Raw genomic sequence first — 111,612 nt, forward strand, 5'->3', positions numbered from 1 at the left:
CCGCATAGCCAAATACCTACACAGATCCAACTGTGGGAGGGGGCTTGCCCCCGATGAGGGAGTGCCAGCAGATGCATCTGTCACTGAACCACTGCTATCGGGAGCAAGCCCCCTCCCACAGGGGTTCACTGTAATTTCAAATAACGGAGTTAGTCATGCAGCTTTTTAGTCTTCAAGGCCAAGTGGCCTTTGTTACCGGCGCCGGCAGCGGCATTGGCCAGGCTATCGCCGTCGGGCTCGCCGAAGCCGGTGCCGATGTAGCCTGCTTTGATCTTCCGGGCAGCCCCGGCATCGCCAGCACCGTAGAACGCATCCAGGCCCTGGGCCGGAGCGCCTTGGCGTTGAGCGGCACCGTCACCGAGCGAGCCGCCCTGGATGCAGCCGTCGCGCAAACCGAACAAGAACTCGGCCCACTCAGCGTCGCCGTCAACTGCGCCGGCATCGCCAATGCCCAGGCCGCCGAAGACCTGGAGCTGCAACGCTGGCAAACCACCCTGGACATCAACCTCACCGGCATCTTCCTCAGTTGCCAGGCCCAGGCCGCGGTGATGTTGCCGCGTGGCAAAGGCGCCATCGTCAATATCGCCTCCATGTCCGGCAGCATCGTCAACCGCGGCCTGTTGCAGGCGCACTACAACACCTCCAAGGCCGGGGTGATCCACCTGAGCAAAAGCCTGGCGATGGAATGGGCCGACAAAGGCCTGCGCGTCAACTGCATCAGCCCCGGCTACACCGCCACGCCGATGAACTCACGCCCGGAAGTCGCCGACCAGGTGAAGATCTTTGAACAGACCACGCCCATGGGCCGCATGGCCAGCGTGGACGAAATGGTCGGCCCGGCGATTTTCCTGGTCAGCCAGGCCTCGTCTTTCTGCACCGGTGTCGACCTGCTGGTCGATGGTGGTTTTGTCTGCTGGTAAGGAGTTTTGTCATGTCGCAACGTTTCAGCGGTAAAACCATCGTGATCACCGGCGCCTGCCGTGGCATCGGTGCCGGCATTGCCGAGCGCTTCGCCCAGGAAGGTGCCAACCTGGTGCTGGCCTCCAACGACCTGGAGCGCGTGACGTTCACCGCCGACCAACTGGCCCGGGAATACAAGGTCGACACCCTGGCCCTGGGCATCGACGTGACCCGCGAAGAAGACATCGAAACCCTCTACCGCGAAGGTCACGCACGCTTCGGCAGCATCGACGTGTCGGTACAGAACGCCGGCATCATCACCATCGACCACTACGACAAGATGCCCCGCGCCGACTTCGACAAGGTGCTGCAGGTCAACACCACCGGCGTGTGGCTGGGTTGCCGGGAAGCGGCCAAATACATGGTCAAGCAAGGCAGCGGGCGCTTGATCAACACCTCGTCCGGCCAGGGCCGCCAGGGGTTTATCTACACCCCGCACTACGCCGCGAGCAAAATGGGCGTGATCGGCATTACCCAGAGCCTGGCGCTGGAACTGGCGCGGCATAACATCACGGTCAACGCGTTCTGCCCCGGCATCATCGAAAGCGAGATGTGGGACTACAACGACCGCGTGTGGGGCGAGATCCTCAGCACCGACGAAAAACGCTACGGCAAGGGTGAACTGATGGCCGAATGGGTCAGGAACATCCCCCTGCGCCGGGCCGGAAAACCCTCGGATGTCGCCGGCCTGGTGGCGTTCCTGGCCTCGGATGACGCGGCCTACCTGACCGGCCAGGCGATCAATATCGACGGCGGCCTGATCATGTCGTAAGGGTTTGGTATCCTCACCCGCATTGATGTCATCACTGAGGCCTTCATGAGCCAGATCGAAGAACAGCGCCTGATCACCAAGATCGCGAGCCTCTATTACGAAGACGGGCTCAAGCAGTCCGAGATTTCCGCACAGCTGGACCTGTCCCAATCCTTTATCAGCCGCGCCCTGCGCCGGGCGCTGCAGGAAGGCGTGGTGAAGATCAGCGTGATGCGCCTGCAAGGCCTGCACCTGGAGCTGGAAAACCAATTGCAACGCCGCTACGACGTGCGCCAGGTGATCGTGGTGGAAGCCACCGAGCCCGGCAACGATGAAAGCATCAAGCAAGCCATCGGCTCGGCGGCTGCCCACTACCTGGAGACCAGCCTGTCGCCCCAGGACCATATCGGCATTTCGTCGTGGAGCAGCACCATTCGCGCCATGGTCGGCCACCTGCATGCCCAGCCGGGCAAACAAGGCGCCCAGGAAGTGGTACAACTGTTGGGCGGTGTCGGCAACAAAGGCGCGTTTGAAGCTACCTTGCTCACCCAACGCCTGGCCACCCTGCTCAACTGCCCGGCGTTCCTGCTGCCGTCGCAAAGCATCGAGCAATCGGTGGAGAGCAAGCAGCGCATCGTGCAGATGGAAGAGGTCAAGGAAGTGCTGCAACGCTTTGACAGCATCACCCTGGCGATCGTCGGCATCGGCGACCTCGAACCCTCGCAGTTGCTGCGCAACAGTGGCAACTACTACACCGAGGACATGCTGCGCCTGCTGGCCGAGCGCGGTGCCGTCGGCGATATCTGCCTGCGTTACTTCGATGCCCAGGGCAAGCCGGTGCTGGAGGAAGATGAAGAATTCGTGGTCTCGGTGGCGCTGCCCAAGTTGCGCAGTATCCACCGCGTGCTCGGCCTGGCCGGCGGGCTGAACAAGGTCCAGGCCATTCGTGGCGCGCTCAAGGGCGGCTACCTGGACATCCTGATCACCGACCTGGACACCGCACAGGCCCTCAACCAATAACCTTTTTTGGAGATTGCCGCTCATGACGTCCAAGCTCGAACAACTCAAGCAATTCACCACCGTGGTCTGCGACACCGGCGACCTGGAAGCCATCAGCCGCCTGCGCCCGGTGGACGCCACCACCAACCCGTCGTTGCTGCTCAAGGCCGCCGCGATCCCGGAATACGCCGAGCTGCTGCGCAATGCCGTCAACCTGGCCAAGGGCGACGTCGGCCTGGCCTGCGACCACTTCGCGGTGTCAGTGGGTGCCGGCATTTTGAAGGTCATTCCCGGGCGTATTTCCACCGAAGTCGACGCGCGCCTGTCCTTCGATGTAGACGCGCTGTGGGCCAAGGCCAACCAGTTGATCGCCCTGTACGACCAGGCCGGTATCCGCCGCGACCGCGTGCTGATCAAGCTCGCCTCCACCTGGGAAGGCATCCGTACGGCCGAACGCCTGGAAAAAGCCGGTATCCAGACCAACCTCACCCTGCTGTTCTCGTTCGCCCAGGCCCAGGCCTGCGCCGATGCCGGGGTGTTCCTGATCTCACCGTTCGTGGGCCGCATCTATGACTGGTACCGCAAGAACACCGGCCTGGACTACACCGGCGCTGATGACCCGGGCGTGCAATCGGTGACGCGCATCTACAACTACTACAAGGCCAACCAGATCAACACCGTGGTGATGGGCGCAAGCTTCCGCACCCTCAGCCAGATCGAACAGCTGGCGGGGTGCGATCGCCTGACCATCAGCCCGGAGCTGCTGCAGAAGCTCGACGACGACCAGGGCACGCTGGCACGCAAATTGGTACCGGTGACCGAAGGCGAAGCGCGCCAGCCAATGAACGAAGCGCAGTTCCGCTGGGCCTCGAATGAAGATGCGATGGCGACTGAGAAACTCGCGGAAGGGATTCGACAGTTTGCGCGGGATCAGGAGAAGTTGGAGGCGGTGTTGGCTGCGCTGTAACGCAGATACTCAGCAGGAGCAATCGGCGCAAACCGGGCGGCCCGCGCCCGGTGCGCTGAAATGCATGATGATCAGCATAAAGAAGTCTTGTCTGATTTTTTTGCAGGGACTTCTTCGCCAGTGCTGGGGCCTATACCCCGGACCGCCAATCTTGGCTAATCCGCCGCAATCACCATCTACCCCATCTAAAACCTGCTTACAACTGCTCAGATGATTCACACGAACGGCTGCCTTAGCATTGTCGCCGAGTAAGTCAATGGCGTACATTTGCTATGATTTTTATTGAAACCCCAGTTTTCACCCGACGGGTAATGGAGCTCATGAATCACGATGCCTATCTCGGTCTTCAGGTAGCGTTGATGCTGAACCCCGAAACTGGAGATTTGATCGAAGGAACGGGTGGCATTCGCAAGATCCGTGTCGCCTCAAAAGGCCACGGCAAACGTGGCGGTGCCAGAGTGATCTATTACCACTTCGTATCCGCTTCACGTATTGCGCTGTTGATGATTTACCCGAAAAACGAACAGCAAGACCTGACAAACGATGAACGCAAAGCGCTTAAAGCTGTCGTCGAACACTGGAGATAACCATGAGCAAATTCTTTGATGAGCTGATGGAAAGCGTGCAAGAAATGGATGAAATCGTCCGAGGCGAACGTCAGCCTTCGCGTGAGTTCACCGTGAACGCGCTTCAAGTAAAAGAAATCCGCAAGGCAACCGGACTGACACAAGCGAAATTCGCCGCGATGATTGATGTTCATCTCGGCACCCTGCGCAACTGGGAACAAGGGCGAAGAGAACCGACAGGGCCGGCCAAAGCACTGCTAAGGGCCATTCACAATGACCCGGTCCATGTTTTGAACGCCCTGGCCCTGTAACCCAATAGGCACCGGCGGCGGATTCAGGCGGCGGCGACACCCGTCCCAAACTTGCGAATCGCCAGGCAATACCCGATCAATGCCAGCGCCGCCAGCAACCCGCCCGCCACGCCGACCCAGGCGAAGCCGAAGTGGCTGCCGACCCAACTGCCCATCAGGGCGCCACCGCCGATGCCGATGTTGTAGATACCGGAGAACATCGCCATGGCCACGTCGGTGGCGTCCGGGGCCAGCACCAGTACCTTGGACTGCATGGCGAGGCCGAAGCCCATGATCGCCATGCCCCAGAACACGCTGAGGATCACCAGGTACGACTCGGCGCCGCTCAACGGCAGCATCAGCGCCAGGCACGCGGCCAGGATAAACACCGCGCCGACCACGAACAGGTGGGGGTTGAAGCGGTGCACCAGGCTGAACAGCAGCGAGCCGATGATGCCCGCGCCGCCGAACACCAGCAGGATCAGGGTCACCGCGCTGCCGCTCATGCCGGCCACGCCTTCGACGAAAGGTTCGATGTAGCTGTATGCGGTGAATTGCGCGGTCACGGTCATCGCCGTGAGCACATACAACGCCACCAGCGCCGGACGCTTGAACAGCAGTGGCAGGCTGCGCAGGGAGCCGGAGTTCTGGCTCGGCAGCAACGGCAAGGTGCGCGCCAGCCAGAACACCAGGGCGGCGGCGAACGCGCCGATCACCAGGAACGTGGTGCGCCAACCCATGGCTTCGCCGAGCAGACGCCCCAGGGGAATACCCAGCACCATCGCCAGGGACGTACCGGTGGCGAGCAGGCCGAGGGCTTGCACCTGCTTGCCTTCCGGCGCCAGGCGTACCGCCAGGGACGCGGTGATCGACCAGAACAGCGCATGGGACAAGGCAATGCCGACGCGACTGACCATCAACAGGCCGAAACTGGTGGCCACGCTGGAAAGGATATGGCTGGCGATAAACAGGCAGAACAGCACGATCAGCAGCTTGCGTCGCTCGACGTTACGCGTCAGCAGCATCACCGGCAGCGAGGTCAGGGACACGATCCAGGCATAGATGGTGAGCATCAGGCCGACGCTGGACACGGGCATATCGAAGCTGGCGCCAATAGCGCTGAGCAGCCCGACGGGGACGAATTCAGTGGTATTGAACACAAACGCGGCCAGCGCCAGGGCGATGACCGGTTGCCAGTTGGCTTGGGGGGTTGCGGCTGAAATGCTCATTGAAGGGCGAGGTACTCTGGCGATGATCAAGCGGCCACCCAGGACAAGCGCCGCCGCCTGGCATTCTATAGGTTTATCGGCCGTCTGTTGACGTTCATCCCCCTCAAAATACCCTCAGTTTTGTCACGGTGCCGTCATGGTGACCACGTAGTTGCCTGACTGGATCGGCTTGCCGAGGCTGTCCACCAACAGGTACGTCTGGTCGTAATAACGCCCGCTGCCGCTGTCCGCCACCAGCCGCAGACTGGCCCCGTTGACGCTGGCGACCGGCGCCATACTGCGGACATCGAACCGATTGCCACGGCTGGCGCTCGGGCAACCTGTCACGTCCATCCGGGCACCGCTGTGCGCATTTGTCGCACACAAGGGTTCGACAATGCTGCCCGTGAAACTGATGGTGCCTTGACCCGCCGGCTGGGCCGCGCCGCAGGTGCTTGCCCAAAGGCAAAGGAGACAGGTAGCTGCCGAAAAACCGTTGATACGCATGCTGATACTCCTTCCTGGGCTATTAGGAAGTAAGTCGTCAGCAAAGGCACTAACTTGAGGTTATTCGCCTTAGCGCAACAAACGGTTAAGGATCCACCTGCGCCATCAACTCCGGAATGCTCTCCGGCCGCTTGGCATAACGCTGCGCCAACGCCGCACAGACCATCAACTGGATCTGGTGAAACAGCATCAAGGGCAAAATCAGCACGCCCATGCTCGCCCCGGCGAACAGCACCTGGGCCATCGGCACACCCGTGGCCAGGCTCTTCTTCGAGCCGCAGAACAGGATGGTGATGCGATCTTCCTGATTAAAGCCAAAAGCCTTGCCCAACAGGGTGGACGCCACCAGCACCAAGGCCAGCAACACGCAGCAGGCCACCACCAGGCCGCCCAGCTCCCACAGCGGGATCTGGTGCCAGATGCCTTCGTTGACCGCTTCGCTGAACGCGCCGTACACCACCAGCAGGATCGAACCCTGGTCGACGAACTTCAGCCAGGCTTTATTGCGCCCCACCCACGCGCCGATCCAGCGGCGGGCGATCTGCCCGGCGATAAACGGCAGCAGCAGTTGCACGCTGATTTTCAGGATCGCATCGACAGTGGAGCTGCCTTCGCCGTGCACATTGAGCAACAACGTCACCAGCAATGGCGTGAGGAAGATGCCGAACAGGCTGGAGGCCGCCGCGCTGCAGATCGCCGCCGGGATGTTGCCCCGCGCCAGGGAGGTAAAGGCAATCGCCGACTGCACCGTGGCCGGCAAGGCGCAGAGGTAGAGCATGCCCATGTACAGGTCTTTGCCGATCAGCGGCGACAACACCGGTTTGAGCGCCAGGCCCAGCAGCGGGAACAGTACAAAAGTCAGGCTGAACACCAGCAGGTGCAGGCGCCAGTGGCCCGCGCCGGCGACGATGGCCTGGCGCGACAGCTTGGCGCCGTGCAGGAAAAACAGCAGCGCGATGGCCAGGTTGGTGACCCAGCCGAAGGCCACGGCGGTCTGGCCGCTGGCGGGCAGCAGGGAGGCGAGGATCACCGTGGCGATCAAGGTCAGGGTGAAGTTGTCGGGCAGAAAACGGGGGCGAGTCATAAGCGAATCTTCCGGGGGTTGCCAAGAGCGTCATGGCGACTCTAACGTAACGCCTTGTTACCGACTAACGCCAATGAGCCAGTAAATGCCGCCTAAAGGACATGCCAACACCGTACGCCGCAGTGTGCCTGGGCTTTCCAGCCTGCCAAGGCCGGTGTATGGGCGCACCGAATCGCTGCCCAACCGCGCCCTGACCCGCCGGCACAGCCACCCGTGGGTGCAATTGTCCTACGCCATTTCCGGGGTGCTGGAGATCCAGACCAGCGCCGGCCGCTTCGTCGCGCCGCCCCAGCGGGCGGTGTGGATCCCGGCGGGCATGCCGCATCGGGTGTACAGCTCGCCCCACACCGAGATGCGCAGCCTGTACCTCGATTGCAGCGTCACCGCCTGGGCCGCCGAACGCTGCCAGGTGCTGGAGGTGAGCAGCCTGCTGCGCGAGTTGATCCGCAGTTTCAGCGAGTTGCCGGTGGAATATGCCGAGGATGGGCCGGATGGGCGCCTGGCCCAGGTAGTACTCGACCAACTCGCCGCAGCGCCCAAGGTCGACTTGATGCTGCCATTGCCCCATGACCCAAGGTTGCGACAGATCTACCGCAGCTTGAGCCTGCGCCCGGAACAGCACACTACCCTGGGACACTGGAGCGAGAAACTGGGGGTCAGCGAAAAGACGCTGAGCCGCCTGTTTTTGAAGGACACCGGCCTGACATTTCGAGCCTGGCGCCAGCGTTTAAGGTTATTGAGCGCCCTGCCCGCCCTGGAGCAAGGCGAACGGGTGACGGATGTGGCGTTGAACTGTGGCTATGAGTCCACGTCGGCGTTTATCAACGCGTTTCGACAGCAGTTCTATGCCACGCCCGGTGAGTTCTTCCGCTGACCTCACCGACGATGAAGAATCACTGTGGGAGGGCCCCCTACCTCTTCGACGTAGCGCGTCTAGAGGGAGTTTGCTCCCCCCACATCAGACTTGTATGTACCTTCAGATCCCAGCCTTGGCCAGGATGGCCTGGAGCAACACATCCGCCCCTGCCGTCGACCACTCGGGGGAGATCTCCTCCGCTTCGTTATGGCTCAGCCCGTCCACGCACGGTACGAAGATCATCGCGGTCGGCGCCACCTGGTTCAGGTAGCAGGCGTCGTGCCCGGCGCCGGAGATCATCGGCCGATGGCTGTAGCCCAACGCCTCGGCGGACGCGCGTACCACCTCTACACAATCGCTGTCGAAGGCAATCGGTGCGTACTGGAAGATCTGCTTAACGCTGTGCTGCAAGCCGATGCCTTCGGCGATGTGCGCCACGGCGTCGCGCAATTGCTGGTCCTGGCGTGCCAGCACGGCCTCGTCCGGGTGCCGGAATTCCACGCTGAAAAACACCCGTCCCGGCACCACGTTGCGCGAGTTGGGAAAGATATTCGCCATGCCCACCGTGGCCCGTCCTTCCGCGCCCTGCTCCAGGCCCAGCCCATTCACGGCCTCGACCACACGGGCAAAACCGAGCAGCGCATCCAGGCGATGGTCCATCGGGGTGGTGCCGGCATGGGCGCTGCGCCCGCTCAATTCGACTTCGTACCAACGCTGGCCCTGGGCACCGGTGACCACGCCAATGGTGATGCCCTGGGCTTCAAGGATCGGGCCTTGTTCGATATGCAGTTCAAAGGCGGCATGCACCGCCTGGCCACCCACCGGGTGGGGGCCGGCATAGCCGATCTGCTGCAAGGCCTGGCCGATGGTCACGCCGGCCTTGTCCACACGGGACAACCCGTATTCCAGGTCGAACACGCCAGCGTAGACGCCGGAGGAAATCATCGCCGGGGCAAAGCGCGAGCCCTCTTCGTTGGTCCAGTTGACCACTTCGATGGGCCGGTCGGTTTCAATCCCCAGGTCGTTCAGGGTGCGCAGCACTTCCACTCCGGCGAGTACGCCATAGATGCCGTCGTACTTGCCGCCGAAGGGTTGGGAATCGCCGTGGGAGCCGGTCATCACCGGCGCCAGGTGGTCATGGCGCCCGGCGCGACGCGCAAATATATTGCCCATGGCGTCCACCCGTACCGTGCAACCGGCCGCAGTGCACCAGTGCACGAACAGATCGCGGCCACGCCGGTCCTCGTCGGTCAATGCCAGGCGCGACACACCGCCCTTTTCGGTGGCACCGATCTGCGCCATCTCCATCAACGAAGCCCACAGGCGTTCGCCGTTGACCCGCGCCAGGTTACTCATGGGGTTTGGCCCGATAACGGAAGTCGCAGTGGTGCGCGCCGCCCATGATGGTCTGGGTGCGGGTCAGTTCGATGTTCGGGTTGTAGCCGACGATAAACAGCTCGTCGCGGTTGCACGACAGCAAGTGGCCGATCTCGCCCAGGCCCATCTCGTGGTACATCTCGGCGTAGCGGCAGCGCTTGACGTCGTAATCATAGTGCTCGGCATCGCTGGCGATGATCTCGACCTTGAGCGCGTCATCCTTCTCCCACAGCACTTGCAACTCCACAAAGCTCTTGAGGTCGGCGCCCTGCTCTTCCAGTGCGGCAAAATGCTTGCCGGCCTGGATCGCCGCATTGCCCACGGCTTCGCCGATCACGGCGGCGGCAAAGTCCTTGCCCTGCTCGCGCTTGAGGATCTCGTAGATGGGCTTGATGATTTCCGCCTCGATCCGGCGCCGGGCAAGGATGCCCAGTTCACCTTCCAGTTTGTTCATTGCATCTCTCCATTGACCCTTGCAGGAGCGAGCCAGCTCGCACCTGCAGAGGGGGTGGGTTTATTGGCCACCCGCCACACTCACCGGCTGCCATTGATTGGCCTTGACCTGGTAAACGGTGAACGACGGTTGCTTCAAGTTGCCCTCGGCATCGAACGCAATCGTGCCAGTCACGCCCGGATAGCTGATGGCGCGCAGCACCGGCAGGTACTTCTGTGGGTCGGTGGATCCGGCCTTCTCGATGGCCGCCACCAACACACCAACGCCGTCATAGGCAAACGGTGCATGCAGTTCGATCGCGGTTTTGTAGCGTTCTTTATAGGCCTGTTCGAACGCCTTGCCACCCGGCATCTGCGCAATCGCCAGGCCCGGCTCCAAGGCAATCACGCCCTCGCCTTCGTTCTGCGCCAGCTGCAGGAAAGTCTGGCTGACAAACCCACCGGCGCCCATCAGCGGTGCCTTGATCCCCAACTGCTTGATACGCCGGGCCAGCGGTGCAGCCTGGGCGTCGACGCCGCCGAAGAAGATCAGGTCAGGGTTCCGGCTACGGATATTGGTCAGCACGGCACTGAAGTCGATGGTCTTGTCGTCCACGTATTCGCGGGCAACCACCTTGGCACCACCGGCCTCGATGGATTTGACGAACTGGTCCGCCAGGCCCTGGCCGAATGCGGTGCGGTCGTCGATCACGGCAATACGCTGGGCTTTCAAGGTGTTCAACGCATAGCGGCCGGCCACCTGGCCGCCATCGTCGTCGTGGCCCATGATGCGAAAGCTGGTGTCGAAGCCCTGCTGGGTGTAGGCATGCCCGGTAGCGACTGGCGCCACCTGGGCGATACCGGCGTCGTGGTAGACCCGCGCCGCCGGGATGCTGGTGCCGGTGTTCCAGTGGCCGACCACGCCGACCACGCCCTCATCCACCAGGCGTTGGGCAACGGTCACGGCGGTGCGCGGGTCGGACTGGTCGTCTTCGGACACCAGCTTGAAGGTCACCGCCTCACCATTGATTGTCGGGTGCTTGGCGTTAGCCTGGTCGATGGCCAGTTGCGCGCCATTTTCCAGGTCTTTACCAATCCGGGCCGAGGGCCCGGTCAAGGGACCGGCCAGGCCGATCAGCACGGTCTGGTCGGCCTGGGCCATGGCGCTCGCCAGGCTGCTCAGGGCCAGGCCAATCAGTGCGGTTTTGTTGAAAGTCTTCATCAGTCGTTCCTGTTTCTTTTCGGGCGGGTCGGAACACGCCGGGCGTCCGGTAGCGTCATGGGTGTTTTTTCATCGAGCCGTTATTCACCGAGGTAGGCGCTGCGCACCTCGGGGTGTTCAAGCAAATCTGCGGAGGGCCCGCTGAGGCTGATGCGGCCGGTGTCCATCACATAGGCACGGTCGGTCACTTGCAGGGCCAGCCGTGCGTTCTGTTCCACCAACAGCAGGGTCATGCCCTGGCGACACACGTCGTCGATCACCTGGAAGATTTTTTCCACCATGATCGGCGCCAGGCCCATGGACGGCTCATCGAGGATCAGCAAACGCGGGCGTGACAGCAGCGCACGGGCCAGGGCGAGCATCTGTTGCTCACCGCCCGAGAGCAGGCCGGCGGACTGCTGCAGGCGCTCTTCCAGGCGCGGGAAGTGTTCGAACAGCTGGCGCATTTCGCGCTGCACCTGCTCGTTGTCACGGCGCAAAAACGCACCGGACTGAAGGTTCTCCAGCACGCTCATGCGCGCAAAAATCCCGCGCCCTTCCGGGACCATGGCGATGCCCTGGCGCAGCAACTGGTCCGGCGCCTGGCCGAGGATCGAACGCCCGGCAAAACGGATTGCACCCTGACTGGCCGGCAGCAGACCCGTCAGAGCCTTGAGGCTGGAGGTCTTGCCCGCACCGTTGGCACCGATCAGCGTGACGCGCTCACCCTCGGCAATGTGCAAATCCAGGGATTTGACCGCCTCGATGGCGCCGTAGCGCACCTGCAAACCCTCGACGTTCAACAAGGCTTCAGACATGGGCACTGGCTCCCAGGTAGGCCTGGATCACTGCCGGGTGCTGGCGCACTTCGACGGGTGGCCCTACGGCGATGACTTGGCCGTAATCGAGCACGCTGATGCGGTCGCATACGCCCATCACCAGCTTCACGTCGTGCTCGATCAACAGCAGGGTATGGCCGTCGTCGCGGATCTTTTCCAGCAGGCCGCGCAACTGCACTTTTTCACTGGCATTCATACCCGCCGCCGGCTCATCCAGGGCCAGCAGGCGCGGTTCGGTGGCCAATGCGCGGGCGATTTCCAGGCGGCGCTGATGGCCGTAGCTCAAGCTGTCGGCGCGATAACGGGCGAACCCCGCCAGCCCGACATACGCCAGCAGGCGATGGGCGTGGGCACGGGTTTGGGCTTCCTCGTCGCGAGCACGACGATGCCGGCTCAAGGCGGCCCACAGGCCATTGCGGGTGCGCACATGGCGCCCGACCATGACGTTTTCCAGGGCGCTCATGGCATTGAACAAGCGGATATTCTGAAACGTGCGGGCAATGCCGGCTTCGGCCACCTGATGCACGCTGGTCGGCCGGTACTCCCGGCCATCGAGCTGGAAGCGCCCGGAATCCGGGGTATAGAGGCCGGTCATGACATTGAAGAAGGTGGTCTTGCCCGCGCCGTTGGGGCCGATCAGCCCGTAGATTTCGCCGGCCTGGATACTCAGGCTCACATCGGTCAACGCCGCCACGCCCCCGAAGTGTTTGTTGACCCGGTCAATCTGCAGCAGAGGTGTGTTCATCGTGCCACTCCTTTGGGCCACAGCCCGGCGGGTCGATAGAGCATCGCCAGGATCAACGCGAGGCCGTAGAACAGCTGGCGGATGATTTCCGGGTCCACCAGCACTTGGCCGAACAACGCCTGCTGCAACGGGCCCATGCTCGCGCGCAACGCTTCAGGCAATGCCGCCAGCAGTACGCAGCCGAGGATCACCCCCGGGATATGGCCCATGCCGCCGAGCACCACCATCGCCAGCACTGCAATGGACTCGTTGAGGGTGAACGATTCCGGCGAGACAAAACCCTGGAACGAGGCGAACAGCGCGCCGCTCACCCCGCCGAACGCGGCGCCAATCGCAAACGCCAGCAACTTGAGGCGCACGGTGTTCACGCCCATGGCCTGGGCCGCTTCTTCGTCCTCGCGGATCGCCACCCAGGCACGGCCGATGCGCGAGCGCTCCAGGCGAATGCAGGCAAACAGAATAAGCACCACCAGCGCGGCGAACAGGTAGTAATAGAGGTACACCGACGGCAGGCGCAGGCCGAACAGTTCCTGGGTACGGCCCAGGTTCACGCCGAGCAGGTTCACCGGATCGACCTGGGCGATGCCTTTGGGGCCATTGGTGATATTCACCGGGCGGTCGAGGTTGCGCAGCAGGATACGGATGATCTCGCCAAAGCCCAGGGTGACGATGGCCAGGTAGTCGCCGCGCAGGCGCAAGGTCGGCGCACCCAACACCACGCCGCACCCCGCCGCGAGCAAGGCGCCCAGGGGCAGGATCAACCAGATCGAGGTGTGCATGCCCGCCGGCAGCAACGCCGCCAGGGCTGGAAACTGTTGCAGCAGATGGGGCGACGACAGCAACGCGGCCAGGTAGGCGCCCACCGCGTAGAACGCGATGAACCCCATGTCCAACAGCCCCGCATAACCGACCACGATGTTCAGGCCAAGGGCGAGCATGATGTACAGCAGGGCAAAATCCAGGGTCCGCACCCAGGTGTTGCCACCGGCGTGGCCGACGATCCACGGTGCCAGCACCAGGGCCACGGCAAACAGCAGCAGGCCCAGGCTGGCGCGTTGATTGGAAGTGAGTGGGTTGATCATGCGCGGATCGCCAGACGTTCGCCCAACAGCCCCGAAGGACGGAACACCAGCACCGCGATCAGCACGATAAAGGCAAACACATCCTGATAATTGCTGCCGAACACCCCGTTGGTGGCGGCGCCCAGGTAGCCGGTGCCCAGGGCTTCGATCAGCCCCAGCAACAGGCCGCCGAGCATGGCGCCCTTGAGGTTGCCGATACCGCCCAGCACCGCGGCGGTGAAGGCTTTGATCCCCGGCAGGAAGCCCATGTAGAAATGCGCGCTGCCGTAGTTGCTGGCCATCATTACCCCGGCCAATGCCGCCAGGGCGCCGCCGATGGCGAAGGTGAGCACAATGACCCGATTCGGGTTGATGCCCATCAGGCTCGCGACCTGGGGGTTTTCCGCCACGGCACGCATGGCCCGGCCAAAGCGCGTGCGCTCGACCAGCACCAGCAGCGCGACCATCACTGACAGCGCAATGGCGATGGTGGTGAGGGCCGTGGCGTTGGTGACAGCCGGGTGCGCGGAGACCCCGGGCAGTACTTCGATGGGTTCCAGCGGCAGCAGTTGCGGGAACATTTGCGGGTTACGGGTCCAGACCAGCATCGCGATGGTTTGCAAAAGCAGCGACACCCCGATGCCGCTGATCAACGGCGCCAGGCGCGGCGCGTGACGCAACCGGCGATAAGCGACGCGCTCGATCACCACCGCCAGCGCCGCACAAAATGCCATGGCGACCAGGGTGGCCGTCAGCAACACCAGCAGCGGTGGCAACGCCGGCCAAGTCGCCTGCAACAGGCGAATCATCGACAAGCCCACGAGCGCACCGATCATCAGCACATCGCCGTGGGCGAAGTTGATGATGCGCAGGATGCCGTAGACCATGGTGTACCCCAGGGCCACCAGCGCGTAGAGACTGCCCGTCATCAAGCCGTTGAGCAGTTGTTGGATAAACCCATCCATGAAGACCGTCGACCTCAGTGCGTACAAGGGCGGCACACTAAGCATCTATTCTGTTTTTATCAAATATCAGAAAGTTATAGGGTTATGCCAAAGCAATGACAGGGTATTTGTGCCGCAAATACGGCACTTATGGCTCTTTATTTGGGCTAAAACTTGGTGTTTAATTCAATACATGAATAAATCAGAACAGTTAGCCAATGACCCTCCCCTGCGTGCCGTGCGGACGTTCGAAGCGTTTGCGCGCCATGGCGGGGTGAATGCCGCCGCGCGCGAGCTGGACGTTTCCGCCTCTGCCATCAGCCATCAACTGCACCTGCTGGAAGACTTCCTGCAGCAGCCACTGACCCTGCGCCAGGGCCGCAACCTGGTGCTGACCGATGAAGGGCGCGAGTATTACCGTGCCATCCGCTCGGCCTTTGCCGTGCTGCGCAGCGCCACCGAACATGTGCGCGAGAAAAGCGCCACCCGCCAGGTGACCATCAGCCTGATCCCGCTGTTTGGCATCAACCTGTTTATCCCGCGCCTGGAGAACTTCCTCAAAGACCACCCGGCGCTGGACATCAACGTGACCTACGCCAACCACCGCAGCTACCCCAGCGATGCCGCCGACCTGTCGATTCGCTTCGGCACCGGGCACTGGCCGGGCTATCACAGCGAACCCCTGATCTCCGGCGCGGTGACCCCCTATTGCAGCCGCAGCTTTCTCGCCCAACACGGCCCCATCGACACGCCCCAGGCCTTGAGCGAACTGCCGTTGCTGCACGATGAAGAACGCGGCACCTGGGGCCAATGGTTCGAGGCAGCCGAGGTCGACACCACGGCGCTGAATGGCTTGCTGCTCGAAGACGGCCAACTGGCACTCACCGCCACCCTCACCGGCCTGGGCTGCGCGTTGCTGCGCGCGCCGCTGGTAGCGCCCCATGTGGCCAATGGCGAGCTGGTGAAGCTGTTTGATCTGGAGGTCAATGATGGCCGCCAGTACTACCTGTGCCGGCGAGCCAACAGTGAGTTGTCGAGCGAGGGGAATGACTTGTATGACTGGATCAAGCGCAGCTTGAATGCGGTATAGGCATTGTGGAGATCCAAATGTGGGAGGGGCGGTTTACAGGTCAGCTGCCGTTACCGCCATGGGCCTCTTCGAAGAAGTAGTCCTTCCAGCTCGCCGCCTTGTTTTTCAGTACGCCCAGTTCCTGCAATTTCTCGGCGTAGATGAAGGTACGCTGCGGCACGATGGTGAAGTCGATTTCCGGGTCCTGGACGATTTTTTCCACCAGGTCCAACGGCAGCTTTGACTGTTCTACACGGATATACGCCTTGGCCGCTGCCGGTTTGTCGGCCTTGATGATCTGCTCGGCTTCGGCCAGCGCGGCGTAGAACGCCTGGTAGGTCTTGGGGTTTTCGTCGTGGAATTTCTGCGTGGTGTAGAGCACGTTGAACGTCGCCGGACCGCCGAGGATGTCGTAGGAACTGAGCACCTTGTGCACGCTGGGGCTCAGCAGCTCCTGGTACTGGAACGGCGGACTGGAGAAGTGCGCGTTGATCTCCGAACCACCGGCAATCAACGCGGCGGTGGCGTCGGGGTGGGCCAGGCTGATGGAGATGTCATCGAATTTCTTGTAGTGGGCATCGCCGAACTGCCTGGCGGTTTCGATCTGCAAGGTCCGCGACTGGAAACCCACGCCAGCGGCGGGCACGGCGATGCGGTCCTTCTCGCTGAAGTCCTTGAGGGTCTTCACGTTGGGGTTGTTGGTCAGCAGGTAGTTGGGCATCGAGCCCAAGGAGGCGATGGCCTTGACGTTCTGCTTGCCCCTGGTACGGTCCCACAGGGTGAGCATCGGCGGCACACCGGCGGACACCACATCCAGGGCGCCGGCCAGCAGCGATTCGTTCATGGCGGTGGCGCCGGAAATGCTGTTCCATTCCACCTGGATGTCCAGGCCCTGGGCCTTGCCGTGTTTTTCGATCAGGTGCTGGTCGCGCACCACATCGAGGATCAGGTAGCCGATGCCGAATTGCTGGGCGATGCTGATCTTGCCTTCGGCCTGGGCACCGGGGCTGAGCAACACGCTGGCGGCGGCGAGGGACGCGGCCAGGAGGGTCAGGGAGGAACACTTGAACGTCATGGGGAATCTGCCGCGTTTTCGAGAAGGTGATGGAGCGTAGCCGCGGTTTTTTAGACAGCAAAAGAATATCTGGGTCTATTGTTATGCAAATACCCCTAAAACGGCGCGCGGCTGGTATCGTGCCGCGCTTTGAAAAAACTGCCGCACACTGCGAGGAACTGCACGTTGAACACTGACGAAAAAATGACCGGGGACCTGTTCGAGGTGGATAAGCGCCTGTCACTCAAACCCGTGGTGGACTTCAACAGCTACGTGCGCAGCGCTTTCGGCGACGGTCCGTGCATCTGCATTCGTTGCACCGCCAGCGGCGGTGACGAAACCGGCTACGCGTTCCAGCACACCTTCAGCTTCGACGGCAAACCGACCCAGCGCCGCTTTGCCTCCACGGCGGGCAGTGATGTGTTGATGGCGCTGAAAAAGGCCTGGTTGTCTTTCACCAAGGCTGAGTTGCCTTCGAGTGGCGCGCTGGCGCTGGAGACGGTGAAGGAATTTGTCGAACCGCAGTTGCACAAGCGCCTGGCGCCGCTGTTCCTCGCCAGTGGTCTGGTCAAGGAGGTGGACGGCGAGTTGCACCTGCAGCCACAAGCTGCGGCCTGAACCTAATCGTCAGCGCAAACGGGTGACGGTGAGCGCCACCACGGCGATCCGCTCCACACGCTCATAGCCGGGCTTTTCCAGCTCTTCGCCGAACACATCGGGGTCAAGTTCGCGGTAGGTCCACCCAAAGGCATCGCTGCCCAGCAACGGCGTGACGGCGGCCAGGAACGGATCCTCCCCGGCGACAATCGCCACGCCGGTGTAGAGCACCAGGCTGCCGCCCAGGGACAGGCGCCCAACGGCCTCGCCGGCGATGCGCACCGACAGTTGCTCGCCCAGTGCCCCGCCGCCATGCCGGTAGGCCCGCTGGCGGTCGTCATTCATGTAGGGCGGGTTGGCGACGATCAGGTCGAATGTCCCTTCGACGCCGCCCAGCACATCGCTGTGGTACGCCGTGACATTCGCCAGCCCGGCCAGCTCGGCATTCACCGCCGTCAGGCGCAGGGCGCGCGGGTTGATGTCCACCGCCAGCACCTCGGCGTCAGGCCGCGCCCGGGCAACCACCAATGCGCCTACACCGGCGCCGCAGCCGATGTCCACGGCGCGCTTGATCGGCTCGAAGCGCTGTTGCATATGGGCTTCGATCAGTTGGGCAAACCGATAGCTGTCAGGCCCGAAAAACACCGCGTCCGCTTGCGTGGTGGGGTACGCCGAGTGGGCAAACAGCAGGTCGTCCAGGCTCGACCAACGCACCGCACTGCGCCACAGCGCCTCGTGTTTTTCGACCACCTCGGCCTGCTGCAGCTCCTCTCGAAACGCCTCCGGCAACAGCTCGCGGTCAAACGGCAGCGACCAGCCGAAGACGTCCCGCAGGTCCTTCGCCAGCGGCCTCCCCTGGCGCTGGAAAAACCGTTCATGGGTCAAGGGCGTTGGCGTGATGAAGCGGTAGCCATTTTCCTTCAACCCCCGGCCCAGGTTCAGCAGGGCGCGGTCGGCGAGTTGTTGTGCAGACATGGGGGATTTCCTTAGCGCAGGCGCGCACGCAGTTGGATGAAGCGGCGAGTGGCATACAACCCGGCGGGCGTGCAGTGACGCTGCGCCGACAGCCACGGGATCAGCGCATGGAGCTGCTGCTCATCAGGCAGGTTCCACAGCGAATCCACCAGCGCCTGGGTGTCCGGGTCGGACGGGCGATGCTGCTCGCGGGAGAAGCGGCTGCCGCGTCCGGGCCGCACGGGCGCCACACGTTGAGCGCTGATCCAGTCACCCGCGATCCAGTCGCGCAGCAGCTGTTTCTCATAGCCGCTGAACACGCCGAACATCGCCGCGCCCGCACCTTCGATCAATTGCCAGAAGCGGCTCTCGGCCGGATCCTGGTTGCGCTTGATCCAGCCCTTGTCTTCCAGGGCCTGGAGAAAGGCGCCGATCTGCCCCGGCCGCGCCAGCCATTGGTTGACGGTCTTGCCTTCGAAGCGGCAGTAATCCGAATGCATGTGCTGGCCGAACGTGCGCTTGCGTTCAAGCATGGCGACCACTTCGTCATTCAGGTTGAAGTCGTGGATAACCGCGCTGGTCCCCGGGCCGAGGTCATTCAGGCGATACCCCTCGGCCACGCGGCGATAGAACTCCTCCCTGCCCTCCCCCAGCGGCAGCAGGTTCAACACCGACTGCGCCGCCTTGCAGGCGTGGCCGCTGCTGGCATTGTCGATGGTGACGTGGAGGGTGAAGTAATACGGGTCGATGCCCAGTTCGCTCAGCTCATACGCGGTGATCAGCAGGTGCAACGGCAACTGCTCATAACCGAGGTTGAAACCGATGATCTCCGGCAGGAAGTCGTCGGCGCACAGGCCCAGCGCCAGTTGCAGGGCGCCTTGCAGGTAATGGTTGTCCTCAAGGCCGGCGTCGCTGTCGGCATCATGCTCGCTGAGTAATTTGCGGTAGATCACCACATGATTTTGCGCCGCTTCGCCGTCACCCAGCTCTTCCAGGTAGGTGGTGAGCAGGCCGTCGAAACGCGGGTCGTGCCAATAGCGCAGCAGGCCATTGAGCCAGGCCCCGTCGACCTGTTTGGTCGGCGCCACGCGCTGCAGGAAATACAGCGCATGGGCCTTGTTCTGGAAATAACGACGTGGCCGGCCTTGCTGGCGTTGTTCCAGGTAATCGGCATAGGCCTGGGCCACGTCGGCACAGCGCTGTTCGATCCAGGCCGGCAGTTGTTCAGGCATCTGCGGCAACTCACTGGGCGCGTCGCGCACCTGCGCCAAGTGCGTGTGTAGAAACGCCCGCGCAACCTCTTCAGCGCCAGGGGCTTCGCCATACAGGTGTTGGTACAACCACTGGTACTGACCCGGTTGGGTGATGGAGGCCGGCTGGCCCGACAGCGCTGTGAGAAGCGTCATGATGGCAGTTTCCGCAAAGTCCGATCCAACCAGGCCTCCCGACAAGGAGGCCCCGCAAGCGCGCTCAACAGCACACGCGTCTAAAATGCAGAACCTGCGGGCATGGGGAAAATTCAATCGGGGTTGTGCGGCTGCGGATCAGTGGTCGTCAGTAGCCCACGCCGCGGATTCTGGCGCAGCGCAAAAGCCGGCGCGCGACGTCACTTATACAAGATCGCCTGATGGATATCCTCCAGCGCCATGATGCGCTGGGCGGCATTCAGCTTGATGGCCTCCTTGGGCATGCCGAACACCACGCAACTGGCCTCGTCCTGGGCCACCGTGGCGGCTCCGGCCTCGAGCATCTCCTTGAGCCCGCGCGCGCCGTCGTCGCCCATGCCGGTCATGATGATGCCGGTGGCGTTCCTGCCGGCGAACTTGGCCACCGAGCGAAACAGCACATCCACGGATGGCCGGTGCCGGTTGACCAAGGGCCCATCAATGACCTGGGCGTGATAATAGGCGCCGCTGCGGGTCACCATCAGGTGCTTGCCACCCGGCGCGATCAGGGCCAGGCCCGGCAGGATGCGGTCGTTGTTGCGCGCTTCGCGCACCTCGATCTCGCATACGCTGTTGAGGCGCTCGGCAAACGAGGCGGTGAACTTTTCCGGCATGTGCTGCACGATCACCATGCCGGGACACACCCTCGGCAGTGCCGTCAAAACCGCCTCCAACGCTTGGGTACCGCCGGTGGACGTGCCGATGGCGACGATACGCTCGGTGGTCTGTGCCATGGCATGGCCATTGGCGGCAGGCAGGATCGCATCCGCGGTGAGCTTGCTGGCCGGGGCCAGTGCCGGCGCCGGGCTGGCGCTGCGCTTGCCCAGGTTCCTGACGTTGGAGTTCGCTGCGGCGCGGATCGCGGCCACCAGCTCGGCCGCCGACTCGATCAGGAAACTCTTCAACCCGGTAGTGGGCTTGGTGATGATTTCCACCGCGCCCGCCGACAGCGCCTGCAGGGAGGTTTCCGCGCCTTTCTGGGTCAACGAGGAACAGATCACCACCGGCGTCGGCCGTTCGCTCATGATTTTCTTGAGAAAGGTGATGCCGTCCATGCGCGGCATTTCCACGTCCAGCACGATAACATCCGGCCATTCCCGGGCGAGTTTATCCATGGCGAAAATCGGGTCGGAGGCGGCGCCCATGACGTGGATATCCGGCGTATCGCTGAGAATCGCCAGCAGTACCTGGCGCACCACGGCCGAATCATCGACGAGCAGCACACTGATTTTTTTGGTAGGCATCTTGTTGAATTGTTCCCATTGGTTGGTGCCGGACCCAGACGTTGCCGTTCCACAGGTCGAACATGATCGTGCGGTAACCGGTACTGCCCATGTCCTGGGCCGTCAGGTGCAGGTGATAGCGCTCGGCCAGGGCCAGCGCCGCGCGAATATTCAGGCTGGCCACGTCCTGCGTCGGCAGGCGGCGCAGCTGGGGAAACATCTTGCCGCCGCCGAACAACTTGACCTGGTAATCCTGTGCATGCGTACCATTGATCTCGGCGTGGCGCAGCAGCAGTTCCAGGGCTTCGTCGGCATATCGGCCGTCCAGGGGCTGATGGTCGCGCACGCGCCCCGGCAGCATGAAGTGACACATGCCGCCGATCAGCCGTTGCGGGTGCCAAAAGGTGATCGCCACGCAGGAGCCGAGCAAGGTGCGCAGGCGCGTCGGCCGCGTCGCAAAGCTGACCTGGCCAGGCGCCAATACCACTTCGGCCGTACCGACGGGCTTTTTCATGGCTTGCGGTAAATCGACGGAGCCACCAGCTTCAAGGTGTCATTGACACCGTGGAGGCTTTCCGAGTGACTGATGATCAGGTAACCGCCCGGCTTGAGCAGCGGCAACAGGCGCGCGACCACCTGGCTCTTGGTCTGCTGGTCGAAATAAATCATCACGTTGCGCAGGAAGATCACCTCGAACTCACCCAGGGCCGGCAGCGCTTCGTTAAGGTTGACCTGGACAAAATTGACGCGGCTACGCAAGGCCTTGTCGATCAGCAAGGTGCCCTCCTGGCGACCAATGCCCTTGAGGCAGTACTTGGCCAGCAGCGGTTGGGGCAATGTCTCGGTGCGTTCCAGGGAGTAATGGCCGGTGCGCGCCTTGGCCAGCACTTGGGAGCTGATGTCCGAGCCGACCACTTCCCAGGGCGTGCTGCCGAGGCTTTCGGCCAGGGTCATCGCCAGGCTGTAGGGTTCTTCACCGGAGGAGCTGGCCGCGCTCCACACGCGAAACACCTTGCCCGGCGCGGCCCGGGGCAGCACGTGCTGACGCAGGAAGTCGAAGTGCTTGGGCTCGCGAAAAAAATAGGTTTCGTTGGTGGTCAGCAAATCCAGCGCAACCTGCAGTTCGCCCTTGCGCTGGTCATTCATGATCAGCTTGAAATACTCACCATAGCTGTGCAGCTCATAGTGCTTGAGGCGCTTGAACAGGCGCCCGGCCACCAGGGCTTTCTTGGTCGGCGACAGGTTGATGCCCGCCGCGCGGTACAGCCAGGTCTGGAACTGACCGAATTCATGGTCATCGATGGACACGGTGTCTGCCATGGTCGGGTCTCAACGCGGGTCGAGGTCGAGGGCCGGCGCCTGGCCGGCCTCGGCGAGGCTGGACATCTCATCGATGGACAGCACCTTGTCCACCTCCAGCACGATCACGAACTTGCCGTCGACCTTGGCCATGCCGCTGATGAAATCGGCGCGAATTCGTGCGCCGAAGTTGGGTGGCGGCTCGATCTGCGTCGCCGGGATCTCCCGCACCGCAGACACCGTATCGACCAGCAGCCCGATGTCCTGGGCCTGGCCATCTTCGGTACTCGCCTCGATGATAATCACGCAGGAGCGCCGGGTGATCGCCGAGTTGGCCCGGCCAAAGCGCGCCGACAGGTCGACCACCGGCACCACCGCGCCGCGCAGGTTGATCACCCCGCGTACGAACGCGGGCATCATCGGCACCACGGTCAGGCTGCCGTATTCGATAATTTCCTTGATCCCCAGAATGCCGATGGCGAACATTTCGCCGCCGAGCATGAAGGTCAGATACTGCGCATCCTCGTCGACCGCTGCTGCGGTCTGCCGAGTCGTCATTGCTGCACCCATGTCACTCTCCCTAGTAGGCCCGTATTGATCGTGGGATCAGAAGCGGGTGAAATCCGCTTCGTCCGGGGCACTGGCCATGGTGTAGGCGAACGCCTTGCGCTGCGCCGGTAGTTTTGGCTGTGGCGCCTGACGGTTGGGCTTGCTGCCCGGGCTGTCCACGCTGTTGCTTTGAACCGCAGCCTTGGGCGCTGAATCCAGCACGAAAAAGCTCATGGCCTGTTGCAGTTGCTCGGCCTGGCTGCTCATTTCTTCCGCCGTGGCCGCCAGCTCCTCGCTGCTCGAGGCATTTTGCTGGGTCACCTGGTTGAGCTGGGTCATCGCGGTGTTGATCTGCGCGACACCGGCGGCCTGTTCCTCGGACGCGGCGCTGATTTCCTGCACAAGGTCGGACGTCTTGTTGATGGAGGGCACCATTTCGTCGAGCAACTTGCCGGCCTTCTCGGCCATGTCCACGCTGCTGGAGGACAGTTCACCGATTTCCTGGGCGGCAACCTGGCTGCGTTCGGCCAACTTGCGCACTTCGGCGGCCACCACGGCGAACCCCTTGCCGTGCTCGCCGGCCCGAGCGGCCTCGATGGCGGCGTTGAGCGCGAGCAGATTGGTCTGGTAGGCGATGTCATCGATGATGCTGATGCGCTGGGCGATTTTCTTCATCGCCACCACGGTCTGCTGCACCGATTCGCCGCCCTCGGTGGCTTCCTTGGCGGCCTTGCTGGCCATGCCATCGGTGACCTTGGCGTTTTCGGTGTTCTGGTTGATGCTGGCACTCATCTGCTCGACCGACGCACTGGTTTCCTCGACGCTGGCGGCCTGTTCACTGGTGGCCTGGCTCATCGATTGCGCGGTGGCGCTGACCTCCTCGGAGGCGCTGGCCAGGTTGTCGGCGGCGTTACGCACTTCGCCGATGATATGGGCGAGCTTGCCGACCATGTTGCGCATGGCGTTGAGCACCATGCCGGTTTCATCCTTCCCGCCCGGCTCGATGTGCGCGTTGAGGTTGCCTTCGGCCAATTGCTCGGCGGCGCTCGCGGCCTGGCGCAATGGGCGGGAAATGATCCGCGCGATGAACATCGCCAGGCCCAGGCCGATCAACAGGGCCGCGACCAGTACCGCGATGATCGACACCCGCGCGCTTTCATACAGCGCCGAGCCCTTGTCACCTGCGGCCGTTGCGCCGGCATCATTGAGCTCGACCATTTTCTGCAGACGGGACGTCACCTCATCGAAATGCCCCTTGGATTCTCCCCTGAGCAAACCGCGCGCCTGGGCTTCCTGGTTCTGGCGAGAAAACTCAAGCACCTGCTTGCTGCTTGCAAGGTAGGCGTCCCAAGCGCTTTTCACGCTGGTCAGGAGTTGACGATCTTCATCGTTCGACAGCAATTGCTCGTAGGTGCCCATGCGGGTTTCGAACTGTTGGCGCGCGTCGGCGGCTTCGCGTTCGGCCTGGGCCTTTTCCTCGGCAATCTCGGTGCCGATGTGGCGGTTCTCTTTCAAGCGATAGTTGGCGGCAAAAAAACGCATGCCTGCCGCGGCACGCATGGAGGGCATCCAGTTGCCCTTGATGTCCTGGGCGGCCTGGTTGACGGCACCGAGCTGGAGTATGGCGAAGCCGCCCATGGCTCCAGTGAGCACCAGGACCACCAGGAATGAACAGATCAACTTGGTGGAAATCTTAAGATCGTAGAACCATTTCATCGGGGAACCTCCATGGAATTGCAAATGCGTCAGCGAGCGACGGCCGGTGGCGACTGAGATGCCTGGGCCGTGCGGGCTTCCAGTTGTACGATTTGGTTGAGCAGTACCGGTACATCCAGGATCAGGGCCACCGCGCCGCTGCCCAATATGGTCGAGCCGCTGATGCCACGCAGTGCACCGAACAGCTTGCCCAGGGGTTTGATCACGGTCTGGAACTCGCCGAGCAGGTCATCCACCACCAGCCCGGCCTTATGCTCGGCGTAACGCACCACCACCACATTCTGGCGTCGGGACGCGGGGCCTTCGTGACTGAAGTGATCGCGCAGGTGCACCAACGGCAACACCTGGCCACGCAGGTCCAGGTAGCCCGTGTCGCGACTGGACTGGCGCTGCTGTTCATCCAGCTCGATACACTCCTGGACCATGTCCAGGGGAATCACGTAGGTGGATTGGTCGATGCCGACCAGGAACCCATTGATGATCGCCAGGGTCAGCGGCAAGCGAATACGCACCACGGTGCCCTGGCCGGGGCGGCTGTCGAGGTCGACGGTGCCTCGCAACAAGGTGATATTGCGCTTGACCACGTCCATGCCGACACCGCGCCCGGACAGGTTGGTCACCGCCTCGGCGGTGGAGAACCCGGCTTCGAAGATCAGGTTGTAGATCTCCTGGTCGGTGAGCACCGCACCGCTGGCCACCAGCCCGCGCTCCTGGGCCTTTTGCAGGATGCGATCGCGGTTGAGGCCGGCGCCGTCGTCGGCGATCTCGATGACGATGCTCCCCGAGTCGTGGTAGGCATTGAGGCTCAGATGGCCCTTGGCCGACTTGCCGGCCGCACGCCGCGCATCGGCGCTTTCGATACCGTGGTCCATGGCGTTGCGCAACAGGTGCATCAGCGGGTCGCCGATCTTCTCGACCACGGTCTTGTCCAGTTCGGTTTCCGCGCCGCTGATGCTCAGTTCGATGTCCTTGCCCAGCTCCTGGCTGATATCGCGCACCACGCGGCGAAAGCGGTTGAACGTGTCGCCGATGGGGATCATGCGCAAATGCAGGGCGCCATCGAGGATCTCTTCCACCAGCCCCGAGACTGTCGAGGAGGCCTCGTGCAACGGGTCGTTGTTACAGGACCGGGCCAGCAGGTTCGCGCCGGCGCTGGCGATGACCAGCTCGCCGACCAGATTAATCAATTCGTCGAGTTTGTCGGCGTTGACGCGCACGTAATTGCCGTCGCGGCTTTTCGCTTCGCCGGTCGCCAGGCGCTGCGGTGCAGCCGTCACAAGGGCTGGCTCGGCCTGCGTGCCCGGTTCGCCCGCCGGGGCCTGGGTGCTGTCGGGCGCTTCATCGACGGCACTGATGTGCACGTCACAGTCGTCACGCACGAAATCGAACACCTCGTTGAGGCTGGCATGGCTGGCGGTCGAGCGCAGGTCGATCTCGAAACCCAGGTAGCAGCTTTCCGGGTCCCAGCTGTCCATGGGCGGGATGCTGTCGGTCAGGGTGGCGACCTGTATCAACTGCCCCAAGGTCTCGAGGTAGCGCAGAAATGACAGCGGGTCCATGCCATTACGGAACACATCCGTGCCGAAGCGCAGGGAAATATGCCAAAGCACTTCGACCGCCACGTCGTCGGTCACCTCGGCGGTTTCGACGCTGGCAACGGCGGTTCGCATCGGCTGGTAGGCACTCAGCGCCTCGCGCAATGCCTCGCCGCGCTCCAGAGCGGCAGGGGTCGGCGTTTCACCGCGGTCAGCGACCACTTCGACCAGTTCGAGTATGTGGTCGCCGCACTTGAGCAGCAGCGCGATCAAGGCGGCGTCCACCGCCACACTGCCTTCGCGCAGGCGGTCAAGCACGTCTTCGACGATATGGGTGAACCCGACGATCGACGCCAGGCCGAAAAGGCCCGCCGAACCCTTGATGGTGTGCGCGGCGCGGAAAATCGCGCCGATGGCATCCTGGTCGCCGGGCTCGCTTTCCAATTGCAGCAGGGATTGCTCCATGGCCTGCAACAGCTCGCGCGCCTCAACGATGAATGTCTGTTGTGCCTGATCGAGATTGATGCTCACCGTGACTTTCCTTGTCGATCAAAAAACCTGGGAAGCGCGGCTATGAGGCCGCGCTGCGACACAGTTGGAGCGCCTGCGTGACCGCCTGGCTCTGGCCGGTCACGCTCAAGGCTATGCCGGCATTACCGGCCTCACGCCGGATGACCGCGAGCAACTGCAAGCCGGCGCCATCCATTTCCGTGACCTCAGACAGGTCCAGCTCCAGGCGGGGTGCCGCGCCCATCTGCTGCAGCAGCGCCGCCGCCAATTCCGCTACGGTGTAGATCGTAAGCTCGCCGTCAATGCGCACGTGGGCCGTGTCGTCGAGTGTTTCAGTGGTAATCGGCATGGGAGCCTCCCTGGCGCCGGGGTCAAGGCAGGATCAGTTTAGACACAGCTGCCAACATCTGCGCAGGCTGGAACGGCTTGACCACCCAGGCCTTGGCGCCAGCGGCCTGGCCCTCGGCCTTTTTCGACTCCTGGGACTCGGTGGTGAGCATGATGATCGGGGTGAACTTGTAGTTGGCCAGCTTCTTGACCTCCTTGACGAAGGTGATGCCGTCCATGTTGGGCATGTTCACGTCGCTGATGATCAGGTGCACTTTCTGCCCGGTCAGCTTGCCCAGGGCATCCTTGCCGTCGCTGGCCTCGATGACGTCGTAACCGGCGCTTTTCAAGGCTATGCCGACCACTTGCCGCACGCTGCTGGAGTCGTCGACCACTAATACACTCTTCGCCATGATGTACTCCTAAAAGAAGGTGATGTCTTGAGAATTCTGCTGCACGGCCGCCTCTCCATGATGGAGGCGGCGTTGCTCGTCGGTGGCATAGGTGGCTTCCATGCGCGCCAGCCATTGGCGGGCGTCGACGGCCACCGGCTGGTCAGGGGCCTGGCTGGCCTGCAGGAGGTGCTCATGCAGGGCCTGCATGTTGTCGCGCACGTGGCTGAGGATCTGGCTGACCCGGTCCTGGAATTGCAGGTTGACCAGCACTTCGGTCATCTCATCCCGGATGCCGTAGCTTTCCTGCTTGAGCAGGTCGGCGGACTCGGCCAGGCGCCCGGTGATGTTCTGGAAGCGTTCGAGCACCACTTGAATACTGTTTTCGGACTCGGCCACCGAATGGCTGTCCTGGTCGGCACTGCTGGACGCGGCCTGGACCAATTGCGTAATGGCGTTGTTGATGATGTCGACCTTGGCCGACATCTGCTGGCCGGTTTCACTGGATTTGCTCGACAGGCTGCGCACCGCGTCGGCCACCACCGCAAAACCGCGCCCGGCCTCACCGGCACGCGCCGCCTCGATGGCGGCGTTGAGGGCCAGCAGGTTGGTTTGCGCGGCGATCGCCGCCACATCGGCGGCCATGGTCCGCAGTTCGCCGGTGTAGGCGGTCAGGCTGCGGACCTGGGCCAGGGTCTGGTCACGGCTGGTTTGGGTGGCCTTGAGCGAATTGATCACCTGGCTCAGCTCGCTGTCACTGCGTGCCAGCACCTCAAGCGCACCGTCGGCGGCCTGCCCGTCCAGTTCGCCGGCCGCGTGCTGCGAGGCTTGTACCGTTTCCTGCAAGCGTGCGGCGATCCCGGTGAAACGGTTGGCCAGGCTCACGATCGCTTCTTCGGTCTGATGGCGCGAGCTTTCCACCTGCTTGGCCCAGATGGGCATGGCGCCCAGCAATACCTCATCGAGCTGGGCACGGGAGGCCATGCCGTCGTGCGCCGCGTGCGCATCTGACTGATCCGCCTGTGCAAGCGCTTGCTGCATTGCGTTGCGCTGCGAACTCGCACTCCAGGCACAGGCACCGAGGCCGATCAGCACCAGTACCGTGCAAGCCAGCAGATTGGCCGGCGAGGTTGATTGCACAAGTATCCACAACACGGCGGGCACGACCGGGATCAAAGCGAACCAGCGAAAACGCGGATAAACGGGAAGAGGCAGGCGGCTGGATTGGCGCTGGGGCATGAGTTCGATCCTTGAACGTTGTTGCGGATGTAAGTGACATAGTTGTTATCTGCGCTGTAACTTGCAACTTGAGGCGACTTGAGTGCCTTCCGTCTGGTTTATGACCGCAGGGTGACAGATCGGTCAGTTCTGGATTCTTGTTCCTGAAGGATCAGCGGTGGTTTACCGAACAGGGGGTTGTCGCAAGCGCTGGCTAGCGAGTCTGTCTTTCAGGCTGAAAAATCTCTTTGTGGTGAGGGCGGTTGGTTCCGTGGCGGCCTTCGGGCCGACCATGTCGTTGGGTTTGACCGAGTACATATCCGTTGCTGCGGTCACGGCTGCCTACGGTTCCGCCCTTACGGCGGGTCACTTTGGAAAAGCCCCAAAGTAACCAAAGGGCTCTTGCCCCACCACTCGGTACCTCGCCTAGGCTCGGTATGCCCGAACGCAGGCTTGAATCCGTGGGCCGCCGTCATCGGCCATCCCTGGCCCAGGACGGCTAACCCGGCGTCCTGCCGGGTTACCCACGGATTCAAGCCTGCGTTCGGCCAGCGTGGTTAACGGGGCGCCTAGGATCAAGATCAAAAGCCAGAGCAAAAGCAGAGCAAAAGCAGACCGAGTTCTAGCTGATATGTGGAGATCCAAATGTGGGAGGGGCGGTGCGACGATTCGACTTGCCCCCGATGAGGGAGTGTCAGTCACTTATTTTTTAACTGACCCGGCGCTATCGGGGGCAAGTCGAATCGTCGCACCGCCCCTCCCACATTTTTAACCGAGTACACCAGACCCAACTCCGGTCGGCTCTAAGGCCGCCGCGCTTCGGCTTTTGATCTCAAATCGCCCCGTCAAACACGCTGGCCGAACGCAGGCTTTGGAGCGTGGGTAACCCGGCAGGACGCCGGGTTAGCCGCGCTGGGCCAGGGATGGCCCATCGCGGCGGCCCACGCTCCAAAGCCGGAGTGAGGGCACACCGAGCCTAGGCGAGGTGCCGAGTGTTGGGGCGAAGACCTTTTGGTTACTTTTGGGTCTTTCCAAAAGTGACCCGCTGTAAGAGCGGAACCGTAGGCAGCCGTGACCGCAGCAACGGATATGTACTCGGTCAACTCCAAATACATGGTCGGCCCGAAGGCCGCCACGGAAGCAAGCTTCCTCGCCACAGACCAATGAAAATTGTGTAGACACCCATACTCAGGATTACCTGACCACCGCGCGTCATCGGTCACAGAGCTGCGCCTTTATGTTTGCACCAAAACAAAACGGCACCTGGGTGCCGTTTTGTGTTCGACGCCCCGGCACGTTTACTTACGCGCTGCCTCCCACTGCTTGAGCAGATCGCCATAGGCCACGGTCTCGCCTTTCGGTTTCTCGTTGGCCAGTTTCGGTTTCGGCGCGCCCGGCTGGTCGAACCAGTATTGCGCGTCACGCTCGGGGTTCATTTTCGGGCCGCACACCGGTTGCACCTTGGAGCGCTCCAGGCGCGTCATGATCGCGTCCTGCTCCTTGGCCAGGTTGTCGAGGGCCTGTTGCGGGGTTTTCTCGCCGCTGGCGGCGGCGGCGATATTGCTCCACCACAGTTGCGCCAGACGTGGGTAGTCCGGCACGTTGGTACCGGTCGGGGTCCACTCGACCCGCGCCGGGCTGCGGTAGAACTCCACCAGGCCACCGAGTTTCGGCGCCATGTCGGTCATGGCCTGGGAGTTGATGTCGGACTCACGAATCGGCGTCAGGCCAACGATGGTTTTCTTCAGGGACACGGTTTTCGAGGTGACGAACTGCGCGTAGAGCCAGGCCGCGAGTTTCTGTTTCTCCGGGGTGGACTTGAGGAAGGTCCAGGAACCCACGTCCTGGTACCCCTTCTTCATGCCTTTTTCCCAATACGGCCCGACCGGCGACGGCGCCATGCGCCATTTCGGCGTGCCGTCGGCATTCACCACCGGCAGGCCCGGCTTGGTCATGTCGGCGGTAAACGCGGTGTACCAGAAGATCTGCTGGGCGATGTTGCCCTGGGACGGCACCGGGCCGGATTCGGAGAAGGTCATGCCCGCCGCTTCCGGTGGCGCATAGGCTTTCATCCAGTCCACGTATTTCTGCGTGGCGAACACCGCCGCCGGGCCGTTGGTGTCGCCGCCACGGGTGACGCTGGAGCCCACCGGGTGGCAGTCCTCCACGCGGATGCCCCACTCGTCCACCGGCAAACCGTTGGGCAGGCCCTTGTCGCCGCCGCCGGCCATGGAGAACCAGGCATCGGTGAAGCGCCAGCCCAGGGACGGGTCTTTCTTGCCGTAGTCCATGTGCCCATAGATGCGCTTGCCGTCGATTTCCTTGACGTCTTCGCTGAAGAATCTGGCGATGTCTTCATAGGCCGACCAGTTCACCGGCACGCCGAGTTCATAGCCGTATTTTTCCTTGAACTTGGCTTTCAGTTCCGGCCGCTCGAACCAGTCGGCGCGGAACCAGTAGAGGTTGGCGAATTGCTGGTCGGGCAGCTGATAGATCTTGCCGTCCGGCGCGGTGGTGAAGGAGATGCCGATAAAGTCCTTGATATCCAGGGTTGGCGAGGTGAAGGCCTTGCCTTCGTTGGCCATCAGGTCGGTGATGGATTCGGTCTTGCCATAGCGAAAGTGCGTACCGATCAAGTCGGAATCGTTGACCCAGCCGTCATAGATATTCTTGTCGGACTGCATCTGGGTTTGCAGTTTCTCCACCACGTCGCCTTCCTGCAGCAGGTCGTGGGTCAGCTTGATGCCGGTGATTTCGCTGAAGGCCTTGGCCAGTACCTTGGATTCGTACTCGTGGGTGGTGAGGGTTTCCGATACCACGTTGATTTTCATCCCACGGAACGGTTCGGCGGCCTTGATAAACCACTTCAACTCCTCAAGCTGCTGGTCGGCCGTGAGGGTCGACGGCTTGAACTCGCTGCCGATCCATTTCTTCGCCGCATCTTCATACGCATCAGCCCAGGCCGAAGCGCTCAAACCGCTGAGGGCCAGTACGGCGGCCAATGAAATGCTATGTCGCAGCTTATTGTTCTTATTCAACATAGAGACCTCCTGGTTGTTTATTCATAAGGGCACTAGCCCCAACGCATCACACTCAACAGCCATACCAGGGAGAGCGCGGACGCTACCCAGATGCTCCAGTCGGTAACGCCGATCACCAGCAAATGCAGGTAGGCGCTGCCGAGAAGACCGATAAACAAGCGATCACCACGGGTGGTGCTGATCGGCAGGACGCCGCGCCGCGGGATGCTCGGCGAGCGCAGCTCCCAGGTGGTCATGCCCGCCAGAATCAGGGCAATGCCGCCAAAGAACAGTGCAGTAGGGGTGGTCCAGGCCATCCATTCCATCATCGACTCCTCAGACCCGGCCCAGGGCAAAGCCCTTGGCCACGTGGTTGCGAACAAACCAGATCACCAGCATGCCGGGCAGGATGGTCAACACCCCCGCCGCTGCCAGCACGCCCCAATCGATACCCGAGGCCGACACCGTGCGGGTCATCACCGCCGCGATGGGCTTGGCGTTGACCGAGGTCAGGGTGCGCGCCAGCAGCAGCTCGACCCAGGAAAACATGAAGCAGAAAAACGCGGTCACACCGATGCCGGAGCCGATCAACGGGATAAAAATCTTCACGAAGAACTTGGGAAAACTATAGCCGTCGATGTAGGCGGTTTCGTCGATTTCCTTGGGCACCCCGGACATGAAGCCCTCCAGGATCCACACCGCCAGCGGTACGTTGAACAGGCAGTGGGCCAAGGCCACGGCGATGTGCGTGTCGAACAGGCCGATGGACGAATACAGCTGGAAAAACGGCAGCAGGAACACCGCCGGTGGCGCCATGCGGTTGGTCAACAGCCAGAAGAACAGGTGCTTGTCACCCAGGAAGCGGTAGCGCGAGAAGGCATAGGCTGCCGGCAACGCCACGCTCAGGGAAATCACCGTGTTCAGGCTCACGTAGTACAGCGAGTTGAGGTAACCGGTGTACCAGCTCGGGTCGGTGAAGATCACCTTGTAGTTGGCCAGGGTGAAATCCTGCGGAAACAGGGTCAGGCCGCCGAGGATTTCGGTGTTGCTCTTGAAGGACATGTTCAGCAGCCAGTAGATCGGCACCAGCAGGAACAGGATGTAGATCAGCAGCGGAATAACCTTGCGCTTGCTCATGTTGGCGGCCTCAGCGGTTGGCGTCGGAGTGGGTCATGGCGGTGTAGAACAGCCAGGACACCAACAGGATGATCAGGAAGTACACCAGGGAAAACGCCGCCGCCGGGCCCAGGTCGAATTGGCCTACGGCCATCTGGGTCAGCGTCTGACTGAGGAACGTCGTGGCATTACCCGGCCCGCCCCCCGTGAGGACGAAGGGCTCGGTGTAGATCATGAAGCTGTCCATGAAGCGCAGCATCACCGCGATCAGCAGCACGCTTTTCATCTTCGGCAACTGGATATGCCGGAACACCGCCCACGCCGAAGCCCGATCGATACGTGCGGCCTGGTAGTACACATCCGGGATCGCTCGCAGCCCGGAATAACACAGCAGCGCCACCAGTGAGGTCCAGTGCCACACATCCATCACCAGCACGGTGACCCAGGCGTCCATGGTGTTGGCCGCGTAGTTGTAGCTGATGCCCAGGGCGTTGAGGCTGTAGCCCAACAGGCCGATATCGGCGCGGCCGAAGATCTGCCAGATGGTGCCCACCACGTTCCACGGAATCAGCAGCGGAATGGCGAGGATGATCAGCACCAGCGACGACCAGCGGCCCTTGGTCGGCATGGTCAGGGCGATGGCGATGCCCAGGGGGATTTCGATCAGCAGCACGCAGGCCGAGTAGATGAACTGGCGCAGCAGCGAGTCGTGCAGGCGCGGGTCGAGCAGCACCTGCTTGTACCAGTCGGCGCCGACAAAGTAGCGGCTGGACTGGTCGAAGATGTCCTGCACCGAATAGTTGACCACGGTCATCATCGGGATCACCGCACTGAACGCCACCAGCAGGAACACCGGCAACACCAGCCACCAGGCCTTGTTGTTCTGCACCTTGTTCATGGCTGCACCTCCAGCAGGTAGTCGTCGGCATACACCATCAGCCACTGCGCGGGAAAGCTGATGGACGCCCTGCCCTCGGGCACCGGTTTGTCTTCGGCCAGGCGCACCTTGAGGGTGGCGCCGTCGAGGTTGAGGGTCATGATCTTGTAGGTGCCGAGGTCTTCGAGGTGAGTGACATCGGCTTGCAGGGCGTCAGGGTTGTACTCGTCCCATACGTGAATGAATTCCGGGCGGATCCCCACCTGCAGCGTCTTGTAGTCGCTGCCGGCAATGCGTTGCTGCAAGGCCTCGGACAACGGCAGAAGCGTGCTGGCAAAGCGCACACCACCGGCCTCGGCCTGCACCTCGATCAGATTCATCCCAGGGCTACCGATGAAATAGCCGACAAAGGTGTGGCTGGGCCGCTCGAACAACTCACGGGGCGTGCCGAACTGCACGATCTGCCCGCCGTACATCACCGCGATCTTGTCGGCGAAGGTCGAGGCCTCAAGCTGGTCATGGGTGACGTAGACCATGGTGATATTGAACTGCTCATGGATCTGCTTGAGCTTGCGCCGCAGCTTCCACTTCAGGTGCGGGTCGATCACCGTCAGCGGTTCGTCAAAGAGGATGGCCGACACATCATCCCGCACCAGGCCACGGCCCATGGAGACTTTCTGTTTTTCGTCGGCGGTGAGGTTGCGGGCTTTTTTGCTCAGCAGGTTTTGCAGGTCGAGGACTTCGGCGATTTCCTGCACCTTGCTGTGAATTTTCGCCTCGGCCATGCCCTGGTTTCGCAGGGGAAAGGCCAGGTTATCGAACACGGTCATGGTGTCGTACACCACCGGGAACTGGAACACCTGGGCGATGTTGCGTTTTTCCGGGGTGAGGTCATTGACCACTTTGCTATCGAACAGCACCTGCCCTTCGGACGGGCTGAGCAGGCCGGAGATGATGTTGAGCAACGTCGACTTGCCGCAGCCCGACGGCCCGAGCAAGGCGTAGGCACCGCCCTGCTCCCACACGTGATTCATTGCCCGGATAGCGTAGTCCTCAGGGCCGCTCGGCGTGGGACTGTAGCTGTGCGCCAGGTTCTGCAAATGGATCTCGGCCATCAGGCAACCCTCGCGACGCGGCGCCCGGGGGCCTGGACCAAACGGCCCTGGCCATCGAACACAAACAGTTTATGGGTGGGGATGTACACACGGATCGGCGCGTCGACGTCGTACTCATGTACCCCCGGCAGGTGCAGCACCAGCAGGAAGTGCTCGCTGCGCACATGCAGGAAGGTTTCCGAGCCGCTGATCTCGGCGACTTCCACGGTCACCGCCAGTTCGAGGTCGTCGTCGTTACTCGGCACCAGGCTGATATGGCTGGGGCGCACACCAAAGCGGAATTCGCCTTCGCCGATGGGGCGCAGGTCGACGTTCAGCGGGAAGTGCACGAAATTGGCGAAGCTCACCTCGTTACCGCTGATACGTCCCGGCATCAGGTTGATCGGCGGCTCGGAAAACAGCTCGGCGGCCAACACCGTTTGTGGTTGGTGATACACCTCGGCAGCCTTGCCGCTCTGGATCACCCGGCCTTCGTGAAGAATGGTGGTGGTGCCGCCCAGGGCCAGGGCCTCGTTCGGTTCGGTGGTGGCGTAGATGGCGATGGTGTGCCGCGCCTTGAACAGCTCGCGCATTTCCTGACGCAGCTCTTCGCGCAGTTTGTAGTCCAGGTTCACCAGCGGCTCGTCGAACAGGATCAGTTCGGCATCTTTCACCAACGCGCGGGCCATGGCCGTGCGTTGCTGCTGGCCCCCGGACAACTCCAGCGGGTGACGTTGCAGGAATTTCTCGATGCGCAGCATCCGCGCGGTTTCCAGCACCTTGCTCTGGATCAGCTCGTTGGACACACCGGCCTGGCGCAGCGGCGAGGCGATGTTTTCGAACACGGTCATGGTCGGGTAGTTGATGAACTGCTGATACACCATCGACACGTTGCGCAGGCGCACCGGTTTGTGGGTGACATCCACGCCGTTCATTAGGATGCGCCCGCTGTCGGGCTTGTCCAGGCCCGCCATCAGGCGCATCAGGCTGGTCTTGCCGGACAGGGTGCGGCCCAGCAGAACGTTGAAGGAGCCGGCTTCGAAGCGCAGGTTGGCGTCGTCGATCCAGGTTTGGCCTTCGACGACGCGGGAGACATGTTCCAGGGTCAATGACATGACACGACCTTTTTATTATTGGAATGAATCTGGCCAGTCGTCAGAGCGAGTTTCATGCCAAAAACGGCAGGTGCTTGATCCGCAAGGAAATGGATTGAACGTGATGTTCAGGAGCGAACAGAAATGAACAGGTCTGGCTGAACAACTGAACAATCCGGGGGTTGACAATGAACAGTTATGAACAACACTCTTTGAACCCGATTGACTTCGTTGCATCCGTTGATTGTGCAAGACCCCAAAACAATAAAAAGAAGGTCGCCCCATGGCCGAACCCCTGGCTCACGACACCCTTATCCAGGAATCCTGGCGCCGTTGCCGCGCCTTCGGCCTGGACCACCAGAGCACGCCCAGCTTCGATCAACTGCCCGCCGAGGGCATCAGCCAATTGCTGGAAAGCCAGCATTCCCTGGTGCAGACCACGCACCAGGAAGTCCTGCCTTACTACGAAAACATCCTGAGCAATTCCAACTGCCTGATCATGCTGGCCGACAACCAGGGCCAGGTGCTGACCAGCTGGGGCACCCAGCGCTTTATCGAGCCCAAGCTGGCCCGAGGGTTCAGCGCCGGCGCCAGCTGGATGGAGCGCTCCAGCGGCACCAATGCCATCGGCACCGCACTGGCCTGCGCCCAGGCGGTGCATATCGAACATGACGAACACTTCCTCAAGGCCAACCGCTTCATGACCGGCTCGGCAGCGCCGATCTTCGATGCCCAGCGCGAAATCATCGCGGTGCTGGATGTCTCCAGCGACAGCTACCTGCCGCCCTCCCACACCCTGGGCATGGTCAAGATGATGAGCCAGACCGTGGAAAACCGGCTGATCCTCAACCTGTTTCGCGGCGAACACTTCCAGCTGACCTTCAACACCGGCCTGAGCAACCTCGACAGCCAATGGGCGGGCCTGCTGATCTTTGACGAGAGCGGCCAGGTGCTCTCGGCCAACCGCCGGGCCGACAACCTGCTGGGCATCAGTCTGTCGCGGGTGATGATCGACAGTCTGTTCAAGGTGTCGCTGCTGGAGTTGCTCAATCAGCCGGAGGGCCTGCCCTTTTCGCTGCAGGCGGCCGGACGCAATCGCTTCCAGTGCCTGCTGAAGCGGCCGAAGCAGATGCCGGTGCAGGCCCGCGTGTTCAGCGAGCCCATTGCGCCAAAGCCCGCCGCGATTGGCCTGAAGACCTTGCACTTTGGTGATGTGCGCGTGGAAAAAGCCGTGCGCCAGGCCGAGCGCCTGCTGGAGAAGGACATCCCGCTGCTGATCCACGGGGAAACCGGGGTGGGCAAGGAAGTCTTCGTCAAGGCCCTGCATCAGGCCAGTTCCCGCAGCCAGCAGGCGTTTATCGCGGTGAACTGTGCGGCGATTCCCGCCGAGCTGGTGGAATCGGAACTGTTCGGCTACGAAAAAGGCGCGTTCACCGGCGCCAACCAGAAAGGCAGCATCGGCCTGATCCGCAAGGCCGACAAGGGCACGCTGTTCCTCGATGAAATCGGCGATATGCCGCTGCCGACGCAAGCGCGCCTGTTACGGGTATTGCAGGAGCGTTGCGTGCAACCGGTGGGCAGCAGCGAGTTGTTCCCGGTGGACTTGCGCATCATCTCGGCCACTAACCGAGCCTTGCGCGAGCAGGTCCAGGCCGGGCGCTTTCGCGAGGACTTGTACTACCGCATCGGCGGCCTGACCCTTGAATTGCCGCCGTTACGCGAGCGCAGCGACAAGCGGGCGCTGTTCCAGCAGCTGTGGCAGCAACACCGGGAGCCAAGCCAATGGGCCGGGCTCAGCGCCGAGGTGCTGGCGCTGTTCGAACAGCACCCGTGGCCCGGCAACCTGCGCCAGGTGAGCAGCGTGCTGCAGGTGGCGCTGGCGATGGCCGAGGAACAGCCGATCCGTCCGGAGCATCTGCCGGACGATTTTTTTGTCGATTTGAACCTGACGGCGCCACTGCCCGCCAGTGAACACCTGGATGCCAGCATCGACCTGACCCAGCGCTTGAAGGCCGCCGGCGGGAATATTTCCCACCTGGCGCGGGAGCTGGGCGTGAGCCGCAACACCCTGTACAAGCGCCTGCGCCAGAACGAACGCTAGCGCGGCTTGACCACCACCAGCAGGTCGGTGAAGTACTCCACCTGGATCGGCAGGTTATCCGCCAGGGTCGACAGCGCCGCCGCCGTGTCATCCAGCTTGAACACCCCCGTCACCCGCAGGTTCTGCAAGGCCTGGGGGTCGAAGCGCAGCAGGCCGTGGCGGTAGCTGGCCAGGGTTTGCAGCACTTCGCTCAGGGGTTGGTCGTTGACCTTGAGCAGGCCACGGGTCCAGGCGTCCGGGTCGGTGTCGTCGGTGGCCTGGGGCGGTTGGGCGCGGCCATGGTCGAGGATCGAGCGCTGGCCGGCGGCGACCTTGACGCCTTCGCTGCTGTCACCTTTGACTGCCACGGTGGACTCGATCACCGTCACCACCGTGGTGCCGTCTGGCGCACGCTTGACCAGGTAACGCGTGCCCAATGCCGTCGCCGTGCCTTGGTCGGTACGCACCACGAAGGGCCGTTGCGCATCCTTGGCCACGTCGACCCAGAGTTCGCCTTGCAGCAGTTCGATCACCCGTTGGTGGCCGTCGAATTTCACGTCCACCGCCGAGTTGCTGTTGAGTTGCAACTGGCTGCCGTCTTCAAGGGCGATCTGGCGCCGCTCGCCCACGTCGGTGCGCTGGTCGGCCATCCACACCGGCAGGTGCGTAAGGCCCAGCCAGCCGCAGAGTAATACGCCGAGCACGCCCATCGCCTGGGCACCGCGCGCGCGACGCGGGGCAAATGCGCGGTTCAGGGCCACGCGTGCGGGTTGTGCAGGCAAGGCATCGAGGCTGCCCCACAGCGCGCGCATGCGGTCGATGGCAACCGCGTGGCGAGGGTCGGCCTGGCACCAGGCGTTGAAGGCCTGACGCTCGGCGTCGCTGACCTCTTCGTCGTGCAGGCGGGTCAGCCAATTCGCCGCTTGCTGGATGATCTGTTCGGAACTCATGCCAGCGGGTCTGCCGCGTGCAGGCTGTGGTAGCAGTGCACCAGGGCGCTGGAGATGTAGTTTTTGACAGTGCTGGCGGACACCTCCAGGCGCGTGGCGATTTCGCTGTAGGTCAGCCCGTCGAGGCGACTCAACAGGAAGGCTTCGCGAGCCTTGGCGGGCAAGCCGGCAAGCATTTCGGCGATGCGTTCCAGGGCTTGCAGGGCCACATGGATCGCGGCCGGGTCGGGCATGCCGGCATCCTCGCCCTGGATCACCAGGGCTTCCATGTAGGCTTTTTCAATGCGTCGACGCCGGGCGCCATCGATCAGCAGGCGCCCCGCCGTGGTGGCCAGGAAGGCCCGGGGTTCCTGGATATTTTGCGGCTCGGCCAGCATCAGCACACGGATGAAGGCATCGTGGGCCAGGTCGGCGGCGTGCTGGGAACACCCCAGTTTTCTGCGCAGCCAGCCTTGCAACCAGCCGTGGTGCTCGCGGTACATCGCCGTAAGGGTCTGCTGACGCACTGAATCGCCCAGCGCGGCCGGAATATCATGCATGCGCAAAAGAGTCTCAAATGGGAAGAGTTACCAATTGCGCAAACAATGCCAGTAAAACGATAGTGGGGCAAGGGGCGCACAAGCGCTGAAAGCACCATGAATCAACTGTGGGAGGGGGCTTGCTCCCGATAGAGGGTGGGTCAGTCAGCTTATCTGTCGCTGATACACCGCTATCGGGGCAAGCCCCCTCCCACAGTTTGATCTCCATGCAGCAGGTAACTGTGTGTCCTCTTAGCGCCAGCTCCATGAGACACCGGTGTAGATCCCGCGGCCATCGGCCGGGGTTGAGCGTGCGACATCCAGGCCCTTGTCGTCGTAGCCCGGCGTGACGGTGTTGGCGTAGCGACGGTTGGTGAGGTTGCGCAGGTCGACCCAGGCTTGCCAGTCCTGCTTGGGTGCGTCGTAGCCGAAGGTCGCGCCCAGAAGGGTGTAGGACGCGGCGTAATAGGAATTGGCGTAGTCCACCGCCACCCGTGAGGAATACTCGGTATTGAGGCCGGTGTAGAAACCCGTCGGGTGGCTGTAGCGCAATTGCGCCTGATAGTAGTGCTGGGGGATGCCCGGCAAGCGGTTGCCGCCGAAACGGTCGTCGTCGCGGTAGTGGAAGTCGCTGAAGGTATAGGCTTGGCGCAGGTCGAGCTTGCCGCTGCGGCCGCCGTCCCACAGCGGGCTGAGCAGGCCCAGCTCCACGCCCTGGTGCACGGTGGGGCTGGCGTTGGACTCGGCGAGGATGGCATTGCTGGTCGAGGTCTGGGCCTGGGTTTCCACGGTGAGCAGTTCATGGCGCACTTCGGAGCGGTACAGCGCCAGGTCCCACTGGCCGAGCCATGCTTCGCCACGGCCACCGATTTCCAAGGTGGTGGCGGTCTGGTTTTTCAGGCTGACGCCTTCGCGCTGTAATCCAGTGGCCGGGCCGCTGCCCGCTGGAAAGTATTTGTTGGAACCCCAGATCATCGACCACGCATGCGGCGGCTCGACCGAGCGGCTCAGGTTGCCGTACACCTGCAGCTGCGGGGTGAAGTCATAGCGTAGGCCGATGCGCGGCGCGTAGTCCCAGTCATGCTGGCTGAGCGGCGCCTGGCCTTCGGGATAGGTGACCTGGGTCTCACGGCGGGTGTAGATCGCGGCCAGGCCGGTGGTCAGCCACAGGTCCTGGACCAGCTCCAGGTCGTTGCCGATATGCAGCACGGTGTCGGAGCCCAGGTAGCTGTAGTCGCGGGTCTTGGTGCCGGGGGCGTAGGTTGCGGTGTTGCCGGCCGGCGTGCGCACGTATTCCGACGTGCCGTTGTTGGGCATCGCCTGGGTGGTGCGCAGGCCGAGGGTGGTTTTGCTGTCGTGGCCGAACAGCGTGTCCTGGCGGATGTAATTCAGGGTGCTGCTGATATCGGTGTAGGCCACCTTGAGACGGTTGGTGCCTTCGCGCAGGTCCATCGGGTAATCGTGATAGGCCAGCCCGACTTCCAGGCGCGAATTGTCGTCCAACTGCAAGGTGGTCTTGTTGGCGATCCAGGTGGAACCCGGTTGCAGGCGCTTGGAATCGCGGGCAACGTTGAGACTGTTGGCGGCACGCGGGTCGTGGCTGATCTGGGCGCGGGTGAGTTTGCCGGGGGTGTCGTTGGTGGTTTCGCGGTAGCGGAAATAAAAGCGGGTTTCCAGGTCCGGGTTGAAGCGGTAGCCGAAGTTGGCGGCCATGCCCTTGCCGGTGGCGGCGCTCTGGCGCTGGTAGCCGTCGGATTCCGAGTCGGTGAGGCTGATGTAGTAGTCGGCATCCCCCAGCACCTGGCCCGAACTGATCTCGCGCTGGGCATAGCCACGGCTGCCGGCTTCGTAGCGCACTTGCAGCTTGGGCGCATCGTAGCCGGTATGGGTCACGTAGTTGACCGCGCCGCCCAGGGCCAACGCGCCTTGATCAAAACCGTTGGCGCCGCGCAGCACCTCGACGCGGCTTTGCCACAGCGGGTCCTTGAGTTCATAAGGGGTGCCGCCGGGGCCGGTCAGCGGCAAGCCATCGAACATCTCATAGAGCCCGGAGGCGTGGGCTCCTGGGCTGCGGTTCAAGCCCGAACCGCGAATGGACAGCTTCACCCCTTCGTTATTCGCCGCCTTGGCATACACACCCGGCTGGTACTTGAACACGTCTTCATTGGTACTCACCCGCCCCTGCTGCACGCTGCTCATGTCGATGTAATTGGTAGCACCGGGCACGCTCTTGAGCTGCGCCTGGGCCACTTCGCCGGCGCCGGCCTCGGGCGTGGTGACTTCGACCGGCGCCAATTGCAGGTCTTCGGCGTGCACCAGGGAGCTAAAGGTCAGGGCGGCGAACAGGAACGGAGGTGGGCGCAGCAGCATGGGCGGATCCTTGGAATTCGGGGGCGTGAAAGGCTGGGCCGTCACGCGAACAGTGATGGGAAGACAACGATGCCCGCCAAGTCACGCCTTGATAACGGACCAGACGCTTCCCACAACAGCGTCGGACCGGATTTATTTTTTAAGTCCAAAATCGAATTAATACATGCAAACTCAGTATTTAAAGAAATAACCAGTACCCATTACTGTGGAGCCATCGAGTCACCTACGAGATCGCCTCCCATGCCTGCATCCGCCACCGTCATCGACTTTACCCTCCACCGCAAACGCCGCCAGGCACGTGCTGCGGCCGAGTTGATGTGGGCGATGTACGCGGCGCGCGCAGGGTTGGCGGTGTTTACCACCCACGCCGCAACGCCCAGCGATACACGCCGGGCGTAGGCCAATGAATTTCCTGCATGTGATTCCCGAACCGCCCGAACCGCTGCCCAAGCCCAACACCGATGACGATGTGATCAGCCTGTGCGTGGCGCATAACCTGCAACGCCTGCGCAGCAAACGGCACTTGTCACTGGACGCCCTGGCACGCGCCTGCGGCGTGAGCCGGGCAATGCTGGCGCAGATCGAATCCGGGCGCAGCGTGCCGTCGATCAAGGTGTTGTGCAAAATTGCCAAGGGCTTGAAGGTGTCGGTGGCGGCGTTCCTGGAAGATCGCGCGTTCGAAGGAGTGGAAGTGTTGCCGGCGCAGCAGAGCAAGCGCCTGGTGAGTGCCGATGGCGCGTTTATCAGCCGCGCATTGTTTCCCTACGATACGGCACGCCAGTCCGAGTTCTACGAGATTCGCCTGCGGGCACTCGGCGAGGAAGTCTCCCAAGGCCACGGGCCGGGCATCCAGGAAAACCTGGTGGTGGCCCAAGGCGTACTGGAAGTCAGCGTCAATGACGAGCGCTACCTGCTGTCCACCGGCGATTCAATCCTGTTCTACGCCGACCAGCCCCACCGCTACCGCAACCCGGCGGACAGCGAAGCCGTGGCGTTCCTGGTGATCACCTACCCCGAGCGGCTGGATTAATCACGGCAAAAAAACGCCCCGACTTATCGGGGCGTTTATTCATCGCGCGGGACCTGTCAGCAGGTGCAGCACATCATCGGCATGCCGTTGCAGCTCATCATCATGGGCATGGCGCAGTCGTTCATCATTTTGTTCATGAGCATGCAGCAGTTGTTCATCATGTCCATGCTCATGCCCGGCATCGGCATCATTTTGCACATCATGCCGTCGGCCATCATGGTGCATTCCATGACGCACTTCATCATCGGCATGGGCATGCCCATCATCGGCATCATGTTCATGCCGGTCATCATGGCCATGGCGTCCGCCGACATGCACATCATCGACAGGTTGGCGCACTGCATCATCATCGGCATGCCGCAGTTCATCATCATCGCCATCATTTCGGCATTGGTCTTGAACTGGGCCATGTCCATGCCGGCTGCCGGCTTCATGGTGCACATCATGGCGTCAGCGGCCATTTCGCATTTCATGGTGGCCATCATCATCGGCATGCCCATCATCGGCATCATTGGCATGGAGGTGTTCATCGGCATCTGCATTGCATTCATCATGTTCGAAACTCCGTAATCGACAGGAAATGGCTAGGTTCTGGCGCCGATTCTAGAGAGACCGGAGGGCTGCGCAAGACGCCGGCAGAGCAGCAGGAATGGATGTTCCCAGGCACGCTTGGTCGAACAAGACAGCTGTATTTGGCGTGATAACAGTGATTTTGGTGCTATTGCGTTAGTTACATCCGTTACCTGGCGGCTATAGACGTCATGGATATTCGATTGAGGAATCTCGTCCAATCTTAAGGAAATAAACGGTCTAACGGATGAGCCTAGCCGTCGGGCTTTTCCAGCGACTGCATCAATTCATCGGCCTCCGAACCTGGTGGTAGCCTGAACCCATGCATTTCATCAGTGGCCAGAATTTCCCCCAGGGCGGCGAGCAACTGCGCCTCTGTCGGCGAGTCTCGCAGCAATTTATGCGCGGGCAGCAACAGCTCAGAGGGGACGCCGTGAACGCTCGCGGCGTCGATCACAGCGAAAAGGATAAAGCGCAGGCGTATTTCGCGGTCCGTCGGCCAAGCCGTTTTTCGCTTACCCAAGGTAGGGCCTCGTTTTTTCAGAAAAATCCGAGGCTATTGCGCACAGGGAGGTGTTTCAAGCATCGGAATGCAAGATAGGCCGCTTCCTACATCCAAAGGAGAAACAGCATACCGAACAACCCAATTACTGCACCGGCAGGAAATTCATCAACAACAGGCTTTGTGCATAGTTAAGCCCAATACGGCGGTAGCGTTCGTCGAGCATCTGGGTCAACAGGTCCAGACGCGCAACAATCTTGCCGAACTCGACGGCGAAACTCAGGTTGCTGCCCTCCTCCGAGATCTCGTTGGAAAACAGGAGCAGGACACCGTTTGCATCCTGGCGCTTGCTGAGCAGCCAGGTGGCCTTCTCGATATTGCGCGCGGCATTGCTGACGAACTGCGGGTTGATCGAGTCGGTAATGTAGAACTCGGTACGCCCACCGTGGGCGGTCACGATCATGCTGCCGATGGCATAGATAAACGCCCCGACCCGGTCGCCCTGAAACTCAGGGCTCAAGGAGTAGCTCAGCGCCGCCAGGTCGCGACGCTCCCCGAGGGCGGGCAATGAGCGGCGCTGCTCAATGGCCAGGCGGATCTCCCGCGCAGCGCTTACCGCATCGGGATAACCCGACTGGCGCCACTGGTTGGGGTTGCGCAAATAGAGCTTGTTCATGAGCAAATACAGGCTTTGCAAGTTGTCGCGCATGCCCAGGGTCGCCATGCGATCGACACTGGTCTGGAAGAATTCATCGGGTTTGCCATCGCTGAACTGCTTGGCGATGTCCCGCCCCTGCTGCTGGGTGCAGCCACTGGCGCAGAGTATCAACACCACGGCCAGCCACAGGGGCCGAGGCACTCGTCGAGTCTTGAATAAAAGTAACGTGCGATCCATCGGCACCCGATCTGGTTCTTTTGCCCACGCGGGAAATCGGCAGGGCTGGGACAAGGATAGATTGGATAAATGAAAAAAAGTGCAATGGGCTGGGCAGATAGTTGTAAGCAGAGCCCGCAGCGGATTGAATCGGCCCAATCGTGAAAGATTCGTTTCAGGGCCTATACTCAATGGAACAGTTGCGAGTGTTGTTGGCGATCCAGGGAGGATCTACATCGCGCACGGCACTTCCCCCCGCAGCTGTACAGGAGGGTCGCACAGATGAAACATCCCATTCGAGCTCAGATTTTTGTCCAGGTGATTTGCCTGCTATCGGTGGCTCAGCTTTTCTGCTGAGCCATGGTTCACTGCCTTTAAGATCAGCTGCGCGTGTGGCTGGGGCAGGTTTCGCCCTGTATTTGGGCCCATCAACTTAAATGCCATTGCTGCCGCAGTAGCGTTCGCGCGGGTTTCAAGCGCGGACGGCCCGACACTACGAGTCTGGTATTAACGCGAATGTTTCATTTATCCAGATTCACCAGTTCGTGCATCCGCGCCCCTATCATTCCCCGCAACCACTCAGCATGAAACGCCATTTCGTCCAGAGAGATCCCCTCACCCAACCGATATTCGAAAACCTTGTCCTTGGGTCCCTGACCCACGAGGTGGAAATGCCCATGGCGATCAAACCGGGCGAGGACGTAGGGGCAGACGTAAATGATGCTGCTGAATGGCACCCGCACTTCGTAGGGCCCGCGGCCACGACGGATAACCGTGAGGCTGAGCAGTTGCTGGTTTTCATCGAACGTAAAGGCCTCCACATGAGGCGTAGAGGCCATCCAGGCAAACATCGCACCGATGAGCACTGCGGTACCGAGCATGAACAGGATGAGCGCCGACGTCGTAAAACTCGATTCAGCGCTGGCCGGCGTGCCCTGCAGCGCTCCGAGCCCGGCCAGGAGCAACATCACCAGCCCGTAGCCCGGCAACAGCATCAGTAGCGCAATGTAGAACCCCAGGATCCCCCGACCACTGCCGCCAACGCTCGGTAGATCCGGGCCGTAATACCAGGTGGGTGGGTGCGCGACAGGGCTTGCAGCGCTTGGCGCTCCGGGAAGCGTGGCGACAAGGTGAGGTGGGTCTTGACGGTTCATCCAACGGGCTCCAGGGGTTGCAGCGTTCAATAATGGGCGAAAAGCCAGGAACCTTCGCGTTCCCCTCAAACCGTTAGTTGGACGCCCGCCTAAGGGCGGCCTTACTTGAGCAGGGCAATCACCGCGCAGACAATCATGATCGCCAGCGCCGGCCACTGCATGGGCATGAAAAAGAAGTGATGGCGCACGCCATCTTCATGCACCTGCCGATTCAGGACAAAGCCCAGCACGGTGTTGATGGCCGAGCCAATCCCCACCCCCATCAACAGTTGCATCAGTGAGGTATTGCCGGGTTTGACGCTGGGGTCGGGCCACACCCCCATCAGCAACAACACCATGGCCACCGGCGTGAACAGTGTCAGCCAGCCTGCGCCGCGATAGATCATCGTTTAATCCTCATGAATGACACGATTGGCTCAAGCCGGCTCGCGTGCTTGCTCTTCAGCCGCAAACACGGCATCGAGTGTGTTGAGGAACAGGTCGTGGCTCAGAATGCCGGTGGCGATGGTCGACAACACGGGTTTGCCGCTCTCGTCCTTGATCACCACCTTTTCGGTCCAGGCGTTGAGGTCGACGGTACGCAGCGACGACATCGGCACCTTGCGCCCCTGGTATTCGAGAAAATCCTGGCTCACCACAATCGGCGTCGTGGTGATTTTGAGGAAGTTGCCGCTGACACGCTTGCCCCAGACCTGCCCGGAGCTGATGCAATTAAACCTGACTGCCCCACCCGACTCCAGCGTCGCCAGCACCCCCGGCAGACGTGCACGTACGTGCAGCTCACGGACCAACTGCTGGAAATCGTGAAAACCCTTGAGGCTCTCGATCACTCGATGAAACGGCTCGGAGGCATTACGACGGTAAGCCACATTGGTGATCATGCCGGTCAGCACGGTTTGCCCGGAGCCGAACAGATACAGGTCATCAATCTCGGCAAAGGCGGTGTATTCGCGCTGATCGTTGATGATGCGCTCGATGCCATGCTCATACACGTCGTAAAGCGGCGCACGCAGTTTCCTGTGCCAGGCGTAAGCGGCAAATACACCCAGCCCGAGAACCGCCAGCAAAGCGCTGGTGGCGTAAATCAAGGTATGGGGGCTGCTGAAGCTGAAGGCCATGCCACGGGACGTCTGGAGGCTGACCGGCCCTTCATTGCCCGGTGGCAGGATCGTGCCCAGATACAACACAAACCCGGCGAGACCTAACAACACAACGCCAAATATCAAACTGAAAATCAGAAAACCCTTGCCGTGACGGAAACTGGCGATCAGTTCGCCGGTGGCGGAAGGCGCTTGGGAGGGGGATGACTGCATAACGCTTGCGTCCTTGTAATGGGGTTGCGCGCACCGCTGTTTATGCGGGGACGATTGAACCCTGCCGTCATTGGGCGGGCTTGGCACGGCAGGTTGGAACATGGCCCATTAACATCGTTCCCTGCGCATATGGGTTAATGCCAACGGGTTCACAACGTTCGCGACATTGGGGCCGGAAACACGAAAGCCCCGCTAAGGCGGGGCTTTCGTTTAAGTCCTGGCGGGAAACCACGCCTGGGACCCTCGTCATCTTTCGGACAATGCAGCGCTTGTTTCACCAGCTGGCAAAAGACGTCCCCGGACGTGGAATCATTATCGGGCTTGGCGAAGCACAAGCTCCGACAGACGGGTCTTAACTCGGAAGCAGAACTCACGAATTTGAAATTGATAAGCCGGCATAACCATGTAGTTTAAATCGGGACCCAATGAGTCTTTAATTTCCATGTATTTGGCAGTCTTGGCAGCAATGGCCTGGTATTGCGCCTCGTATTTATCGTAAGACGCTTTGTTGTAGACCTTTAAAACATCCAGTTCTTTACGGCATTGCTCAGCGCGATTTTGGTTCAAATTTGTTTCTGTTTCTGACTGAGCAGACTCCAGAGAAGCTGCTTTCGGGGCGTCAGCACTGGCGTTCACAGGTGCAGCCTCGTATCGCACAGTCCACTTTTCTGGGGTCGAAGGTGCGACCTCAGGCGGTGCTTCCTGGACGACGGCAGGAGGTGGAGTCACATCAGGTTTTTCGGGAGTTTTCGTAGCGCATCCAGAGAGGGCAAGCCCTACCACTACAACGATGCCACACATTTTATCCATCGGTTCCACCAAGAGGTAATTACGGATGGCTGAGTCGTTAGGTTCTGGGTAAAAGTAATAACTCATTCAATGATCGAGTGTAATTTTTCTACCAGCCTCAAGGCGCTCAGCCTCTCTTCCTTGAGTGCGCAGATGAACGATAGTAGTAAAAAAATAAAAAGATGACGAGCAAAAGCTGGCTGGAAAAACCACGAATTAAATGAGCCAGTGGAAGTGGCTTCAATTGCTTGATTCAGGTCCCGGGCTGCATCGGCAATCATCAGTATTGGCTGCGCGAGTCTGCTACAGGGCACAGTAAGCAGAAGATCGCCAAACCCCAGAAACACAAAAGCCCCGCTTTCGCGAGGCTTCCGTTTGAATCTTGGCGGGAAACCAGGGATTCGAACTCTTATATAAGGTTCAACCCAATGCCTCCTCAAGAGCCATTACGATAGCTTTAAGCTGCACCTTAGTCAACATCAATGAATCCGGGCTCTCTGCCAATGAAATATTACCGTAGCCCGTCGTCGCCCCAAAGCTTGCAAAGGTGCAACTCGTTGCATGTTAGGCGTTGCACCTTAACGAGGGGAGAAACTCAGGACAAAATACCTGAGCCAAGCCCGCCACCCGGTTCGGTCTGACGATCACTTGCGGTACTTTGGAGTCTCAGAGCGTGCTCGCATGAGGAGGCGGCTCCCAGAGTTAGAGGATCAGCATTGTGAAACTCTATGCTCACCGGCTGCCAACCGCATCGTAACCTCACCAAGGACTCGATCTACCGAAACACTACTCAAGTCACCACTCATGCTCTGCAATCGCTAATTCCACATTTTGTAATTTCGGCGTCGGTCTTTTACGCAAACTCGCATAATGGATTAGCAGCCTCTGCTATAAATACACATTGTTGAGCGCCACTCAATTCAAAAGCAAAAGCCATCACCAGACTTTTAATCAATTGCATTCGAGGTAATCGCTGAACAGCAACAGCACTTACAACTTAAGCAAAAAAAATAAAGTCCCCACCACTAGAACTATACCGAAAAGCCAATAAAAAAAGCTGCACCAGAAACTTTCTAAAAGCTACAAAATCAAATTAAGAGTCTACTTTTAATATACTGTTAAAATATTACCACACGCCGAGAAAAGTGAAAAAACACCTTGACGTCAGCGTAGCCACTCCTTTTAAATGGCAGCCCTCTCATGACGGTTATTGATGATGAGTCAAACAAAAGAAGATATGCAAAGCAAAGCGACCAGGCCTTTTAGTCGAGGTGAGCTGATGCAAATAAAAGAAACTCTCGAACAGAAAGGCTCGCTTACAGACCGGTTACTTTTCTCCCTAATGCTCACAGGCATGAGGCCCAGCGAATATTTGCCGATCAAATCGCAAGACTTGGTGCTTGGAGTCGAGAAAACAGTAAACTTCAGAGCAGTTTCACTGCCAAAGCAAGACGTAGATCTTGCAGTAGAGATACTGAACCTGAGGAACAGATCAAAGAACGACTACATTTTCCCCAGCGGCTCAGCTTCAAACTCTCCGATGAAGCCTGAAGAACTTCGTAAGAAGCTTGTGAGCTGGCTGAAGGCTGCGAACGTCACCTATGGTGGACGCTCGCCACACGTCGTGCGTCGTTCGGTTATTATAGCTAAGGCAGAAGCGGCGATGCAGGTATCCAAGCATTTCAATCCTGTCATGGGCACAATCAGCCGGAACATGACCCATCACTACGCTATCAACAAGCGCCCGCCGCAAAACTAATACGAATAGTGAAAGGGCGAGACCGGGCCAAGCTTTTAAGCTTACGGAAGAGTCTTTAGTGGGGCTTACCTACCCGAAATTCTTGCCGAAAGACAGCAGACAAGCTAGTCAATTACCCCCCCCAAAAAATGGCGCCTTTCGCACCCCATAGCCCTGTTACGCCTACGTCTTAACTAAGAAGAAATGAATGAACAACCAACAAGTTGACTTAATTTTCGGACAGCCGTCACGAGGGAGAATGAATACAACCAACCTGCTTCCATTTGAGCAATATGAAAACAACCGTGATATACCGCCCGAATGGATCGATCTTGAAGACGTTGAGTTAATCTGGTGGATTGTTGCCTCTAGAATTAGCAAGAAAGAGCTTAGAAAGCGTTTAACAAAAATTGTGGACAGCTACCAAGATTGTGGTTGTTTCGCATTCGCCGTAGTTGCAGACGGAGACGGGCGCGGGCGCTACCCCAGAGGGGTTGTCAATACTCTCCACTCAATTCTGAAACCACGCAAGCTGATGTGGCGGCACCCCACGGAAGATGTTCTCCGCATCCAAATGGTGATATGGCATTTATGCATCTTTGCTGCGCTTGATTGGTGCCCTACTGAAGTTCTACCAATGAGACTTCAAAACCTGAAATTTGAAAAAGCTTTGGACTGAGAGTTGTAGGAGACTAGATCGATATTTTCATAAAACGAAATCTTGCGGATCTTCGACACGGCAGACGTTCCTAGCCGCACTCTTCTTGACTCAAGCACCTCGACCTATCGGTAACTTCCGGGAAAACCATTCCCTCGTTTCCTTGGGCGGTATACCAATGACGAAGCATCAAAACGCCACAGCAAATTCTGCCCCTAACTTCCAGCCATTACCAAATCGTTGTCTCTGCGCACCACAGTGACGTCCCACATATAAATTGAAAACCCTTCGCCAATACGGTATCCCACATGATTTATTCCCGCTGGCTTTATACCGAACATGAGCAACCTCACAACGATGATGGTGAGGGCGCGTACACGATTTTTTCTACACAGCAGTTATTCGGCGTTGACTGCATGCCACTCGAGGTCGTGTGCATTCAGAGATTCGTAGTGCTCTGGGAAGGACAACCTGACACCAGGGTGATCGATTTGATCGAGCAGTCTATTACCATGGCAGTTCTCTCCCCGGTGAAGCTTTTGCATGCGTCCAAAGGAACGCTTGTCGTGGTGTATGACTCCATGTTTGTCGGTGAGACTTATAAGTTGTTTCACCTCGCCTGGGCGAAAATTGCTGCCGGCGCGTTGCATGAGAATTGAACTGTCCTTCTAATCAAAGATAAGGATGTCGGACGTGGGGTTGATGGAGGCAGGATTTTCAGACATTTTGCTCGTGACATCCTGGACGACAGCGAAGTCGGAATCGCTGAATTTACGCGTGACATGTACCTTTTCAAAGATGACTGGTCGCCTGAAAATATCTTCGGGCCGTCTCCTGCCGAGGAATCGGACGCCGCCTCGGAACGGCAGACTGACGAGTCAGACCTATTCGATGATGACTTAGATTCGTGGCGCCAGTCGGCCACAGCGTGCGACTGAACCGCGAGACAAGGTGAAGGATCGGTATCCAAGACGACGCTCTACTTCTTCGACCGATACAACCCTAATCTGTATCGCCAGCAGCAACAGCTACTGATGGCATGGGACGAGCAATTTCCAGTTACACCTTGGGAAAAGGAGCGAAATAAACGTATCACCGCGATCATTGAGCATCCCACCTCATTCGTGACTAAAGGACGCAGTTAGACTCAAGGCTATAAGACGGTGAGCGACGGAGTAATCAGCGGCCTTATGGCAAAGTCGGCGCAATCACGAAAACCGATATAGGTATCCCGCTCCACATCAATTGGAAGCATCATCGGTAGAGTAAAAGCCATGTTTACCATCTACCAGAAGGTTGCCCAAGCTACGACAAGGTGTCCTCGGAAAACCAGGTAGCCTTCGAGTCAGAATCCGAAGCTCGATTGGCGGACTACCGCAAAGCAGGCAACTGTAAATGAGACTGGAGACTTAATAACCATGGAAACCGAATCCCCTGCTCCGTTCCTACAATCGAGCGACACGGCAGTTCTCTTTGACGGCACATGCAAGCTCTGCAACGGGTGGGCTAGGTTCATCATCCACTATGACAAGGCTCACCGAATTCAGCTCGCTGCGGTTCAGTCGCCTGAGGGCCAGGAGCTTTTGAGGTGGGCCGGACTACCACGGGACAAATTCAACACCATTGTTCTCATCTCAAACAACAAGGTGTCCATACGTTCTGAGGCAATGTTCGAGATTTTAGGTCGCCTAAATGCCCCGTGGCGCTGGCTCACGGCTGCACGTGTTGTACCAGCAGCCATGCGAGATTGGATGTACGACAAAATCGCGGTAAATCGCTATCAGTTGTTTGGTCAGTACGACTCCACCCACCTTCCAGCGGCAGATCACGATAAGCGCTTTTTGAAGGCAAACGTCGCATTGGTTCACTAGACCTCAGATTCAGGCGTCAGGGTCGGTGATATATGATCGAACGCATGGTCTTTTCGTTATCCGCTTTACACACAACAGGAATGCCTTCTATTGCTGAAGGGGGCGTTCGCGTCCCTGCAGCATCTGAACAAAAAATCCTCGCTCCAGCTCAAGTTTCACCAAAACACACCGTTTTCAATTGTATATACGCGGTGAGAAATCAGCCTTGACCCAATCAATGTCTTCATCCATTCAGATTTTGCGGGGAGCGATATCGTTTCCCGAGACGATCCTGGGCAACCGTCAGCGGAGAACCTGGGAACGACTGATTAGTTACATTGAGTCATCCGACTCACCTTCCGCATTCGATAAGGCAGCATCCTACGTCGAAGGCTATGTGCACGCGCTTGTCGATAGTGACCAGATCCACGTTTCTATCGAACGAGATCTGCTGATCATCGAAACGGTCGACGCCTGGAGATGCACCCGTACTGAATCGAACATTTCGCCTTATCTGAACGCCCCAGGAAAACCATGACTTCCTTTTTTAAACGCTACGCCGACGGCGGAACATCAGCTCTGCACATCCATATGCCACAACGTCTTCTGCCCACGACCGTCAGTCATTCTCCCCTCGAGGTCTTAATCGGCCATTGGGAAAAGTATCTGGTAGACCCCTCCTCCGTTCGTGAGCAGTTTCCGTGGGCGGCGCGATTCGTTATGGGCATGCCCGTTCCAGCGTGGGAGCGTGGGTTGGAGTGGAACCTCGGTCAGAAGTCTCGCTTCATCTCTGCAGTATGGTCGGGCGGGGATCTGGGGAGCTACCTCACGAATGACTGGTACGAATCAGAGAGCGGTGGCAGGGCATTGGCCGAAAACAGTGAAATTTTGATTGATGGCCAACAACGTCTGCACAGCCTGGAAGAGTATCTCCTCGACTGCCTTGCAGTCCCAGATGCGCAAGGACAGCCGAGGATTTGGTCTGAGCTCGGCAACGGCGAAAGGAAACGCTTTCTGTCGACGATCTTTTCCCATGTCAGGGTCTCGTCTGGGGACGAGGTGGCATTGCGCAGAACATACGATCTTTGCGCGCTGAATGTAGTGCCTCGGTCATTTGAACAGCGCGCCTTGCGGTAGTCTTCGACGCTGCAGTTGTCGTGGCATGCCCTAGCAGGGACGGCTGTCGTTAACCAAGCCCTGTCTACGACAGGTCTTGGCCCTTCGGGCTTCCATCCTCATGCTCTTCGACCCTTCTGGTCTGCGCGCTCCGCTTGCAGAGCGATCCGACTCACCTTCTTGCTTGGACATTGGCTACCGCTCCCACATACTGCTGATCATCCGATCAAAGATGAGGCCGGGCAGATGGGTTGGCTATTTTGGAAAGACAAGCGCCCCGCGTGGATTCAGGCGGAAGAACGGGAATTCATTAAAGCTGCGAACCGCCTAAAGACGCTTCAGGTAACGCCTCGCGGAGGCATGCGCATTGACCCCGAGGAACTCAGGGATCAAATCCTTGCGGCGCGAGAGTTATACAAAGGCCTGGTTCAAAAATAACGGTAGTGAGCAGGCAACCTGGTTGCAGCCACAGCCCATTCGCACGGGTTCAGAAATTTAAAAATGGTGCTCAATGGAGGTCTATTCACTGACGCCATGGCCCCCAGTTCGGTGGGTTCTCAATGATATCGATTGAGGTGCTGAGCTCATCCTGCATGCGCTCGAAAACTCTGTTGAGAGCCGGGTGGGCATTTGACTCTCTTAGGGTGCTCACCAACTGCAGCAGCTCCCTGCCCTGCGCCAAGGGCATTTGAACGTCGCAATACACAGTGTCGTCATCGTCTGTCATTCCCATCGGAAAATCCTCGCAGCATGGTCTTTGTCTCCAGTTCACACGGCCAGGCGTTGGGCGTGCCCCTTCGGGGAGGGGCTGTCGTTAACCGAGCCTGCGTCTCGGCCCTTCGGGCTTCCATCCCACACGCCTGCGCGCTCCGCTTGCCATGCCTACTAGGCGCGTAATCAACTGCCTTCGGTTCGAGCGCACACTCAGGCTGAGCTAGATCCAAAGCTCAATGGGCTCCCCCCTTCGAAAGTTCAAGCTTCAAAAAAAGCACGGCAGGCGTTCATCAAAGCTTTGGCGTCGTTCAAAGCTCGGTGGTGCCTGGTTGTCGGCAGTCGGCGGTAAATGTCACTAGCCGCCTCCCGGCCCACTAAAACCTCCAATGGCTTCAGCTCGAATGTGGGTATCAGATCTGCTGCCTCGTAGAGGGCATCAAGCCAAAACCCGTCTTAAGGTGAATCGCTGCAAAGCACCTGCCCTGAAAACAGCTGATTCATATTTCTCGCCACAGCGACTGGGGTATCACCTTCCTGATGTAACTGATCTTGAGAGAGACCGTGCATGTCTTGCGCATCAAACGACCAGTGCGTCCAATAACGGGCTGGCTTTATAAACGAACTGAACGAGGCCTCACAGGACACGACAGCGACTTCAATCGGATAGCTCTCAGGAGCTATTCCAGAGGCTTCAAAATCAATAAAAAACGAAGGCAGTTGCACCTTGCTACTCCTGTTTGTGGCTGCGATTTTCAGCTGTTAAACCGATTGCTTGTGTTTGCGCCGCCATCGCTCGAACCAGCCGTTCTAGCTGTTAGCAGCCTGTGAAGCTCGGTGATTTTTCAGATGCTGCATCTCACGCCCCCATTCAGTCAGAAATTTATCCCAGTCTGTCGCGTAGGGCCCATCAGGAATTCTGGTTGATCCGATGCTCGCTTGCAGAAAGCGTTCTCGCCAAGGCTGCGGGAGATCGCGCTCCAAGATGATTTCGATTCCGGAGATATGACGCACCACCGAGACGAAGTTACGAACCTCGATGAGTTCGAGTGGCTTATCGCTATGAGGGGTGTCGTATCGCTCTTGGATGTCTAGCTCTTCAAGGATAGCGAGGAGTTCGAAGGCATTCGGATCACCAGGATGGAAGCTGGCAAGCGCCCACATAACCCTTCGCCTAGTTCTTTCACGGTCGCGGAGTAAATCGCAGGTCATTTCAGCCTCCTTTTCAAAAAGCTGGGCGGTGGTTTTGGCGTGTCGCCTTCGGCGGATGGCTGGCGTGAACCGAGCCGTGGCGAGCCACGTCTCGGCCCTACGGGCTTTCATCCAGAACGCCTGCGCGCTCCGCTTGCGCTGAGATTTCAAAAGTTTATAGGTTAGGCGGCACACCTATCGTCATAACTAGAGCGTCATGACTTGTGAAACTTACTGAATCGACTCGATAGTGCGGCGGGCGTAATAGTTTCCCAAGCATCAGGATTGGATGTCTTACTGAAAATCACCCAGGCTCGCCAGAGAAAAAATAAACCGGCCAAAGACGCCTCAACTAAGGCGAAGACCGTAGTGGTATGCATCATTGCGCCAGGATTATATTCACTGCTGAACCCAACTACGAGTGCGAGCGACGCCGCCCACCCGACGACGAACATCAAACAGAACGCCAGACAGGCATAGAATGTAAGCATCGCTGGAACTCCAAACCTCATGTCAGTGGCAAACTTTGCTCTCCCACCTTCAGCTTTCATTCCATACAGCACTCCTTCATTTTTTTCTTTTTTCTTGCTGTTCCTGAACATCCCGAACAAAGTTACTTGCTGACCAACCTCCAATTCTTCATAAAACTTGCTAGGCACAACTAGGTTTGGAATAACTTCCCCGTCTATTTTTAGCGTTAGTCTGTAACCACCTCTCATGGGCCTAGCGAAACTAATGTTATCAACTTTTCCTGAAAACTTTGTGCAATCAAATCTCATTATTCACTAATCCTGGTTCACTTTAAGAACAACCCCAATCTCAGACACCGGTCAGAGCAACCCATAAGGATGAAGCCCGACATAACGAACGCATCATTGCCGCCTCATGCGCCGGCTCTCCCTTCTTGCATGACAAAATGCACTCCTGACATAGCACCGTTTTGACTTAGTAGCCGGCTTGAGCTGATCGAATGGCACGATAATATCACTATGATCTGTTTATCGAAACACGCTTACCGTGGCTCTATCCTCGCTTTTGAGGATCCGACTCATGAATCTGAAGGAAGCGCTGGCGGGGGCATTACGCGGAGCCCGTGCACACCAAGGGTTGAGTTACGAGGATCTGGCAGGTGCGACGCACAGAACGAATTTAGGGAAGCTTGAGCAGGCCAGGACGACGCCGACGCTGGAGAAACTGGACGAGATCGCTGACTACCTAGGGCTCGACCTTTTGACGATGGTCACTCTCGCAATTGCTGCGCAGGGTGAAGAACTGCCGTCAGAGGCTTTACAGCGTACTGCCTTGCGTGTCAGGGAATTCGAGATGTCTGGGGGATGGCAGTTGGTGAAAGAGCAGTTCAGTGGCGGAAAGCTCATCAAACGCTCCCAAGGGAAGCCCAAGCAACCGCTTAATGCAGATTCTATTCGAGCATTGAAAGCGCAAGGTCTCGACAGGAAAACCATTGCCGAACAGCTTGGCGTTGCACGAAGCACTGTTCAAAAATATTGGCATACCTGAGCCGACAGAACATCAGCAATCCTGCAATCTAAGTAAATCACGGTTTATGGCGCGCCCTATCGGGTCGGCTGTCGTAAACCATGCCATGGCTGACGCCAAGTCATGGCCCTTTGGGCTTCCATCCTCGCGCCTCCGGCCTACGGGCCCGCGCGCTCCGCTTGCTCTGGTTATTTCCATCGACGGAGGAGACTCGAAATACCTCAGCCCTGCGCACTGGAGTGTAGTCATCCTGTCCGTCCATATTTCTGTTGGAAGGTGCAGTCGCGGCGTGGACAATACGGGTTGGTCACTTGATAGGTGGCAATTGAGTAAGGAACCCGCGCATGAGTCAGAAAGTCCTGAGGCTTCCTCGGAACGAGGTCGGTCGCGACTTCGTTATCGGTGACATTCACTTCAAGTCGATTGATCTCTACAAAGGATTATTAAAGCTCGGTTTCGACAAAGCTATCGACCGAGTCATCGGGGTGGGTGATCTCATAGATCGTGGGCCTGGAGTCCTCGACGGTCTGAAGCTTCTTGGTGAGCCGTGGTTCTATACCGTTCAAGGTAACCATGAGCAGATGCTTATCAATGCTTACAGGGAAAACCCCAGCGCTCGTTACGTAGCTCATGGCGCAGGCTGGTGGTCGACCATAGCAGACGAATCGAAAGAGATGATAATTGGAAAGCTTGAGAGCCTTCCATCCGTCATAGAAATCGAGTCGCCTCGCGGCTTGGTTGGCGTTGTTCATGCTGATGTCCCTGCCGGGATGTCATGGGTCGAGTTCACTCGAGACATATCAATCCCTGCTGTAGAAGAGATCGCGCTATGGGGGCGCGAGCGGATCAAAAAACACCATCGAGAAGGTGTCAAAGGGGTCTGGCGTGTGTGCACGGGGCACACCTGGATTCCTGAGCCTGTTCGGCTAGGGAACGTTCTTGCACTTGATTGCACCGGAGGGGGTGAAGGGCCACTAGCTGTTTATTGCGTTCAGGCGGACACGATTTATGTGGAGGGGCGCCCCGTGTCACTTGACCAATCGGAGGCTATGACCGAGCTACTGGAGGAACTTGAGCAGGCTTTAGGTCATCTTAAGGCCACCACCAACGCTAACAAGCTAATTGAGTCACAACGCTTGAGCGATGAGGCCGACGAGTTAGCTCGTCGAGTGAACACTACCTGGCTGACTTTGCGTTCGGAAATCGGTGCGTCTCAGAAGTTGCTGAATGCGCTTCACGGAATCAGCTTGCTCACCGGCGAACGAAGGGAAGCTAAGCTCGAAGAGCTGAAATTCGAGCATGCAGGCACCCAGATTGAGGGATTGCTGGCGAGGCTTCTTGATTGAAGTTGAGTACCAGTAACCTTTGGGATCTAAGAGAAATGATGGCCGAATCTGTGCGAGTAGTTCGTAAATGAAGCATGTGAGACTAATACGACATGGAGAAAGCACTGCGAACGCGGGCGAAGCCACTTTAGATCACGCGACTATTACTCTCACCCCGAAAGGAGTTGAGCAAGCGCAGCTGGTGGCATTGTCGTTCAACCATGCTCCGGCTCTGATCGTTGCCTCGCCTTTCACCCGAGCGCACTCAACCGCTATGGCGACCGCATCGGTGTTTCCTCATATCCCTTTTGAAACTTGGCCCATCCAAGAATTCACTTACCTTGAACCCGCGCGTTGCACTTGCACAACTGTCGCTGATCGGCGCGAATGGGTGGAGGCGTATTGGGCTAAAGCAGATCCTAGTTTCACTGATGGTGAAGGCGCTGAGTCATTTCTAGATTTCATAGCTAGAGCTCAGTCTTTTTTGGAGTGTCTTGCAGAGCATCCCGCCAACGACATCGTTGCGTACTCTCATGGTCAGTTCATTAACGCTGTAGCCTGGCTGATTGAGCGCAAACCGCTCGGAATTGATGGCGTATCCATGGTGGACTGCCGTGAGTATGAGATCGCGAACCACGTGCCCAATTGTGGTGAGTGCCTGCTTTCGAAAGATCCCGACGAAGCCGGTTGGAGAGTAAGTCGGTCAGCCCCTGATCAGCTACGAATGGATGCAACTTGGCGCGTGCCGGGCAGAGCTTATCAAGTCACACGTGATCCTGAGCGCCTGCTTATTGAAGAGCGCGCCGAAGCTCTCTCAGCTGCAGGCTATCCACTGCCAGTTGATGATCCGGCTATGTACGCTGAGCAAAGGCTGAAAGCTGCCAGAGCGGCAGCTAGTTCATCCCAGGTTGGTAGCGTTAGCGAAAACACTGCGGCTGAGCTCTCCGCAAGAGAGGTATCCCAGGTACTTAGGGAGGCGATTTTCGGTCGAGCCGTCATGAGTAAGGTGGGTCATGAATCGTGGGACGAGATTTATGCCGGCCACTTCCAGATCAATGTAGACGGTTGGGAGATATCGATTTACAACGACTGTGATCAGCTCGACTACTGCGAACAATGCGTCAGTCCAGATGGGCGACACTGGTCGTTTGACTCGGGGTATCGCTTTGGCACTGATCCAGTTGCACTACTCAGCACATGGGAGCATCAGACGCTTGAGCGAATGTTGAAGACGTTGTGATGAAAATTTGGTTTTGACATGCCCCATTGGACTGATGTCGTAAACCATGCCGACGGTGTCCGATGTCTTGGCTCTCTGGGCTTCCGTCCTCACGCCTTGGCCTCTCCCTGCGCGCTCCGCGTGCGTTGAACGCGTCCCTAATAGACAGAAAAGAACTCCTTTGATACTCGGTTTGCCCGCTTTTCTTCGCTAATGGGAGAGTCCGCTTTCTCATTCGAGGCAGCTGAAACTATGCGCTTATCTCTGAGCGACCGAGAAAGTCATGACCTCTTTCATGCAGTCACATATCCGAGCGCCGACTAATGGCAGGATGCTATTGCATAGTTCTTAGGGCACCTCGTACCATCCTTGAGCGGGTAAGCCACTCGCTTCTTTCCTCTGGCGGAATCAATAATAAAAAGGAAGCATCTGTGAAGGAACGACACGCATTGAAGGCCTTTAGGAGCTGTTTCCATGGCTAACCGACAGCTTTCTCCGGATATCGTCGCACTAATCCACCACGTGGAGTTGAACGAGTCAGGCTGGTGGAAAAAAGGTGTCAGCCAGATCGTAAAAGGCGTGCTTTGGAAGAATCATGGTGCAGCGTTGGGGTTGAGTGCGCTACATGACGCGATTCGTGCAGAGGCGCCCGGAGCCCTAGGATCTGATGACGAACTTGAAAAGCAACTAAATAATCTCCGTGATCAGGGAACCGTTTCAATCTTGCCTGGGCCAGCCTACAAACTGACTGAGCGAGCTTTTAACGATCTATCTGTTCAAGCTGCCGCTGCACATGCGGAGCAGGATGCGTGCGAAGCGGACTTCATTGTGACCTGCCGGGAACACTGTCCAACCCTTGACCCCAACCTGGTATGGAAAGATTTCACTGAGGCGCTTTCTCGAGCTATCCGCGTCAGCGGCGCCAACCTCTTCCGGCTATTAGTTGGCGGAAAGCTGCAAAACGATTTTGATTGGCTGCATAACCTTTTCCACAAAGTGGACGCCGACAACCGAGAGGGTCTGCGTAAGGTTTTGATGTTTTTCTTCAATCCGGGAAATCAAGTCTGTCGAAGCCAGATTCTTCGTTTCATGACGGCCTACTTTTTCGCGGAGGCAACCCGCCTCAACCCTGAAACCCTTGCTGCCATCAACCAGGCTCGTAAGGTGAAAACAATTAAGGTGGTACTGGATACCAATTTCCTTTTCTCAGTGCTCCAGCTTCACGACAACCCGGCTGACGCAGCAGCGTTATCACTCGTTGATTTGGCTCACAAGAGCAACGGGAAGCTGGATATAAAGCTTTACGTCCTGCCGAGCACCCTGGAAGAAGCCAAGCGCGTTCTAATCGCACAACTGCATATTATTGAGCGCATACGGGTCACTCAGGCAATGTCCCGCGTAGCCATGACTCAGCCGCTCCCCAGCATCGCCAAAAAGTTCTTCAGCACTGCCGCCTCGACTGCAAATCTTTCTGCAGCCGATTTCTTTCGCCCTTACATTGATGAACTTAGGTTCATCCTAGAGGAAAAAGGAATAAGCGTACTGGATGCACATCCAAGCATCTATCATACACGCCAAGATGTCATTGACGATGTAATGCACGAGGTTGAGAGGGAGACAAAAGAGCTCCCGGAGAAACGTCGCAAAGGGTACGAAGCTCTGCTGCATGATGCCGTACTTTGGCATGCCGTCAACGACCGTCGCCCCCCAAATAATGAGTCACCTTTCGAGACTGAGTATTGGGCAGTTTCCATAGACTGGCGCCTGATCGGCTTTGACCGAGCAAAACGCGCAGCCATCCGCGCGAAGCTGCCGGTGGTACTGCATCCAAGCAATCTGGTTCAGCTCATTCAGTTTTGGGTGCCTCGCTCTCCAGAACTCGAAGAAAGTTTGGTTGACTCCTTGCGCCTGCCACTTTTTTTCCAATCGTTCGATCTTGAGGACGAAAGGGCGACGTTGAAGGTGCTGGAATCAATGTCGAGATTCGAAAATGTTGGAGATCTACCAGAATCCGCCATCCGCGTGGTGCTTACTAATCGGGCGCTTCGCGCACGGATCAGCAATATCGAGGCTTCCAATCAGGAAGTGTTCGAGTTGGTACATGATGAGCTGTTGAGCCACCACCGAAACGTTTCCCAGCAGCTTGAAGAAACCAAGGCCGTACTGGATGAAAAGGAGCAGCACCTGCTTGAGGAGCGGGCGGCCCGTTCTGTCGTTGAAGGTCAACAGGACATCACTGCCAAACAGATCGCTGATTTAGAGTCCGAGCGGAGGATGGCCGAGCAGAGGGCTCAAGATCTCGAGAATGCACAGACTCAGTTGCAGCAGCGTCTGCAGGAAGCTAACGAGGCCACAAACGAAATCCAGGCTCATCGAGACCGTGCCGAAGCCGCTGAGAGAACACTCACACGTATCAAATATGTCGGGATTTTTCTCGTGCTTCCCACCCTACTAGGTGTGGGTATTTATTTCTTGAGCAGTGCTTTAAGACCCGAAATGCTGCCGGTGATAACCACAGATACAAGGGTACTGTGCTTGCGACTTTTCGCAGCCACTCTCCCTCTCACTTTAGCTTTCTGTTTTTCAGCGAAATATGTCGAGCCCAAGCCTCATCTGAACTCTTGGAAGCTGAGCAAATTCTTGAGCTGGGTCGGCACTAAGGTGATCGTTGCCCCAGCATTGATCGCTGGCGAAGGTATCTTCACTGGCGGGACATGGGATGGGATCAAGGCGCTGCTCGGTATTAGCTGATACGGATCTGGGGCCTACCTCTCGGTGCGCCCTGCCTCCCTGTCCTGTCCCAGCGACGACCAACACCCTATTTCCCTGTTGCTATGCTTGGCTTAAAACAGGAGTGAAAAAGTGGCTAGCGAATACTCATTATCAGACGTCCTGGAAAGGATGTACCAGAACCAGCTCGCTCTCGAAGCTGCGCTTATGGAGCTGACCCTCCAAGTGGAAGCCCAGGGAGATGCGGAAGTCGGTGCCAATGTTCGTGGTGCGCTTTACCCAATTGGTGAGAACGCTGGTCATATCAAACAGGGGCTGGCTCGGCGCAAAAAACTCTCATGACCCAGCCGCTTTTTGATTTTGATCTCAAACGCGTATCCCGCACGCGTTACATCACTGGCAAGGCTGCAATCAACTTTCCGCACCTTGGAAGCATCAGTGGCGGGTGGCATTTCCTGTGCTGCAAAACTTCCAAGAGAGCGGCAAAAAATCACTGCCCTCTTGATTGGCGTCGCCCGCGACACCGTTCTGTCGCAAGGGTACCCGTCAGACAGAGAAACGCGTCACTAAACGATTCATATCCAATGCGAGCTTCGATACCTCATGTGCTGCCGCAGCCGTCTGGCTGGCGCCAGCCGCACTCTGAACAGAAAGATCGCGAATGCTTACTAAGTTTTGATCAACTGATCTTGCGACCTGTGCCTGTTCTTCCGAAGCTGTGGCGATCAAAAAGTTGCGTTCGTTGATTTCAGTGATAGAACGAGCAATATCATCTAGCGCCGCGCCAGCTTCGTTGGCAATTTTTAAGGTCGAGTTAGCTTGGTCACGGCTTTGTTGCATCGCACCGACGGCGTCCTCTGAACCACCCTGTATGCCACCGATCATTTTCTCGATTTCACGAGTAGACTCTTGAGTCCGGTGCGCTAATGCGCGGACTTCATCAGCGACAACGGCAAACCCCCGTCCTTGCTCCCCCGCGCGGGCGGCCTCAATCGCAGCATTCAAGGCCAGTAGATTGGTCTGCTCTGCAATGCCACGGATCACATCAACTACTGTGGCGATGCCTTGCGCTTGTTTGGCTAGGCCAAAGATTTTCTCACTGGTATGCGAGACTGTATCGCTAAGTGCATGGATGGCGTTCACCGCCTCTGAAACCCGCGCAGCTCCTATCTGCGTAGACTGCTCAGACTGCTGCGCTGATGACGAAGCTGAAGCCGCATTTCTAGCAACCTCTTCGACTGCAGCCGTCATCTCATTAACCGCTGTAGCCGCTTGTTCGACTTCACCATTCTGACGCTGCATGCCTCGACTAGCTTCCTCGGTCACCGCGTTCATCTCTTCTGCGGCAGAAGCAAGCTGCGTTGAGGCGTCACCGATATGTCGTATGGTCTCACGCAGCGTCTGTTGCATGTTTACCGAATCACGCATGAGGTCGGCCATCTCATCGCGACCGGTAACTACTGTATCTACGCGGAGATCTCCTTCGGATATACGTTGATTAATATCCGACACTTCTCGCAGAGGAACAAGAATGCTGCGTGTATAAAGAAAGGCAAGCAACACCGTGAGCACTAGGGCTACAGTGCAGAGTAAACCCAAGAGCCACAAGCTGTTGGTGTAGGTGTCTTTGGCGGCATCTCCCGCACGCTTTGCACCATTTTCATTAAACTCACTTAAGGTATTGATTTTAGTTTGAAGATTATTGGTGAGTGGCCGAATATTCTGATTGATAAAATTTGTGCTTTCAGCAGCGGGTTTAGATTGGGCAATACTCATGATCTCATCCAATCGACTATCATAGCTTTTTATTCCCGCTGCCACATCTTCTGCAAGGCGACGTTCCTCCTCGGAGGCTATTAAACGCATGTAATCACTTACGATAGTAGCAATATCACTTCGAGCCTGAAGAATCATTGCAGTAGAAGATTTTTTGACTTGATCATCAGATGACGACACTAGGCGCAATGTTTCTAGACGCATTCTTAGAATTAATGCGTCCATCTTAGCTGTTTGCGAGATGCTCGCCATCCAGTTGACTTCTACATCTTGTTCCGCGTCGTAAAGCTTGCTCAAGCTGCGCACTGAGGTGAGTGCTACCAACAACACAAGCATCAAGATAGATGCAAAACAAAATACAGAGCGGGCTGACAATCTGAGCTTACGCATATCTACAATTCCATTGCACCAGGAGATATAAGGCTCTCGGCTGCTATTCGCTAACCTTCAATGTCACACGACCAGCGGTTATTCGCTGACCGCGCTTACTAAGCAAAGTAGTTGGTTTCATTGGGAAAGGCGTCGGGAGGGAAATTTTCTGTACCCAAATTCATGTGCTCGTCCTCGGATGCTGCTGGCGCTTACGTCTGGGGCTACTCTCAGCAGGCGTAGCTAGAACTCACCGGTTCGGTGCCATTTGTGGCATATGACCCAGTCCTAGGATCGCCGGGTGGGCTGATGGAGCACTGGACAATCAAATGGCCAGACTAGGCTATCCAGCGAACCTCCAAGCAAGATCGGACGCACGAGCACCTGGAATGGTATTCATTTTGGAGAAACTCGGGCGTTCAAGCAGTTTGAACTCGTCAAGACTCGTGCTGCTCCCATAAAGAACACGGCGCCATAGAGAAATTGACGCGATGCAAAACCTCAAGATCGCCACATTCAACGTCAACGGCATAGGGGCGCGCTTGCCTAACCTTCTGCAATGGCTTGAGAAGGAGCGACCGGACATTGTATGTCTGCAGGAACTGAAGGCACAGGACAAAGCGTTCCCGGCAGGCGATCTTGAGGCGGCGGGTTATGGTTCACTGCACCATGGCCAAGCCGCTTGGAATGGAGTGGCCATTCTTGCGCGCGATTCCGAACCCCTTCTGATTCACAAAGGCCTGCCCGGGGCTGAAAGCGACACGCAGTCTCGATACCTAGAAGCTGCTGTCCATGGTGTCATCGTCGGGTGCCTGTATCTCCCAAATGGAAACCCGCAACCGGGGCCAAAATTTGATTACAAGTTGAGGTGGTTTGAGCATCTGATTGCCCATGCAGAAACACTCCAAGCCAGCGAACACCCTGTTGTTCTCGCAGGTGACTACAACGTTGTGCCCACTGACTTTGATATCTACAACACCCGCTCATGGCTGAAGGATGCCCTCCTTCAGCCGGAAAGCCGAGAATGTTTCCAAAGGCTGTTGAGTCAAGGTTGGATCGACTCTGTGAGGCACCTGCATCCGAAGGAGCGGGTTTACACGTTCTGGGATTATTTCCGTCAGCACTGGCAGAAAAATGCCGGTTTGCGCATCGACCATCTTCTGCTGAACCCGGTGCTTGCTCCCTACTTGAAGAACGCCGGCGTGGATGCATGGGTTCGAGGTGAAGAGCATGCCAGCGATCACGCTCCGACATGGATTGAGATCTCATCCCGACAGACCAGGTCAAAAAGGAAGCCAAAGAACGACGCAAGCGACCCGCAAACAGCATCGCAAACCTCTGACACTCTTGATGAATACAATCGTAAGCGTGATTTCGATGCGACCTCAGAACCGTCGGGTTCCGCAACAAAGCGTAAGCCAGCAAAGAACAAAACCGTTGAAACGGCTGCGCTGCAGTTTTGCATACAAAAACATGACGCGACTCGGCTGCATTACGACTTTCGCCTTGAGCTCGACGGCACCCTGAAAAGTTGGGCAGTGCCCAAGGGCCCGTCTCTCGACCCCAAATCTAAGCGACTGGCCGTACATGTCGAAGATCATCCTCTCGACTATGCAACGTTTGAAGGGACGATACCTGAGGGTCATTACGGAGCTGGCGACGTCATTGTGTGGGATCGCGGTATCTGGAAACCCTTATCTGATCCCGCTGAGGCCTACGCTAAAGGTCGACTGAAATTCGTGTTGCAAGGCGAAAAGCTTGGCGGCATATGGAATTTGGTCAAAACGCACATTCCTGGCAAGCAGGAGCAGTGGTTTCTGATCAAACATCAGGATGAGTTTGCTCGGTCAGAAAGTGATTACGACATTGTGAAAGCAGAATCCCACAGCGTACTGACCGAGCGCACTATCGTGCAGAAGAAACGCTCAGGAAAATCTGCTGCGCCAAAGCCTGTTGTGAAAGATTCTGCGCCACGCGCTAAGCGTGGAAACAGCAAGCTTGAAAGTGCTCACCCAGCTGATCTTCCTGAAAGTCTGAAGCCTGAACTGGCCACGTTAGTGGATTCCGCCCCGGATGGTGATTGGCGATATGAGATCAAGTTCGACGGCTACCGCATCATGGCTAGGGTGGATAAAGGTAAAGTGCAGTTGTTCACTCGCAATGGCCATGATTGGACTCATAAGCTCCCCCGCCAGGCGGAAGCGATTGCTGGCCTCGCATTGGAATCGGGCTGGCTGGATGGCGAAATGGTTGTTGCCAATGAGCAAGGCGTTCCTGATTTTCAGGCTCTCCAAAATGCCTTTGAGCTAGGCCGCAGCGGCAACATCATTTTCTACCTCTTCGACATGCCTTTTCTCAACGGCATGGATTTACGCGAGGTGCCGGTGGAGCAACGCCGCGAAGCCTTATCCAAGATTCTAGAGCGCAGTGAGGATGAGGTACTGAGGTATTCGGAAGACTTCGCCGAAACACCGGAGGCACTGCTGAACAGCGCCTGCCAAATGCAAATGGAAGGCCTCATCGGCAAACGCGTTGGCAGTCCCTACGTATCACGTCGCAGCGGCGACTGGATCAAGCTCAAATGTAAACGTCGACAGGAGTTTGTAGTCGTCGGCTATACCGAGCCAAAGGGTTCGCGCAGTAAGTTCGGGGCTCTGCTATTGGGTCTGCACGACGTAGACAGCGGCGAGCTCAAATACGCTGGCAAAGTCGGTACTGGATTCAACCAGGTAACACTGAATACGATCTACGAACAGTTAACCCCCCTTGAAGCCAAGAAGCCTGCTGTCGTAAACCCTCCCACCGGATTCGAAGCAAAAGACGTGCATTGGCTGAAGCCGTTGCTTCTCGCAGAGGTCGCCTTTGCAGAAATCACAACGGATGGTTCCGTAAGACACGCAGTATTCCAGGGCCTTCGCAATGATAAACCTGCAAAGTCGATCATCGAAGAACGCCCTGCCCCCGCCCCAGAAGTCGAGAGAAAGTCAGAAGAAGACCAATCGACTGAAGTTAAAGCCAAAGGTAAAGCCGGCGAATATAGATCAATCAAGATCCGACTCTCGCATCCCCAGCGCGTGATTGACCCGAGTAGCGGCTCGACCAAACGTGACTTAGCGGATTACTACATTGGCATCTCTGACTGGCTTCTGCCGCAGTTACTAAATCGCCCTGTCGCGTTGGTGCGCGCTCCAGACGGAATCGGCGGAGAGCTATTTTTTCAGAAGAATGCAGAGCGTCTGGCAATCCCTGGAATCGAAATCATCGGCAAAGAAGAGACGGGTCACCCTGTGATGTTGATCAACAACATCGAGGCGCTGATAGGCGCTGTTCAGATGAGCACCATTGAGTTGCATACCTGGAACGCCGTATCCAAGGATCTACATCGCCCTGACCGCTTTATCCTAGACCTTGACCCCGATCCCGCACTGCCATGGAAAAGCATGGTGGAGGCGACCCAGCTAACGTTAACGGTACTGGATGAACTAGGACTTAAATCTTTCCTGAAAACCAGCGGCGGCAAGGGTATCCACATTGTCGTCCCTTTGACCCCGAAAGCAGACTGGGACATGGTAAAAAGCTTTAGCCACGCGATTGTCAGACATATCGCCAATTTGCTTCCAGGTCGGTTTTCTGCAATTTCTGGCCCCAAAAATCGCGTGGGACGTATCTTCATCGACTACCTGCGCAACGGCTTGGGCGCGACCACTATATGTCCCTATTCAGTACGTACCCGCGAGAGGCTTCCAGTATCTGTGCCAATCTTTCGAGATGAGCTGAAAGAAATCAAAGGTGCTAACGTATGGAACATCGAAAACGTTCATGAACGTCTAGCCGAGTTGGACGTCGACCCTTGGGCTGACATGTCTGAGACAAAGCAAACCATTACGGCTCAAATGCGGAAACGCATCGGTCTGAAGTAGCGATTACCCAGGAGAAATGACATGGATAATTACCAGATCACTCCAACAGACAGCGGTTGGGTCTTAAAGAAAGAAGGTGCAGAGCGAGCGTCGAAAACGGCAACCATGAAGGCCGAAATCATAAAGCTGGCCAGTGAGTTTCTCGAAGGGAAAACAGCATCGCTGAAAATTCATAAACAAGACGGCACGATACAGGAGGAACGGACTTATCCTCGAAGTGCCGACCCAAAAAAATAAAAGGTTAAGTTAAGTAACGTGAAGTGCAGCGCCAGAAGGATCAAGCATGCGAGTAAAAAAATTCCTGACGATTACACTTTTAATAGTGTCCAGTTTAATTTCAGGCTGCATTCCGTGGAGCAGGGAAAGACCCGCTTATGCAGACCTTTGCGAAACTAGATTTGAATTTCAGCTCCCCGGCAGACACGCTGAAAAAACTATCGTCTTACGCACGTACCTGTACGATTACGACGCACAGTGGTCAGATGAACCCTTCCAGCAATTATACTCAGTACAATACGTAGGCGAGAAATATCCGAAGCCTGAATTTTACATACAGTTAGTAGCTTACGAAAAAAACAAAAGCGGACTATTGGGCGCTAAAAAAACAGTTACTCCAATCATTTACGACGCTCGAGAGGCATATATAACATATGATAATGGGGCACAGCTAAAGGCCAGACCGGAAATTCACTTAGGGTCGTTAACCTACGATTATCCGCTTCAAGGCGGAGAGTATGTTCGCGCCTCCCCCTACGATATCAACAGTGCTGAAGTTCAGAATCGGATCCCTAAAATCACAAACGAAAAGCACCATGGATCTGCTTATGTCATTTTTAAAACAAGCGAATTCAATGCCAACTCAAATTGGCGAATCAACTTAGGATCGTTACTCGTCGAGGGCCACAGGATTGAAATCCCGCAGCTCAAACTATGCTATCACCCTGTTAAGAAATGGATAGGTATTGAGCCGCTGATGCGCCCATGAATTCACCGGCCTCTACCGGTAGATTTGACTCAAAGAGATAGATCATCAGCATATGGAACTTGATGCAATATAGATTCAGCTGATGGCTTAAGAGGTAACATGACAGATAAAAACCTAATTAGTCAGGACTTTGAAGCATCGATTTGGCGAACTGCTAAATGGTTGAATAGGCCAAGTAAATTCCAAACATTTACTGACGGCTCTTTGGTCGTCCTTACCGACTTAGAAACTGATTTTTGGCGTGAAACCCATTACGGATTCATACGTGATAGCGGACACTTTCTGGGGTTCTCAACCTCAGGAGACTTTACAGCTCAGCTCAGAATTAAATCCGACTTTCGCGACTTGTACGATCAAGCAGGAATCATGGTCAGGCTCAATAAGGAGATTTGGCTAAAGGCAGGCATAGAATTTAGTGACGGCAGGCCAATGATCAGTAGCGTGTTGACCCAAGGCCTTTCGGACTGGGCGCCTAGCTGCTTCCTTGGCAATCCGAACGATTTTTGGCTTCGTCTGACCATTTGCAACGGATTACTGCGTTTACAGTATTCAACGGATGGCGCGACTTGGCCATTGCTCAGGCTTGCCCCATTCCCCACAGCGGAGCGTTATAGCGTTGGCCCTATGAGCTGTACACCGCAGCGTCAGGGGTTGAAGGTAATTTTCTCCGAATGGTCTTTGAGCGAACCTGTCGTGCGAGGCCTGCACGATTTGAGCTAGCCGATCAAGAGGAGCTCTCCGGCTCAACCAGTGCGCATTCAGCCGCTGGTTGTGCGTCGCGTCATGGGATGAGCCAATGACCTTCGGCGAGTGTGTATCAGCTGTGGCCGGGTAATGCTGGATACCAGGCTGCTCTATGCTGGCAGCGTTTAAACGGGTACCTGGTAGTTGAATACCTTTAGGGCTTCCATACAAAAAGGCATTTACACAAGCGCTGGGCATTAGATAGGGGTTATTAGGAAGCGCGCTTCGCTGGGTGGCCATACCTATCCGCCGTCGGTCGGTTCATTGAGCATTCCGGCAGGCGGCCGACGCCTACGTTCGAAATCCTCCCATCTATCTGGCTCGCGAACTTCTTGACAGGACATGCATACATACGCATCCGAGCCTAAGCCCAGATAGTAGCCTTTGCGAATGAAGGTGTGCGTGCATCCGATCACTGAACGACTGTGTGAACTCCGTTGGCGATCCATATGAGACCCACACTAAAAAAGCCCGTACGCGGTACGGGCAAACAGGAGTTTTGACTAGAGACTGCGCAAGTGGACAGGCTCTGTTATTCGAGCAGTACAACCCGAAGCGAGTTTAATTTGTTCCTTCCCCTTTCGACCAACGGCATCCTCAGCACGGTATAAACTTATACGAAGCGGCGTGCCATGTATAAAAAATAAAATGAACCTTTCATACAGGGATTGAACAAATTTCCAAAAGGAGGCTAAAGATGAAAAATTCTCTCTACATTATTGAATATGACTTTAATAACGTATCCAAATCTTTCATTCTAAGGAGCGACAGAATGAACGATGCCGAGGCCTGGCATTGGGCTTGCTGCGATGCGGGCCTAGCCGTGATCCCACGCTCGCGGAACCATAAGATAAGACTTGTGAGTAAACCGATGGCCGAACGTTATGGCCTGGAAAATGTAAGGTGGCGACCGTCAGGCAATGAACCATTTTCGCCAGCGCCCTACACCCCAACAGTAACTAATGAATATACTGATAAAAATTTATAAGATTATACTCTATGTAAATCATACTGTTAAACTTAAATTCATATATTGCAATGCTCAAAGTTCTAAGATGGAAATATTCCGTCTGGCGCTAAATTTCATTCAGATATAGTCCTATCTGAATTGTAGTTTAGCCGTCACTTGAATCCTTTCCTTTTGAAAGGCTACGAACAGGAAAGCCAGTATAAAAAAGTTTTAGCTCGGTAGCTTATTTCTAGCCAAGGCCAATACATCAGCTTACAAGTGCTTTTACACTTAAAGCCATATAAGAAAAATAGCATTTTTAGCCTTATAGGCACCCTGTCAATCAGAACCTATTTCCGCTTCAAAAGATTAATCGTTTTAGGCGTGTAAATACTTTCACAAACAAGGACATACTACATTTCATAAAGCCTATTAACCCTTAAGTAGCCTAGCATTTCGTCAGAGCACTGGAAAATTCTGTGAACTATTGCTCTGTGAATCCCATCAACCCTTGTACACCCAAATGAGGAATCCATTATGGCAACGCCACAAGAAAACCTTCTCGACTGGCTGCGCGATGCGCACGCAATGGAGCAACAAGCGGAGAACATGCTCAAGGCTCAATCAAAGAGATTGGAGCACTACCCTGAACTCAAAGCGCGAATAGATCAGCATATTGAAGAGACTCACGACCACCAGAAAAGTATCGACGAGTGCCTCACACGACTAGGTGGAAAATCATCCAGCATAAAAGACCTGACAGGTCGGCTGATGGCGTTCGGCCAGGCGGTCGGTGGCTCGTTGATGAGTGACGAGGTGATCAAAGGCGCGATGGCAGGATACGTTTTCGAAAACGTTGAAATTGCCGCGTACAGGGTTCTGATTACCGCAGCCAAAGCTGCTGGTGACCAAGAAACTCAAACCGCATGTGAGCGGATCCTCCATCAGGAAATTGCGATGGCGCAATGGCTTCTTGAGCACCTTCCAAACCTCACCGAGGCATTTCTCGCCCGTTCTGCAGATCCAGACCTTGAAGCAAAAAAATGACGATTGCTCGCGGTTTGTTGCCGCACACTTTGAGCGGTAAAGGTCACGAATGCCATGGAAGAATGGCCTAAAGATTCAGTTCAGCCCTTCGTTTCCTGGGAGGTGGAGGACGTGGGATCGTACGTTTCTTCTGTGTCGTCCCATCCTCCTTGTGAATCTTGAGCGAAGCCGTTTTTCCATTAAGAAATTCGCTGGTCATCGCGGTGTTCTCAGCTTTCGTGGAAGCCGACTTGGAACCATGCAGTGCGCCCTCTTTGACCAAAATCCAAAACTTGTCGTCTTTGGTGAGGGGGTAATTATTCACTCTGCCTGAAGTGCAACAAGGTACTGGCAAAGCGTTGCCGAGCAAGCTTGAATTGCACCGTCTAAAATCAATTCATAACCGTGAGTATTTTCGGTAGGTATCGCTAGGCAACCCGCTTTAGCTGATGACCCGTTGCTTAATACAGCGCTCGCATCAGAAGCAAAATCGACCAGTAACGCGTATTGAGGGTTGTAACCACAGGTCTGTGCTGCAGCGGCAAGAGAGGTCACGACCTCGCGCGTGTAATAACCCTTTTCGTCGCCGGTATTTATTATTGGATCGACGCACAGCTTCGTTCCGTACTCATCCATCACGGGGCCGACCTCTACAGCGATAGTGGTATCGCCGGGGAGCGTCGTGGATGCGAACATCGCACCTGCATTGGATTCTTCCTCTGAGGTCGTAAATACAAAATAGACATCGCATGCCAAGTCATTTCGACGATGGCTCAGTTGGCGCGCGGAATCGATTACAGCCGCCATTGGTGCACGGTCATCCAAAAAATGCGCGGCAATGGCATCACCCACCCGAAACGGTTCACGCCAATGACGACTCAACACGACCCGTGTACCTGGACGCACGCCGTGAGCACGCAGGATTTGCAGTGAAGTTCGCGTAACCACATGTACGTCGTTCCAGTGCACATCTCCCGATAATACATCTGCTCCTTGTGGTGCATTCTGCGTCGCATGCATTGAACCGAAAGACAAAACGCCCGGAATAACTTCGTGATCACCCAGAATATCTACCGGGCACATGCCAAAGTTCACAGGGTTCGCGCCGCCCAGTGCGGTGACTCTCAAGGTACCGTCTGCATTGACGCTCTTAACTACCATCGCGATTTCATCCATATGCGCCATGACTCTCACAGCTCGCCGCGATTCGATACCTTCCCGCCGACCTTTAATAAATCCTATCAGGTTGCCCGCAGCATCAACCCATGTTTCGTCGCAGACAGGGGTAACGGTTTGCAAGCAAATTTCACGCACTTCATCCTCTTGCCCCCCTGGCCCACGGGCCATCAGCAACCGAGCGAGCAATTCGGAAATTGTGTCTGGCTGGCTGGAGGCGCTGGACATAGCTTCAAGGGGTACATCAGACATGTTTGGACTCTCACGCACGAAGCTGTAAATGACAAGCGGCGCCATCGCCACGCCGCCTGACTTCAAATCACTGCTGTCACTTGGTCTCCAAAGTTGCAGCCTGATTGCCGCCCTGTTCCGCAATCTTTGTCAGCTTTTCATCAGCGCCTTTTTCCTCAGCGAGCGTTGCAGCCAATAGCTTTTCAGCGTCGCCAAGCTTGAGGTGCTTGGCCATCGCTATCAGGGTGCCGTAGGCTGCTATCTCGTAGTGTTCCACCTTCTGCGCCGCGCCAATCAACGCGGCATCCAGGACGGCGCCCTTGTCGATTTCTTCCAAGAGCTCTTTCGATTCATCAACCAATCCCTCCATCGCCGCGCATTTCATGCGTTTCAATCTTATCCCGGTCAGTTCCACCAACTGATCAATGCGTTCAATCTGACCCTGAGTTTCCTCCAAGTGGGAGGTGAAGGCGTCTGCTAGCAATGGGTTGGTTGCCGCTCTCGCCAAACGCGGCAAGGCTTTGGTGATTTGCTTTTCCGCACTGTAGACATCAGAGAGTTCATGGATAAACAAATCTTCGACAGTTTTTCTAGCCATTTCGAAACTTCCTTCTGATCAGTATGCCGTCGCCTGGTCGAGGCGTCCGCATGGGGGTACATGCAATCAACACTTACCGTGCATGAAAACTGACCGGCCCAATTTTAGAGGTGTTCCGAAAATTTTCGGGGTGATGGATAAAAGGCTTATCGCTAACCCAAAGCTGTATCCAGGAACATCATCACCCCGAAACCGAGCATCAGTCCTAAGGTTGCCGGGGTCTCATGACCGTTGCGATGAGTCTCCGGGATGACTTCATGAGACACCACGAAAATCATGGCTCCTGCTGCCAACCCAAGCGCAATGGGATAGCCCAAGGCAAAGCTGCTAGAAATGCCCAAGCCAACAATAGCGCCAATGGGCTCCATTAAGCCTGAACCCACCGCAATTAACGCTGCACGAAGCGCAGAGATGCCTGTCACACGTAACGCCAGTGCGACAGCTAAGCCTTCGGGAATATCTTGAATAGCGATAGCAGTGGTCAGCGGCAACCCGACGTTCATGTTGCCGTCAGCAAAGCTCACTCCGATGGCCATGCCTTCCGGCAAATTATGCAGTGTGATTGCCAGGATAAATAACCAAACTCGATTGACGCGCTGCGCGTCCGGGCCCCGGCGTCCACTTTTCTCGTGCTCGTGAGGAACAAAACGATCAAGGCCGACCATCAACGCTACTCCTAACCCCAATCCGGCGACGACCACGCAGGCTGCGAGCAACCGATCCCCGCAAAGCGCCTGGGCTGCTTCAATACCAGGGAGAATGAGTGAGAACGAACTGGCGGCCAGCATCATGCCTGCTGCGAAGCCAAGCATGATGTCATGTGTACGGGCAGCGACATCGCGCAACGCAATCGCAACAACGGCTCCCACCGCCGTCGCAGCGAAGCCTGAAACGCCGCCGAGAAGCGCGAAGTGTAGGTTCTGCTTATCGGCTCCGACGAAGGCGCCGTACCCACTAATCAGCAGAAAGATTGTCACACCCACTAATATCGACCAGAAGACTCGCCCGTCCCACCCAGTTTCTGAAAACCGGGCAAACCAAGAGCGAAGTGGCGCGCCTGACGAAGCCGATGGCTCGGACATCGCAACCTCCTATTTTCTTGACTCGGTTTTTGTGGCGTATCTGGAAAGCGTTCTCAAGAGCAGCCTGGACATGCGCCGCGCCTCAGGTTCAGCGGACATTGATTACCCTTTACTATGTTCAGGCGACGAGGGCCCTTCTTTGATGCCACGAGGCCCTGCAACACCCCACACGATCAATCCAATCAGGGGGAAAACGATGAGGCCGATAGCCCAACCTGCTTTGACACCCACCGTTTTGTCGCTGCGAAACACGCTGACGATTGCCCACAGATCAACGAGCAAAATCATCACCGCCACGACAATCGCGAAGTAGCTGGTAGCTTCCGACATGATTACGTCCTCCTCAGACTGATAATATTTAGGCCCCTCGCATTTAGGGATGTTCAAGTAATTTCGCCGCCACATATTGAATCCGGTGTGCCAGTCGTCCTGAGTAATGACCGAAAACTTGCGTTGCGTTCAAGGATAGCGAACTTGATCTCTTCCAGCTTCTCGGTGCCTTGACTGGAACGCGCAGCGTTCATCTTTCATCAGTTTCTGACGATCGCGCACGGTGAAGACGCTCTTATATAAAAGTTTCACGTTCTCAACGATGATTGTCGGCTCGCCATCAATCAGCCGCGAGAGCCGCCTCGAGCGCTGCTTTGAGCGGGGACAAGCCAACGTCATCTGGACTTCACAGCGTCCGCCTGAAAACCGGTGCTGGTGACTGAACACGTGACACTCATCAGTCGTTTGAAAGACCCAGGCAAAGCAGATTGTGCCAGCAGGAATACCGTCTACGTCGTCTGGGCCTAGAATTCCGGTCGTAGCAATAGCCGCATGGGCAGTGCTGTCTCCCAATGCGCCCGTCGCCATTTCCCTAGCAACCTCCACGCTAGTCAGGTTGGATGTCTCAATGGTCTGGGGGGGTTGACATGTAATAGGCGCTGTTTCGCCTGAGGCGAATAAACTACGTACCCACACTCAATAAAATACCGCTGCCTTCGACCTCGGATAACAGCGTCACAATTTTACCGGCCGTACACGATTCCACCGTGGTCAGCACCAAATCGTTGTCGCGAAGGTATCAGTGTTGGCGGCGATAGCCATGACTTGAATGCCCCTCAGTGATAGTCCCCGCCAGCGACCGCACGCAGATACGCCACGTCCGCAGCCTTACGCAGATCGCGCCATTCGGCCAGAGTTAACATAGCCTGACGATCCATTTCATCGGAAAGGCGCAATAGCTCGTCGTGATAAGCGTCTGGGCAGTCCATGCGAAGTTCCCTGTTCTCCAACGCACGATGCCAACGATCCAGTGCTTGTAATCTCAAATCCTGCTCAGACGTCAGTCGGTTATAGAACGCATTCATTTCAATCACCCCGATACTTTCACGGTTGATCAACCCATCTCAATTTAGGTTCAAAATTTTCACAAAGAATTGTTTTTTCGAACAAGATCAAAAAGGCAGTGCCGATTTCAATCGATTTCAGGTCGCTAAGTCTCCTATGTTGAGTGGTTGAATTCACTCGTTGGGACTGAGACGCAGGGGCGCGATCATGGAGCAGAGTCTGTGAGTTGTCCCGGGCAGTTTGCGGCATTACGTTCCAGCGATTCGCGAAAGACTGAACGAGTCAGGGCACGTGCTTTCGAAAAATTGAACGCTTTAGATTTCGAAATGCAAGGAGAGACGTCATGCCCGAAGAAAACTTCGTACCAGCAGTTAAACGTATAGGCGCGAAGGATTCGACTATCGGCTCAGACCAGGCAGATACAGGTTTGACCGATGACGAACGAGTCGTTAGGGAAGATGAGTTCCTTGGAGACGAACCACGGGTTGAACTTGGCCCAGCAGACCTGGAAAGGCTTAAGCATTAAAGCCGGCTCGGCTTGGTTTTCGATGCGACCAATATTTTCAATACGCGACATCTACTACTTGAAATTTACTTAATGGAGGTGTCCCGTATGCACCAGCAAACCTCATTCATATTTGATCTGGATGGAACGTTGACTGATAGCGTTTACCAGAATGTCTTCGCGTGGAAAATAGCGCTGGACTCAGAAGATATTCCATTGGCCATGTGGCGAATTCACAGAAAAATCGGTATGAGCGGTGGGCTGATGCTTAAGATGTTAGCCCGTGAGACCGGCTTGGAAATCAAACCAGAGCAAGCCAAAAGGCTGAGCGATAAACATGATAAAGCCTACAAGGATCTGCAGGGTCAGATAAGCGCTCTGCCTGGCGCTCTCGAGCTTCTCGAAGCCTTAAAGCGCGATCAGTTCAAGTGGTGTATTGCTACCAGCGGTGGGATGGATACTGCAGCAATTAATCTGAAGGCATTGGGCTTGGGCACCTCGGAGGTGAATCTCATCACCCGTGATGACGTCAAGTATGGCAAGCCCGATCCAGACCTCTTCCTCGCCGCTGCAAGCAAAATCGATGTGCCCATCGAGGACTGCCTGGTGATCGGTGACGCCATCTGGGACATGCTTGCCGCACGACGCTGTAAGGCCACCGGTATAGGTCTGCTTTCAGGGGGATATGACATAGGAGAGCTTGAACGTGCAGGTGCACTCAGAGTCTATGAGGATCCTCTGGCACTTCTAAAGCACTTAGACGAGGTTGCTTCCCGTTCATGAGACCTCTGTAGGCACGCGGCTTAAACTGATGTGCCCCTCTCGGCGGAGTAGTTCAAATTCCGGCGTGCTGATCTGCTAGAAATTGATCGAGTGGTACTCAGGGGCGAGCGCAGGAGTCGGATATATCCAACTACAGCTGCCCCCCTGGCACTCTTATAACTTTGACAAGTTTTTTGCTGCGATAGACAGGGAAAGCTCTTACAACCCCAGCCTGGATCCACTGGCGCGGTCGGCGAATATAAGCTTGCTTTGCCTGTGCTCGAAGACTTTGACACGACGGGGATGATAAATCGATTCTCGCGGTGCATTCACTGGCTGCAGCACTCGCGCGCTCGAGCTTTCACCATTTCATTGCGCTCTTGCGCAGCAGTATGCCCATGATGAGATTTGTGATTCATGGGAAGGACGCATCGGGTCGCTGGTAATACAAGAACATCATGATCTACGCTCACGCTGCCTTGCGGCGCCTCGCGGGAACAGCGTTGACGGTTCTGTAACAGGACTGTCGCTACCTGCATGCTGATGACCGAGACAAAGCGGGATGGGCTGTTATCCGAGGCGTTAACGACGCATAAGCCTTGCCAACACATCATTCGAAACTATCGTAAGGACGGTATTGCCTGACGGAATGAGATATCTCCGGTGGTTAACGAGGCGTATTACATCGACATCCAGAAAGACGCCTGCGTCGAACTTGAGGCCTGCAAACGAGTACGTGAACTGGAAGCGGAAGTCGCCAGCTTGAAAGCCCCTGACTCAACAGCCATGCGAATCGGGCGAACGCTGATCGCGCGTTAAATGGAAGAAGTCGGCCAGAATTCAACGACTCCGCTGAAAGCGATACTAGAAGCTTATAGCAATATGATCACTCCTCCTGCCATTTTTGTCGTTTCTCAACAAGGAGTTGGAAAATGTCCAGTGAATACTCAATATCAGATGTGCTGGAAAGGATGTACCAAAACCAGCTCGCTCTAGAAGCTGCGCTTATGGAGCTGACTCTTCAAGTAGAAGCCCAGGGACATGCGGAAGTGGGTGACAACGTACGTGGCGCGCTTTACACAATCGGCGAGAACGCGGGCCACATAAAACAGGGATTGGCCCGCCTCAAAAAGCTCCCATGACTCGGCCGCTCGTTGATTGTGATCTCAAGCGCGTCTCACGCGAGCACTACATCACAGCAAAGGCTGCGATCAATTTCCCACAACCTGAAAGCACTACTGGAGGGTGGCACTCCCTTTCTTACTTCGACCGCGATTCTGGCGTAGCGAAAGTGTCCTTGGCGGGCGTTCACCATCCAGATACAACCGATTTCTTTGGAGACGTTGGGGTCAACGACGTAACCAACAAGCTTGCGAGGCGAGGCTGGTCAGAAAGACCGCAATAGGCTGTTCATGGCGGATCACTATAGAGCCGCAGCTGACGTGGTGATGATATGGGAGCTAAGTAATTCCAAGCACTGCAATGTAGAGGTAGCTGAATGGCTTCCCTAATCCGAAACCAAGCAGCGGCTTTTTGGGGTTCCGCACTCGGAAGGCTCAAACCATGCTGATCCAATACTTGATGTTAGAAGTTTGGGTGGTGTCTCGGCGCGGTATAGGCTGGGTCATCAAGCTTTTCCAAGATCTCCACTCTTTATTGAAGTCTTCTTCTCATTGAATAGGTCACAAGGTGGAGTTCGGCGTAGCTCAAACTCCCGCCAGAGCTCTGCGAAACGTCGTTCTCCGCAAACGATACAGACGTATACCTCAGATTCGAGTGCTAGTTAGTACCCTTTCTGGATATTTGAACGCCTGCACCTTGTCGGTGTTTTGTTCGAATCCTTATAGAGCCTCGTCGGCGTACCGCTCTGGTTTTCTGTCAAGTCCCGCAATGTTGGTCAACTTGCGCGAAAGAGTTAAAAAGCCCGCACAGCGTGCGGGCAATATAAGGAGTTACATGAGCAGCCTGAAATGCCGTGTCAGGCTAATATGTAGGAAATCACCTGGATGACAGTCGTTTCATTTATTTCGTTATGGGAGGTGTGCGTCAGACAGACGGTTTCCGAAGCTCTTATCTACGAGCGAGTCAGCGTGGCACGTACGGTGCGTTAGCTGTTCTCGCTCATGGCCGACAGGTTGAGACGAGAACATCCGTGCAGCAGCATCTTACGATGATCGATACACCCGCCGGCATCCAGGTTTCCCAACCTTGCTGACCCGGCCATCACCGGACAGGACGCGATGGCGAGCACCGGGACAAATGCGGGGACTCGGGAGTGACCTTCGTCGACTACGTCGCGGCACATCAAAAGCACCGCGACGCCGAATGGTTGCCTGAGCACTTGCCTGAAATCACGGAGGCGTTTCTGATTCGATCAGAAGATCCATGCCGCGAAGCAAAAAAAGAACTGACTGCGCTGTCTTCAACTCTGCGCACTCGCTTCAGATTTTTTGAACTCTCAAGCATATACCGCCTGTCATGATTGGAAGCATAAAAAAGAAATCTCTTTATTCGTTACCCCTCACAACTTATGCACGCGCTATCGCCGCAGTGGCGAGCGCGCCTAAAGCCGAGTCTGAGGGAATTCAAAATGTTCTTACATAACAAGCGACTTCAGTACACAGTTCGTGTGGCAGAGCCTAATCCGGGCCTGGCCAATCTGCTGCTTGAACAATTTGGTGGCGCTAACGGCGAACTTGCTGCGGCAGCGCGGTATTTCACCCAAGCGTTAGCGGAAGAGGATCCGGGTCGCAAAGACCTATTGATGGATATTGCGACTGAGGAGTTAAGCCACCTTGAAATTGTGGGCTCGATCATCGTCATGCTCAATCGAGGAGCCAAGGGTCAGCTTGCAGAGGGTGTCCAAGAAGAAGGTGAGTTGTATCGTGCCATCAACGGTAACGGCAACGACTCGCACATCACTAGCCTGCTGTATGGCGCAGGCGCCCCCCTTGTGAATTCTGCGGGTGTGCCCTGGACGGCGGCCTACGTCGATTCGATCACCGAACCTACCGCCGATTTTCGTTCGAACATTGCGGCGGAAGCGCGCGCAAAAATCCTATACGAGCGACTGATTAACGTTACCGATGATCCGGGTGTTAAAGAAGCATTAGGCTTCCTGATGACGCGCGAGATCGCCCATCAACAATCGTTCGAGAAAGCTCTGCATTCGATCCAGCCGAACTTCCCGCAAGGAAAACTTCCGGGGATGCCCGAGTTCACCAACAAGTATTTCAACATGTCGGGCGAGCCGAATGTACGTGGCCCTTGGAACGAAGGTGGCGCTTGGGAATACGTGGAGAATCCCGCGCCGGCGGTCGACGGGGGCGATGGGTTGGCGACGGTCAGTCTCCCTGCCGAGGATATAGAAGTGTTGGAGGCGATGAAGGCTCGCACAGCCTCTGATCCGCTAAGCGAACCGCTTACCGGTGCTGACCTTGGATCGGGATATGTCCAGGGCAAATACGCCTAAAAAATACGCCTAAAAATAGTACGGCGGCCCCACACCGGGGCCGCCCCAAGTACAAGATTACTAAAAATGAAAAACGTCAAAGTATCTTCGCTAGCCATTGAACCTTTCGGACATTTGATGGAGGCGGCCTCCGCTGGCTTCGAACACGACTGCAGACAGGCCCGCCGAGATTTAAGGATGAGCGCGGCAGTAAATGTGTTCGGAATAGGCACGCTGATCCCGAACAACTCGGCGAGTGAGGACGCCCCCCAAGCCAATAAGCAATTGGCATTAACGAAATGAATCTAAAATGACAGCAGCTGTTAGAAGTGCGAGGCCTACGAGGAAGAGCACTGTCGGTGGGACTGGTTATCTACAGCGAGAGGAGGCGAACATGATACCTAGAAAGAATTTGTGCGTTCAAATCGAGATCATAAACGCACAGAGGCTTTCATTTCTGCTCGGTAGTGTGATCTTTGCAGCGGGCACGCTGATCATGTTTTCCGATTTCGTAGGCAAATTAGTTTAAGTCCGGCGGGGCCAGGCCTGCCGCCTCGGTGATCCAGGCACGCCGTCCCAAGAACAACAAGCCCGTGATGTACAGAGGCGAATTTGTTCCTCTCCAGCCGCTAGTTGGTCGCGAGTTTTACAGCTTCGGAATATCGCCTGTGGCCTCGGCAAGCACAGCCATCGTCTCCTCAATACTCGCGATGTTGTCTTCCAGCTTTCGAAACACTCTGCAAAAAGCACCTTCAACATCCACTGTCTGATGACCACGAAGTGTGTCTACTCTTTCATTCTCCGTCTTCTGAAGACTTAGAACGCTTTCCCTAAGAACTGCGAGTTGGTCGAAGATCGCGGCGATTTGTTCCTTGGTCTCTGTGCTCATTTACTGCCACCCCAACCTTGAAATGATCTCGCGTCGGTAGGGAGTATCGATCTGGGCCGGAACTCGTTCGAGGTAAACTCGCGCATGCGCGTGTGCTTCTCCACTCAACCCAGCCAAGTAAGAAACCGCGTCATCGACAGTGGGAACCAAACCTTCAACATCTTCATACCTAGGAGGCAAATCAGTCCAAATAACTGCGTCCAACTGGCGAGGGATCGCCCATTCAGCAATCACCCCTACCAGTGCATTGCCGGGAGTGAAGATGCCAATGCCATCCTGCCTGTCCTTGGGGATCTGCTCTCGGACACGTAGGGCTTCGCATGCCTCTTCCACGGTTCCCACATCAAGCACCGCCCAAAGCACTTGGCATGGTGGCGCGTTCGCACATTTCACCGTAGCAAGCTCCCCGCCATCACTAACACGAGCGAATTCGATAGCCAGTTGAGGCCCATCTAAAAACCATTCGCTTGCGACCGGTAACGCGTCCGGCTTCCAAATCAACGATCCCCATCCCAGACATGCTATTAGCATGAATCAAATCCTTTGTAGAAATGTCATTCGAGAACGGTGAGCGGAATCGAAGGCGGCTGCGCCTTTGGTGCAGCCTTCTAGATTTTGCGCAGCCGCATAACCACTGCGGCCTGTCAGCCCTTAGTTTTCCGGGGGTCAGCTGCGCGAGGGAATGTACGTTCTTCCTGAAACGTACCGTCCTCTTTATGTATTTTCAAAGAGGCTGTTTTGCCTTGAAGAAACTCGCTGGCTGTCTCAATAATTTCCGCTTTGGTAGGGGCTGTTTTAGAGGCGCGCTGCGCGCCCTCTTTGACAAGCTCCCAAGCATTTTCTTTCTTTGTGATGTGGTAGTTATCCATGAATCACCTCTACATGATTATTCAACAACAGCTACAAGGTTGACCATCGTCGATCTGAAGAGTTTGAAAGGTTTGGCGAATAAACTAATGCTGCCTTCGACTGCGTGTAAGCCCCCCTTCACAACAACGTGAACGAGCAGATTTACTGACCTAGGTGCGCCCCAGGCTAGCCTTGGCGTTTCGGTTTGCGACCCCCGGGGCCTTGTCTCCATCGTCACATTGTCGGCTAAGGAATTCGCGAATCAAGTCGGCAGTTCGTCTAGGGCTGGTGACCACAAAGAAATGCCCCTCGCCCTTCAGAAGGCGGAGTTCTGAACGTCGAATTGTGCGGCATAGGATATGGGCGTTGTACGACTGTATTAAAGGATCGCAGTCGCCGGTAAGAACCAGCGTGCTGTGAGGCAGCCGGGACAACCGAAGCACGCTTGTCCATCCGATCAAGGCAGCGAGCTGGAAAAAGTAGGTTCGCGGATTAACAGAGAGCATGCCTTTCGTCACACCGAACCGCAGTAGCGTGTGAGTTGAATTGCCGGATCTTTCCTGCTCGTGCATTTTGGCTTTTTTACTCTTGCGGAAAAAATCCATAACGTCAGCAGGCTTCATCAATAGCACTGGGCCGGGAGAGGTCGCGGCGAGGATCAGCCTGCGTACCATGCTCGGGTAGCGAATAGCGAATTCTTGCGCCAATGCGCCTCCCCAACTCACCCCGAACACATCGACCTGGTCGATTCCCAATTGCTGGAGCATTTCGGCAATCAAATCGGCATGGCGTGGCAGGCGAATGGGCCAACGGGGCATTTGCGACTTACCGACTCCTGGCACGTCCAGCGTGATGGTCATGAAGTCGTCAAGTTCATCGCGCAGCGGATCGAAGGTACGAATCAAACCACCCAAACCATTCAGTAAAAGCAACGGAGAGCCTCGACTGCAGATTGAAACATTCAACTGCAAGCCCTTCGCTGTTAGCCTGTGCGTTGTCATGATTTCTCCTGGATGCGCGCAATTGGGGAGGCAGTATCAGTGAGAGTTAGTTGGAAGTTCCGAAGAGCACCGCAGCCGCTTCCCTCATAAAAATCTCGATGGTTTTCGGCCCTATCCCCTCAAATTCAGATAGCCGCTTTTCGAAGGCCTTACGATCTGCGCTTGCCGCGACGATGTTGCTGACCTTGCCGCGATATTCCGCATTCATCTGGTTGGACAATGCCAATAACCGCGACGCGGTGGTCTCGTCGTAACGGACGTAGTGAGCCTCACCAAGCATCACGACCAACTGGCGATGAGTGCAGCTCGCCAGTTTGTGCGGCGTATCCCGCTGATGTTGCTCGACGATAACCTGATACGCCTTGGCGGCAATCGGCCCCTGGATTCTTTTGCCCATCAGGAAACTGGCGATCAGCCATTTGAACAGACCGGGTTCGTTCGCACTTTGAAGGTTAATTTGTAAGTCATGTGCGCTGATGATTTTGCTCACTGGTTCATCCTTCAGGCGATGGCCTCAATGTAGACCAGGCGCTATCGCGAATGATTCAGCTGAGCAAGGCAGCGAAAAAGGAACCCTTATTAATGCTCGACGCCTAATGGCTGAACCTTACGATTTGAGAAGACGTAATGCATATTTCCGAGACAACTCAAGTCATGGAAGCGCTTTCAGCCGACGAAGCAAATCTGAAGCCTCATGATGGCTGGTCATTGATATCTGTGGTCGTCCCCCCCCCAAATGGTCAGCTCCCCCTTGCTACATTCTTACATTCTCGAGAAATCGAAAACTCGTCCAACCATCTAAAGCCCGATTGATTATGGTGACATCGACCTAGCGATTCACTTCGCTGAACTGTACCGGAGGATAACTTGGCTTATCTGGACTGGATTCAATGGCCAGCGATGGTTGTTACTGTTCTCGCCGCATGGCTAATCGGATCGCAGCGGCCAGGACGGCGGATGATCGGGTTCATATGCTTCAGTGTCAGCAACGTAATGTGGGTGATTTGGGGATTCTACGCAGGCGCGTATGCATTGATAGCATTACAAGTTTGCCTTTTCCTGATGAACCTTCGAGGTCTCAAGAAAAATTCAAGCCCCAAAGAGACATAATCAGCAGGTGGGGCCATTGTTAATCGAAGAGCAGTGGATACCGCCAAGGACATTGAAATGTTCGATAACTTTTCTCTCGAGACCGTAAAACTTCCCGAGGCAACCCTCAGAGTCAGGCATGGTGGGGGCGGCTCACCAGTCTTATTACTCCATGGGCATCCAAGGACTCATGCGACTTGGCATCGCGTTGCTCCACTCTTGGCTAAAACTCATTATGTTGTATGCCCAGACCTTAGAGGCTTTGGCCAGTCATCAAAGCCTGAGGATACGTCCAATCATGCAGGTTCCTCCAAGCGCGCCAAGGCCCGGGACTGCATCGCCCTAATGCAACATCTAGGTTATCAGCGGTTCGCCGTGATTGGCCACGATCGAGGTAGTTACACCGCCTTTCGCACGGCTATGGATCATCCCGAGGCCGTCACACATCTAGGCATATTGGACGGTGTACCGATACTCGAAGCTCTCGAGCGCTGTAACGCCCACTTCGCAACGAAATGGTGGCATTGGTTCTTCTTCGGACAACTCGAAACACCGGAGCAAGCAATCCTGGCCGATCCTGATCGATGGTACGGTGGTAATGCCGAGGCGATGGGTGCAGATGCCTACAGAGACTATCAAGCAGCCATCCATGACCCAGTGACTGTTCATGGCATGGTTGAAGATTATCGAGCAGGCCTTGGAATAGACCGCGCTCACGATGAGGTAGACCGCCGCGAGGGCCGCAGGGTCGAGTGCCCGACAATGATATTATGGTCGCTGCGTGATGACCTTGAGCTTCTGTACGGCGATGTTTTAAGCGTATGGGAACCCTGGACGACACAACAACGTGGTCGGGGGCTCGACTGTGGCCATCACATGGCGGAGGAAGTGCCCGACGAGCTTGCAAGAGAAATAATCGAGTTCCTGCGTGAATAATAAGCTCTCGGGACACTAATTCTGAGTTGCTCCGTGCTACGTAGAGTGAAAGTCATTCGAGCTAAATGTCTTAGGTTGATGATTCGGAAGCATGGAGGTTTTTCCTGAAGCCTCGGGCATTCATTCCCAAAAGTATACATTCGAGCATGATCAGCGCGTAGGCGTCGGCGTGAAGCCCCCAGATCACCCAAAGACCATTACTGACGATAAATCCCCAAAAGGCGATCATTCGTCTATAGGCCCGTTGCGAACCAATGAACCAAGCTGAGGCTACCGTCACCACCATGGCTGGCCATTGCAGATAATCGATGTACTCCAACTTGCCACCTCCTGCCCACAGCGTTTAGAGACAGGCCGATGCTTACCTGTGGATCGAGCTAGGCAATCCCAATGAAGCACCCAGACTGGCCAGATACTCCCCAAACTCTCGACGACATTTGAAATCATTACGGGCGCTGGCGATGACCGGATTCATTAACGTCACCTCCAACTACCGGAGTTACTGACCCCTGCAGTCGACCTACTTCCGCACCAGAGGTTTAAAAAATTACGAGCGTGCCTACGTAAGCGACCGCTAGTCATTTGCGTCTTCATCAGTCTGAACTTACTTTCTTCGATCCTTCTCTTCCACTTACCATCCAGCTGAGTAGGTAAGACATCATGAGAGCACTCACCTATCACGGCGCGCACAGCGTCAAAGTCGACACGGTTCCCGATCCGGTTATCGAGGAAAGTGATGACATCATTCTTCGAGTTACCGCGACGGCGATATGCGGTTCTGACCTGCATCTCTATAGGGGAAAGATTCCCACTGTCGAGCATGGCGATATCTTCGGCCATGAGTTCATGGGGATCGTTGAGGAGGCAGGCTCAGCAGTGACCGCAGTGCAACCGGGCGACCGTGTGGTGATTCCCTTTGTAATCGCCTGCGGCAGTTGTTTCTTCTGCGCGATGGATCTGTTCGCAGCCTGCGAAACAACAAATACGGGGCGTGGAGCGATCATAAATAAAAAGGTGATTCCACCTGGAGCGGCACTATTCGGCTTCAGTCATATGTATGGCGGTGTGCCTGGCGGGCAAGCCGAATACGTGCGAGTACCGAAAGCCAACACCGGGCCGTTCAAAGTGCCGGGAACGCTGTCGGATGAAAAGGTTCTTTTCCTTTCAGACATCCTTCCAACTGCTTATCAGGCTGTAACGAACGCAGGTATTGGTAACGGCTCAAGCATCGCCATCTATGGTGCAGGCCCCGTCGGATTGTTGAGCGCGGCGTGTGCAAGAATGCTCGGCGCCGACCAAATTTTTATGGTCGATCACCATCCTTACCGCTTGGCTTACGCGCAGAAAACATATGGCGTAATTCCGATCAACTTCGATGAAGACGACGATCCCGCAGATACGATCATTCGGCAAACCAAAGGAATGCGGGGAGTTGATGGCGTGGTGGATGCGGTTGGGTTTGAAGCAAAAGGTAGTACGACGGAAACTGTTCTCGCGACACTCAAGCTTGAGGGAAGCAGCGGTAAAGCTTTACGTCAGTGTATCGCTGCAGTCAGACGCGGGGGTGTCGTGAGCGTACCAGGCGTCTATTCTGGATTCATTCATGGCTTTCTTTTCGGTGACGCATTCGACAAGGGGCTGACCTTCAAAATGGGGCAGACCCATGTGCATCGCTTCCTCCCTGAGCTCCTAGGCCACATCGAGACGGGTCGTCTTTCACCGGAAGTTATTATCAGCCATCGCTTGTCATTGGAACAGGCCGCTGAGGGATATAAGATCTTCGATAAGAAAGAAGAGGATTGCCGAAAAGTCATTCTGACACCTGGCGATGGCTACATCGCTTCGCCGGAAACCGATAGCAACGCTACAGTTTTGACTATCTAGATTTATCTGTGTAGAGGACGAGAAGGCTCGGTGTTATACCGAAAACTCTCGTCCTTTTTCATTTGTAGTAGGACTCAGCATTATATAAGTCAGGATGCCTTGCTCCACCCAGGCTCCTCGATCCTTTGTTGCTAGCTATCTCCAATTTGGCTCAGCTGCCCCGGCTACTTTGCGAATGAGTGCTTGTCTGTGTCTCGATGATCCGCTCCATAGTTTCGATAGATACCTCGGGGGGGAAAGGTTCGAAAAAATGCGCACTGCTTGATCAAAATCATGGGATTGCTGAGCAGCATCCGTAGCCCTAGGCGCACAATTGGGTCTGAATTCGTTGCTTACGCAGCCGATTAGAATAATCGAGGCGCCAGGCGCTCCTCCAATACGCTGCGAGGACATCGGGAGGGGCACGACCTGAAGTCTGGTGTTCCGCGCTCTCCAAGCACTTTTAAAGTACGCGAGATTTTCGCTTACACTCATGCAACCGTCTCGTCCGTTCGGTCGGTTCTCTGGTTAAGGGGTATTGCTTGAACGTAAATTGGGAAGGTTTTCTGCCGTTTCGTGGTGAGGTCATCGTCATTGAGGACGACCCAACTCTGCAGTCGCTCATGACCGATATCATGGATGAGATGGGCGCGAAGACTGTCCCGTTCGCTACGGCGGATGATGCGTTGACCTACCTGCTGGGAGCACATGGTGAATGCGCCTTAGTGATTGCCGATTATGGTGTCCCCGGACAAATCCAAGGCATCGAGTTCATAGAGATGGTCACAGGCAGATGGCCTCACATCGGTGCGATACTTACCTCGGGTTATCTGATCGAGAGCACCGAAGTGCCAGCTCAAACTATTTACCTGCACAAACCTTGGTCAATTGATGAATTGGTGACGGCAGTGGCGGAGCTTTTGCAGCCCGATAAACCGATTAGCAAACGCTGAACTAGGCTTCGAAATCGTAAGGCCAGGCAGGACATGGTTGGTGCTCAGCCCGCTAGGTCTGCAACAATACTGCTCATGAAGCCAATTCGGTACTGAAGTCCCTGAGCTTTTTAAATTTTTCCGCGCCCGATGACTCCGTTGACAATGAGCAGACGGAGTAAAAGCAGCGCGTGATATGGCGCTAGCGTTTGATAAAGCCGCTACGCGTCGCAGCCCCACCGCAAAATTAGATTCCCCACTAAATACTCTGGTTCCGGCTTTTGGAAACAAATTTTGAATCGATCCGTCGACTATTCTCACAATAAAAATCGAGGTCAAGATGTCGCCTTTTGATATTCAGCGGATGCTCATAGACGAATTTCCCTTAACGTTTTTGTTGGAGGTGGGTTTCCGGGCCACCTTCGCTTTTCTCGCAGTGTTTCTTTTTTTGAAATCCAGCGGTCGACGAGGGATCAGACAACTTTCACTTTTTGAGCTGGTCGTGATTTTGACATTGGGCTCCGCCGCAGGAGATGTGTCCTTCTACCATGACGTTCCGCTGCTGCCGGTCGCCGTAGTATTTCTCACGCTCCTCCTTCTTTACCGGCTCACCGTCCTGATCATGACTAAGAGCAAAAGATTCGAAGCTTGGATGGACGGGCTTCCGGTAACCGTCATCCGTGACGGTCTCTATGAGCTCAAGTCTTTAGAAACGCTGAACATCTCATCCAACGAATTGTTGATGGAGTTACGACAGCAAGGGGTGGAACATCTCGGCCAAGTGAGGCTCGGTCTCGTTGAGACCGACGGCGACATCAGCCTTTATTTTTTCGAACAGAAAGATTTGCGCCCTGGGCTGTCCGTTCTACCATTAGAGCATCGTGCCGAGTTTGAAACTGCGCCCACAACGGCTCTGTACTGCTGCGTAAATTGCGGTTTCCCTCAGCACGTTGCGCAGGCCCAACGAGCAGATTGTTCTCGTTGCAATCATGGCATTTGGTCAACTGCGCTTACAACACCACGCTGTCGGTGACAATCGTCCAACTCACTCAGACGAAGGGCCTGTTAATCCTTTCATTGGTGACGAAGCGTTGTGGGCGAGCCTCATCCGCTCTTAAACCGCTACGCGCGCATAGGCAATTGTTTCAATTGAACGTGCGAAAACATGTGGCCCGCTAGCTCTAAAAACAACATTCCGACTTAAATATTCTATGCAAAACTGTGATGTTTAAATCACCTATTCACGCTCCTGACCTCATTCGATCTGACGTATCACTCTAGAGCGGGCAAAATTTGAACGCTCTGCTCAGGCCGCTGGTCATTTCTTCTGCAGCCCACTCGCGTAGATATGCATACGAGCCGTCCTGACACCGTGGCGCGTACAGTGGAAAGGAGAAATTCAAATGGCAAGAAAAACTGTTGAAGACCTGTTTATCCATGAACTATCCGATATTTACAGCGCTGAGAAACAAATCACTCGCGCGTCCCCGCACGGCACGTGCTGCGTCCAATCCTCTCTTGGCTGCAGCGTTCAAAGCGCATCCGGAGTAAACCCAAGGCAGATTGAGCGGATAGATCAGCTCGTCGAATTGAGTGTTTAAAAACTCAAACGCCTGAAGTGCGTAGTGATGGAAGGGCTGGTCGAAGAATCCAAAGAGCTCTGGAGGAAATAGAAAAAGGCGACGTTCTTGATGCGGGGCCTATCGGCACCGCACAAAAAGTTGAGCACTACGAGATTGCCAGTTACGGCACCTTGATCGCTATGGCCAAGCATTTGAATCTGGCTCGCTGCCAAACTCCTCGACGAAACTCTTGCTGAAGAGCAGGCTACTGACGACAAATTGTCTAAGTTTGCCGAGCACGGCGGTAACAACCAGCGACGATGGGATCGAAGTAATTCCTCAGCTTCGTCCGGAGACGATATTGCTACGCCGTCGCCTACGTCCCTGTATTTATCATGCCGTTCTGCGGCAGTATCACCTTGAATACGGTTCCCGCCGTGAAGTCCGATCTCACCTCAATTTTCCCACCATGTCCTTTAACGATCTCCGCAGCGATGTAAAGCCCTAGACCAAGGCCTGCGGATGACCCTTTTTCGCCAGCGGCATAACTTGAATAGCGTCCTTCCGGGTTGAACAGGTAAGGCATGGCTTCAGCAGGAATTACCTCACCCTGGTTCTGTATTTCAAAAATTACGGACTCTCCGTTGCTCGAAAGGGCCACGTGAATGGGGTGTTCTTTCGCTCCATGGCAGATCGCGTTACCGATCAAATTCGAAAACACTTGATCCATACGTGATGGATCGAACTGTCCTTCTACTGAATCGCCAAGACTGTAGACAATGAGAGCTTGAGGATGGGCGACTTGCATCTCACTGATCACTAACTGAAATGCCTTGCTCAAGTCTGTTTTTTCAGGGAAGACTGGGATGCCTTTCCCCAGATTGCATCGGGCCAAATCAAGTAGATCGTTGACCATCTGGTTAGCGCGGCGAGCGCTTTTACCTATTTGCTCTACGAGCACCTGCTCGCGCTTAGGCAGCGTTTCGTTTTCGCGAATGAGGTCGCTTGCCATCAATACGGCTCCCAGCGGCGAGCGTAAGTCGTGGCCTAGGACACCGAGCACTGTTTTCCTTGTCGTCTCCACGGCGTGACCATAGGTTGTTACTGATTCCGCAAGTGCTTGGTCTATCGCCTCGTTGAATCGAATCATGTCCTGTACGTTATGATTCTGATCCGAGGAATCGTGATTCAACCACAGCCTGAGGACGCTGGATCGAAGAGCTCGATATTCAGAAACCAGCTGATCAAGTGAAAAACCGGCTACCAGCCGCGTAATGGCATGAGTCTCCGCAGGTGTGGCGTGGTCGCTATGTGGGCACAGTCCATGAGATTTTGCGATCTGCTGCTCTTCGTCTTGATTCGCACGCATGTCTTTTGCGACTGTCAGTAGGAAGTGGTGCGCGTGGTTTCGTAGACGCTTTGCATCCATAATAGGCAGCGAGGTATCAACACACCTTGCAAAGTCTTCCCAAGCTTGGAGGATTGACTCCATGTTTTGTTGAATGAAATCGTGAAGTCTCACAATGGCGTCCCTGAGCAGTGCGAATTTAAAAAATCCGCTGCGCATGTTCTCTAGATTGGTATGGCCAGCCAATCAACGCAGTGGATGTCGTTCTCCATGCCTTTTGTCAGAAAGATGAAACGCTCGCAGGAGACTCATCGACTGATCTATGACCTTATACACGAGCGCAGTATGGCTTTTAGTGTACCCGTTGTAGAAGATGATGAAATCGTGCGCCCGCTCATGGTTGAAGCGCTTTTACTTCAGGAGCTGGATGCGATTGAGTGCTCCAACAGTGAGGAAGCGTTCAAGGTGCTTGAGGCGAATCGGAGCATATCGCTCGTGGTAACGGATGTTCGGATGCCAGTAGCATCAATGGGCTAGCATTAAGCAACTTAACCTGGACTCGATGGCCTGACCTTACAGTTGTGATCGTGTCCGGTAATACGGTGCTGCCCACCTGGATTCTTGCCAGCCAATGCGAGGTTCTTACCTAAACCAGTTTTGGATACTTTACATAGAACCGTCCAGGATCTGCTCGGGCTCAGATAACGAGCCTTTCCATTCCCACAATGTCGATTGCCACGATCAGCTCGTCACCATCTTGGGCAGTAGCCGAGATCGTGCTGCTCCAATCTTCGCTGCAGTCCTCGCTGGTCTGTGCCAAAACCCTAGGCGTTCCCTTCGTCAATTTGAAGCAGGTGGCTTCTCCAGGCCCCATATCTGCAACGGGCTTTCTGTCGACGGGACTCTAGTCGGGCATACGTTCTCCCCTCGGCTGTCAGTGAAGGGTAGTTAATACCCTGCATTTGCACGCAGAGGCTCGTCACAGCTTTATACGTCGAAAGCTATTTCGCATCGGCACGCATGCGAAGGACAGAGGATTAAAGTGGAGCGATAGCTGAATGCTACGTAGCAGTAAGACAGTCGCCTTCTTGTGGACGACCATCCAGGGCTGGAAGAGGATCAATGTTAATTCCCGGCAGGATGGAGGCCCATGCTTCATACGCTTGCTTATGACGGGATAAAGCTTCTTCCCAACGCTTACCCGTTACCTCACGCGCGACGACGAGCATCATGAGATGATTTGTAGTCGCGTCGAGATTAATTAGGTGGTGATGGGCGTCGAATCGGAAATCATCTGTTGAGGGCATGACATCACACTATGCGGTGGGGAGTGCCAAAGAGCTTGACTTTCCGAGCGCCATCATTATGACATTGCGCAGAGTCACTTGTGCCACCGCCCAGACGACCGGTTGCTTCGTTAGCTGACTGACGATCTATCTCGTTCGGAAGCAATAAGCTTTTCTGTAAGTGGTGATGATTCTGATTGCGCCTCAATCAACGACGTTAGCAGTAGAGCGCTCCCCTTTATTGTTATTGCACTTAGGTGGGCGGAGTAAGCATGCAGCTCAAACGAAACCACGCTGATGCCAGTACGAGCGCGGATCGAAAAGCACGATCAGATCCAGTCCCAAGCGACGAGGCGCGCGCACCCACTCCAAGCCGTGAGCGCCGTGCACTGATTGCACTGGCTGGTCGGCTGCACCGATTGACTATTGAGGGGTATTTATATTCAAGCGACATTCGTGTCGGATTTGCGACCATATAAAATGCTCCCCCTTGAAACTGTTTTTCAAAACCGGAGATGTATATTTTGAATTCAAAAGAAAAGCAGCGGTGCCTGGGCCTCTCCTTTTTTCCTTGTAGGAATTAGGAAGGTTTGCTGACTGCTTGTTTTATGTAATCCCTTCTATCTATAGTTTTTTTGGCTCACTCTCAAGCGGATAACATCGCTTAGCGTTGCCCTTCGCGTCTTGTAACCTGCTCGTCAATTTGGGGCCGTAGGCCCCGGCTCGTTTTTGCCAACAAAAGCCGAGTATTTGGGTTTACTTTTTGTGGTTTGTACGAGATTTGGTGTGATCAGAGATCAAGAAAATCCAGCGAATCAGCAAGAGGTATAGTTCCGTCTAACCAACCTAGGCTCCACCGGGCTTCCCTCGGCTCACGGATGCAAACATGCCGGCGATGATCCTGGCGTCGAGTAAGGCGTGGTGAGGTAGCTCTTCACCCTCGCTAGCTGGAGTGAGTGTCGTTGCGTCAGTAGGGAAATTACGAACGATTACGGGCCATCGCCCGGCGTCATAGACCAGATCGCAAAAAAGCTCCAAGTCATACTCGGGAGCATACCGCGTTAGCACGCCGCGTTCGCGAGCCTCCTTTACTGGTGGCACCATCACAATGTCGCCCAGCCCTCCGACGGGCTGTTGAGACTCCATCCCATCTTGTTGCGCCTTCAATCTAGCTGTCTAGCTGTGGCCCGTTCGAACAGATGCGGCCATCGGACTGCACTGAGTAACCGACGCAAGCGGAGCGCGCAGGCTGGCACAGCCGAAGGCGTGAAGGATGGACGCCCGCAGGGCCGAGATACGGCGGGACGCGGGAGCTCGGTTCACGACAGCCTGCCCGCGCATAGCGGCTCGCCAACTGAAGTAAGTCAGTCAGATCTTGCGGCCCGACTCAGTAACGCTAGAGAAGCCACCAACCCCACATCGGTAAACTCCCAAACTTTCCCACGAGGATAAGCAATCAAAATGGGGGAGTGTATCGTAATGATAAATTGCGACTGCTGCTTTGCCAGCTCAGCGATACCTCCATTGCAGTGCGCCAGAGTAGTAGAGCACTGATCACAAGGTAGTCAGGCGATTAAGCTGCTCAACCGAAGGAAATCCCAGTGTCCGATAGCGACGTGGATAGCCCGCTTCTGTAGCCAGCAGATCGCCAAGCTCGGATTCAAGTTCACTCCAGGAGACGGTTTTGACTGTCGCGTCCCCACCCTCAACAGGTTCAACCAAAGCGACGCGATCTGTCTTGGGCAACAGCGTCAGCACACCTTTTGTCCAGGCGCTCATCGATACCGTTTGGTTTGGTTGGTCAGCCATTTGGAAGAGGTTGAAGGAGGCGACGAAGATGTCGATGCCCTTTTCCAGATTGAGCTTGTCGAGCAACTCTTTCTGATTGGCATAATTACTCTGCAGCAGCAAATGCTCCAGTGTAACCAACCGACTGCTGACCCCTTCATCATCACAGTTAAACGGTATGATATCGCGACCTTCGTAGGTGTAAATATCGGTAGAGACAGCACGCCCCCTTTCAAGAGCCTGGAAAGCAAGCTCTACCATATGACGAATTCCCTGTTCGTCCTTGTCTCCAGTGACCATCAGGACGTCTCGACTGGGCACCATGAACACTGGCTGACCTTTAACTGGCACGCGCTGAAGGACATCTGGCAACAACACCCTGCTGGTGTCGTACCCATCCGCCCACTCCCCAGCGTATAGGCCTGGAATAATCTCCCCGAAGGCTTCGTTTGTCGTATCACGCAGGTTCTCGATGGAGATCTTTACCGCCTCTTCCATCGTCACACCCCAATGTGCTTCGGGGCCATTGGTAAGGGTGGCAGTGGACTCGGGTGAATCGACAGCAAGCAGAATAACGCAGTCTCGGCCCAAAGGCTGTGAAACATAATCGTACTGCTTGTCGCCGTTCTTACGGGCGTGTTCCAGTCGAATTTCTTCAAGCATGGCAAGGTTGCGAATCACCGGACGCAGCTGTGCTTTGACATTATCAAACACAGTCTCGGTTTTTCTACCCGCCTCTAACAGCGTCGATACATATCCGGTCAGAACGGCGGATTTCTGAGCTTTGTCTGCATTTTGATAGTCGCGAAAGGCATTATGGAGATTGAAGTACGATCCATCCCCATGGCGGATGCGGAACTCGTTCTTCTCAAAATTCAGATTCTCGCTGAAGCCAGCTTTACGAGTCGAATCCATAAATTTTTTGGCAAATGCTTCATCAGTTAGCGGTCGATTGAAGAATTTGTCGAGCAAGGAAAAAAGCATGTACAGAATCCTTTTTGTCAGCAGGCAGTTGTAAACAGCGGGAAATGGGCAGGCTTAAACTTGTTCAGAGCTTCGGACGGCTGCTCTCCATATCGAAAGCTATCAGACGACATTGAGGTTACGTAGCGGAAAACGAGCAGCGCCAATCATGTGCCTGATTGTAGTTGATGTGTGGATACTGCCCTCCTACGAGGCGGCAAAAAGCTCCAGACCTCTCACAAGCTTTGTTAACTATTCAGCCGGACTTTGGATGCGACGAAGCTCACTCCACGTAACGGAGCCAAAGATACGTCCGACCGGAGATCGCCTGCGCAACTTTGGAAACACGTCCCTGTAGGTTTTCATCGCGAGTGTTATAGAGCGCACAGAAGTCTTTGGCTACGACGTTAGCAAGTGATGTATCAGGCGGTTCAGCACGAATGAAGCCTATGTAAGAAGCACCTACGCCCATCAACTCATAGCCATGCGCTTCTGAAAAATGACGCGCAACGGCAAAGTTTTTCGCGGGATCCAGATCCGAAGTGAAATAGCCATTCGGAAAAGCCGCGAGTGCCTGGCAGAACTGCTGAACGGGTACCAGGAGCGCTGAAAGCGGCTGCTCTAGAAGAGAGATAGGGTTGTTTTGGTAACCGATCCACTCCTGGAGGGCCCGCTCATCTAGCGTCAAACCATGAGCGCAAGCGTCTTCGAAAGACGTGGCTGCAACCAGGTTCATGAAATTGCGAAGACAGATTGCAAACTCCGCTTTCGTAGTCGGATAACCTATGTATTCACCATTCTCAAAGCACTCTGGAGGCAAGCCCGCTATGTCCTGCCCCGATGCATCGTCCATCCCTAAATTATTGCGCACATGTCCCGAGGTGTAGCGGGCTTGGTGCAGATCATCGAGCGAGAACAGAGGTTTAAAGCCTGGATGCGCCTCAGCAATCTTACGACGAGCTTCGGTCAGATCGTCAAAGCTGGTAATCCCGCTCACGCCGTACTCATCGCATGTACCTACAGACGGATTATCACGCTTGCCGTTACCGCGAAATTCGATATCCATAAACCGTGGCCTGCTCCATTTTGGTACTGAATTGAGTGAGTAATCCTAAGCGTTTCAGGATCATCATTGAAGGTCTGCCGCCAAGCGACAATAAGTCTTCCTGCCACCACATAGCAGCGCGCTACGCTAACTTTGACGTTCGCACTTCGAGGTAATGTTGATGTCCGAAACTGGCCTACCATGCAATTTCTAATCGACTCAGGGAAGAAACTGATGACTACAGATCCGTTATGTCTAGTCTTTGTGCCGGCTCTGGCGGCAGTGCTGCAAGCCGCCGAGGATAAAAAGGGCCAGCCGCTTACCGAGATTGAGGTGTGTGAAATCCGAGACAGATCCACCTGCATTGCTTTGCCTTTTAGCGCAGCCTTGGCAGCGGAAGAAGATCGTGGTTATCCAGACATCGTCGCGGAGGACTGCTGGAATGAATGGCAACGTCTACGCTCCCAGTGATTTGCGCCTGTACCAAAACAATGCAGCCCTTCTGTGATCAGACAATCATCCGACTGTAAGCAACCGTTGCTCTCTGTCGGCCACGAGACGCTGGTAGCATACCGAGTACCTCCCTATCTGCCAAAAGTGAGTCACCCCCTCATGAACGAAGGTTGGCAAAACGACGACTATTTCATCATCTTCACGGAGGGTGAGAGCTTAGCTGCCATGAAGGCCTACGGATTTGATCATCATCTTCCGGGGTACACGCTATTAGGTCTAAGAGGATGGGACGACTTTATCGTCATCAACTCTTCCGGAGTAATGTTTACCATTCCGACGCTGCCACTCGATGCGTCCTATGCCGCGCCGTTTGCCCTTCCCCAGCAGATTTCCCTTGAGCCGGACGAGCGTTTCGCTGGCAAGATCAAGTGGTATACGAAGCCCTTAGTCTTTGGGGGCGACCCGGCGGACAAAACAAATTTCGCATGGATCACTCACGAGCAACATGCTCAACTTGTCATCTGGTGGAACGAACAATACAGGAGCGCCAAAACACAGAAGTAGTGCAATTGCTCATAAAGCCGAAATCGCAACACATCCTCACGTGGCGTACTGAGGCACTCACGACTAGCCGATACCTTATTTTTTACAAGCGCTGATGGGTGCTATCGATGAGTGTCCGTCTCCTCAGCCGGATAAAACTCGCCTTCCTTACCCATCTTTTCCAGCCGTTCGCGCACTATCAACTCGACGTTGGCCACAGCAGCGTGATCGCCAGGGTTGACCACCTTCACGCAAAGACGTCTGACATTCTGATCGTGGGTGCCCTCGCTCATCATCTCGTGGGTGAAGACCTGTTCGCCACGCCATAGGCATAGCTGGGTATGAGTCCCGCCGAGCCATATCTCGTTGATTGATCTCAGGTCAGTGTTCGCCAGGTGATCGACGGTGATTGTCTTATCCATTGCACTGTCCCTTACCCGTGAGTAGACACAGGTAGACTTACAGGCATAGCGGGTCGTTCCAAGTGTCTGCAGCTCAACCGCGCCAATGGTGGAAAGTACGCCCCGGATCAACGTCCAACAATTGACGGCGCAAGTACGAACAGACAAGGGGAATTCCATAACTGACCCGCCTGGTTTCACATGCAGATGGCCGCGCTTGGATAAACCTTAACCCACCCTCCCCTGTCCAATAGTGCCAGCTCAATAATCAGCACAGCACGGAAGAAAAGCACTGGCTTCAGACGCATTCCGACACAGTTCACGATGGCGTGCTGCCTATGGAACGACTGACAGCTATCGGCCCAGAGTGTGTAAAAACGCTCATGGGCATCATTTTTTGGAGTATCGACGTTCGTTGGCTGAGCGATCGCATGGTCAGCGTCACGGCTTGCATCGGTAACGACCTGGAGTACGCCAACGCTGTTTTACAGCCTCTTGGATGGGCCAAAACCGGCGTTTTTTTAGCTCGACAGCGCCTTCATCAAACCGTTGGCACCGATGACTTTCATGACCCGTTTCAAGTTGTAGGCGAGCACATTCAAGCTCATCTCGGCGCTCACCCCTGCGAGCTTTCGGGTCAGGAAGTGCGTCGCCCCCATCCATTGTTTGAGCGTCCCGAAGGGATGCTCAACAGTTCGTTTTCGGACTCGCATCATCTCCGGCGCGTTGCGCAACCGGTTCTGCATTTCTTCCAGTACCGCTTCATGTTCCCAGCGCCGAACTCGTCGTTCCGTGCTCGGTGTGCACTGCGATTTCAAGGCTCAGCCCTGGCATTTCGAACTCCAGTAACGGTGCAGCTTCAGGCCTTTTTCAACGTTGGTATAGCGCCAAATGAGCGCTTCTCCAGCCGGACAAATATATTCGTTCTTGGCCGTGTCATAGATGAAGGCATCGTTATTGAAGCGCCCGTCAGCCTTGGCTCCAGAGGTCATCGGCTTGGGCACAAAAGCGGTGATGTCTGTATCATGACAAGCGAGGATTTCTTCGCTTTTAAAGTAACCTCGGTCAGCCACTACCGACAGCGTTTCTAGCGCCATCGCGTCGCGGGCCTGCTTGGCCATCGAGCTAAGTTGATCACGATCGGAACCGACGTTGGTCACCTCATGTGCAACGATCAAATGGTGCTGCGTATCGACCGCTGTCTGGACGTTGTAACCGACGATACCGATGCCGCGCGTCATCATGGAGCGGGCGTCTGGATCGGTCAGTGAAACCTGTTTATCCGGCGATTCGTTGAGCTGGATTTCAATCGCTTGAAGCTCTTTCATTTGCGTTTTCAGCTTGGCGATTTTCTCTTCCAGCCGCACGGCTTTTGGCTTGGAAGCTGTGGGTTCTTGCTGATCGGCAGTATCGAGCGCCGTCAGGTAACGGTTGATGCTCGATTCAATTTCTTCCATTCGCCGCTTCAGTTTGGCGCTGGTGAAATTGCGGTCGCGATTGTTGACTGCCTTGAATTTGCTGCCGTCGATGGCGACCAGATTTTCTCCGAACAGTCCCAACTGCTGACACAGTACAACGAACTGGCGACAGACGCCTCGGATGGCCTTGCTGTTGTCTTTTCGGAAGTTGGCAATGGTCTTGAAGTCTGGCATCAAACGCCCGGTCAACCACATGAGCTCGACGTTGCGTTGAGCTTCTCGCTCCAAACGTCGGCTCGAGATAGCCGTAGATATAGATCTTTAGCAAGATCGCGGGGTGGTAAGCAGGCCGGCCAGTATCGGCTGGAATGGCACCTTCAAAACCCAGATTGACTAGGTTGAGTTCGTCGACGAAAACGTCGACTACACGCACCGGATTGGTATCGCTGACGTAATCGTCGAGGCTCTCGGGGAGCAAGGTGCTTTGACCGCGATATACGCCTTGAATGAAGCGCTTCATCGGCAACTTCTGCGTTAAAATCCCCAGCGATCATACACGCGATGACAATTATGAAAGCCCCGAGAATGACTAAGACACACGCCCCTCACCGGGCTCAAAAGCTCGTGGAACTTGGCTGGACTGTTAAACATGAATTCAAGGCTGACAACGAAACGTACGAGTGGTATCTGGAATGGGAGCACGTTGAAGAGCCTCCATTGCTTTCCTCGCAAGATAATTGGGATAAACCCAGCCACTACCGCCCTTGTGACTGATTCAATATGGCAGATTTAACGTTGCAGATCTAAGCACGATAGATGCGTTTTTACACAGTCTCGGCCAATAGCTGCCGGAGTCAGCCGTTGCTTAGCTGCATGATGTGAGTCGCATGGGCGTCTTCAGTTCGAAAGCAGCAGCCCGTGATTGAGGAATCAAGCTAGGCTTAAGCAAGCCTCGCTATGAAGGATGAAAGTCCTCGAAATAGGAGTTTCCACCGGCGAAACGTTAAAGGAAAGAAAATAGCCAGCGCTCCTATCACCATCAGAACTTCAGGAATAACCGATGCAACATCTGATCCTTCATTTCACTCATTCCATCGAGGACATTGTCCCGTGGTGCAACGTTATTGAAGAACTCAAGCCACAGCTTGCTCGGAGTGGCGTAGGTCAATTCGATAGCGATGACATGGCAATCGATGGCGGCGACTGTGAGGCTATATTTCGAGGCTTGGATGCAAAACAGCTATTGGCCGTCATCCTTCCGCATATCCAAAACCTGGATTTTCTACAAGCCAACAACTAAAGTGGAGCTTATCTTCGGAGAGCTTGGCAGTTCTTCTGAGCGGCAAATTTTCAGCTTAGCTGACACTAAGTGGGTACCGTCTGCTTAGGGTCGAAATTCGTCAATCGCGAAGCGAAGCTATTGGCCGGGAGCTGCGGTACGCAACTGAAAGCTCCGGCCCAAAAAAGCGGCTCCGAATCGCCGAATGAAGGCTAAGAAACCTGATCACCTATCACTATGATGGGTGCTCCGAAGGTTACATCAGATAGCCGAGTAGCCTCAGCTAATGCCCGTAAAGGGGCAGGCAAATCGAAAAGTGTCAGTGGATTCAGTGGGCGGCATTGCAGCTCATACCCCCTCAAGGCCTGGCGTGAATCGCGATGACCGTCTGACCAGTCGTACGCGAAGAACCCACGTTTGGCAAATTCAACGAAAGCGTTTACGCCAGCCCTGGCAGTGACCCGATCTACATCGGACACCTCCGGCAATGAAAGGACAAATTCTTCGGAGTTTTCGACGGAGGGCATTGCGGAATCAGGAACCGGCCCCGGCCCCCCCGTAGTGAAGAGCGCAACCTGCCCGACGGCGTCGGTGGCGACCCATCCAACATCAAAGTCCTGGAGAACGAAGGGAGCCAACATTTGCACCTACTTTATAAAAAGGGACGAGTTGATTTCCTAACTCTACTTGCCAGCCCAGAGTGTGTAAAAGCGCGTCGGCAAACTCTTAAAGCGGGAAGAAATTCGACGAGTTCATTGCCCCAGCTTTAAACATCCGGTTCTGGCCGATTACTGCCCGCTACGACAGGCAGAAATCGGCCAATAGCGGAAAGTTGGTGACCAGAAAAGTCGAAAGAGGAACGAGCCACCGAGACTGCGGCGACTACGCCCTATCTATTCGCCCGGAGTAGCAACCCTGCTTGGCATTGTGAACGTGAATGTAACTAACCTCTGGATCAGCAAACATCCGAGTAACAACAAGTTCTATCGCTATTCCATCTACGACGTCGGCATTGAGCATCATCCCATCATCAGTGAATGCACGAAGTGATAGCAGACGGATTCGCATAGACTTGGGTATCTGATCGACTGCGTCATAAGCTTGCGTAGCCCACTCCCTTATGAAGATCGCATGTGAGGCACGGTATGGCGTCTCGGCTGGCTGAGAGAGATGGTTGAGTAAAAGCACACTCTGACCTAGCTCTGCATCTTTTATTTCGATACGGTCAGGAAAGCCTGGGTTGCTGTCGACCATGTAACGCTTTATCCCGAGAGATGCTAGCTCTTGGTCGGGCAATCCAAACAGTGACTGGAATGGCTCGGGGGAAAGGCCAGTTGTACGAAACGCCATGGTTAAACTCCTATTAGTTGGAGTCGTATCAGGCTGGAATTCGTCCAGCACTTACTATCCGTTTCTTGCTGCCTTATTCAAGCTGACCGAGACCGACTGCTTAGGGTCGAAAGCGCGCAGTCGTATGCAAACGCAGACATGCCCTTTCGAGCAGTCAAATTGAGTTGAACAGACCGAGATATGAAATGGTTGCGGTGCTCTCTGGTAAGCGCCCCAGCGGCTCTATATCGGTAGTGGTCGAACGTCGGTCGCCCCAGATGGCATTCGAAACCAGCCTCTTCAAGGGCGGCTTTCGCGAGCCGAGCCGCCGGGGGGTCTCGGCCCTTCGGGCACTCATCCTTCACACCTACGGGCTTCGGCATGCGCGCACCGCTTGCGATGGAACGCGCCAGTCATCGTTAATCTGTAACCTGCGGGCAAGGGTTAAAAACCTCGGTTACGTCGAGTGTTGTATGCCACGGGATGGCAGTGCCTGACACCATTCCGCCTACGGTTTGCTTTCGACCCGACTTGCGCACATATCCGCCATCCGTCCCAGTGAAGACGTGCTGCCCTGGCTTCGTCAGATAATCAAAGAAACTGACTTTCACAGGCACATTCATTTGCCCACCCGGCGTAATGACGGCGAGCATGATCGCTCGGTCTTTGGTGAATACAACGAACGGTTCGACTCCAGTGCGACCACCAACTGTCTTCACGCACTGCACTTGTTCTGGGAGGATGCGTGCGGTTTCAGTGTAGGTGTGGTTGTTGTAGAGGCTGAGGATCAGGCCTTTGCTGGTCAACACTCCCAGGCCTTGAGCGGCCCTGCAGCTGCCTTCGCTTCCATATGGGAACAAGCACCAGTTAGTTTCCGATACGGCTTGAATATCCGATGGTGCAATTTCCAGATCGCGCTGGATTTGGGCTTTTGATTCCGGCGTGTCGTAAGGGATCATGACGCATCCACCGACTGTCACTGCTGCGATCAGGCCTATGGCCGCAGCTACGTTTTGAACTGATGATTTGAAGGTGTTCATTGTTCGCTCTCCTTGCTGTATTACCACCACTGGAAGGCTGTGGCGATTTTGGTAGCGAACCTTACGGCATGGGCGAAAAGCAGTCATCCTCGTGCTGATAACTGGATCGGTAGATGACTTGATTGGACGCTTTCGGTCGAAGTATTTCGGACAAACTGGAAGTTGGAATCTCGACAAAATGGATCGCCGGGAGCAAGCCGGTGAGCTTTGCATTGGAGGACTTCCAAAACGCATTGGAGCAGTTCACTCAGTTGTCGAAGACGAAGCCAGACAACTTGCGATGACACCTTAAGCCCCCAATAGCCTAGCTTACGTTGCATCATTTTTATCGCTATCAGGCCCACTACCACGTTGAAATGTTGTGACCACGCAGCACGAATTCACAGTGGCCATACATGCTCCCAGAGGACACGCTGGAGCCGCGATCCTAGTAGAATTCGTCGAGCTGATTACCGCCCACTTTGAGATGTTCTATGAGCTCTGAATTAACTGAAGAAGAAATGCGTCGTGCCCTATTCGGTACGCCTCAGCCCGAAGAGCAGATATCTGCTCCTCTAGTAAATGAGCCTGAGGAAGAAGTTGTGCTCGCGAAACCCGTTGTCGCTCCAGCAGCCAAGAAGAAGGTGGCGAAAGCATTTACGCCCAGGCTGCGGGTCACGCTTCGGGTTGGGAACGAGTTTGAGGGGAAAATGAAGGAGTTGATTCACGAGGCTGATACGTTGAGCTCGTTGCTTGCGGAGCAGGAGGCCGTGAGGGCTGCAAGGAAGAGGTACAAATATGTGGAGGTGGCCTCGGTTAAGTCGATGTAGAAAGGGCTGCTGGCTTATGAGGTAGAACGTTGACGAGCGTCTGGCGAACGCACTTTCGCCATTAGGCATTAATGTCCACGTTGGTTGATCCCGCTATCATAGGGTCACTTCACCAGAGCAGGCCAAGCTATGCCAAGGTTGTCATTCGCCATCCGAGCTTTGTTTGCCTTTTGCCTTTTGATCGCGACCGCCAATCACATCCGAGCAGACTTTCAGCATGGGTTGTTCTGGGACTACGGCTACGGTGACAGCGCCTACTGGGCTAGCCGCGTGTTCTGGGCGGCACTGACTATTTTTGACCCGCTGGCGGTACTACTCCTTTTCAAAAAGCCACGGATGGGAATAGTCCTCACCGCAGCAATTATTTTGGCTGACGTAGCCCATAACACCTATTACGTCGCACTGAAACAGCAGTGGCTGGAGTCGTTCTATCTGTCGCAGGTAGCGTTTCTTATTGCGGTGCTTCTGCTCTCACCTATTGCTTGGAGACGCACCATTCGCCGCGTATCAATAGCAAGTCCGGTTCGATAGTAAAGCACTCCAATGATGATGCCCTCAATGAGCCAGACGATAGGGATGACGGCCTTCTATGGCCTGTTCCCATCCGGAATAGGTGGATCCTGCGGCGAGGCGTGGATGAGCCTCGGCCGAAAATAGCCGTTACACGAGCTCCATCGCGGCGGCTCAATCCGGCTCCAACCGACGCTCCCGTGCCGGCATATCTCGACTATCCGCCAAGCGATATAGCGCTTGGACGTGAGATGTCGCAAGCCCCGTGCGCTGCAAGTTACGGCGACTTTGCGAACTGGGAAGCGCAGTTGCGGCAATCACCAAGCTGCCGTAATTCTTTGCTTGCTCTATGCGGTGAGATATCAAAGCTCCATGATAGCCCAAGCCTCGTGCATCTTTTCGGGTGGCAGCCGTCCCGAGGTAGGCGACTCCATTGTTGGCCAGATACATCAATGCTCCTGCAACTACATGTCCATCAGTTTTGAGGACGTAGATTTTCAGACGATCATTTGACAGTAACCCTGCAAAAGAGGCTTGGCTCAACTGACGATGCTCTGGCTTGGTATGGAATCCACTCGCATGAACAGCTGCGAACTCAGGAACAGTGTGTGAGGTGGCCTCTTCGATCTCAAACGAGTTGTGGCTCAAAACCACGTCCTTGATGGCGCACGCAAGTTGCAGGTGCGTCCAACCTCTCAGGCGTTCTAGGATTTACACCTACATCAATGGCTCAGCCCGTGCGCAAGGCTACCTGGTCACTATTAAGGTGACGACTACACCGGGGCGTTGTCTCCGGGCAATCAGGTAGCGCAAATGCGCAGAGGTATGTCAAATGACGCAACCGCTCTTCGATTTCGACCTCCAACGCGTTTCTCGCCGGCACTACATAACTGGCAAGGCCGCAATCAATTTCCCCTTACCAGGGTGTATCACTGGTGGTTGGCATTTCCTGTCTTACTTCGACCAAGATTCGGGCGTTACCAAGGTGTCGCTTGCAGGAATTCACTACCCAGATACCGATGCGATTTTCGGTGATACGGGTATCGTTGATATCACCGAGCAGATGAGAGAGCGTGGCTGGCCCGTAGAGGACAAAAGGCTTTTTATGGCTGATCACTACAGAGCTGCTGCGGATATGATCATGAAATGGGCGTTGAGCGATTCAAGGCACTGCAGCGTAGAAGTCGCGGAATGGTTCCCTTCCCCTGAGGCGAGGAGTCGGTTCCTTGAGATGCTGGGTCTTGGCAGGCCGCAGCTTTCTGAACTGCACAGGCTGCAAAAAGTGGAGTCTTGGCTAAGCTCGCAATAGGTGATGACGTCAGGTTGGTCAGGAAAACAGCCGTTGTAATACGTGACGAATGAGAGCAATGGATATGCGCAAGAAGTCCCAGTCATGGTTTGTCCCGCTCCTGATTCTTTTTGCCGTTCTGTGGGCAATGGGGAAGAAAGACACTCCACCTGCCCCAGTACAACCAAGCGCCTTAAGCACGCCAAGTACGCTAGGGTCGATTTCGCCGACTCCGTCCTCAGCTCCGGCCCCCGTCTCTGCGACTGAGCATTTTGTGAGTGCTGATAACCTCAATGTACGGGATCAACCAAGCGGAAAGGTCATCTCAAAACTGAAGCGCGGGGAGAAGGTTCAAGTTTTTGAGACCCGAAAGGATTGGGCGCGGATCAGCATTGATGGTCAACCTTCAAAGTGGCTTTCGTCCAAAAGCCTATGCAGCGGCTCAGACTGCCATGTCGTTTCGAAGCCAAGACCACCGGCTCAGCCGAAACAGCCTGCTCGCCAACAGACTCCAGCTTACGGTTCATCCTGTGCATGTTCCTCTGGGAACGTGTGTATCGGGCCTCGCGGTGGTCGATACTGCATTACCTCTGGCGGTAACAAGCGGTACGGTGTTTGAGCGATTATCTGATGACGTCTTGCCGGGGATTACACTCTCGCAGGCGCTTTAGCCGGAAACGAGCCGATCTCTTGACGAGGTTTCGTTGCAGATGGATATGTATTGGCTATGAATCCGAAACCACCTGACACTGGTTTGCTTTTGCTCCTGACGTGGTTAACCGGTACGGTCTTCCAGATCTACATGCCGAATATTTTCCAGACATCGCTGGATTCGACATCCCAGCACCACCACCGCCAGTGAGAGGCGTGAGTCGCCCCTCCAATTCGCCGGCAGGTGGGTACGTCTATGCCATTCGATCTAAGCTGGGTTTCAAGATCTGCAAAACAATTCACGTGAGAGCTCGTACCCGGCTCTTCGAAGTCAAGCTCCCCTTTCCCATACCGTGGTCAATGGCTCGTGGAGCGAGCTGAGGAAGGGCTACCTATCCGTCATCAGCCCACATCAGCGTTTGTTGCGGCGTAAATGTCGTCAAAAAAGTTGGCAATCATGAGAACGTTGAGCCTGTTCAACAGCTTCGGATTGAGACTGGCTTTGCCTGTTTCAAATTCGTGAAATAGAGCTGATGCGGTGCTGCCAGGTTGGTCGGCATCACAGCACGTGCGCCAACACATTTACCTCTCATGCGCCTTGATGAGCGGAGGTTGAGGCGACCAGGGCTGGTGTCAAGGAACTCCGCTATGTGGAAGGCGTCTCGGTCAAATCGATGTAGCAGACAGAACGGCCTGCTCGTCTATCTAGTCTGAGTCAATCAATGAGGATCCACCTTCCATTGTGTTGCGCACTATTCTATTGGGGTGTTCGCGTTTCCTCGTCGCCTTCGGTGGTGGGCTCCTCCTTGTAACGCAATCTCGGAGATTTATATCCTGTCCACATGTTATCTAGGCCCCTTACAGTGACATAAATGGCGCCGCCCACAGCAAGAGCTCCTCCTAAGCCAGTTTCATTTAAGTGCGAGACTAAGGCATAGGTGAGGCCGATGGAGAACGAGACTTCTATTAATCCATAGTAAAATTTGTTTTTTTCTCTAAAAACATAGAGCGCTAGTCCTATTAGCACTGTGGCAGTCGTGACATACCATGCATAATCGGAGACTGCCTTAAAATACATCGATAGATCTTGGGTGAAAGTAAACTTTACCGCTTCTTGAAACATCCAGGCAGCTAAAGCCAATAAAAAGGGGGCTTTAATATATTGCCAGCGCCGTAGGTCGGTCTCTAAGCCGACAGGGTCTGTCTTGGATCGGTCAATAAGTTGCTGAAATACTCTGGCTCTGGCTAATCGAAGGCTTTTTCTGCTCAATTTCAGTATCCGTCTGAGATTTTTGGGGCAAATTAAATGCCAAAAAAGCATCTCACAATTCTTGGGCTGACTGCTAGCCAAGTATGCTCTTTCCTGGCTTCAAGCCTTGAAGAATGACAGGTCGGTTGGTTGTTCTGCCTCTAGACCGGCTGTACTTTCCTGTTCCAGCCGAGGCTGCCAGCACATGGAGCCAACCACTGGCGTAGCTGTGGGTGAGTGGCCAACGCCTCAGGCTCAACTAGGCGCATGCCTGTAAGCTCGTGATCTTCCGACATCAAGAGCGCGGTAGCCTTTTCTAATATCGATTTTTCCCGTTCAAGGCGGGCGATCCGGGCTTCCAGCTCCTAGATTTTCTGCTGTTCCGGGGTCAGTGCTTTGCTCTGCGGAGTGACGCCTTGGCGCTCCCGCTGAACCTGATGAACCCAGCGGCGCAGGGCCGACTCGCCGACGCCGAGTTAACGGCTGGCTTCGATGTCGCTGTAGTTTTGCTTGAGCACGAGGTCAGCAGCCTCGCGTTAGAATTCAGCAAAAAAGGAACGGCGTTGTTTGGTCGTCTGACACCTCGATCTGGCGAGCATTCTCGCCTAAGCCTAAATGGGTGCCCGGCTTCATTAGACCACTACACGGCTACAAGCGCAGAAGTGCGGAGGCGTGGCGGATGGATCTTCGACAGCCCGGCGAATTCACTAATGACCTGTTTGCGCATTCGCAGCCCGTAATGGCGGACGAGTTGATAGGTGTGCTGGATGAGATCAATGGCCGCTGGTGAAAGGGAGTCCTCCGAGTAGCCTGCGTGCCAGCATCGCCTAGTTAGGCAATGCGGAGAGAATCGATGAGTTAGACCTACACGAGAAGTTGATCATCTCTGGGTAGTGAAAGCCAGATAGCAGACTGGCCACCCGATTGGCTTAAGGGCGTCCCTGTATCGAAGACCTCAGGTACGCGACGAATCCGGCCCAGTTATGAGCCTCATATTTCTGCAGCATTTGTTTAGGAAGCTTAATTTGAGAAATCGTCCAGCCAATGCACTCTCGCCATTCAGGCTCATCAAGAATCTGCCGCCCTGTGAAATATCGAACCTCGTCCTCAATGGTATTGTAGATCAAAAAAATACGGTCAAGATTTTTACTCACAGCAGATCGGCTAAGACCTCGCGGATTGTTCCAGTTTTCGCCACTCTTGATCTGAACTTCGAAGTAGCGACCTTGGTGTCCAACGATTCCGTCAATCCCCTTGTCGTCGACCAGCGAGGGGAACACGTCAAACCCTTCGCCGAGCAAGTATCCCCAGATGGCGAATTCATTCCGTTTACCGATTGCGAGCTTGTTTTTTATTTCTATTTTCAACGTCATGTTGTTTACCGCACCTATCCAGTGGAAATGAACGCTCTCACCGCCAAACCTGAGTGATACGGAGGTGGAGCATTAATTTAAAATGAAGGGCGGAAGGAATAATAGGGTATCGCTCAACCTCCTTGTCCGCCCAGCCGCTGCGCTTTTCTGCATTCCCGTACGTCGCTGCAGATATTAGATTGTGACGAGCGAAGGCCCTAGCTAGCGTCCTTTAACTACTTTACGTTTGATCCCATCAGAAGGGGGCGCAGGACGTGGAGTCACAACGTTCCAATAGGCCTGATCCCCTTTGATATAACGGCTCGCCTTCTCCGACGCCGGTACCTTTTCGCCCCAGGAAACATACCAGTAGCACTAGGTGACGGCCCGAGTGATGGCGAAGTAGGCTGTTTGCAGCGCCTCCTGCTGCTGTGCTCGGTCGTAACCGCAGGGCTCGCCCGGAATCGCCATACCGGCCTGCGCATAGAAATCGTTTCTCGAACGCGATGATGTGGTGACCTCGCAACCCCCCAGCCTGCCACGCCATCCATTGATTAGACAGTTCTGCGTCTCATCGAATCACCAAACAGTTTCCCGACTGCGCTCTGCGTTTTCCCGTTTCGCGAAGCGAGATGAACGAAGCTAATGCGTTGGCATCTACTCGGATACTCATCATCGAGCAGGCAGAAACACTCAGGGCTTCGAGCGCTTATTTGAAAAGAAAAAAGCTCCCGGATCGCTCCGGAAGCAGACTGCTGAATACGCAACTGAGGGTGACCAAACCGCATGAGTGCGAGTGCTCTTCTCGGCACGCAAATCATGCCTGCGGATTCAAGCAGGAGGAAACTTGTCGGCAGAGCAACAGGAGCTGATCAGGAGATTTTCATCACTCCTGAACTTCCATGAAGTCCCTGGCCCAATTCAAATATGTTTCCGGCAACGTGTAGGTATAGGCCAGCTCGGTTGCGCTTAAGTTTGATGTGCTGCGAGTGAGCTGGCGTTGTTCACGAAGGTAGTCGTAGGTAGCCTTGATGGACGCGAAATATGCGCTATGACCTCCAACGATGATCCGCACTCCTAGCTTCGCTAGCCTTTCGTTATCGTTGAGTTTTGGGTTTCCGTAGGTGACCAACATTAATGGAATAGAGATGTACTCTGCGACCTGCTCAAGATGGGCAACATCTTGTATGCCAACGATACAAATTCCGTCCGCGCCAGCTTGTTGATAAGCACGCATACGGTGAGCGAGCTCCTGCACCGATAAAGCTGATGCGTTAGTTCGAGCAATAATCGAAAGCTCCGGATCGACGCGTGCTTCTAGTGCTGCCCGAATTTTCCCTACCCCCTCATTAGTGCTAATGAAGTCTGTTGATCTACAGCCGAATTGAGCCGGAAGAAGAGTGTCCTCAATCGTGAGCGCGGCCACCCCTGCACGCTCCAACTCCTGAACAGTTCGCATGACGTTGAGTGCATTCCCATAACCGTGATCAGCATCAGCGATGACAGGCAGCTGCGCCACACGGCCTATCCTGGCCGCCTGCTCGACAAATTCAGTCAAGGTAATCAGTGCGAAGTCTGGCGCGGCTAAAACCTGCAGTGATGCAACTGAGCCACCCAGAATGCCCACTTCAAATCCGAGGTCGGCGGCAATGCGTGCTGACATCGGATCAAAGACAGAAGCCGTCTGAAAACAGTTACCGGACGCCAGCAGCACGCGAAACGAACGGCGTAATGCTTGATGGGAAACTCTGGGCATGATCGCTCCTCACAATGGCCTTCATCGTGGGAACGATCAGTGCCAACTCAAAAGTGCGGCGAGACTATCACGCAGAAAATTGAGGGTGATGACGTTTCAGAATGGTTCGATGCGCAGATGTCATTACCCTTGCTTGAGGGTACGATTTCACGTGATTCGAACCTTGGAGCTTCGATCAACTGGCTGCTTTGCCATGAAGATCGCGGGAGGCGCCTTCGAGTGTTTTCCATAAGCTGCGCATCGTAGGATTCTCATTAGTTATGGAGCAGTAGGAACGTATCTCCAGTCGTGTACTCCATTCATCACCACCCGCTTTCACCAACTGACCTCGCTGAAGCTCGTCAATTACGGCGCTCTGTGGCAACCATGCAACGCCGTATCCCTCTATCGCCATGCGCATCAAAAGCATCGCCATGTCCGCTTCATAGCAGCGTTCCAACACGCTCACAGATGGCCCATTTTTGATGACGATGTCTGCAACGCGTCCTAAGAAAGTGGTGGCCGTGTAGGCGAGGTGTGGCACAGCTTTGGTTGACGTGCCAGGTAAGCGATACAGCGGTTGCCCTTTCTTGTCAGGTGCACACAATGGAATGAAGGCGTCATGTCCCAACGTCAGGCTGCCGAACTTTGCTGGATCTAGAAGTATGGGCGCCAAAGGGTGGTGATAGACGATCATCAGATCGCACCCCCCTTCCTCCAAGGCGATGACCGCGTCATGAATGTTCGCGGCGACGACTCGCGCATTAAACTGTTCATTATGCAGCTGAAACTGAGTTAGCCACTTCGGTAAAAATGTCATCGACAAGCTGTGGCCGGCGGACACCTGAATGGAGCGCCCTGGCATCCGCTCTACCTCCCGCAGACTCGAACGCAACCTCATTAGCCCCGCCAATGCTTCGCGGCTTTCCTCACAAAATGTGCGACCAGCCGGAGTCAGTTGGACAGGATAGGTACCACGATCCACCAACTCTGCGCCCACCCACTCTTCAAGCGACTTTATGCGCCTCGACAAC

Annotated in this window: 114 protein-coding genes and 8 pseudogenes (1 of these 122 running past the window's edge); 52 read left to right on the forward strand and 70 right to left on the reverse strand. The window is 56.1% G+C overall.

What is annotated here, in order from left to right:
- Positions 1-140: 140 nt before the first annotated feature.
- From BLQ09_RS14010 to nadS, 6 genes are all read left to right on the forward strand, one after another.
- On the forward strand, positions 141-920 hold the full coding sequence (locus BLQ09_RS14010) for an SDR family oxidoreductase (protein WP_256568803.1): 780 nt from the start codon (positions 141-143) through the stop codon (positions 918-920).
- A gap of 11 nt (positions 921-931) precedes the next feature.
- Entirely contained in the window at positions 932-1,732 is an 801-nt protein-coding gene (locus tag BLQ09_RS14015; protein ID WP_027607266.1) for an SDR family oxidoreductase, read from the forward strand.
- Between the two features lie 45 nt (positions 1,733-1,777).
- Positions 1,778-2,731: a sugar-binding transcriptional regulator gene (locus tag BLQ09_RS14020; protein ID WP_027607267.1), complete on the forward strand. Its 954-nt coding sequence runs from the start codon at positions 1,778-1,780 to the stop codon at positions 2,729-2,731.
- A 22-nt stretch (positions 2,732-2,753) separates the two neighbouring features.
- The gene (gene tal / locus BLQ09_RS14025; protein WP_092357401.1) at positions 2,754-3,677 is read left to right on the forward strand and encodes a transaldolase; all 924 of its coding nucleotides are present in this window, start codon (positions 2,754-2,756) and stop codon (positions 3,675-3,677) included.
- A 272-nt stretch (positions 3,678-3,949) separates the two neighbouring features.
- Entirely contained in the window at positions 3,950-4,264 is a 315-nt protein-coding gene (locus tag BLQ09_RS14030; protein WP_027607269.1) for a type II toxin-antitoxin system RelE/ParE family toxin, read from the forward strand.
- Positions 4,265-4,266: 2 nt separating this feature from the next.
- The gene (nadS, locus tag BLQ09_RS14035; RefSeq protein ID WP_027607270.1) at positions 4,267-4,554 is read left to right on the forward strand and encodes a NadS family protein; all 288 of its coding nucleotides are present in this window, start codon (positions 4,267-4,269) and stop codon (positions 4,552-4,554) included.
- Between the two features lie 23 nt (positions 4,555-4,577).
- On the opposite strand, the gene BLQ09_RS14040 is transcribed toward nadS, so the two are convergent.
- The 3 genes from BLQ09_RS14040 to BLQ09_RS14050 all read right to left on the reverse strand — a co-directional run bounded on the left by BLQ09_RS14040 (position 4,578) and on the right by BLQ09_RS14050 (position 7,332).
- A complete protein-coding gene (locus BLQ09_RS14040) occupies positions 4,578-5,762 on the reverse strand; it encodes a sugar transporter (RefSeq protein WP_027607271.1) in 1,185 nt (394 codons plus the stop codon).
- A gap of 123 nt (positions 5,763-5,885) precedes the next feature.
- Positions 5,886-6,248 carry a hypothetical protein gene (locus BLQ09_RS14045; protein WP_092357403.1) on the reverse strand — a complete coding sequence of 121 codons (363 nt, stop codon included), beginning with the start codon at positions 6,246-6,248 and terminating at the stop codon, positions 5,886-5,888.
- Between the two features lie 85 nt (positions 6,249-6,333).
- On the reverse strand, positions 6,334-7,332 hold the full coding sequence (locus BLQ09_RS14050) for a bile acid:sodium symporter family protein (RefSeq protein ID WP_027607273.1): 999 nt from the start codon (positions 7,330-7,332) through the stop codon (positions 6,334-6,336).
- Positions 7,333-7,417: 85 nt separating this feature from the next.
- Between BLQ09_RS14050 and BLQ09_RS14055 the strand changes: the two genes are divergently transcribed.
- On the forward strand, positions 7,418-8,206 hold the full coding sequence (locus BLQ09_RS14055) for an AraC family transcriptional regulator (RefSeq protein ID WP_092357404.1): 789 nt from the start codon (positions 7,418-7,420) through the stop codon (positions 8,204-8,206).
- Between the two features lie 102 nt (positions 8,207-8,308).
- Here the strand turns inward: BLQ09_RS14055 and BLQ09_RS14060 are convergent, their stop codons facing one another.
- From BLQ09_RS14060 to BLQ09_RS14090, 7 genes are all read right to left on the reverse strand, one after another.
- On the reverse strand, positions 8,309-9,544 hold the full coding sequence (locus BLQ09_RS14060; protein WP_027607275.1) for a Zn-dependent hydrolase: 1,236 nt from the start codon (positions 9,542-9,544) through the stop codon (positions 8,309-8,311).
- Positions 9,537-10,019 carry an L-2-amino-thiazoline-4-carboxylic acid hydrolase gene (locus BLQ09_RS14065; RefSeq protein ID WP_092357406.1) on the reverse strand — a complete coding sequence of 161 codons (483 nt, stop codon included), beginning with the start codon at positions 10,017-10,019 and terminating at the stop codon, positions 9,537-9,539. The genes BLQ09_RS14060 and BLQ09_RS14065 overlap by 8 nt, the downstream gene beginning before the upstream one ends.
- Before the next feature lie 60 nt (positions 10,020-10,079).
- A complete protein-coding gene (locus BLQ09_RS14070; RefSeq protein ID WP_092357408.1) occupies positions 10,080-11,219 on the reverse strand; it encodes a branched-chain amino acid ABC transporter substrate-binding protein in 1,140 nt (379 codons plus the stop codon).
- Between the two features lie 80 nt (positions 11,220-11,299).
- The gene (locus tag BLQ09_RS14075) at positions 11,300-12,016 is read right to left on the reverse strand and encodes an ABC transporter ATP-binding protein (RefSeq protein WP_027607278.1); all 717 of its coding nucleotides are present in this window, start codon (positions 12,014-12,016) and stop codon (positions 11,300-11,302) included.
- The gene (locus tag BLQ09_RS14080; protein WP_092357410.1) at positions 12,009-12,782 is read right to left on the reverse strand and encodes an ABC transporter ATP-binding protein; all 774 of its coding nucleotides are present in this window, start codon (positions 12,780-12,782) and stop codon (positions 12,009-12,011) included. The genes BLQ09_RS14075 and BLQ09_RS14080 overlap by 8 nt, the downstream gene beginning before the upstream one ends.
- Positions 12,779-13,864, reverse strand: a complete 1,086-nt coding sequence (locus BLQ09_RS14085) for an ABC transporter permease subunit (RefSeq protein ID WP_092357412.1) — start codon at positions 13,862-13,864, stop codon at positions 12,779-12,781. The genes BLQ09_RS14080 and BLQ09_RS14085 overlap by 4 nt, the downstream gene beginning before the upstream one ends.
- The gene (locus tag BLQ09_RS14090; RefSeq protein ID WP_027607281.1) at positions 13,861-14,808 is read right to left on the reverse strand and encodes a branched-chain amino acid ABC transporter permease; all 948 of its coding nucleotides are present in this window, start codon (positions 14,806-14,808) and stop codon (positions 13,861-13,863) included. The genes BLQ09_RS14085 and BLQ09_RS14090 overlap by 4 nt, the downstream gene beginning before the upstream one ends.
- A 172-nt stretch (positions 14,809-14,980) precedes the next feature.
- Between BLQ09_RS14090 and BLQ09_RS14095 the strand changes: the two genes are divergently transcribed.
- Entirely contained in the window at positions 14,981-15,877 is an 897-nt protein-coding gene (locus tag BLQ09_RS14095) for a LysR substrate-binding domain-containing protein (protein WP_092357414.1), read from the forward strand.
- 40 nt (positions 15,878-15,917) lie between these two features.
- On the opposite strand, the gene BLQ09_RS14100 is transcribed toward BLQ09_RS14095, so the two are convergent.
- Entirely contained in the window at positions 15,918-16,931 is a 1,014-nt protein-coding gene (locus BLQ09_RS14100) for an ABC transporter substrate-binding protein (protein WP_092357416.1), read from the reverse strand.
- 165 nt (positions 16,932-17,096) lie between these two features.
- Between BLQ09_RS14100 and BLQ09_RS14105 the strand changes: the two genes are divergently transcribed.
- Complete coding sequence (locus tag BLQ09_RS14105) at positions 17,097-17,528, forward strand: hypothetical protein (RefSeq protein WP_092357418.1); 432 nt, start codon at positions 17,097-17,099, stop codon at positions 17,526-17,528.
- 9 nt (positions 17,529-17,537) lie between these two features.
- Here the strand turns inward: BLQ09_RS14105 and BLQ09_RS14110 are convergent, their stop codons facing one another.
- The 17 genes from BLQ09_RS14110 to BLQ09_RS14200 all read right to left on the reverse strand — a co-directional run bounded on the left by BLQ09_RS14110 (position 17,538) and on the right by BLQ09_RS14200 (position 35,897).
- A complete protein-coding gene (locus tag BLQ09_RS14110; RefSeq protein WP_092357420.1) occupies positions 17,538-18,482 on the reverse strand; it encodes a N5-glutamine methyltransferase family protein in 945 nt (314 codons plus the stop codon).
- Positions 18,483-18,493: 11 nt separating this feature from the next.
- The gene (locus BLQ09_RS14115) at positions 18,494-19,867 is read right to left on the reverse strand and encodes an iron-containing redox enzyme family protein (RefSeq protein ID WP_092357422.1); all 1,374 of its coding nucleotides are present in this window, start codon (positions 19,865-19,867) and stop codon (positions 18,494-18,496) included.
- Between the two features lie 200 nt (positions 19,868-20,067).
- On the reverse strand, positions 20,068-21,150 hold the full coding sequence (locus tag BLQ09_RS14120; RefSeq protein ID WP_027607287.1) for a protein-glutamate methylesterase/protein-glutamine glutaminase: 1,083 nt from the start codon (positions 21,148-21,150) through the stop codon (positions 20,068-20,070).
- Positions 21,113-21,643, reverse strand: coding sequence for a chemoreceptor glutamine deamidase CheD (cheD, locus tag BLQ09_RS14125; protein ID WP_027607288.1), 531 nt, complete (start codon positions 21,641-21,643; stop codon positions 21,113-21,115). The genes BLQ09_RS14120 and cheD overlap by 38 nt, the downstream gene beginning before the upstream one ends.
- Positions 21,640-22,449: a CheR family methyltransferase gene (locus BLQ09_RS14130; RefSeq protein WP_065924564.1), complete on the reverse strand. Its 810-nt coding sequence runs from the start codon at positions 22,447-22,449 to the stop codon at positions 21,640-21,642. Before BLQ09_RS14130 ends, cheD begins: the two co-directional genes overlap by 4 nt.
- A gap of 9 nt (positions 22,450-22,458) precedes the next feature.
- Positions 22,459-22,998 carry a chemotaxis protein CheW gene (locus BLQ09_RS14135; protein WP_027607290.1) on the reverse strand — a complete coding sequence of 180 codons (540 nt, stop codon included), beginning with the start codon at positions 22,996-22,998 and terminating at the stop codon, positions 22,459-22,461.
- 36 nt (positions 22,999-23,034) lie between these two features.
- The gene (locus tag BLQ09_RS14140; RefSeq protein ID WP_092357424.1) at positions 23,035-24,693 is read right to left on the reverse strand and encodes a methyl-accepting chemotaxis protein; all 1,659 of its coding nucleotides are present in this window, start codon (positions 24,691-24,693) and stop codon (positions 23,035-23,037) included.
- Positions 24,694-24,722: 29 nt separating this feature from the next.
- Entirely contained in the window at positions 24,723-26,759 is a 2,037-nt protein-coding gene (locus BLQ09_RS14145; RefSeq protein ID WP_092357426.1) for a chemotaxis protein CheA, read from the reverse strand.
- Positions 26,760-26,799: 40 nt separating this feature from the next.
- Positions 26,800-27,087: an STAS domain-containing protein gene (locus BLQ09_RS14150; RefSeq protein WP_092357428.1), complete on the reverse strand. Its 288-nt coding sequence runs from the start codon at positions 27,085-27,087 to the stop codon at positions 26,800-26,802.
- A gap of 22 nt (positions 27,088-27,109) precedes the next feature.
- A complete protein-coding gene (locus BLQ09_RS14155) occupies positions 27,110-27,478 on the reverse strand; it encodes a response regulator (protein ID WP_027607294.1) in 369 nt (122 codons plus the stop codon).
- 9 nt (positions 27,479-27,487) lie between these two features.
- The gene (locus tag BLQ09_RS14160; protein WP_043293725.1) at positions 27,488-28,696 is read right to left on the reverse strand and encodes a methyl-accepting chemotaxis protein; all 1,209 of its coding nucleotides are present in this window, start codon (positions 28,694-28,696) and stop codon (positions 27,488-27,490) included.
- Positions 28,697-29,973: 1,277 nt separating this feature from the next.
- Positions 29,974-31,716 (reverse strand): ABC transporter substrate-binding protein, encoded by a 1,743-nt coding sequence (locus BLQ09_RS14175; protein ID WP_092357432.1) that lies wholly within the window; start codon positions 31,714-31,716, stop codon positions 29,974-29,976.
- Positions 31,717-31,748: 32 nt separating this feature from the next.
- Positions 31,749-32,021 carry a DUF2160 domain-containing protein gene (locus tag BLQ09_RS14180; protein WP_027607297.1) on the reverse strand — a complete coding sequence of 91 codons (273 nt, stop codon included), beginning with the start codon at positions 32,019-32,021 and terminating at the stop codon, positions 31,749-31,751.
- 10 nt (positions 32,022-32,031) lie between these two features.
- Positions 32,032-32,832 (reverse strand): carbohydrate ABC transporter permease, encoded by an 801-nt coding sequence (locus BLQ09_RS14185; protein WP_003174634.1) that lies wholly within the window; start codon positions 32,830-32,832, stop codon positions 32,032-32,034.
- A gap of 10 nt (positions 32,833-32,842) precedes the next feature.
- Positions 32,843-33,709, reverse strand: coding sequence for a carbohydrate ABC transporter permease (locus BLQ09_RS14190; protein ID WP_025858174.1), 867 nt, complete (start codon positions 33,707-33,709; stop codon positions 32,843-32,845).
- A complete protein-coding gene (locus tag BLQ09_RS14195) occupies positions 33,706-34,803 on the reverse strand; it encodes an ABC transporter ATP-binding protein (protein WP_092357434.1) in 1,098 nt (365 codons plus the stop codon). Before BLQ09_RS14195 ends, BLQ09_RS14190 begins: the two co-directional genes overlap by 4 nt.
- A complete protein-coding gene (locus BLQ09_RS14200; protein ID WP_027607299.1) occupies positions 34,803-35,897 on the reverse strand; it encodes an ABC transporter ATP-binding protein in 1,095 nt (364 codons plus the stop codon). The genes BLQ09_RS14195 and BLQ09_RS14200 overlap by 1 nt, the downstream gene beginning before the upstream one ends.
- A gap of 262 nt (positions 35,898-36,159) precedes the next feature.
- Here BLQ09_RS14200 and BLQ09_RS14205 point away from each other — a divergent pair, with 262 nt between their 5' ends.
- Complete coding sequence (locus BLQ09_RS14205) at positions 36,160-37,977, forward strand: sigma-54-dependent Fis family transcriptional regulator (RefSeq protein ID WP_092357436.1); 1,818 nt, start codon at positions 36,160-36,162, stop codon at positions 37,975-37,977.
- Here BLQ09_RS14205 and BLQ09_RS14210 read toward each other — a convergent pair.
- The 3 genes from BLQ09_RS14210 to BLQ09_RS14220 all read right to left on the reverse strand — a co-directional run bounded on the left by BLQ09_RS14210 (position 37,974) and on the right by BLQ09_RS14220 (position 41,794).
- A complete protein-coding gene (locus BLQ09_RS14210; RefSeq protein ID WP_092357438.1) occupies positions 37,974-38,906 on the reverse strand; it encodes a FecR family protein in 933 nt (310 codons plus the stop codon). The two genes, BLQ09_RS14205 and BLQ09_RS14210, sit on opposite strands and share 4 nt — an antisense overlap.
- Entirely contained in the window at positions 38,903-39,445 is a 543-nt protein-coding gene (locus tag BLQ09_RS14215) for a sigma-70 family RNA polymerase sigma factor (RefSeq protein WP_092357440.1), read from the reverse strand. Before BLQ09_RS14215 ends, BLQ09_RS14210 begins: the two co-directional genes overlap by 4 nt.
- 231 nt (positions 39,446-39,676) lie before the next feature.
- On the reverse strand, positions 39,677-41,794 hold the full coding sequence (locus tag BLQ09_RS14220; protein WP_092357442.1) for a TonB-dependent receptor family protein: 2,118 nt from the start codon (positions 41,792-41,794) through the stop codon (positions 39,677-39,679).
- A 240-nt stretch (positions 41,795-42,034) separates the two neighbouring features.
- Between BLQ09_RS14220 and BLQ09_RS31275 the strand changes: the two genes are divergently transcribed.
- From BLQ09_RS31275 to BLQ09_RS31280, 3 genes are all read left to right on the forward strand, one after another.
- Positions 42,035-42,193 (forward strand): hypothetical protein, encoded by a 159-nt coding sequence (locus tag BLQ09_RS31275; protein ID WP_162844266.1) that lies wholly within the window; start codon positions 42,035-42,037, stop codon positions 42,191-42,193.
- A gap of 4 nt (positions 42,194-42,197) precedes the next feature.
- Positions 42,198-42,824: a helix-turn-helix domain-containing protein gene (locus BLQ09_RS14225; protein WP_092357444.1), complete on the forward strand. Its 627-nt coding sequence runs from the start codon at positions 42,198-42,200 to the stop codon at positions 42,822-42,824.
- A gap of 63 nt (positions 42,825-42,887) precedes the next feature.
- Positions 42,888-43,394: a hypothetical protein gene (locus BLQ09_RS31280; RefSeq protein WP_065941793.1), complete on the forward strand. Its 507-nt coding sequence runs from the start codon at positions 42,888-42,890 to the stop codon at positions 43,392-43,394.
- 253 nt (positions 43,395-43,647) lie between these two features.
- On the opposite strand, the gene BLQ09_RS14235 is transcribed toward BLQ09_RS31280, so the two are convergent.
- The 6 genes from BLQ09_RS14235 to BLQ09_RS31550 all read right to left on the reverse strand — a co-directional run bounded on the left by BLQ09_RS14235 (position 43,648) and on the right by BLQ09_RS31550 (position 48,113).
- The gene (locus BLQ09_RS14235) at positions 43,648-43,917 is read right to left on the reverse strand and encodes a hypothetical protein (RefSeq protein ID WP_065927112.1); all 270 of its coding nucleotides are present in this window, start codon (positions 43,915-43,917) and stop codon (positions 43,648-43,650) included.
- A gap of 124 nt (positions 43,918-44,041) precedes the next feature.
- Complete coding sequence (locus tag BLQ09_RS14240; RefSeq protein ID WP_027607308.1) at positions 44,042-44,791, reverse strand: hypothetical protein; 750 nt, start codon at positions 44,789-44,791, stop codon at positions 44,042-44,044.
- A 500-nt stretch (positions 44,792-45,291) separates the two neighbouring features.
- On the reverse strand, positions 45,292-45,924 hold the full coding sequence (locus BLQ09_RS14245) for a hypothetical protein (RefSeq protein ID WP_092357446.1): 633 nt from the start codon (positions 45,922-45,924) through the stop codon (positions 45,292-45,294).
- Between the two features lie 101 nt (positions 45,925-46,025).
- Complete coding sequence (locus tag BLQ09_RS14250; protein WP_027607310.1) at positions 46,026-46,310, reverse strand: hypothetical protein; 285 nt, start codon at positions 46,308-46,310, stop codon at positions 46,026-46,028.
- Between the two features lie 30 nt (positions 46,311-46,340).
- The gene (locus tag BLQ09_RS14255; protein ID WP_027607311.1) at positions 46,341-47,237 is read right to left on the reverse strand and encodes a hypothetical protein; all 897 of its coding nucleotides are present in this window, start codon (positions 47,235-47,237) and stop codon (positions 46,341-46,343) included.
- Positions 47,238-47,549: 312 nt separating this feature from the next.
- The gene (locus tag BLQ09_RS31550; RefSeq protein ID WP_223841603.1) at positions 47,550-48,113 is read right to left on the reverse strand and encodes a hypothetical protein; all 564 of its coding nucleotides are present in this window, start codon (positions 48,111-48,113) and stop codon (positions 47,550-47,552) included.
- 1,126 nt (positions 48,114-49,239) lie between these two features.
- On the opposite strand from BLQ09_RS31550, the gene BLQ09_RS14270 reads away from it, so the two are divergent.
- From BLQ09_RS14270 to BLQ09_RS14300, 6 genes are all read left to right on the forward strand, one after another.
- Positions 49,240-49,785: a tyrosine-type recombinase/integrase gene (locus tag BLQ09_RS14270; protein WP_092357448.1), complete on the forward strand. Its 546-nt coding sequence runs from the start codon at positions 49,240-49,242 to the stop codon at positions 49,783-49,785.
- A 187-nt stretch (positions 49,786-49,972) separates the two neighbouring features.
- Positions 49,973-50,443 carry a hypothetical protein gene (locus BLQ09_RS14275; RefSeq protein WP_092357450.1) on the forward strand — a complete coding sequence of 157 codons (471 nt, stop codon included), beginning with the start codon at positions 49,973-49,975 and terminating at the stop codon, positions 50,441-50,443.
- Between the two features lie 287 nt (positions 50,444-50,730).
- Positions 50,731-51,081: a hypothetical protein gene (locus BLQ09_RS31555; RefSeq protein WP_256568785.1), complete on the forward strand. Its 351-nt coding sequence runs from the start codon at positions 50,731-50,733 to the stop codon at positions 51,079-51,081.
- Between the two features lie 348 nt (positions 51,082-51,429).
- Positions 51,430-51,567 carry an endonuclease gene (locus BLQ09_RS31560; RefSeq protein WP_256568805.1) on the forward strand — a complete coding sequence of 46 codons (138 nt, stop codon included), beginning with the start codon at positions 51,430-51,432 and terminating at the stop codon, positions 51,565-51,567.
- 273 nt (positions 51,568-51,840) lie between these two features.
- Positions 51,841-52,293 (forward strand): thiol-disulfide oxidoreductase DCC family protein, encoded by a 453-nt coding sequence (locus tag BLQ09_RS14290; protein ID WP_175472313.1) that lies wholly within the window; start codon positions 51,841-51,843, stop codon positions 52,291-52,293.
- Between the two features lie 513 nt (positions 52,294-52,806).
- Entirely contained in the window at positions 52,807-53,409 is a 603-nt protein-coding gene (locus tag BLQ09_RS14300; RefSeq protein ID WP_092357456.1) for a DUF262 domain-containing protein, read from the forward strand.
- Positions 53,410-53,911: 502 nt separating this feature from the next.
- Here BLQ09_RS14300 and BLQ09_RS31565 read toward each other — a convergent pair.
- The 4 genes from BLQ09_RS31565 to BLQ09_RS14320 all read right to left on the reverse strand — a co-directional run bounded on the left by BLQ09_RS31565 (position 53,912) and on the right by BLQ09_RS14320 (position 56,069).
- Positions 53,912-54,121, reverse strand: a complete 210-nt coding sequence (locus BLQ09_RS31565; RefSeq protein ID WP_092357460.1) for a hypothetical protein — start codon at positions 54,119-54,121, stop codon at positions 53,912-53,914.
- Positions 54,122-54,555: 434 nt separating this feature from the next.
- The gene (locus tag BLQ09_RS31040) at positions 54,556-54,825 is read right to left on the reverse strand and encodes a hypothetical protein (protein WP_139202112.1); all 270 of its coding nucleotides are present in this window, start codon (positions 54,823-54,825) and stop codon (positions 54,556-54,558) included.
- Positions 54,826-54,909: 84 nt separating this feature from the next.
- The gene (locus BLQ09_RS14315) at positions 54,910-55,422 is read right to left on the reverse strand and encodes a hypothetical protein (protein WP_371914510.1); all 513 of its coding nucleotides are present in this window, start codon (positions 55,420-55,422) and stop codon (positions 54,910-54,912) included.
- 83 nt (positions 55,423-55,505) lie between these two features.
- Entirely contained in the window at positions 55,506-56,069 is a 564-nt protein-coding gene (locus BLQ09_RS14320) for a hypothetical protein (protein WP_092357462.1), read from the reverse strand.
- A gap of 271 nt (positions 56,070-56,340) precedes the next feature.
- Here BLQ09_RS14320 and BLQ09_RS14325 point away from each other — a divergent pair, with 271 nt between their 5' ends.
- The 5 genes and pseudogenes from BLQ09_RS14325 (at position 56,341) to BLQ09_RS14345 (ending at position 62,403) form a co-directional block, all read left to right on the forward strand.
- Positions 56,341-56,808, forward strand: a complete 468-nt coding sequence (locus BLQ09_RS14325) for a transcriptional regulator (RefSeq protein WP_092357464.1) — start codon at positions 56,341-56,343, stop codon at positions 56,806-56,808.
- A 323-nt stretch (positions 56,809-57,131) separates the two neighbouring features.
- Positions 57,132-58,133 carry a metallophosphoesterase gene (locus BLQ09_RS14330; RefSeq protein WP_092357466.1) on the forward strand — a complete coding sequence of 334 codons (1,002 nt, stop codon included), beginning with the start codon at positions 57,132-57,134 and terminating at the stop codon, positions 58,131-58,133.
- Between the two features lie 67 nt (positions 58,134-58,200).
- Positions 58,201-58,809 (forward strand): annotated as a pseudogene (locus BLQ09_RS31570) (histidine phosphatase family protein); the annotation flags it as partial.
- Positions 58,810-59,805: 996 nt separating this feature from the next.
- On the forward strand, positions 59,806-62,082 hold the full coding sequence (locus BLQ09_RS14340) for a hypothetical protein (protein WP_092357470.1): 2,277 nt from the start codon (positions 59,806-59,808) through the stop codon (positions 62,080-62,082).
- Between the two features lie 111 nt (positions 62,083-62,193).
- The gene (locus BLQ09_RS14345) at positions 62,194-62,403 is read left to right on the forward strand and encodes a hypothetical protein (protein ID WP_092357472.1); all 210 of its coding nucleotides are present in this window, start codon (positions 62,194-62,196) and stop codon (positions 62,401-62,403) included.
- A gap of 204 nt (positions 62,404-62,607) precedes the next feature.
- Here BLQ09_RS14345 and BLQ09_RS14350 read toward each other — a convergent pair whose 3' ends face one another.
- Positions 62,608-64,227 (reverse strand): methyl-accepting chemotaxis protein, encoded by a 1,620-nt coding sequence (locus tag BLQ09_RS14350; RefSeq protein WP_092357474.1) that lies wholly within the window; start codon positions 64,225-64,227, stop codon positions 62,608-62,610.
- Between the two features lie 470 nt (positions 64,228-64,697).
- Between BLQ09_RS14350 and ligD the strand changes: the two genes are divergently transcribed.
- From ligD to BLQ09_RS14380, 6 genes are all read left to right on the forward strand, one after another.
- The gene (gene ligD / locus BLQ09_RS14355) at positions 64,698-68,126 is read left to right on the forward strand and encodes a DNA ligase D (RefSeq protein ID WP_092357476.1); all 3,429 of its coding nucleotides are present in this window, start codon (positions 64,698-64,700) and stop codon (positions 68,124-68,126) included.
- Positions 68,127-68,147: 21 nt separating this feature from the next.
- Positions 68,148-68,363 (forward strand): DUF2188 domain-containing protein, encoded by a 216-nt coding sequence (locus BLQ09_RS14360; RefSeq protein WP_092357478.1) that lies wholly within the window; start codon positions 68,148-68,150, stop codon positions 68,361-68,363.
- 46 nt (positions 68,364-68,409) lie between these two features.
- A complete protein-coding gene (locus BLQ09_RS14365; RefSeq protein ID WP_092357480.1) occupies positions 68,410-69,111 on the forward strand; it encodes a hypothetical protein in 702 nt (233 codons plus the stop codon).
- 99 nt (positions 69,112-69,210) lie between these two features.
- Positions 69,211-69,831 carry a DUF1349 domain-containing protein gene (locus tag BLQ09_RS14370; RefSeq protein WP_092357482.1) on the forward strand — a complete coding sequence of 207 codons (621 nt, stop codon included), beginning with the start codon at positions 69,211-69,213 and terminating at the stop codon, positions 69,829-69,831.
- A gap of 721 nt (positions 69,832-70,552) precedes the next feature.
- Positions 70,553-70,843 carry a DUF6555 family protein gene (locus tag BLQ09_RS14375; RefSeq protein ID WP_092357484.1) on the forward strand — a complete coding sequence of 97 codons (291 nt, stop codon included), beginning with the start codon at positions 70,553-70,555 and terminating at the stop codon, positions 70,841-70,843.
- Between the two features lie 498 nt (positions 70,844-71,341).
- Positions 71,342-71,851: a ferritin-like domain-containing protein gene (locus BLQ09_RS14380; RefSeq protein WP_092357486.1), complete on the forward strand. Its 510-nt coding sequence runs from the start codon at positions 71,342-71,344 to the stop codon at positions 71,849-71,851.
- Between the two features lie 67 nt (positions 71,852-71,918).
- Here the strand turns inward: BLQ09_RS14380 and BLQ09_RS14385 are convergent, their stop codons facing one another.
- The 7 genes and pseudogenes from BLQ09_RS14385 to BLQ09_RS14415 form a co-directional block, all read right to left on the reverse strand.
- On the reverse strand, positions 71,919-72,155 hold the full coding sequence (locus BLQ09_RS14385) for a DUF2188 domain-containing protein (protein ID WP_092357488.1): 237 nt from the start codon (positions 72,153-72,155) through the stop codon (positions 71,919-71,921).
- Positions 72,152-73,258, reverse strand: a complete 1,107-nt coding sequence (locus BLQ09_RS14390) for a zinc-binding metallopeptidase family protein (RefSeq protein ID WP_371914511.1) — start codon at positions 73,256-73,258, stop codon at positions 72,152-72,154. Before BLQ09_RS14390 ends, BLQ09_RS14385 begins: the two co-directional genes overlap by 4 nt.
- Before the next feature lie 76 nt (positions 73,259-73,334).
- Positions 73,335-73,835 (reverse strand): YciE/YciF ferroxidase family protein, encoded by a 501-nt coding sequence (locus tag BLQ09_RS14395; RefSeq protein ID WP_092357490.1) that lies wholly within the window; start codon positions 73,833-73,835, stop codon positions 73,335-73,337.
- A gap of 152 nt (positions 73,836-73,987) precedes the next feature.
- On the reverse strand, positions 73,988-74,917 hold the full coding sequence (locus BLQ09_RS14400) for a ZIP family metal transporter (RefSeq protein ID WP_092357492.1): 930 nt from the start codon (positions 74,915-74,917) through the stop codon (positions 73,988-73,990).
- 102 nt (positions 74,918-75,019) lie between these two features.
- A complete protein-coding gene (locus tag BLQ09_RS14405) occupies positions 75,020-75,247 on the reverse strand; it encodes a PLD nuclease N-terminal domain-containing protein (protein WP_092357696.1) in 228 nt (75 codons plus the stop codon).
- Between the two features lie 273 nt (positions 75,248-75,520).
- Positions 75,521-75,968 (reverse strand): annotated as a pseudogene (locus BLQ09_RS14410) (CinA family protein); the annotation flags it as partial.
- A 55-nt stretch (positions 75,969-76,023) separates the two neighbouring features.
- Positions 76,024-76,272, reverse strand: coding sequence for a hypothetical protein (locus BLQ09_RS14415; RefSeq protein WP_092357698.1), 249 nt, complete (start codon positions 76,270-76,272; stop codon positions 76,024-76,026).
- 323 nt (positions 76,273-76,595) lie between these two features.
- Between BLQ09_RS14415 and BLQ09_RS14420 the strand changes: the two genes are divergently transcribed.
- From BLQ09_RS14420 to BLQ09_RS14445, 7 genes and pseudogenes are all read left to right on the forward strand, one after another.
- Positions 76,596-76,778, forward strand: coding sequence for a hypothetical protein (locus BLQ09_RS14420; RefSeq protein ID WP_092357494.1), 183 nt, complete (start codon positions 76,596-76,598; stop codon positions 76,776-76,778).
- Between the two features lie 87 nt (positions 76,779-76,865).
- Positions 76,866-77,540, forward strand: coding sequence for an HAD family hydrolase (locus BLQ09_RS14425; RefSeq protein WP_092357496.1), 675 nt, complete (start codon positions 76,866-76,868; stop codon positions 77,538-77,540).
- A gap of 911 nt (positions 77,541-78,451) precedes the next feature.
- Positions 78,452-78,661, forward strand: a complete 210-nt coding sequence (locus tag BLQ09_RS14430; protein WP_092357498.1) for a hypothetical protein — start codon at positions 78,452-78,454, stop codon at positions 78,659-78,661.
- Positions 78,658-79,030 (forward strand): annotated as a pseudogene (locus BLQ09_RS31585) (hypothetical protein). The gene BLQ09_RS14430 and the pseudogene BLQ09_RS31585 overlap by 4 nt, the downstream one beginning before the upstream one ends.
- Positions 79,031-79,794: 764 nt before the next feature.
- Positions 79,795-80,001 (forward strand): hypothetical protein, encoded by a 207-nt coding sequence (locus BLQ09_RS31050; RefSeq protein WP_139202113.1) that lies wholly within the window; start codon positions 79,795-79,797, stop codon positions 79,999-80,001.
- Positions 80,002-80,109: 108 nt separating this feature from the next.
- Complete coding sequence (locus tag BLQ09_RS14440) at positions 80,110-80,991, forward strand: manganese catalase family protein (protein WP_092357700.1); 882 nt, start codon at positions 80,110-80,112, stop codon at positions 80,989-80,991.
- A gap of 66 nt (positions 80,992-81,057) precedes the next feature.
- Positions 81,058-81,273, forward strand: coding sequence for a hypothetical protein (locus tag BLQ09_RS14445; protein ID WP_092357500.1), 216 nt, complete (start codon positions 81,058-81,060; stop codon positions 81,271-81,273).
- A 343-nt stretch (positions 81,274-81,616) separates the two neighbouring features.
- Here BLQ09_RS14445 and BLQ09_RS14455 read toward each other — a convergent pair whose 3' ends face one another.
- From BLQ09_RS14455 to BLQ09_RS14475, 5 genes are all read right to left on the reverse strand, one after another.
- A complete protein-coding gene (locus BLQ09_RS14455) occupies positions 81,617-81,859 on the reverse strand; it encodes a hypothetical protein (protein ID WP_092357504.1) in 243 nt (80 codons plus the stop codon).
- Positions 81,860-82,390 carry a hypothetical protein gene (locus BLQ09_RS14460; RefSeq protein WP_092357506.1) on the reverse strand — a complete coding sequence of 177 codons (531 nt, stop codon included), beginning with the start codon at positions 82,388-82,390 and terminating at the stop codon, positions 81,860-81,862.
- A gap of 113 nt (positions 82,391-82,503) precedes the next feature.
- Positions 82,504-82,728: a DUF2188 domain-containing protein gene (locus BLQ09_RS14465; protein WP_092357508.1), complete on the reverse strand. Its 225-nt coding sequence runs from the start codon at positions 82,726-82,728 to the stop codon at positions 82,504-82,506.
- A gap of 150 nt (positions 82,729-82,878) precedes the next feature.
- On the reverse strand, positions 82,879-83,709 hold the full coding sequence (locus BLQ09_RS14470; protein ID WP_092357510.1) for an alpha/beta fold hydrolase: 831 nt from the start codon (positions 83,707-83,709) through the stop codon (positions 82,879-82,881).
- A 46-nt stretch (positions 83,710-83,755) separates the two neighbouring features.
- Complete coding sequence (locus tag BLQ09_RS14475; protein ID WP_092357512.1) at positions 83,756-84,199, reverse strand: DNA methylase; 444 nt, start codon at positions 84,197-84,199, stop codon at positions 83,756-83,758.
- A gap of 410 nt (positions 84,200-84,609) precedes the next feature.
- On the opposite strand from BLQ09_RS14475, the gene BLQ09_RS31590 reads away from it, so the two are divergent.
- Both BLQ09_RS31590 and BLQ09_RS14485 read left to right on the forward strand, forming a co-directional pair.
- On the forward strand, positions 84,610-84,819 hold the full coding sequence (locus BLQ09_RS31590; protein ID WP_092357514.1) for a hypothetical protein: 210 nt from the start codon (positions 84,610-84,612) through the stop codon (positions 84,817-84,819).
- A 33-nt stretch (positions 84,820-84,852) separates the two neighbouring features.
- A complete protein-coding gene (locus BLQ09_RS14485; RefSeq protein WP_256568786.1) occupies positions 84,853-85,734 on the forward strand; it encodes an alpha/beta fold hydrolase in 882 nt (293 codons plus the stop codon).
- A gap of 70 nt (positions 85,735-85,804) precedes the next feature.
- On the opposite strand, the gene BLQ09_RS14490 is transcribed toward BLQ09_RS14485, so the two are convergent.
- Positions 85,805-86,020, reverse strand: coding sequence for a hypothetical protein (locus BLQ09_RS14490; protein ID WP_371914517.1), 216 nt, complete (start codon positions 86,018-86,020; stop codon positions 85,805-85,807).
- Between the two features lie 374 nt (positions 86,021-86,394).
- Here BLQ09_RS14490 and BLQ09_RS14495 point away from each other — a divergent pair, with 374 nt between their 5' ends.
- From BLQ09_RS14495 to BLQ09_RS31890, 5 genes are all read left to right on the forward strand, one after another.
- Complete coding sequence (locus tag BLQ09_RS14495; RefSeq protein WP_092357520.1) at positions 86,395-87,618, forward strand: zinc-dependent alcohol dehydrogenase; 1,224 nt, start codon at positions 86,395-86,397, stop codon at positions 87,616-87,618.
- Positions 87,619-88,139: 521 nt separating this feature from the next.
- Positions 88,140-88,550: a response regulator gene (locus tag BLQ09_RS14500; protein WP_092357522.1), complete on the forward strand. Its 411-nt coding sequence runs from the start codon at positions 88,140-88,142 to the stop codon at positions 88,548-88,550.
- 319 nt (positions 88,551-88,869) lie between these two features.
- Positions 88,870-89,562, forward strand: a complete 693-nt coding sequence (locus tag BLQ09_RS14505; protein WP_092357524.1) for a DUF421 domain-containing protein — start codon at positions 88,870-88,872, stop codon at positions 89,560-89,562.
- Between the two features lie 370 nt (positions 89,563-89,932).
- Complete coding sequence (locus BLQ09_RS31885; protein ID WP_371914512.1) at positions 89,933-90,130, forward strand: DUF892 family protein; 198 nt, start codon at positions 89,933-89,935, stop codon at positions 90,128-90,130.
- A gap of 17 nt (positions 90,131-90,147) precedes the next feature.
- Complete coding sequence (locus BLQ09_RS31890) at positions 90,148-90,348, forward strand: DUF892 family protein (protein ID WP_371914513.1); 201 nt, start codon at positions 90,148-90,150, stop codon at positions 90,346-90,348.
- Between the two features lie 119 nt (positions 90,349-90,467).
- Here BLQ09_RS31890 and BLQ09_RS14515 read toward each other — a convergent pair whose 3' ends face one another.
- Positions 90,468-91,658, reverse strand: coding sequence for a sensor histidine kinase (locus BLQ09_RS14515; protein ID WP_371914514.1), 1,191 nt, complete (start codon positions 91,656-91,658; stop codon positions 90,468-90,470).
- Between the two features lie 15 nt (positions 91,659-91,673).
- Between BLQ09_RS14515 and BLQ09_RS31595 the strand changes: the two genes are divergently transcribed.
- Positions 91,674-91,976: a response regulator gene (locus BLQ09_RS31595; protein ID WP_092357526.1), complete on the forward strand. Its 303-nt coding sequence runs from the start codon at positions 91,674-91,676 to the stop codon at positions 91,974-91,976.
- A gap of 1,595 nt (positions 91,977-93,571) precedes the next feature.
- On the opposite strand, the pseudogene BLQ09_RS31895 reads toward BLQ09_RS31595, so the two are convergent.
- The 4 genes and pseudogenes from BLQ09_RS31895 to BLQ09_RS14540 form a co-directional block, all read right to left on the reverse strand.
- Positions 93,572-93,778: pseudogene (locus BLQ09_RS31895) on the reverse strand (hypothetical protein); the annotation flags it as partial.
- A pseudogene (locus BLQ09_RS31600) lies at positions 93,773-93,901 on the reverse strand (pyridine nucleotide-disulfide oxidoreductase); the annotation flags it as partial. The pseudogenes BLQ09_RS31600 and BLQ09_RS31895, both read right to left, overlap by 6 nt.
- A gap of 378 nt (positions 93,902-94,279) precedes the next feature.
- Positions 94,280-95,497: a DUF1444 family protein gene (locus BLQ09_RS14535; protein WP_092357530.1), complete on the reverse strand. Its 1,218-nt coding sequence runs from the start codon at positions 95,495-95,497 to the stop codon at positions 94,280-94,282.
- A 262-nt stretch (positions 95,498-95,759) separates the two neighbouring features.
- Entirely contained in the window at positions 95,760-96,542 is a 783-nt protein-coding gene (locus BLQ09_RS14540) for a DUF4253 domain-containing protein (RefSeq protein ID WP_092357532.1), read from the reverse strand.
- A 213-nt stretch (positions 96,543-96,755) separates the two neighbouring features.
- Between BLQ09_RS14540 and BLQ09_RS14545 the strand changes: the two genes are divergently transcribed.
- Entirely contained in the window at positions 96,756-96,992 is a 237-nt protein-coding gene (locus tag BLQ09_RS14545) for a hypothetical protein (protein ID WP_092357534.1), read from the forward strand.
- Positions 96,993-97,133: 141 nt separating this feature from the next.
- Positions 97,134-97,538 (forward strand): hypothetical protein, encoded by a 405-nt coding sequence (locus BLQ09_RS14550; protein ID WP_256568787.1) that lies wholly within the window; start codon positions 97,134-97,136, stop codon positions 97,536-97,538.
- A 101-nt stretch (positions 97,539-97,639) separates the two neighbouring features.
- Here BLQ09_RS14550 and BLQ09_RS14555 read toward each other — a convergent pair whose 3' ends face one another.
- Positions 97,640-97,939: a hypothetical protein gene (locus BLQ09_RS14555; protein ID WP_092357538.1), complete on the reverse strand. Its 300-nt coding sequence runs from the start codon at positions 97,937-97,939 to the stop codon at positions 97,640-97,642.
- A 500-nt stretch (positions 97,940-98,439) separates the two neighbouring features.
- Positions 98,440-99,856 (reverse strand): annotated as a pseudogene (locus BLQ09_RS14560) (IS1182 family transposase).
- Positions 99,857-100,396: 540 nt separating this feature from the next.
- Between BLQ09_RS14560 and BLQ09_RS14565 the strand changes: the two are divergent.
- Positions 100,397-100,636 (forward strand): hypothetical protein, encoded by a 240-nt coding sequence (locus BLQ09_RS14565; protein WP_092357540.1) that lies wholly within the window; start codon positions 100,397-100,399, stop codon positions 100,634-100,636.
- Positions 100,637-101,497: 861 nt separating this feature from the next.
- Here BLQ09_RS14565 and BLQ09_RS14575 read toward each other — a convergent pair.
- On the reverse strand, positions 101,498-101,965 hold the full coding sequence (locus BLQ09_RS14575) for a DUF1203 domain-containing protein (RefSeq protein ID WP_092357544.1): 468 nt from the start codon (positions 101,963-101,965) through the stop codon (positions 101,498-101,500).
- Between the two features lie 398 nt (positions 101,966-102,363).
- Positions 102,364-102,984, reverse strand: coding sequence for a hypothetical protein (locus BLQ09_RS14585; protein WP_092357548.1), 621 nt, complete (start codon positions 102,982-102,984; stop codon positions 102,364-102,366).
- A 473-nt stretch (positions 102,985-103,457) separates the two neighbouring features.
- Here BLQ09_RS14585 and BLQ09_RS14590 point away from each other — a divergent pair, with 473 nt between their 5' ends.
- Positions 103,458-103,793 (forward strand): hypothetical protein, encoded by a 336-nt coding sequence (locus BLQ09_RS14590; RefSeq protein ID WP_092357550.1) that lies wholly within the window; start codon positions 103,458-103,460, stop codon positions 103,791-103,793.
- A 129-nt stretch (positions 103,794-103,922) separates the two neighbouring features.
- On the forward strand, positions 103,923-104,324 hold the full coding sequence (locus BLQ09_RS14595; RefSeq protein ID WP_092357552.1) for a hypothetical protein: 402 nt from the start codon (positions 103,923-103,925) through the stop codon (positions 104,322-104,324).
- A gap of 153 nt (positions 104,325-104,477) precedes the next feature.
- Here the strand turns inward: BLQ09_RS14595 and BLQ09_RS14600 are convergent.
- A pseudogene (locus BLQ09_RS14600) lies at positions 104,478-105,011 on the reverse strand (GNAT family N-acetyltransferase); the annotation flags it as partial.
- Between the two features lie 124 nt (positions 105,012-105,135).
- Here BLQ09_RS14600 and BLQ09_RS14605 point away from each other — a divergent pair.
- Both BLQ09_RS14605 and BLQ09_RS14610 read left to right on the forward strand, forming a co-directional pair.
- Complete coding sequence (locus tag BLQ09_RS14605; protein ID WP_092357554.1) at positions 105,136-105,612, forward strand: hypothetical protein; 477 nt, start codon at positions 105,136-105,138, stop codon at positions 105,610-105,612.
- 127 nt (positions 105,613-105,739) lie between these two features.
- Positions 105,740-106,210, forward strand: coding sequence for an SH3 domain-containing protein (locus tag BLQ09_RS14610; protein ID WP_092357704.1), 471 nt, complete (start codon positions 105,740-105,742; stop codon positions 106,208-106,210).
- A 789-nt stretch (positions 106,211-106,999) separates the two neighbouring features.
- Here the strand turns inward: BLQ09_RS14610 and BLQ09_RS14625 are convergent.
- The 5 genes and pseudogenes from BLQ09_RS14625 to BLQ09_RS14650 form a co-directional block, all read right to left on the reverse strand.
- Positions 107,000-107,512 carry a hypothetical protein gene (locus tag BLQ09_RS14625; protein WP_139202114.1) on the reverse strand — a complete coding sequence of 171 codons (513 nt, stop codon included), beginning with the start codon at positions 107,510-107,512 and terminating at the stop codon, positions 107,000-107,002.
- Between the two features lie 252 nt (positions 107,513-107,764).
- Positions 107,765-108,009 (reverse strand): annotated as a pseudogene (locus BLQ09_RS14630) (transposase); the annotation flags it as partial.
- A 411-nt stretch (positions 108,010-108,420) separates the two neighbouring features.
- On the reverse strand, positions 108,421-108,864 hold the full coding sequence (locus BLQ09_RS14640; protein ID WP_175472314.1) for a DUF4365 domain-containing protein: 444 nt from the start codon (positions 108,862-108,864) through the stop codon (positions 108,421-108,423).
- Between the two features lie 865 nt (positions 108,865-109,729).
- On the reverse strand, positions 109,730-110,599 hold the full coding sequence (locus BLQ09_RS14645; RefSeq protein ID WP_092357560.1) for an isocitrate lyase/PEP mutase family protein: 870 nt from the start codon (positions 110,597-110,599) through the stop codon (positions 109,730-109,732).
- A gap of 175 nt (positions 110,600-110,774) precedes the next feature.
- Positions 110,775-111,612: the 3' portion of a LysR family transcriptional regulator gene (locus BLQ09_RS14650; RefSeq protein WP_092357562.1), read on the reverse strand. It continues 92 nt past the right edge of the window; only the last 838 of its 930 coding nucleotides appear in the window; its start codon lies beyond the right edge, outside the window; the stop codon is at positions 110,775-110,777.

It is taken from the genome of Pseudomonas sp. NFACC25 (assembly GCF_900100935.1).
GTDB lineage: Bacteria > Pseudomonadota > Gammaproteobacteria > Pseudomonadales > Pseudomonadaceae > Aquipseudomonas > Aquipseudomonas marginalis.

Bases quoted from the DNA above. Each gene is read 5' to 3' on its own strand.
- BLQ09_RS14015 (WP_027607266.1), top strand. From the start codon at position 932: ATGTCGCAACGTTTCAGCGGTAAAACCATCGTGATCACCGGCGCCTGC.
- BLQ09_RS14020 (WP_027607267.1), top strand. From the start codon at position 1,778: ATGAGCCAGATCGAAGAACAGCGCCTGATCACCAAGATCGCGAGCCTC.
- tal (WP_092357401.1), top strand. From the start codon at position 2,754: ATGACGTCCAAGCTCGAACAACTCAAGCAATTCACCACCGTGGTCTGC.
- BLQ09_RS14030 (WP_027607269.1), top strand. From the start codon at position 3,950: ATGATTTTTATTGAAACCCCAGTTTTCACCCGACGGGTAATGGAGCTC.
- nadS (WP_027607270.1), top strand. From the start codon at position 4,267: ATGAGCAAATTCTTTGATGAGCTGATGGAAAGCGTGCAAGAAATGGAT.
- BLQ09_RS14040 (WP_027607271.1), bottom strand. From the start codon at position 5,762: ATGAGCATTTCAGCCGCAACCCCCCAAGCCAACTGGCAACCGGTCATC.
- BLQ09_RS14045 (WP_092357403.1), bottom strand. From the start codon at position 6,248: ATGCGTATCAACGGTTTTTCGGCAGCTACCTGTCTCCTTTGCCTTTGG.
- BLQ09_RS14050 (WP_027607273.1), bottom strand. From the start codon at position 7,332: ATGACTCGCCCCCGTTTTCTGCCCGACAACTTCACCCTGACCTTGATC.
- BLQ09_RS14055 (WP_092357404.1), top strand. From the start codon at position 7,418: ATGCCGCCTAAAGGACATGCCAACACCGTACGCCGCAGTGTGCCTGGG.
- BLQ09_RS14060 (WP_027607275.1), bottom strand. From the start codon at position 9,544: ATGAGTAACCTGGCGCGGGTCAACGGCGAACGCCTGTGGGCTTCGTTG.
- BLQ09_RS14065 (WP_092357406.1), bottom strand. From the start codon at position 10,019: ATGAACAAACTGGAAGGTGAACTGGGCATCCTTGCCCGGCGCCGGATC.
- BLQ09_RS14070 (WP_092357408.1), bottom strand. From the start codon at position 11,219: ATGAAGACTTTCAACAAAACCGCACTGATTGGCCTGGCCCTGAGCAGC.
- BLQ09_RS14075 (WP_027607278.1), bottom strand. From the start codon at position 12,016: ATGTCTGAAGCCTTGTTGAACGTCGAGGGTTTGCAGGTGCGCTACGGC.
- BLQ09_RS14080 (WP_092357410.1), bottom strand. From the start codon at position 12,782: ATGAACACACCTCTGCTGCAGATTGACCGGGTCAACAAACACTTCGGG.
- BLQ09_RS14085 (WP_092357412.1), bottom strand. From the start codon at position 13,864: ATGATCAACCCACTCACTTCCAATCAACGCGCCAGCCTGGGCCTGCTG.
- BLQ09_RS14090 (WP_027607281.1), bottom strand. From the start codon at position 14,808: ATGGATGGGTTTATCCAACAACTGCTCAACGGCTTGATGACGGGCAGT.
- BLQ09_RS14095 (WP_092357414.1), top strand. From the start codon at position 14,981: ATGAATAAATCAGAACAGTTAGCCAATGACCCTCCCCTGCGTGCCGTG.
- BLQ09_RS14100 (WP_092357416.1), bottom strand. From the start codon at position 16,931: ATGACGTTCAAGTGTTCCTCCCTGACCCTCCTGGCCGCGTCCCTCGCC.
- BLQ09_RS14110 (WP_092357420.1), bottom strand. From the start codon at position 18,482: ATGTCTGCACAACAACTCGCCGACCGCGCCCTGCTGAACCTGGGCCGG.
- BLQ09_RS14115 (WP_092357422.1), bottom strand. From the start codon at position 19,867: ATGACGCTTCTCACAGCGCTGTCGGGCCAGCCGGCCTCCATCACCCAA.
- BLQ09_RS14120 (WP_027607287.1), bottom strand. From the start codon at position 21,150: ATGCCTACCAAAAAAATCAGTGTGCTGCTCGTCGATGATTCGGCCGTG.
- cheD (WP_027607288.1), bottom strand. From the start codon at position 21,643: ATGAAAAAGCCCGTCGGTACGGCCGAAGTGGTATTGGCGCCTGGCCAG.
- BLQ09_RS14130 (WP_065924564.1), bottom strand. From the start codon at position 22,449: ATGGCAGACACCGTGTCCATCGATGACCATGAATTCGGTCAGTTCCAG.
- BLQ09_RS14135 (WP_027607290.1), bottom strand. From the start codon at position 22,998: ATGGGTGCAGCAATGACGACTCGGCAGACCGCAGCAGCGGTCGACGAG.
- BLQ09_RS14140 (WP_092357424.1), bottom strand. From the start codon at position 24,693: ATGAAATGGTTCTACGATCTTAAGATTTCCACCAAGTTGATCTGTTCA.
- BLQ09_RS14150 (WP_092357428.1), bottom strand. From the start codon at position 27,087: ATGCCGATTACCACTGAAACACTCGACGACACGGCCCACGTGCGCATT.
- BLQ09_RS14155 (WP_027607294.1), bottom strand. From the start codon at position 27,478: ATGGCGAAGAGTGTATTAGTGGTCGACGACTCCAGCAGCGTGCGGCAA.
- BLQ09_RS14160 (WP_043293725.1), bottom strand. From the start codon at position 28,696: ATGCCCCAGCGCCAATCCAGCCGCCTGCCTCTTCCCGTTTATCCGCGT.
- BLQ09_RS14175 (WP_092357432.1), bottom strand. From the start codon at position 31,716: ATGTTGAATAAGAACAATAAGCTGCGACATAGCATTTCATTGGCCGCC.
- BLQ09_RS14180 (WP_027607297.1), bottom strand. From the start codon at position 32,021: ATGGAATGGATGGCCTGGACCACCCCTACTGCACTGTTCTTTGGCGGC.
- BLQ09_RS14185 (WP_003174634.1), bottom strand. From the start codon at position 32,832: ATGAGCAAGCGCAAGGTTATTCCGCTGCTGATCTACATCCTGTTCCTG.
- BLQ09_RS14190 (WP_025858174.1), bottom strand. From the start codon at position 33,709: ATGAACAAGGTGCAGAACAACAAGGCCTGGTGGCTGGTGTTGCCGGTG.
- BLQ09_RS14195 (WP_092357434.1), bottom strand. From the start codon at position 34,803: ATGGCCGAGATCCATTTGCAGAACCTGGCGCACAGCTACAGTCCCACG.
- BLQ09_RS14200 (WP_027607299.1), bottom strand. From the start codon at position 35,897: ATGTCATTGACCCTGGAACATGTCTCCCGCGTCGTCGAAGGCCAAACC.
- BLQ09_RS14205 (WP_092357436.1), top strand. From the start codon at position 36,160: ATGGCCGAACCCCTGGCTCACGACACCCTTATCCAGGAATCCTGGCGC.
- BLQ09_RS14210 (WP_092357438.1), bottom strand. From the start codon at position 38,906: ATGAGTTCCGAACAGATCATCCAGCAAGCGGCGAATTGGCTGACCCGC.
- BLQ09_RS14215 (WP_092357440.1), bottom strand. From the start codon at position 39,445: ATGCATGATATTCCGGCCGCGCTGGGCGATTCAGTGCGTCAGCAGACC.
- BLQ09_RS14220 (WP_092357442.1), bottom strand. From the start codon at position 41,794: ATGCTGCTGCGCCCACCTCCGTTCCTGTTCGCCGCCCTGACCTTTAGC.
- BLQ09_RS31275 (WP_162844266.1), top strand. From the start codon at position 42,035: ATGCCTGCATCCGCCACCGTCATCGACTTTACCCTCCACCGCAAACGC.
- BLQ09_RS14225 (WP_092357444.1), top strand. From the start codon at position 42,198: ATGAATTTCCTGCATGTGATTCCCGAACCGCCCGAACCGCTGCCCAAG.
- BLQ09_RS14240 (WP_027607308.1), bottom strand. From the start codon at position 44,791: ATGGATCGCACGTTACTTTTATTCAAGACTCGACGAGTGCCTCGGCCC.
- BLQ09_RS14245 (WP_092357446.1), bottom strand. From the start codon at position 45,924: ATGAACCGTCAAGACCCACCTCACCTTGTCGCCACGCTTCCCGGAGCG.
- BLQ09_RS14250 (WP_027607310.1), bottom strand. From the start codon at position 46,310: ATGATCTATCGCGGCGCAGGCTGGCTGACACTGTTCACGCCGGTGGCC.
- BLQ09_RS14255 (WP_027607311.1), bottom strand. From the start codon at position 47,237: ATGCAGTCATCCCCCTCCCAAGCGCCTTCCGCCACCGGCGAACTGATC.
- BLQ09_RS31550 (WP_223841603.1), bottom strand. From the start codon at position 48,113: ATGAGTTATTACTTTTACCCAGAACCTAACGACTCAGCCATCCGTAAT.
- BLQ09_RS14270 (WP_092357448.1), top strand. From the start codon at position 49,240: ATGATGAGTCAAACAAAAGAAGATATGCAAAGCAAAGCGACCAGGCCT.
- BLQ09_RS14275 (WP_092357450.1), top strand. From the start codon at position 49,973: ATGAACAACCAACAAGTTGACTTAATTTTCGGACAGCCGTCACGAGGG.
- BLQ09_RS31555 (WP_256568785.1), top strand. From the start codon at position 50,731: ATGATTTATTCCCGCTGGCTTTATACCGAACATGAGCAACCTCACAAC.
- BLQ09_RS14290 (WP_175472313.1), top strand. From the start codon at position 51,841: ATGGAAACCGAATCCCCTGCTCCGTTCCTACAATCGAGCGACACGGCA.
- BLQ09_RS14300 (WP_092357456.1), top strand. From the start codon at position 52,807: ATGACTTCCTTTTTTAAACGCTACGCCGACGGCGGAACATCAGCTCTG.
- BLQ09_RS31565 (WP_092357460.1), bottom strand. From the start codon at position 54,121: ATGGGAATGACAGACGATGACGACACTGTGTATTGCGACGTTCAAATG.
- BLQ09_RS14315 (WP_371914510.1), bottom strand. From the start codon at position 55,422: ATGAAAGCCCGTAGGGCCGAGACGTGGCTCGCCACGGCTCGGTTCACG.
- BLQ09_RS14320 (WP_092357462.1), bottom strand. From the start codon at position 56,069: ATGAGATTTGATTGCACAAAGTTTTCAGGAAAAGTTGATAACATTAGT.
- BLQ09_RS14325 (WP_092357464.1), top strand. From the start codon at position 56,341: ATGAATCTGAAGGAAGCGCTGGCGGGGGCATTACGCGGAGCCCGTGCA.
- BLQ09_RS14330 (WP_092357466.1), top strand. From the start codon at position 57,132: ATGAGTCAGAAAGTCCTGAGGCTTCCTCGGAACGAGGTCGGTCGCGAC.
- BLQ09_RS14340 (WP_092357470.1), top strand. From the start codon at position 59,806: ATGGCTAACCGACAGCTTTCTCCGGATATCGTCGCACTAATCCACCAC.
- BLQ09_RS14350 (WP_092357474.1), bottom strand. From the start codon at position 64,227: ATGCGTAAGCTCAGATTGTCAGCCCGCTCTGTATTTTGTTTTGCATCT.
- ligD (WP_092357476.1), top strand. From the start codon at position 64,698: ATGCAAAACCTCAAGATCGCCACATTCAACGTCAACGGCATAGGGGCG.
- BLQ09_RS14360 (WP_092357478.1), top strand. From the start codon at position 68,148: ATGGATAATTACCAGATCACTCCAACAGACAGCGGTTGGGTCTTAAAG.
- BLQ09_RS14365 (WP_092357480.1), top strand. From the start codon at position 68,410: ATGCGAGTAAAAAAATTCCTGACGATTACACTTTTAATAGTGTCCAGT.
- BLQ09_RS14370 (WP_092357482.1), top strand. From the start codon at position 69,211: ATGACAGATAAAAACCTAATTAGTCAGGACTTTGAAGCATCGATTTGG.
- BLQ09_RS14375 (WP_092357484.1), top strand. From the start codon at position 70,553: ATGAAAAATTCTCTCTACATTATTGAATATGACTTTAATAACGTATCC.
- BLQ09_RS14380 (WP_092357486.1), top strand. From the start codon at position 71,342: ATGGCAACGCCACAAGAAAACCTTCTCGACTGGCTGCGCGATGCGCAC.
- BLQ09_RS14390 (WP_371914511.1), bottom strand. From the start codon at position 73,258: ATGTCTGATGTACCCCTTGAAGCTATGTCCAGCGCCTCCAGCCAGCCA.
- BLQ09_RS14395 (WP_092357490.1), bottom strand. From the start codon at position 73,835: ATGGCTAGAAAAACTGTCGAAGATTTGTTTATCCATGAACTCTCTGAT.
- BLQ09_RS14400 (WP_092357492.1), bottom strand. From the start codon at position 74,917: ATGTCCGAGCCATCGGCTTCGTCAGGCGCGCCACTTCGCTCTTGGTTT.
- BLQ09_RS14405 (WP_092357696.1), bottom strand. From the start codon at position 75,247: ATGTCGGAAGCTACCAGCTACTTCGCGATTGTCGTGGCGGTGATGATT.
- BLQ09_RS14415 (WP_092357698.1), bottom strand. From the start codon at position 76,272: ATGAATGCGTTCTATAACCGACTGACGTCTGAGCAGGATTTGAGATTA.
- BLQ09_RS14420 (WP_092357494.1), top strand. From the start codon at position 76,596: ATGCCCGAAGAAAACTTCGTACCAGCAGTTAAACGTATAGGCGCGAAG.
- BLQ09_RS14425 (WP_092357496.1), top strand. From the start codon at position 76,866: ATGCACCAGCAAACCTCATTCATATTTGATCTGGATGGAACGTTGACT.
- BLQ09_RS14430 (WP_092357498.1), top strand. From the start codon at position 78,452: ATGTCCAGTGAATACTCAATATCAGATGTGCTGGAAAGGATGTACCAA.
- BLQ09_RS14440 (WP_092357700.1), top strand. From the start codon at position 80,110: ATGTTCTTACATAACAAGCGACTTCAGTACACAGTTCGTGTGGCAGAG.
- BLQ09_RS14445 (WP_092357500.1), top strand. From the start codon at position 81,058: ATGAAAAACGTCAAAGTATCTTCGCTAGCCATTGAACCTTTCGGACAT.
- BLQ09_RS14455 (WP_092357504.1), bottom strand. From the start codon at position 81,859: ATGAGCACAGAGACCAAGGAACAAATCGCCGCGATCTTCGACCAACTC.
- BLQ09_RS14460 (WP_092357506.1), bottom strand. From the start codon at position 82,390: ATGCTAATAGCATGTCTGGGATGGGGATCGTTGATTTGGAAGCCGGAC.
- BLQ09_RS14465 (WP_092357508.1), bottom strand. From the start codon at position 82,728: ATGGATAACTACCACATCACAAAGAAAGAAAATGCTTGGGAGCTTGTC.
- BLQ09_RS14470 (WP_092357510.1), bottom strand. From the start codon at position 83,709: ATGACAACGCACAGGCTAACAGCGAAGGGCTTGCAGTTGAATGTTTCA.
- BLQ09_RS31590 (WP_092357514.1), top strand. From the start codon at position 84,610: ATGGTTGTTACTGTTCTCGCCGCATGGCTAATCGGATCGCAGCGGCCA.
- BLQ09_RS14490 (WP_371914517.1), bottom strand. From the start codon at position 86,020: ATGGTGGTGACGGTAGCCTCAGCTTGGTTCATTGGTTCGCAACGGGCC.
- BLQ09_RS14495 (WP_092357520.1), top strand. From the start codon at position 86,395: ATGAGAGCACTCACCTATCACGGCGCGCACAGCGTCAAAGTCGACACG.
- BLQ09_RS14505 (WP_092357524.1), top strand. From the start codon at position 88,870: ATGTCGCCTTTTGATATTCAGCGGATGCTCATAGACGAATTTCCCTTA.
- BLQ09_RS31885 (WP_371914512.1), top strand. From the start codon at position 89,933: ATGGCAAGAAAAACTGTTGAAGACCTGTTTATCCATGAACTATCCGAT.
- BLQ09_RS14515 (WP_371914514.1), bottom strand. From the start codon at position 91,658: ATGCGCAGCGGATTTTTTAAATTCGCACTGCTCAGGGACGCCATTGTG.
- BLQ09_RS31595 (WP_092357526.1), top strand. From the start codon at position 91,674: ATGGCCAGCCAATCAACGCAGTGGATGTCGTTCTCCATGCCTTTTGTC.
- BLQ09_RS14535 (WP_092357530.1), bottom strand. From the start codon at position 95,497: ATGCTTTTTTCCTTGCTCGACAAATTCTTCAATCGACCGCTAACTGAT.
- BLQ09_RS14540 (WP_092357532.1), bottom strand. From the start codon at position 96,542: ATGGATATCGAATTTCGCGGTAACGGCAAGCGTGATAATCCGTCTGTA.
- BLQ09_RS14545 (WP_092357534.1), top strand. From the start codon at position 96,756: ATGACTACAGATCCGTTATGTCTAGTCTTTGTGCCGGCTCTGGCGGCA.
- BLQ09_RS14550 (WP_256568787.1), top strand. From the start codon at position 97,134: ATGAACGAAGGTTGGCAAAACGACGACTATTTCATCATCTTCACGGAG.
- BLQ09_RS14555 (WP_092357538.1), bottom strand. From the start codon at position 97,939: ATGGATAAGACAATCACCGTCGATCACCTGGCGAACACTGACCTGAGA.
- BLQ09_RS14565 (WP_092357540.1), top strand. From the start codon at position 100,397: ATGCAACATCTGATCCTTCATTTCACTCATTCCATCGAGGACATTGTC.
- BLQ09_RS14575 (WP_092357544.1), bottom strand. From the start codon at position 101,965: ATGGCGTTTCGTACAACTGGCCTTTCCCCCGAGCCATTCCAGTCACTG.
- BLQ09_RS14585 (WP_092357548.1), bottom strand. From the start codon at position 102,984: ATGAACACCTTCAAATCATCAGTTCAAAACGTAGCTGCGGCCATAGGC.
- BLQ09_RS14590 (WP_092357550.1), top strand. From the start codon at position 103,458: ATGAGCTCTGAATTAACTGAAGAAGAAATGCGTCGTGCCCTATTCGGT.
- BLQ09_RS14595 (WP_092357552.1), top strand. From the start codon at position 103,923: ATGCCAAGGTTGTCATTCGCCATCCGAGCTTTGTTTGCCTTTTGCCTT.
- BLQ09_RS14605 (WP_092357554.1), top strand. From the start codon at position 105,136: ATGACGCAACCGCTCTTCGATTTCGACCTCCAACGCGTTTCTCGCCGG.
- BLQ09_RS14610 (WP_092357704.1), top strand. From the start codon at position 105,740: ATGGGGAAGAAAGACACTCCACCTGCCCCAGTACAACCAAGCGCCTTA.
- BLQ09_RS14640 (WP_175472314.1), bottom strand. From the start codon at position 108,864: ATGACGTTGAAAATAGAAATAAAAAACAAGCTCGCAATCGGTAAACGG.
- BLQ09_RS14645 (WP_092357560.1), bottom strand. From the start codon at position 110,599: ATGCCCAGAGTTTCCCATCAAGCATTACGCCGTTCGTTTCGCGTGCTG.